General features: G+C 60.0%; 96 protein-coding genes and 2 tRNA genes (2 of these 98 cut by a window edge). 57 read left to right on the top strand and 41 right to left on the bottom strand.

The genetic code is table 11. The annotated features are described in order from the left end of the window. On the bottom strand, positions 1–823 hold the 5' portion of the coding sequence (locus RBB75_RS13590) for an SGNH/GDSL hydrolase family protein (RefSeq protein ID WP_353068382.1). 389 nt of this gene lie to the left of the window's left edge; the window shows 823 of its 1212 coding nt (coding positions 1–823); it begins with the start codon at positions 821–823; the stop codon falls past the left edge of the window. Between the two features lie 359 nt (positions 824–1182). Between RBB75_RS13590 and bglX the strand changes: the two genes are divergently transcribed. The 4 genes from bglX to RBB75_RS13570 are packed head-to-tail and all read left to right on the top strand — an operon-like array spanning position 1183 to position 8894. Then, positions 1183–3639, top strand: a complete 2457-nt coding sequence (gene bglX, locus RBB75_RS13585; RefSeq protein ID WP_353068381.1) for a beta-glucosidase BglX — start codon at positions 1183–1185, stop codon at positions 3637–3639. Then, a complete protein-coding gene (locus RBB75_RS13580) occupies positions 3623–4540 on the top strand; it encodes a glycoside hydrolase family 16 protein (protein ID WP_353068380.1) in 918 nt (305 codons plus the stop codon). Before bglX ends, RBB75_RS13580 begins: the two co-directional genes overlap by 17 nt. Then, on the top strand, positions 4537–7665 hold the full coding sequence (locus RBB75_RS13575; RefSeq protein ID WP_353068379.1) for a TIM-barrel domain-containing protein: 3129 nt from the start codon (positions 4537–4539) through the stop codon (positions 7663–7665). Before RBB75_RS13580 ends, RBB75_RS13575 begins: the two co-directional genes overlap by 4 nt. Continuing rightward, complete coding sequence (locus RBB75_RS13570) at positions 7662–8894, top strand: alginate lyase family protein (RefSeq protein ID WP_179637287.1); 1233 nt, start codon at positions 7662–7664, stop codon at positions 8892–8894. Before RBB75_RS13575 ends, RBB75_RS13570 begins: the two co-directional genes overlap by 4 nt. Before the next feature lie 124 nt (positions 8895–9018). Here RBB75_RS13570 and RBB75_RS13565 read toward each other — a convergent pair whose 3' ends face one another. Continuing rightward, positions 9019–9222: a hypothetical protein gene (locus RBB75_RS13565; protein WP_179637286.1), complete on the bottom strand. Its 204-nt coding sequence runs from the start codon at positions 9220–9222 to the stop codon at positions 9019–9021. A 75-nt stretch (positions 9223–9297) separates the two neighbouring features. Between RBB75_RS13565 and RBB75_RS13560 the strand changes: the two genes are divergently transcribed. From RBB75_RS13560 to RBB75_RS13545, 4 genes are all read left to right on the top strand, one after another. After that, the gene (locus RBB75_RS13560; protein WP_179637285.1) at positions 9298–10428 is read left to right on the top strand and encodes a polysaccharide biosynthesis protein; all 1131 of its coding nucleotides are present in this window, start codon (positions 9298–9300) and stop codon (positions 10426–10428) included. Then, positions 10425–11753 (top strand): UDP-N-acetylglucosamine 2-epimerase, encoded by a 1329-nt coding sequence (neuC, locus tag RBB75_RS13555; protein ID WP_353068378.1) that lies wholly within the window; start codon positions 10425–10427, stop codon positions 11751–11753. The genes RBB75_RS13560 and neuC overlap by 4 nt, the downstream gene beginning before the upstream one ends. A 309-nt stretch (positions 11754–12062) precedes the next feature. Next, on the top strand, positions 12063–13220 hold the full coding sequence (locus tag RBB75_RS13550; protein ID WP_353068377.1) for a DegT/DnrJ/EryC1/StrS family aminotransferase: 1158 nt from the start codon (positions 12063–12065) through the stop codon (positions 13218–13220). After that, complete coding sequence (locus RBB75_RS13545) at positions 13217–16894, top strand: FG-GAP-like repeat-containing protein (protein WP_353068376.1); 3678 nt, start codon at positions 13217–13219, stop codon at positions 16892–16894. The genes RBB75_RS13550 and RBB75_RS13545 overlap by 4 nt, the downstream gene beginning before the upstream one ends. Before the next feature lie 164 nt (positions 16895–17058). Here the strand turns inward: RBB75_RS13545 and RBB75_RS13540 are convergent, their stop codons facing one another. Continuing rightward, positions 17059–17352 (bottom strand): hypothetical protein, encoded by a 294-nt coding sequence (locus tag RBB75_RS13540; protein ID WP_353068375.1) that lies wholly within the window; start codon positions 17350–17352, stop codon positions 17059–17061. A gap of 356 nt (positions 17353–17708) precedes the next feature. Between RBB75_RS13540 and RBB75_RS13535 the strand changes: the two genes are divergently transcribed. The 4 genes from RBB75_RS13535 (at position 17709) to RBB75_RS13520 (ending at position 22508) form a co-directional block, all read left to right on the top strand. Next, the gene (locus tag RBB75_RS13535) at positions 17709–19148 is read left to right on the top strand and encodes an amidase (protein WP_353068374.1); all 1440 of its coding nucleotides are present in this window, start codon (positions 17709–17711) and stop codon (positions 19146–19148) included. A gap of 418 nt (positions 19149–19566) precedes the next feature. Further along, a complete protein-coding gene (locus RBB75_RS13530) occupies positions 19567–20280 on the top strand; it encodes a gluconate 2-dehydrogenase subunit 3 family protein (RefSeq protein WP_179637279.1) in 714 nt (237 codons plus the stop codon). A gap of 27 nt (positions 20281–20307) precedes the next feature. Further along, positions 20308–21879, top strand: coding sequence for a GMC oxidoreductase (locus RBB75_RS13525; protein ID WP_179637278.1), 1572 nt, complete (start codon positions 20308–20310; stop codon positions 21877–21879). Positions 21880–22208: 329 nt separating this feature from the next. Next, on the top strand, positions 22209–22508 hold the full coding sequence (locus RBB75_RS13520; protein ID WP_353070393.1) for a family 1 encapsulin nanocompartment shell protein: 300 nt from the start codon (positions 22209–22211) through the stop codon (positions 22506–22508). Here the strand turns inward: RBB75_RS13520 and RBB75_RS13515 are convergent. Next, positions 22505–23089 carry a KdsC family phosphatase gene (locus tag RBB75_RS13515; protein ID WP_353068373.1) on the bottom strand — a complete coding sequence of 195 codons (585 nt, stop codon included), beginning with the start codon at positions 23087–23089 and terminating at the stop codon, positions 22505–22507. The genes RBB75_RS13520 and RBB75_RS13515 overlap by 4 nt on opposite strands. A gap of 185 nt (positions 23090–23274) precedes the next feature. Between RBB75_RS13515 and RBB75_RS13510 the strand changes: the two genes are divergently transcribed. Beyond that, positions 23275–26046 (top strand): bifunctional YncE family protein/alkaline phosphatase family protein, encoded by a 2772-nt coding sequence (locus tag RBB75_RS13510; protein WP_353068372.1) that lies wholly within the window; start codon positions 23275–23277, stop codon positions 26044–26046. A 141-nt stretch (positions 26047–26187) separates the two neighbouring features. Here the strand turns inward: RBB75_RS13510 and RBB75_RS13505 are convergent, their stop codons facing one another. Next, the gene (locus RBB75_RS13505) at positions 26188–26583 is read right to left on the bottom strand and encodes an ArsR/SmtB family transcription factor (protein WP_353068371.1); all 396 of its coding nucleotides are present in this window, start codon (positions 26581–26583) and stop codon (positions 26188–26190) included. 165 nt (positions 26584–26748) lie between these two features. Here RBB75_RS13505 and RBB75_RS13500 point away from each other — a divergent pair, with 165 nt between their 5' ends. From RBB75_RS13500 to RBB75_RS13490, 3 genes are all read left to right on the top strand, one after another. Further along, on the top strand, positions 26749–27495 hold the full coding sequence (locus RBB75_RS13500) for a glucose 1-dehydrogenase (protein WP_353068370.1): 747 nt from the start codon (positions 26749–26751) through the stop codon (positions 27493–27495). A gap of 105 nt (positions 27496–27600) precedes the next feature. After that, on the top strand, positions 27601–28332 hold the full coding sequence (locus RBB75_RS13495; RefSeq protein ID WP_179637273.1) for an SDR family NAD(P)-dependent oxidoreductase: 732 nt from the start codon (positions 27601–27603) through the stop codon (positions 28330–28332). A gap of 171 nt (positions 28333–28503) precedes the next feature. Then, a complete protein-coding gene (locus RBB75_RS13490) occupies positions 28504–28989 on the top strand; it encodes a DinB family protein (protein WP_353068369.1) in 486 nt (161 codons plus the stop codon). A gap of 38 nt (positions 28990–29027) precedes the next feature. Here RBB75_RS13490 and RBB75_RS13485 read toward each other — a convergent pair whose 3' ends face one another. Genes RBB75_RS13485 through RBB75_RS13475 form a run of 3 tightly spaced genes read right to left on the bottom strand, consistent with a single transcriptional unit; the run spans position 29028 to position 31219 of the window. Beyond that, a complete protein-coding gene (locus RBB75_RS13485) occupies positions 29028–30308 on the bottom strand; it encodes an MFS transporter (RefSeq protein WP_353068368.1) in 1281 nt (426 codons plus the stop codon). Continuing rightward, positions 30305–30634, bottom strand: a complete 330-nt coding sequence (locus RBB75_RS13480) for a hypothetical protein (protein ID WP_353068367.1) — start codon at positions 30632–30634, stop codon at positions 30305–30307. The genes RBB75_RS13485 and RBB75_RS13480 overlap by 4 nt, the downstream gene beginning before the upstream one ends. Positions 30635–30655: 21 nt before the next feature. Then, the gene (locus tag RBB75_RS13475; protein WP_353068366.1) at positions 30656–31219 is read right to left on the bottom strand and encodes an isochorismatase family protein; all 564 of its coding nucleotides are present in this window, start codon (positions 31217–31219) and stop codon (positions 30656–30658) included. Positions 31220–31353: 134 nt separating this feature from the next. Here RBB75_RS13475 and RBB75_RS13470 point away from each other — a divergent pair, with 134 nt between their 5' ends. Continuing rightward, positions 31354–32013 carry a TetR/AcrR family transcriptional regulator gene (locus tag RBB75_RS13470; RefSeq protein ID WP_353068365.1) on the top strand — a complete coding sequence of 220 codons (660 nt, stop codon included), beginning with the start codon at positions 31354–31356 and terminating at the stop codon, positions 32011–32013. On the opposite strand, the gene RBB75_RS13465 is transcribed toward RBB75_RS13470, so the two are convergent. Together RBB75_RS13465 and RBB75_RS13460 are read right to left on the bottom strand one after the other, a co-directional pair. Next, positions 32010–33296 (bottom strand): GRP family sugar transporter, encoded by a 1287-nt coding sequence (locus tag RBB75_RS13465; RefSeq protein ID WP_353068364.1) that lies wholly within the window; start codon positions 33294–33296, stop codon positions 32010–32012. The two genes, RBB75_RS13470 and RBB75_RS13465, sit on opposite strands and share 4 nt — an antisense overlap. 60 nt (positions 33297–33356) lie before the next feature. Continuing rightward, positions 33357–33485: a hypothetical protein gene (locus RBB75_RS13460; protein ID WP_353068363.1), complete on the bottom strand. Its 129-nt coding sequence runs from the start codon at positions 33483–33485 to the stop codon at positions 33357–33359. A gap of 45 nt (positions 33486–33530) precedes the next feature. Between RBB75_RS13460 and RBB75_RS13455 the strand changes: the two genes are divergently transcribed. From RBB75_RS13455 to fdhD, 4 genes are all read left to right on the top strand, one after another. After that, the gene (locus tag RBB75_RS13455) at positions 33531–35747 is read left to right on the top strand and encodes an alpha-N-acetylglucosaminidase (protein WP_179637266.1); all 2217 of its coding nucleotides are present in this window, start codon (positions 33531–33533) and stop codon (positions 35745–35747) included. 12 nt (positions 35748–35759) lie between these two features. Next, complete coding sequence (locus RBB75_RS13450; protein WP_179638763.1) at positions 35760–36950, top strand: acyltransferase family protein; 1191 nt, start codon at positions 35760–35762, stop codon at positions 36948–36950. 65 nt (positions 36951–37015) lie between these two features. After that, positions 37016–37951 (top strand): carbohydrate kinase family protein, encoded by a 936-nt coding sequence (locus RBB75_RS13445; RefSeq protein ID WP_179637265.1) that lies wholly within the window; start codon positions 37016–37018, stop codon positions 37949–37951. Between the two features lie 50 nt (positions 37952–38001). Further along, positions 38002–38952, top strand: coding sequence for a formate dehydrogenase accessory sulfurtransferase FdhD (fdhD, locus tag RBB75_RS13440; protein ID WP_353068361.1), 951 nt, complete (start codon positions 38002–38004; stop codon positions 38950–38952). A gap of 61 nt (positions 38953–39013) precedes the next feature. Here the strand turns inward: fdhD and RBB75_RS13435 are convergent, their stop codons facing one another. Genes RBB75_RS13435 through RBB75_RS13425 form a run of 3 tightly spaced genes read right to left on the bottom strand, consistent with a single transcriptional unit; the run spans position 39014 to position 42423 of the window. Further along, positions 39014–40609: a Do family serine endopeptidase gene (locus tag RBB75_RS13435; protein ID WP_179637263.1), complete on the bottom strand. Its 1596-nt coding sequence runs from the start codon at positions 40607–40609 to the stop codon at positions 39014–39016. Between the two features lie 33 nt (positions 40610–40642). Beyond that, positions 40643–42022, bottom strand: a complete 1380-nt coding sequence (locus RBB75_RS13430; RefSeq protein ID WP_179637262.1) for a M56 family metallopeptidase — start codon at positions 42020–42022, stop codon at positions 40643–40645. Further along, a complete protein-coding gene (locus RBB75_RS13425; RefSeq protein WP_179637261.1) occupies positions 42022–42423 on the bottom strand; it encodes a BlaI/MecI/CopY family transcriptional regulator in 402 nt (133 codons plus the stop codon). The genes RBB75_RS13430 and RBB75_RS13425 overlap by 1 nt, the downstream gene beginning before the upstream one ends. Positions 42424–42597: 174 nt before the next feature. Here RBB75_RS13425 and RBB75_RS13420 point away from each other — a divergent pair, with 174 nt between their 5' ends. Genes RBB75_RS13420 through RBB75_RS13410 form a run of 3 tightly spaced genes read left to right on the top strand, consistent with a single transcriptional unit; the run spans position 42598 to position 46191 of the window. Further along, entirely contained in the window at positions 42598–43161 is a 564-nt protein-coding gene (locus RBB75_RS13420; RefSeq protein WP_257030857.1) for an SRPBCC family protein, read from the top strand. After that, positions 43158–44117: a TIGR01777 family oxidoreductase gene (locus RBB75_RS13415; RefSeq protein ID WP_179637260.1), complete on the top strand. Its 960-nt coding sequence runs from the start codon at positions 43158–43160 to the stop codon at positions 44115–44117. The genes RBB75_RS13420 and RBB75_RS13415 overlap by 4 nt, the downstream gene beginning before the upstream one ends. Before the next feature lie 31 nt (positions 44118–44148). Continuing rightward, positions 44149–46191, top strand: a complete 2043-nt coding sequence (locus RBB75_RS13410) for an EAL domain-containing protein (protein ID WP_353068359.1) — start codon at positions 44149–44151, stop codon at positions 46189–46191. Here the strand turns inward: RBB75_RS13410 and RBB75_RS13405 are convergent. Then, a complete protein-coding gene (locus RBB75_RS13405; RefSeq protein ID WP_353068358.1) occupies positions 46162–46356 on the bottom strand; it encodes a hypothetical protein in 195 nt (64 codons plus the stop codon). The genes RBB75_RS13410 and RBB75_RS13405 overlap by 30 nt on opposite strands. 185 nt (positions 46357–46541) lie before the next feature. Here RBB75_RS13405 and RBB75_RS13400 point away from each other — a divergent pair, with 185 nt between their 5' ends. Then, positions 46542–47918, top strand: coding sequence for an ethanolamine ammonia-lyase subunit EutB (locus tag RBB75_RS13400; protein WP_353068357.1), 1377 nt, complete (start codon positions 46542–46544; stop codon positions 47916–47918). A 425-nt stretch (positions 47919–48343) separates the two neighbouring features. On the opposite strand, the gene RBB75_RS13395 is transcribed toward RBB75_RS13400, so the two are convergent. Both RBB75_RS13395 and RBB75_RS13390 read right to left on the bottom strand, forming a co-directional pair. After that, positions 48344–49348, bottom strand: coding sequence for a phospholipase D-like domain-containing protein (locus RBB75_RS13395; RefSeq protein ID WP_353068356.1), 1005 nt, complete (start codon positions 49346–49348; stop codon positions 48344–48346). An 83-nt stretch (positions 49349–49431) separates the two neighbouring features. Next, the gene (locus RBB75_RS13390; protein ID WP_353068355.1) at positions 49432–51237 is read right to left on the bottom strand and encodes an ABC transporter ATP-binding protein; all 1806 of its coding nucleotides are present in this window, start codon (positions 51235–51237) and stop codon (positions 49432–49434) included. Between the two features lie 308 nt (positions 51238–51545). On the opposite strand from RBB75_RS13390, the gene eutC reads away from it, so the two are divergent. Continuing rightward, a complete protein-coding gene (gene eutC / locus RBB75_RS13385) occupies positions 51546–52337 on the top strand; it encodes an ethanolamine ammonia-lyase subunit EutC (RefSeq protein WP_353068354.1) in 792 nt (263 codons plus the stop codon). A 130-nt stretch (positions 52338–52467) separates the two neighbouring features. Here eutC and RBB75_RS13380 read toward each other — a convergent pair whose 3' ends face one another. From RBB75_RS13380 to RBB75_RS13370, 3 genes are all read right to left on the bottom strand, one after another. Next, a complete protein-coding gene (locus tag RBB75_RS13380; protein ID WP_353068353.1) occupies positions 52468–56397 on the bottom strand; it encodes a TonB-dependent receptor in 3930 nt (1309 codons plus the stop codon). A 371-nt stretch (positions 56398–56768) separates the two neighbouring features. Next, positions 56769–58952 carry a M3 family metallopeptidase gene (locus RBB75_RS13375; RefSeq protein WP_353068352.1) on the bottom strand — a complete coding sequence of 728 codons (2184 nt, stop codon included), beginning with the start codon at positions 58950–58952 and terminating at the stop codon, positions 56769–56771. Positions 58953–59469: 517 nt separating this feature from the next. After that, positions 59470–60645 carry a cytochrome c3 family protein gene (locus RBB75_RS13370; protein ID WP_353068351.1) on the bottom strand — a complete coding sequence of 392 codons (1176 nt, stop codon included), beginning with the start codon at positions 60643–60645 and terminating at the stop codon, positions 59470–59472. Between the two features lie 256 nt (positions 60646–60901). On the opposite strand from RBB75_RS13370, the gene RBB75_RS13365 reads away from it, so the two are divergent. From RBB75_RS13365 to RBB75_RS13340, 6 genes are all read left to right on the top strand, one after another. Further along, on the top strand, positions 60902–61291 hold the full coding sequence (locus RBB75_RS13365) for a YidH family protein (RefSeq protein WP_179637250.1): 390 nt from the start codon (positions 60902–60904) through the stop codon (positions 61289–61291). A 247-nt stretch (positions 61292–61538) separates the two neighbouring features. Then, entirely contained in the window at positions 61539–61850 is a 312-nt protein-coding gene (locus RBB75_RS13360; protein ID WP_306459661.1) for a DUF503 domain-containing protein, read from the top strand. Between the two features lie 108 nt (positions 61851–61958). After that, positions 61959–62369 carry a 30S ribosome-binding factor RbfA gene (rbfA, locus tag RBB75_RS13355; protein ID WP_179637249.1) on the top strand — a complete coding sequence of 137 codons (411 nt, stop codon included), beginning with the start codon at positions 61959–61961 and terminating at the stop codon, positions 62367–62369. Next, positions 62366–63364, top strand: a complete 999-nt coding sequence (locus RBB75_RS13350) for a DHH family phosphoesterase (protein ID WP_179637248.1) — start codon at positions 62366–62368, stop codon at positions 63362–63364. Before rbfA ends, RBB75_RS13350 begins: the two co-directional genes overlap by 4 nt. Positions 63365–63391: 27 nt before the next feature. Next, entirely contained in the window at positions 63392–65287 is a 1896-nt protein-coding gene (locus tag RBB75_RS13345) for an ArnT family glycosyltransferase (protein WP_179637247.1), read from the top strand. Between the two features lie 109 nt (positions 65288–65396). After that, entirely contained in the window at positions 65397–66386 is a 990-nt protein-coding gene (locus RBB75_RS13340; protein ID WP_179637246.1) for a GNAT family N-acetyltransferase, read from the top strand. Positions 66387–66515: 129 nt separating this feature from the next. Here RBB75_RS13340 and RBB75_RS13335 read toward each other — a convergent pair whose 3' ends face one another. Both RBB75_RS13335 and guaB read right to left on the bottom strand, forming a co-directional pair. Then, complete coding sequence (locus tag RBB75_RS13335; RefSeq protein WP_353068350.1) at positions 66516–66785, bottom strand: DUF2277 domain-containing protein; 270 nt, start codon at positions 66783–66785, stop codon at positions 66516–66518. A 39-nt stretch (positions 66786–66824) separates the two neighbouring features. After that, a complete protein-coding gene (gene guaB / locus RBB75_RS13330) occupies positions 66825–68351 on the bottom strand; it encodes an IMP dehydrogenase (RefSeq protein ID WP_353068348.1) in 1527 nt (508 codons plus the stop codon). Positions 68352–68715: 364 nt separating this feature from the next. Between guaB and rimP the strand changes: the two genes are divergently transcribed. The 5 genes from rimP (at position 68716) to RBB75_RS13305 (ending at position 76747) form a co-directional block, all read left to right on the top strand. Continuing rightward, on the top strand, positions 68716–69297 hold the full coding sequence (rimP, locus tag RBB75_RS13325; protein WP_353068347.1) for a ribosome maturation factor RimP: 582 nt from the start codon (positions 68716–68718) through the stop codon (positions 69295–69297). Positions 69298–69389: 92 nt separating this feature from the next. Further along, positions 69390–70985 (top strand): transcription termination factor NusA, encoded by a 1596-nt coding sequence (nusA, locus tag RBB75_RS13320; RefSeq protein WP_179637242.1) that lies wholly within the window; start codon positions 69390–69392, stop codon positions 70983–70985. 136 nt (positions 70986–71121) lie between these two features. Beyond that, positions 71122–74319, top strand: coding sequence for a translation initiation factor IF-2 (gene infB, locus RBB75_RS13315; protein WP_353068346.1), 3198 nt, complete (start codon positions 71122–71124; stop codon positions 74317–74319). Between the two features lie 128 nt (positions 74320–74447). Beyond that, positions 74448–75287, top strand: coding sequence for an FkbM family methyltransferase (locus RBB75_RS13310; protein ID WP_179637240.1), 840 nt, complete (start codon positions 74448–74450; stop codon positions 75285–75287). A gap of 215 nt (positions 75288–75502) precedes the next feature. After that, positions 75503–76747, top strand: a complete 1245-nt coding sequence (locus tag RBB75_RS13305) for a M24 family metallopeptidase (RefSeq protein ID WP_353068345.1) — start codon at positions 75503–75505, stop codon at positions 76745–76747. A 161-nt stretch (positions 76748–76908) separates the two neighbouring features. Here RBB75_RS13305 and RBB75_RS13300 read toward each other — a convergent pair whose 3' ends face one another. Continuing rightward, positions 76909–77430, bottom strand: coding sequence for a cupin domain-containing protein (locus tag RBB75_RS13300; RefSeq protein WP_179637238.1), 522 nt, complete (start codon positions 77428–77430; stop codon positions 76909–76911). Between the two features lie 301 nt (positions 77431–77731). Then, on the bottom strand, positions 77732–78358 hold the full coding sequence (locus RBB75_RS13295) for an NAD(P)-dependent oxidoreductase (RefSeq protein WP_353068344.1): 627 nt from the start codon (positions 78356–78358) through the stop codon (positions 77732–77734). A 164-nt stretch (positions 78359–78522) separates the two neighbouring features. Here RBB75_RS13295 and RBB75_RS13290 point away from each other — a divergent pair, with 164 nt between their 5' ends. From RBB75_RS13290 to RBB75_RS13240, 11 genes are all read left to right on the top strand, one after another. Continuing rightward, positions 78523–79203, top strand: a complete 681-nt coding sequence (locus tag RBB75_RS13290; protein ID WP_179637236.1) for a TetR/AcrR family transcriptional regulator — start codon at positions 78523–78525, stop codon at positions 79201–79203. Positions 79204–79553: 350 nt separating this feature from the next. Then, positions 79554–79961, top strand: coding sequence for a DUF6677 family protein (locus RBB75_RS13285; RefSeq protein ID WP_179637235.1), 408 nt, complete (start codon positions 79554–79556; stop codon positions 79959–79961). Further along, positions 79958–80134, top strand: coding sequence for a hypothetical protein (locus RBB75_RS13280; RefSeq protein ID WP_179637234.1), 177 nt, complete (start codon positions 79958–79960; stop codon positions 80132–80134). The genes RBB75_RS13285 and RBB75_RS13280 overlap by 4 nt, the downstream gene beginning before the upstream one ends. 116 nt (positions 80135–80250) lie before the next feature. Next, positions 80251–80334, top strand: a tRNA-Leu gene (locus RBB75_RS13275). 36 nt (positions 80335–80370) lie between these two features. Continuing rightward, the gene (locus RBB75_RS13270) at positions 80371–80688 is read left to right on the top strand and encodes a DUF3467 domain-containing protein (protein WP_179637233.1); all 318 of its coding nucleotides are present in this window, start codon (positions 80371–80373) and stop codon (positions 80686–80688) included. A gap of 66 nt (positions 80689–80754) precedes the next feature. Further along, a complete protein-coding gene (locus RBB75_RS13265; protein ID WP_179637232.1) occupies positions 80755–82347 on the top strand; it encodes an ArnT family glycosyltransferase in 1593 nt (530 codons plus the stop codon). Further along, on the top strand, positions 82344–83981 hold the full coding sequence (locus RBB75_RS13260) for a tetratricopeptide repeat protein (protein ID WP_179637231.1): 1638 nt from the start codon (positions 82344–82346) through the stop codon (positions 83979–83981). The genes RBB75_RS13265 and RBB75_RS13260 overlap by 4 nt, the downstream gene beginning before the upstream one ends. Next, positions 83978–85294: an NfeD family protein gene (locus RBB75_RS13255; protein WP_353068343.1), complete on the top strand. Its 1317-nt coding sequence runs from the start codon at positions 83978–83980 to the stop codon at positions 85292–85294. Before RBB75_RS13260 ends, RBB75_RS13255 begins: the two co-directional genes overlap by 4 nt. Before the next feature lie 95 nt (positions 85295–85389). Next, the gene (locus RBB75_RS13250) at positions 85390–86067 is read left to right on the top strand and encodes an outer membrane beta-barrel protein (RefSeq protein WP_179637229.1); all 678 of its coding nucleotides are present in this window, start codon (positions 85390–85392) and stop codon (positions 86065–86067) included. 77 nt (positions 86068–86144) lie between these two features. After that, positions 86145–86924 (top strand): slipin family protein, encoded by a 780-nt coding sequence (locus RBB75_RS13245; protein ID WP_179637228.1) that lies wholly within the window; start codon positions 86145–86147, stop codon positions 86922–86924. 2 nt (positions 86925–86926) lie between these two features. Beyond that, the gene (locus RBB75_RS13240) at positions 86927–87610 is read left to right on the top strand and encodes an SPOR domain-containing protein (protein ID WP_353068342.1); all 684 of its coding nucleotides are present in this window, start codon (positions 86927–86929) and stop codon (positions 87608–87610) included. Here the strand turns inward: RBB75_RS13240 and RBB75_RS13235 are convergent. The 8 genes from RBB75_RS13235 to RBB75_RS13200 form a co-directional block, all read right to left on the bottom strand. Beyond that, entirely contained in the window at positions 87589–88323 is a 735-nt protein-coding gene (locus RBB75_RS13235) for a lysophospholipid acyltransferase family protein (RefSeq protein ID WP_179637226.1), read from the bottom strand. The genes RBB75_RS13240 and RBB75_RS13235 overlap by 22 nt on opposite strands. A gap of 50 nt (positions 88324–88373) precedes the next feature. Beyond that, positions 88374–89807, bottom strand: a complete 1434-nt coding sequence (gene mpl / locus RBB75_RS13230; RefSeq protein ID WP_179637225.1) for a UDP-N-acetylmuramate:L-alanyl-gamma-D-glutamyl-meso-diaminopimelate ligase — start codon at positions 89805–89807, stop codon at positions 88374–88376. A gap of 16 nt (positions 89808–89823) precedes the next feature. Then, positions 89824–90768, bottom strand: a complete 945-nt coding sequence (locus tag RBB75_RS13225; RefSeq protein ID WP_353068340.1) for a S66 peptidase family protein — start codon at positions 90766–90768, stop codon at positions 89824–89826. After that, positions 90765–91568 carry a diaminopimelate epimerase gene (gene dapF / locus RBB75_RS13220; RefSeq protein ID WP_179637224.1) on the bottom strand — a complete coding sequence of 268 codons (804 nt, stop codon included), beginning with the start codon at positions 91566–91568 and terminating at the stop codon, positions 90765–90767. The genes RBB75_RS13225 and dapF overlap by 4 nt, the downstream gene beginning before the upstream one ends. Before the next feature lie 41 nt (positions 91569–91609). Beyond that, positions 91610–93316, bottom strand: a complete 1707-nt coding sequence (locus RBB75_RS13215; protein WP_179638761.1) for a glycosyltransferase family 39 protein — start codon at positions 93314–93316, stop codon at positions 91610–91612. Then, the gene (locus RBB75_RS13210) at positions 93303–94247 is read right to left on the bottom strand and encodes a PfkB family carbohydrate kinase (protein ID WP_179637223.1); all 945 of its coding nucleotides are present in this window, start codon (positions 94245–94247) and stop codon (positions 93303–93305) included. Before RBB75_RS13210 ends, RBB75_RS13215 begins: the two co-directional genes overlap by 14 nt. A gap of 82 nt (positions 94248–94329) precedes the next feature. Then, positions 94330–95196, bottom strand: coding sequence for an S-methyl-5'-thioadenosine phosphorylase (gene mtnP, locus RBB75_RS13205; protein WP_353068339.1), 867 nt, complete (start codon positions 95194–95196; stop codon positions 94330–94332). A gap of 37 nt (positions 95197–95233) precedes the next feature. Then, positions 95234–96817, bottom strand: coding sequence for a hypothetical protein (locus RBB75_RS13200; protein WP_353068338.1), 1584 nt, complete (start codon positions 96815–96817; stop codon positions 95234–95236). 58 nt (positions 96818–96875) lie between these two features. Between RBB75_RS13200 and RBB75_RS13195 the strand changes: the two genes are divergently transcribed. From RBB75_RS13195 to RBB75_RS13180, 4 genes are read left to right on the top strand one after another with little or no spacing between them, the layout of a single operon-like run. Further along, positions 96876–97940 (top strand): YgfZ/GcvT domain-containing protein, encoded by a 1065-nt coding sequence (locus tag RBB75_RS13195; RefSeq protein ID WP_353068337.1) that lies wholly within the window; start codon positions 96876–96878, stop codon positions 97938–97940. Between the two features lie 2 nt (positions 97941–97942). Continuing rightward, on the top strand, positions 97943–98554 hold the full coding sequence (locus RBB75_RS13190) for a DUF1844 domain-containing protein (RefSeq protein ID WP_179637220.1): 612 nt from the start codon (positions 97943–97945) through the stop codon (positions 98552–98554). 2 nt (positions 98555–98556) lie between these two features. Then, a complete protein-coding gene (locus tag RBB75_RS13185; protein ID WP_179637219.1) occupies positions 98557–99357 on the top strand; it encodes an MBL fold metallo-hydrolase in 801 nt (266 codons plus the stop codon). Further along, entirely contained in the window at positions 99357–100343 is a 987-nt protein-coding gene (locus RBB75_RS13180) for a bifunctional riboflavin kinase/FAD synthetase (RefSeq protein WP_179637218.1), read from the top strand. The genes RBB75_RS13185 and RBB75_RS13180 overlap by 1 nt, the downstream gene beginning before the upstream one ends. Here RBB75_RS13180 and RBB75_RS13175 read toward each other — a convergent pair. The 3 genes from RBB75_RS13175 to RBB75_RS13165 all read right to left on the bottom strand — a co-directional run bounded on the left by RBB75_RS13175 (position 100288) and on the right by RBB75_RS13165 (position 104379). Beyond that, entirely contained in the window at positions 100288–102843 is a 2556-nt protein-coding gene (locus RBB75_RS13175; RefSeq protein ID WP_179637217.1) for a penicillin-binding protein 1A, read from the bottom strand. The genes RBB75_RS13180 and RBB75_RS13175 overlap by 56 nt on opposite strands. Before the next feature lie 74 nt (positions 102844–102917). Next, the gene (locus tag RBB75_RS13170) at positions 102918–104150 is read right to left on the bottom strand and encodes a S41 family peptidase (protein ID WP_353068336.1); all 1233 of its coding nucleotides are present in this window, start codon (positions 104148–104150) and stop codon (positions 102918–102920) included. A gap of 152 nt (positions 104151–104302) precedes the next feature. Beyond that, positions 104303–104379: transfer RNA gene (locus RBB75_RS13165), tRNA-Met, on the bottom strand. A 140-nt stretch (positions 104380–104519) separates the two neighbouring features. On the opposite strand from RBB75_RS13165, the gene kdsB reads away from it, so the two are divergent. Together kdsB and RBB75_RS13155 are read left to right on the top strand one after the other, a co-directional pair. Next, positions 104520–105299, top strand: coding sequence for a 3-deoxy-manno-octulosonate cytidylyltransferase (gene kdsB / locus RBB75_RS13160; RefSeq protein ID WP_353070392.1), 780 nt, complete (start codon positions 104520–104522; stop codon positions 105297–105299). Positions 105300–105585: 286 nt separating this feature from the next. Further along, positions 105586–105936: a hypothetical protein gene (locus RBB75_RS13155; RefSeq protein WP_353068335.1), complete on the top strand. Its 351-nt coding sequence runs from the start codon at positions 105586–105588 to the stop codon at positions 105934–105936. A gap of 367 nt (positions 105937–106303) precedes the next feature. Here RBB75_RS13155 and RBB75_RS13150 read toward each other — a convergent pair whose 3' ends face one another. The 5 genes from RBB75_RS13150 to coaD all read right to left on the bottom strand — a co-directional run bounded on the left by RBB75_RS13150 (position 106304) and on the right by coaD (position 111484). Continuing rightward, positions 106304–106969 carry an HAD family hydrolase gene (locus tag RBB75_RS13150; RefSeq protein ID WP_353068334.1) on the bottom strand — a complete coding sequence of 222 codons (666 nt, stop codon included), beginning with the start codon at positions 106967–106969 and terminating at the stop codon, positions 106304–106306. Continuing rightward, entirely contained in the window at positions 106966–108414 is a 1449-nt protein-coding gene (locus tag RBB75_RS13145) for a phosphoglucomutase/phosphomannomutase family protein (RefSeq protein ID WP_353068333.1), read from the bottom strand. Before RBB75_RS13145 ends, RBB75_RS13150 begins: the two co-directional genes overlap by 4 nt. 87 nt (positions 108415–108501) lie before the next feature. Further along, a complete protein-coding gene (locus RBB75_RS13140) occupies positions 108502–109668 on the bottom strand; it encodes a mannose-1-phosphate guanylyltransferase (RefSeq protein ID WP_353068332.1) in 1167 nt (388 codons plus the stop codon). A gap of 67 nt (positions 109669–109735) precedes the next feature. Then, the gene (locus tag RBB75_RS13135) at positions 109736–110932 is read right to left on the bottom strand and encodes a pyridoxal phosphate-dependent aminotransferase (protein WP_353068331.1); all 1197 of its coding nucleotides are present in this window, start codon (positions 110930–110932) and stop codon (positions 109736–109738) included. 48 nt (positions 110933–110980) lie between these two features. Then, positions 110981–111484 carry a pantetheine-phosphate adenylyltransferase gene (gene coaD, locus RBB75_RS13130; RefSeq protein ID WP_353068330.1) on the bottom strand — a complete coding sequence of 168 codons (504 nt, stop codon included), beginning with the start codon at positions 111482–111484 and terminating at the stop codon, positions 110981–110983. Between the two features lie 126 nt (positions 111485–111610). On the opposite strand from coaD, the gene RBB75_RS13125 reads away from it, so the two are divergent. Genes RBB75_RS13125 through RBB75_RS13115 form a run of 3 tightly spaced genes read left to right on the top strand, consistent with a single transcriptional unit; the run spans position 111611 to position 113338 of the window. After that, positions 111611–112219 (top strand): RNA polymerase sigma factor, encoded by a 609-nt coding sequence (locus RBB75_RS13125; protein WP_353068329.1) that lies wholly within the window; start codon positions 111611–111613, stop codon positions 112217–112219. Beyond that, entirely contained in the window at positions 112216–112737 is a 522-nt protein-coding gene (locus RBB75_RS13120) for a hypothetical protein (protein ID WP_353068328.1), read from the top strand. The genes RBB75_RS13125 and RBB75_RS13120 overlap by 4 nt, the downstream gene beginning before the upstream one ends. Before the next feature lies 1 nt (position 112738). Then, on the top strand, positions 112739–113338 hold the full coding sequence (locus RBB75_RS13115; protein WP_353068327.1) for a Spy/CpxP family protein refolding chaperone: 600 nt from the start codon (positions 112739–112741) through the stop codon (positions 113336–113338). A 520-nt stretch (positions 113339–113858) separates the two neighbouring features. Here RBB75_RS13115 and recA read toward each other — a convergent pair. Both recA and RBB75_RS13105 read right to left on the bottom strand, forming a co-directional pair. Next, positions 113859–114926 carry a recombinase RecA gene (recA, locus tag RBB75_RS13110; protein ID WP_353068326.1) on the bottom strand — a complete coding sequence of 356 codons (1068 nt, stop codon included), beginning with the start codon at positions 114924–114926 and terminating at the stop codon, positions 113859–113861. A gap of 318 nt (positions 114927–115244) precedes the next feature. Beyond that, positions 115245–115343: the 3' portion of a hypothetical protein gene (locus RBB75_RS13105; protein ID WP_353068325.1), read on the bottom strand. Its footprint extends 255 nt past the window's final position; the window shows 99 of its 354 coding nt (coding positions 256–354); its start codon lies beyond the right edge, outside the window; the stop codon is at positions 115245–115247.

The following is a 115343-nucleotide window of genomic DNA, read 5'->3' as shown; positions in this document are numbered from 1 at the left end:
GATCCGTAGCAGCCACCGGCAGCGGCAGCGGCAGCGCCCGGTCCAGTTGCACCCACGACAGCGACGACAGCGTCTTCCCCGACCCCTCCGCCTCCGTGACCGACGTATTGACCGATGACACCACCTTGCCATGCGCCGCGCCCAGCGTCACGCTCGTCACCACCGGAGACGCACCCCACCCCTTCAACACCGCATCCGCCATCACCCAGTGCATCCCCGGACCCGGATGGACATGGTCCCCGATCAGCATCGCCGCCATCACCGGATCCTTCGCCCGAGCACTCGTCAGCGCCGTGACCATCGGAGCATTCAGGTCCACCACCGCCAGATGCCGCTCCGCCGCCATCCGCGCCACCGAGTCGCCCATCTTGATCAGGAAGTCGTTATATCCCGCCGTTCCATGCCCCGGCTGCGTCACCTCGTCATACGCCGAAGGCCGCAACACCACCACCTTGGCCTCAGGCGCATGCGCCTTGATCTCGTCCAGAATATGTTCGTAGCCGCGCTCGTACGTCAGCATCGTGCCCGGCTCGAACGGACGGTAGTAGCCGTCGTTCATCCCCAGCATGATCGTCACCACCGTCGGCTTCAGGTCAAACACATCCCGCGGCAGCCGCAGATCCACCGGCCCGCCTCCCCCACCGCTCACCTTGTCCCCCGACACCCCCGACATCACGAACGTGATGTTGCTCGAAGGCATCCGGGTCAGCGCATACAGCTCCACATCCCGCGTGTAGTACTGCTGCTCCGTAATGCTGTCCCCGTAAAACAAGACCCTGTCCCCGCTCTGCAGCGCAAAGGGAGCACCCTGGCCCAACGTCACAACCGGCTTTACAACACCCGCGATCGCGAAGGCCCCGTACAAACAACCAGACAAGCAACAAGACGCTATCCGCTTCATCTCTCTCCCATTCTGCGCAAAGGCAGCCCTACCACCTTACGTGCTGCGCAGGCTTAAGCGGCAAGTTACACGGCGTTAAGCCCCGCAAACTCCCCTCAGGCCGCCGTAACCGCCCTATCTCTGGCTCTACGGTCATTAACATCGCAAAATCCAGACCAACCTAACCTTAACACCGTAAAACTTGCCTCTTCTTCCCCCCAGGCTGTCGCATAGGTGGCGACTCAATCGGAGAGATAGCATCCTTCGACGGCGTCCCAGACGCCACACCTTCCGAGAGGCTCATGCAGGATCAAGACAGAACGACCCGCGTTCCTCAAGGGAACGGACGCAAGGCATCCTCGACGCACCAGCCCACCCTAAGGTCCTGCTTCCTGCGGCCTCGCACCCTCCTCGTAAGCCTCCTCCTAATCACCTCCGTCACCCCCCTCGCCACCTCGCAGTCTCCTGCCACCATCCCCTCCGAGGCAGCCGTAGCCGCCCGCGTCGACTCCCTGCTTGCCAAAATGACCGTCGCCGAGAAGATCGGCCAGTTGAACCAGCTCGACTACGTCAACGCCTCCGACGACGCCATCCTCCGCGGAGACGTCGGCGCCTTTCTCAACCTCGCCGACCCCGTCGAGATCAACCGCGTCCAGCACCTTGCCATGGATCGCACCCGGATGCACATCCCCCTGCTCCTCGGCTTCGATGTCATCAACGGCTACCGCACCCTCTTCCCCATCTCCCTCGCCCAGGCCGCCACTTGGGACCCCGCCCTCGTCGAAGCCATGCACGCGACCATCGCCCAGGAGACCGCCGCCGTCGGCATCAACTGGACCTTCGCCCCCATGCTCGACATCGCCCGCGACCCCCGCTGGGGCCGGATCGTCGAAGGCTCCGGCGAAGATCCCTACCTCGCCAGCCGCATGGCCGTCGCCAAGATCCAGGGCCTTCAGGGACCCCAGCTCGGCGCACCCGGCAAGATCCTCGCCTGCGTCAAACACTTCGCCGGCTACGGCGCACCGCCCGGCGGCCGCGACTACGACTCCGTCTACCTCCCGGAGGTCCAGCTTCAGAACGTCTACCTCCCTCCCTTTCGCGCCGCCGTCGAAGCCGGAGCAGGCAGCGTCATGAGTGCCTACATGTCCCTCAATGACGTCCCCGCCAGCGGCAACGCAGCTCTGCTCCGCGGCGTCCTGCGCGACCAGTGGGGCTTTCGCGGCTTCGTCGTCAGCGACTCCTGGGCCATCCACACCATGCGCAGCGAAGGCTACGTGGAGAACCTCGACCAGGCCGCCCTCCGCGCCCTCAAGGCCGGAGAAAATATGGATATGGGCAGCCAGACCTACCTCAAGTTCCTGCCCGAACACGTCGCCAACCACGACGTCTCCCTCCGCGAACTCGACGACGCGGTCCGCCCCATCCTCCGCATCAAAGTCCTCATGGGCCTCTTCGAACACCCCTACGTCGACGCGTCCAAAACTGAAGCCACCCTCACCGACCCCGCCCATCGCGCCCAGGCCCGTCACGCCGCCAGCGAGACCGCCGTCCTCCTGCGCAACGAGGACAACACCCTGCCCATCGCGCCCTCCATCCACTCCATCGCCGTCATCGGCCCACTCGCGGATACCCCCGCAGCTCTCATGGGCTCCTGGCCCGCCAAGGCAAAAAAGTCGGAGACCCTCTCCCTCCTCTCCGCCATCCGTGAGCGCGCCGGCGCCGCCGTGCAGATCCTCTACGAACCTGGCGTCCCCATCGGACGCGAGCCGCAGGCCGAACTCAACCCCGACACCATCACCCCGCGTCCCTACAACTCCGACCCGCCTGCCCCAGACTCACCCATCGCCAAAGCCGTCGCCACCAGCCTCAAGGCCGACCTCACCCTCCTGATCCTCGGCGAAGACGCCTCCATGAATGGCGAATACGCCTCCCGCGCCTCCATTGATCTGCCCGGCCGCCAGGAGGAGATGATGCAGGCCGTCACCCTCGCCGCCCGCAAGGCGGGCAAGCCCGTCGCCCTCGTCCTCGTCAACGGCAGGCCGCTCAACATCACCTGGGCCTCCACCCACGTGCCGTCCATCCTCGAGGTCTGGCAGCCCGGCACCGAAGGCGGCCACGCCGTAGCCGATCTCCTCTTCGGCGACGCCAACCCCGGCGGCAAACTCCCCCTCACCTGGCCCCGCTCCACCGGTCAGATCCCCATCTACTACGCGCACAACGCCACCAAGGTCAATCAGGAGGCCGCCGACTTCAAATCCTTCTACTGGGACGAGCCCACCACTCCGCTCTACCCCTTCGGCTTCGGCCTGAGCTACACCACCTTCACCCTGCGCGACCTCAAGCTCAACACCTCCGAGATTCAGTCCGGCGGCTCCCTCGAGGCCACCGTCGTCGTCGAAAACAAAGGCTCCCGCCCCGGTGACGAGGTCGTTCAGCTCTACACCCACCAGCGCTCCGGCACCGCCGTCCGCCCCGTGCGTGAGCTAAAAGGCTTCGAGCGTGTCACCCTCCAGCCCGGCGAATCGAAGACCGTAGCCTTCACCATCGGCCCTCGCCAGTTGCAGTTCTGGAGTCCCGCCACCCGCGCCTGGGGCGTCGAGCCCGACGACTTCGACCTCTGGGTCGGAGACAGCTCCCGCGCCACCCTCCACGAAACCTTCAAAGTCACGGCCCCCGTCAAGATCGCCGCCGGACAAAACGGACAAGCGGTCCCCGAAAAGACCGTAGCCAAAGAGGACAAAAATGACCACGAGCAATAGCATGGCTGGCCGGAAGGCTCTCTGCCTCTCCCTGCTCGCCGCCACGCTGCTGCCGGCAGCCTCCGCCCACGCCTCCTGGTCTCCTCGTGAAGGGTCTCCTCGCGAAGGGATACATCACGAAGGGCCCTCTAACAAAGAGAAGAAAGAAAAGCTCCTCTGGCAAGAGACCTTCCACTCCATCGCCAACCCCCAGCCTGACCCTGCCATCTGGACCTACGACACCGGAGGCGACGGCTGGGGCAACGGCGAGCTCGAGTTCTACTGCGCCTACGGCTCCGGCAAACCGCCCTGCGATTCCGCCCAGCCCAACGCCTTCGTAGCGGACGGCCTCCTCCACCTCGTCGCCCGAAAGATGCCCGACGGCCGCTACACCTCCGCCCGTCTCCTCTCCAAACACCTGAAGTCCTTTCAGTACGGCCGGATCGAGGCCCGCATCCGCATCCCCGCCGGTCAAGGCATCTGGCCCGCCTTCTGGCTCCTCGGAGAGGACATCGACACCGTCAACTGGCCCGCCTCCGGCGAACTCGACGTCATGGAGAACATCGGCAAAGAGCCTGACACCATCCACGGCTCCATCCACGGCAAGAGCTTTACCGGCACCCTCCTCGGCACCCCGGCCAAACTCCCCGACGGAGCGCCCTTCGCCGCCGGCTTCCACACCTACGGCATGATCTGGAAGCCCGGCAGCATCGCCTACTACATCGACGACCCAGCCAAGCCCTACGTCACCTACACCCCAAAAGATCTGCCACCCGGAGCCGTCTGGCCCTTCGATAACCGGCGCTTCTTCCTGATCGTCAACCTCGCCGTAGGCGGTGACTGGCCCGGCAACCCCGACCCCACCACCGCCTTCCCCTCCGAGATGCTGGTCGACTACCTCAAAGTCTGGGAGCTGCCTTGAGAAAGCTGTCGCACGAACCTAGTACCCGCCTACCACCAATCGCCCGCAAAATCTACCTCCACCTAACCCGTCTCATAAAAGCGTCATCTCGACCGGAGTCGTGCAGCCTCACCGCACGACGCAGTGGAGAGACCCCCGTATTTCTTCGCCACAGCGAATCCACCCGTACCTCGGTACCCGTCAAGACCCCCGCATCTCGTATCCACAGCGAATCAGCCCGTACCTCGGTACCCGTCAAGACCCCCGCATTTCGCCTTTATCTCCCCGCGCTACTCCTGCTCACCGCCGCCATCCAAGCCCAGGACCCCACAGAAAACTACAACCCCATCGCCGACCCTTCCGCCCAAGTCACCCTCGGCAACGCCCGCTTCACCGTCCTCACCCCGCAGATGATCCGCATGGAGTGGGCCGCCGGCGCACACTTCGAAGATCGCGCCTCCTTCGTCTTCCTCAACCGCCGCCTCCCCGTCCCGCCCTTCACCAAAAACATCACCCGCACCGCCGCCAGCCGCGTCCTGCACCTCCACACCGCCAGCCTCGACCTCACGTACACCCTCTCGCCTCACAACAGCGGAAACAGCGACGGCCACTTCACCCCCACCAACCTCGCCGTCTCGCTCACCCTCAACGGCAAGCCCGTCACCTGGACCCCCGGTCTCACCGATCCCGAAAACCTCCTCGGCACCACCCGCACCCTTGACGGCGCACGCGGCGGCAAGACCCAGGAGCCGATCGGCCAGGGACTCATCTCCCGCTCCGGCTGGGCCATCGTCGACGACTCCACAACACCTCTCTTCGACTCCGCCGACTTCAGCTTCCCCCGCGGCGAAGACAGCCCCCTCCCCTGGGTCGCAGAGCGTCCCGAGATCACCAACCAAACCGAAACCCAATACGACCAGCTCAAGCAATCCGAATCCCCCACCACCACCGATCCCGCAACCCCCATCCTCCGCCAGGACTGGTACCTCATCGCCTACGGCCACGACTACAAGCAAGCCCTCTTCGACTACGTCCGCGTCGCCGGCCGCATCCCCCTCCCCCCGCGCTTCGCCTTCGGAGCCTGGTGGTCCCGCTACTGGTCCTACAGCGATCAGGAGCTCGACGACCTCGTCCACCAGGCCCGCGCCAACAACGTCCCCCTCGACGTCCTCGTCATCGACATGGACTGGCACCTCCCCTTCGGCAACGACTGGAGCGTCAAAGATCCCTCCGGCAACCAGGCCCGCTGGACCGGCTACACCTGGAACAAGCTCCTCTTCCCCGACCCCCAGCTCTTCCTCGACAAGATGCATCGCGAAGGCCTCAAAGTCACCCTCAACCTGCACCCCGCCTCCGGCGTCCAGCCCTTCGAAGAGCCCTACCCCGCCATGGCCCGCGCCATGGGCATCGACCCCGCCTCCAACAACTACATCCCCTTCGACATCACCGACAAAAAATTCGCCCGCAACTACCTCGACCTCCTCCACCACCCCCTCGAGCATCAGGGCATCGACTTCTGGTGGCTCGACTGGCAGCAGTCCACCCACACCAAACTTCCCGGCGTCAACCCCACCTGGTGGCTCAACTACGTCCACTTCACCGACCAGCAGCGCGAGGGCAAGCGCCCCCTCCTCTTCCACCGCTGGGGCGGCCTCGGCAACCACCGCTACCAGATCGGCTTCTCCGGCGACGTCATCTCCACCTGGGACTCGCTCGCCTTCCAGCCCTGGTTCACCGCCACCGCCGCCAACGTCGGCTACGCCTACTGGAGCCACGACATCGGCGGCCACATGCCCGGCAAGATCGACCCCGAGCTCTACACCCGATGGCTCCAGTTCGGCGCCCTCAGCCCCATCCTCCGCACCCACACCACCAAAAATCCCGACGCCGAACGCCGCATCTGGGCCTATCCCGAGCCGTACTCCGACGTCATGCGCCAGGCCTACACCCTCCGCTACGCCCTGCTGCCATACCTCTACACCGAAGCCCGCCGCACCTACGACACCGGCGTCGCCTTCCTCCGTCCCCTCTACTACAACTGGCCCGAGAGCCCCGAAGCCTACACCAGCAAAAACGAGTACCAGCTAGGCGAAAATCTCCTCGTCGCCCCCATCGCCACCCCCGCCGATCCTGAGACCAACCTCGCCCACCAAACCATCTGGCTGCCCCCCGGCGAGTGGATCGAATCCCCCACCGGCCGCCACTTCACCGGCCCCCTCAAACTCGACCGCTCCTTTTCTCTCCCGCAGACCCCCCTCTACATTCGCGCCGGAGCTATCGTCCCCCTGGCCCCGCCCATGCTCTACACCAACCAGCATCCCCTCAGCCCGCTCATAGTAGAAATCAACCCACTCGCCAACAACGCAACCTCCCAGTACACCCTCTACGAAGACAGCGGCGACTCCCCCAACTACACCACCAACGAATCCGCCCGCACCACCCTCTCCGCCACCCAATCAGCCGACACCCTCACCGTCACCGTCGCCCCCGCGCAAGGCACGTACCCAGGCATGCCCACCAGCCGCAGCTACCAACTCAAGCTCCCAGACGACTGGCCACCCACTCAAGTCACCGTCAACGATATTTCCATTCCCTACCAGCCCGACGCCGCCAAACCCGGCTGGCACTTTGAAGGCAACACCCTCACCACCATCGTCACCACCGGCGATCTCCCCATCACCTCCGCCGTCACCTTCCGCATCCAACGCGACCTCACCCTCACCGCCCGCCGCGCCGAACTCGATGGCTTCTCCGGCACCATCCAGCGCCTCCGCGAGGCCTACGACGCCCTCCAGAACAACACCCCCGTCGACACCCCGCCCGACGAACTCACCGACGCCATGCAGACCGGCGACCGCCTCAGCTACCACCCTGAGCAGGCTTCCGCCATACTCACCCACTTCTACGAACTCCTGCCCAAGGTCGCCGCTGCCGTCGCCAAAACCGAGTCCGTCGACGATCAACGTCGCGAGACCATGGTCCACAACCTGATGACCGGCAACCACAGCTATACCCCCGAAGCCGCCACCGCCATGCTCACCCAGATCCGCCGCCGCGACAGCATCGCCACCGCCGCCATCGCCGACATACAAGCCGACGGCCAAAAGCAACGCCCCGCCGCCGCACCCACCGGCAACTCCCAATGAGCCGCAACCCACAAAAAACTCTCACCCGCCGAACCTTCTGCGCCAGCGTAGCCGCAGCAGCCCTCACCCGCACCTTGCCTGCCCGCGCCGACTCTCCCACTCCCTACAACCTCATAGCCCGCACCGACCGCAACCGCATCCTCCGCGCCGCAGCCCTCTACCTCAAGATCCAACCTCAGACCATCACCAGCTTCCCCGCGCCCGCCAGCTCCGAAGAATCCGGAGGCCCAGAAACCCCACTCAGCCCGCACGACTTCTACTCCCAGGCCGACTACTTCTGGCCCGACCCCGCCAACCCCACCGGCCCCTACCTCAGCCGCGACGGCCAGAGCAATCCCAACATCTTCCACGGCCACCGCCAGGCCATGATCGCCCTCTCGATCCAGATGCCCGCCCTCACCGCCGCATGGCTCCTCACCCGCAACCAACGCTACGCCCAACACGCCGCCGATCACCTCCGCGCCTGGTTCCTCTCGCTCGCCACCCGCATGAACCCCAACCTCCAGTACGCCCAGGCCGTCCACGGAGCCTTCCCCGGAAGGTCCTACGGCATCATCGACACCCTCCATCTCGTCGAAGTCGCCCGCGCCGCCAGCCTCCTCCCCGCCTTCCTCACACCCGCGGAACGAGCCACCCTCAATGCCTGGTTCCGCGACTACCTCGACTGGCTCCAGTCCAGCAAGCCCGGCGTCGAAGAGCGCAACGCCACCAATAACCACGCCGCCTGCTGGTCTCTGCAGGCAGCCGAGTACGCCCGCCTCATCGACGACGAACCGACCCGCGCCCACCTTCGCACCCAGCTCAAGACCATCCTCCTCCCCAACCAGATGGCGCCCAACGGCAGCTTCCCCAAAGAGCTCGCCCGCACCAAGCCCTACAGCTACTCCATCTTCAACTTCGACGTCATGGCTACCCTCTGCCAATCCCTCAGCACCCCCACCGAAGACCTCTTCGCCTTCCAACTATCCGACGGCCGCGGCATCTGCCAGGCCGCCGCCTTCCTCTTCCCCTACCTCGAAGACAAAACCTCCTGGCCCTACAAAAAAGACGTAGAACACTTCGACATCCTCCCCGTACGCTCCCCCGGCCTCCTCTTCTGCGGCCTCGCCTGTCACCACCAGCCATACATCAAACTCTGGCAGCACCTAAACCCCGACCCCACCGACCCCGAGATCATCCGCAACTGCCCCATCCGCCAACCCATCCTCTGGTTCGCCCCGCCAACTTAGCTCCAAATCTGCCAGTTTTCATTGCATAGGTTGCGTCGTACTTGCCGTTGCTGTTGTCCTTCCTTTTCCCTTGCCGTTGCTGTTGCCGCTGTCCTTGCTGTTGTCGTTGCTCTTTTCTCTTTTCTCACGAAGATCCAAAAAAGAGCGTCATCCCGACCGAAGCTGTTCGCGGTCTCATCGCGAGCAGCGCAGTGGAGGGACCCCCGTATTTGCCGTTGCCGTTGTATTTGCCGTTGCTGTTGTATTTGCCATTGCTTTTGTATTTATCGTTGCCGTTGTATTTGTCGTCGCTGTGGCAATCGCCATTGCAACCACCAAAACCACTCATAGAAAAATATTCGCCCCACGCAAACCCAACACAAACCCCTCACCACCGCCCTCCTATAATCAGTGAGACCCAACCGTGACCCTACCCCCACCATCCACGCAGCCGAATCCGCAAGCCCTCACCAGCAAGCATCTCTCCGGCAAGCGCATCCTCCTCACCGGAGCCGGCGGCTCCATCGGCTCCGCCCTCGCCCAAGCCATCGCCGCCTCCTCACCCGCCAGCCTCCTCCTCCTCGACGCCTCCGAACACGCCCTCTACCAGATCGACCGCGACCTCCCAACACCCCATGTCTCTCTCCTCGGAAGCGTCTGCGACCCAGCACTCCTCGCCGAGATCTTTGAACTCCACCAACCCGAGATCGTCTTCCACGCCGCCGCCTTCAAGCACGTCCCCTTGCTCGAGCGCCAGCCCTTCGCCGCCATCGCCAACAACGTCCTCGGCACCTACGCCCTCCTCGAGGCCGCCACCCAGCATCACGCCGAGCACCTCGTCCTCGTCTCCACCGACAAGGCCGTCGACCCATCCAGCCTCATGGGCGCCTCCAAGCGCATCGCCGAACTCCTCCTCCTCGCCAGCACCTCCACCACGCGCCTTACCGCCGTCCGCCTCGGCAACGTGCTCGGCTCGCGCGGCAGCGTCCTCCCGCTCTTCCTCGACCAGATCGCCCGCAGCGGCCCCGTCACCGTCACCCACCCCGAAGCCAGCCGCTACTTCCTCTCCCTCGACCAGTGCATCGAAGCCCTCCTCGCCGCATTAGAGCCCGCCGTACTAGAACCCGCCGCACTAGAGCCGCAACCCCCGTCGCCTCTCAAGAAGGAAATCATCTTCCTCCCGCATTTGAATACCCCCATCCGCATCGCCGATCTAGCCCGCGACCTCATCGCCTCTCACGCCAGCTCGGCCTCCCTCGTCTTCACCCAGCTCCGCCCCGGCGACAAGCTGGAAGAGTCCCTGCTCTCCCCCCGCGAATCCCTGCTCCCTGAAACCGGCAATCAAAAACAAACCCTCACCGCCATCTCCAGCCCAGCGCCCTCTGCCGCCACCCTCCACGCCGCCATGCGCACTCTCCAGCAAGCCATCACTAACCGCGATCTCCCCGCCCTCCTCCACACCATCCTCCAGCTCGTCCCCGAGTACACCCCCAGCGCACTCCTCCTCGAAGCCGCCAGACAATCGCCGCGCACCCTCCAGGAAGCCCGCGCATGAAAAGAACCATCGCCGTCGTCACCAGCTCCCGCGCCGACTACAGCCATCTCTACTGGCCCCTCAAAGACCTCGCCGCCCACGCAGGCGTCGACCTCAAGCTCATCGTCCTCGCCGCCCACCTCTCCCCCCAGTTCGGCTCCACCGTCGAGGAGATCGAGCGCGACGGCCTCCCCATCGCCGCCCGCATCGAGTGCCTGCTCAGCTCCGACACCGGCATCGGCATGGCCAAGACCCTCGGCCTCGCCACCCTGGGATTGGCCGACGCCCTGGCGCAGCTAAAACCCGACCTCCTCCTCCTCATCGCCGACCGATACGAGATGCTCGCCCCCGCCAGCGTCGCCCTCACCCTCCGCATCCCCATCGCCCACATCGAAGGCGGCGAGATCAGCGAAGGCGCCATCGACGACGCCGTCCGCAACGCCCTCACCAAGCTCGCTCATCTCCACTTCACCTCCACCCACACCGCCCGCGCCCGCGTCATCGCCATGGGCGAAGAGCCCTGGCGCGTCCATCGCGCCGGTGCCCCCTCACTCGACCACCTCCGCCGCAGCACCCTGCTCACCCGCAATCAACTCGAAGCCGCGCTGGGCTTACCCCTCACCGGCCCGATCACCGTAGTCGCCTACCACCCCGTCACTCTCCTTCCCAACCACACCGCCGAAGCCGAAGCCCTCTTCAAAGCACTCGAACACCTCGCGCTAAAACAACAGGACCACCAGACTCAACAATCTCAGTCGTCCCAACAGGCCCACCAGACTCAACGGGCCCAGCAGTCGCAACAAACTCAACGGACCCAACAGGCCCAAGAGGCTCAGCAGAGCCGACAGACCCACCAGTCTCAGCACACCCCCGGCCACATTCTCTTCTGCTACCCCAACGCCGACGCCGGCAGCTACGCCCTCATGGACCGCATCCACGCCTTCTGCCTCCGCCACCCCAACGCCCGCCTCTTCGTCAACCTCCCCGCCATCACCTACTGGAGCCTCCTCCGCGAGGCCACCCTCCTCCTCGGCAACTCCAGCAGCGGCATCATGGAGGCCGCCTCCTTCCATCTCCCCGTCGTCAACATTGGCCTCCGCCAGCACGGACGCGAACGCGGCCCCAACATCCTCGACGCCGCAATCCCCCCAGGAGACCCGGACCCCGCCCCCATCCTCCACCAGATCGCCAAAGCCACCAATCCAGCTTTCCGCCAACGCCTCCTACCCCACGAAAACCTCTACGGCGACGGCCACGCCTCCAACCGCATCGTAGAAGTCCTCACCACCACCCCCCTCGAACACCTCCTCCACAAACACGCCCAACCCCTCCCAGACCCCGCATGAAATCGATACCCTATTCGAACGAGTCGTCACTATTGCTTCTTCTTTCTTCATCAACCACCCAAGCTCAGCCGTCACACAGGAAGCATCATCTGTCGCCTGTTATTACTTCACCCGCCACCCAGCACTCGTCATCTCGACCGAAGCAACAGACAGTCTCATCGTCTGTTGCGCAGTGGAGAGACCCCCGCATTTGCTTTTGCCGTTGCTCTAGCATTTGCCGTTGCCTTTGCCTTGGCCTGTTCTCAAAATCCGTCTCATCCGTCCAAATCCGTGTTACGCCTTCCGTCCTCACCCGCACCCATTAACCCCATGAAGATCCCCCTCTCCGCCCCCGACATCACCGAGCCCGAGATCGCCGCCGTAGCCGCCGTCCTGCGCAGCCCACATCTCAGCCTCGGCCCCAAGCTAGCCGAATTCGAATCCGCCATCTCCCACTACACCGGCGTCCCCCACGCCATCGCCGTAAGCTCCGGCACCGCCGGCCTCCACCTCGCGCTCCTCGCCCTCGGCATCACCAAGGGAGACGAGGTCCTCGTCCCCTCCTTCACCTTCATCGCCGCCGCCAACGCCATCCGCTACGTCGGTGCCACGCCCGTCTTCGTCGACATCGACCCCGAATCCCTCAACCTCTCCCCCGCAGCCGTCGAACAGGCCATCACCCCCCGCACCCGAGCCCTCCTCGCCGTCCACACCTTTGGCCGCCCCGCCGACATGCACGCGCTCCTCGCCCTCGCCCGCCGCCACCACCTCTTCCTCATCGAAGACGCCTGCGAGGCCATCGGCGCCCAGTACCACAATCAGCCAGCCGGCAGCTTCGGCGACCTCGCCGTCTTCGCCTTCTACCCCAACAAGCAGATCACCACCGGCGAAGGCGGCATCGTCCTCACCCCTCGCCCCGAGCTCGCCGCCCGCATACGCAGCCTCCGCAATCAAGGCCGCCCCGAAGCCTCCAGCACCTCCGCCAACTGGTTCCAGCACGAGGAGCTCGGCTACAACTACCGCCTCTCCGACATCGCCTGCACCCTCGGCATCACCCAGCTCGCACGCCTCCCCGAGATCCTCGCTCGCCGCGAGCACATCGCCCGCCTCTACCACCACCATCTCGCCCCGAACCCAAACCTCGTCCTCCCCGCCATCGACGTCCCCAACCTCCGCATCAGCTGGTTCGTCTACGTCGTCCGCCTCGCCCCACACTTCACCTCCGCCGACCGCGACCACATCGTCCAGCACCTCCAGCAATCCGGCATCGGCTGCGGACGCTACTTCGCCCCCATCCACCTCCAACCCGCCTACGCCGGCCACCCGCACAGCCCGCTCCCCATCACCGAATCCGAAGCCGCCCGCACCCTCGCCCTGCCCTTCTTCAACCGCATCACCGAAGCCCAGATCGCCGAAGTCTGCGACACCCTCCAGACTGCCCTCGCCTCCTTACCCGCAGACCCAGTACACTCCGGTATCCACGCATGAAACTCCGCACTCTCCTCCTCGCCGCTGCCCTCCTCCCCCTGATCCCATCGCAAGCCCAGCCCCAAAATCAAGCCCAGCCCCAAACCAAATCCGCCCGCGAAGCCGCCCGCCTCAACAACCTCGGCACCGCCCTCATGAACCAACAGTTCGCCCAGCGCGCCGTCGACACCTTCGCCCAGGCCTACACCACCGACCCCACCCTCGCCCTCGCCAAACTCAACCAGGGCATCGCCCTCCTCTACCTCCAGCAGCTCCCCCAGGCCGAGCAGGCCCTCACCCTCGCCGCCGCCAAAGCCCCCAGCGACCCGCACGCCTGGTACGCCCTAGGCCTTCTCTATCGCAACCAGAACCAGCCCCAGCAGTCCCTCGACGCCTTCAACAAAGTCCTCGCCCTCGACCCCACCGACGCCGACACCCACTACCTCGCCGCCTCCATGCACCTTGAACTCGGCGACCTCGACGCTGCCTTGGCCGAGTACCGCAAAGCCCTCGCCCTCAACCCCATCCACGCCTCCGCCCTCTTCGGCCTCGCCCACAGCCTCCAGCGCCAGGGCCACCCCGCCGAAGCCCACCAGTACCTCGTCCAATTCCAGCGCATCACCACCGAGAAGCTCTCCACCCCCCTTACCCACACCTACGGCGAAGAGGGCGGCTACGGCCGCGTCGAAGTCGCCTCGCTCCCCGTCACCACCATCGCCGCCATGATCCCCGTCACCTTCCGCGAATCCTGGCGCACTCCCGCACTCCCCGCTCCCACCTCCGGCGCCGCCTGCCTCCTGCCCTCCGCCGCCGACGCCACCACCCTAGTCCTAATGGGCGCCGGCGATCAGGCCATACGCCTCTTCCGCCAATCCAACTCCAACGCCACCTTCGAAGCCATTCCCCCCGCCGAAACCAACATCCACCTCCCCGGCACCGGCCTAGCCTGCGCCATAGGCGACTACGACAACGACGGCCTCCCCGACCTCGCCCTCGCCCTCACCACCCCCTCCGGCGAAGACCAGATCCACCTCCTCCGCAACCTCGGCGGCAATAAGTTCGAAGACGTCACCGCCGCCTCCGGCATCACCCCCAAAAACCATCCCACCAGCCTCACCTTCGTCGACTTCGACCACGACGGCGACCTCGACCTCTTCGTCACCGGCTCCCCCACCACCTCCACCCCCAACCTCCTCTGGCGCAACAACGGCAACCAGACCTTCACTGACTGGACCCACGAATCCGGCCTGGGTGGTAACGGCGGCACCAGCGGCAACGCCAGCACTGGCGGCAACAGCGGCCTCGGCGGAAGCACCACCTCCGCCATCCTCTCCGACCTCAACAACGACCGCGCCGTCGACCTCCTCGTCACCGGCCCCTCCCCCGCCCCCACCTTCTTCGGCAACCGCCGCGACGGCCCCTTCGCCGCCTCCCCCCTCTTCGCCGCGAGCCTCCCTCCCACCACCTCCGTCACCACCCTCGACTTCGACAAAGATGGCTGGATGGACGTCCTGCTCACCCACACCGGAGCACCCGGCGTCACCCTCTGGCACAATCTGGACGGCCACTCCTTCGAGCGCGTCCCCCTCCCCCTCTCCGACGCCCTCTCCGCCACCGCCGCCATCCCCATCGACTTCGACAACGACGGCTGGATCGACCTCGCCCTCCTCGTCCAAACCTCCACCGGCGCCCAGCTCCGCATCCTTCGCAACCTCGGCCCCGCCGGCTTCACCGACGTCACCGCCCAACTCCAGCTCGACCACCTTCCCCTCACCTCGCCCAAATCCCTCCTCGCCGCCGACCTCCGCCACACCGGAGCCGCTGACCTCCTCCTCACCCAGTCCGACGGCTCCGCTCTCCTGCTCGCCAACACAGGCGGCAGCCGCAATCACTCCCTCCACATCGCCCTCACCGGCCTCGCCGACAACAAGTCCGCCCTCGGCACCAAGGTCGAGGTCTTCGCCAACGGCCTCTGGCAGAAGTGGGAGATCACCACCCCCTCCGGAATCCTCGCCGGCCTCGGCACCGCCGACCGCGCCGACCTGGTCCGCCTCCTCTGGCCCACCGGCGTCCCCCAGGACGAGATCGACCTAGCCGCCTACAAACCCCAAACCGTCTCCCACACCGGAACCCAACCCAAGCCCCAATCCATCACCGAACTCGACCGCCGCGGCAGCTCCTGCCCCACCCTCTTCGCCTGGAACGGTACCCAGTACACCTTCATCTCCGACGTCATCGGAGCCGCCGTCGTTGGCCACTGGGTCTCCCCCACCCAGCACAACATCCCCGACCCCGACGAGTGGATCAAAGTCCCGGGCTCCCAACTCCACGCCCGCAACGGCACCTACAGCCTCCGCTTCGGCGAGCCCATGGAAGAGGTCAACTTCGTCGACCAGGTCCGCCTCGTCGCCATCGACCACCCCGCCGCCACCTCCGTCTACCCCAACGAGGGCTTCCTCAGCGCCCCGCCCTTCGCCCAAACCAAAACCATCGTCACCTCCTCCGCCCATCCCCTGGCCGGAGCCTGGGACGACCACGGCAACAACGTCCTCCCCCTCCTAAGCCACCAACCCCTGTCAGCCTCAAACCCCCAGCCCACTATCTCAAATGCTCAGTCACCCATTTCGGACCCCCCGCCACCCCTCACAAGTCGTCATCCTGAGCGGAGCGAAGGATCCCCGCATTCCTCCCAAACCCGCACATCTCCTCCCCAAGCCGCCCCCGCCCCCACCTACCTCCGCGACTTCACCAACCTCCCCTACGCCGGCTTCGCCAATCCCCACACCCTCACCCTCGACCTCGGCCCCTGGTCCCCTAACCGCCCCCTGCTCCTCCTCCACGGCTTCATCGAATACTTCTCCGCCAGCTCCATGTACTCCGCCTGGCAGGCCGGCCTTACCCCCATCCCCCCTTACATCGAAGCCCAGCTTCCCAACGGATCGGGAGACAAAACCGGCACCTGGCAACGCATCGTCGACGACATGGGCTTCCCCGCCGGCCTCCCCCGCACCGTCGTCGTCGACCTCACCGGCAAGCTCCCCCCCGGCACCACCCGCATCCGCATCACCACCAACCTCCAGATCTACTGGGATCAGGCACTCGTCGATAACGAAGCCCAGCCCAGCAACGAAGCCCAGCCGGACAACCTCCGCCAGACCGAGCTCCCCCTCGCCCACGCCGACCTCGCCCTCCGCGGCTACCCCCAGCAGATCGACGGCCACACCCCCGGCGACCTCACCTACAACTACCAGAGCATCAGCTCCACCGGCCCCTTCGTCCCCCATCGCGGCTCCTACACCCGCTACGGCGACGTCACCCCACTCCTCCACGCCATCGACGACCAGTTCGTCATCTTCGGCACCGGAGAGGACATGGACCTAGAGTTCAGCGCCGCCCCGCTCCCTCCGCTCCCCACCGGCTGGACCCGCGACTTCTTCTTCTACGCCAACGGCTTCGTCAAGGACATGGACTTCTACGAAGCCACCCCCTTCGCCGTCGGCTCACTCCCCTTCCACGGCATGAGCGCCTACCCCTACCCCGCCACCGAACACTACCCCGACGACCCCGCCCACACCGCCTACACCGCCTACCAGCTCAACTACAACACCCGCTACGAATCAGGCTCCCCCACCCGCCCCTACCAGTTCCACTACCAACCCCAAGCCTCCACCCCACCCGAAACCAACCCACAATAAGCCTCGCCTGTTCGCGCCTGTTCTAAAACTCCGGCATTTCGCATCTACCACCATTACGCTGCTGCTCTTGCCTCTCCTTTTTGTCCTTCCCGAAGAGCCTGCCCTGAGCGAAGTCGAATGGGGAACCTGCTTTCGTCACCCCCGAAACGAATCCTTTTCGCTTGTCATTCCCGAAGGGAATCTGCATTTGCCGTTGCTGTTGCTGTTGCTAGTTTTACGCTGTCATTCTGAGCGAAGCGAAGAACCCCCGCATTTGTCTTTGCTGTTGCTGTTGCAATTGCAATTGCTGTTGCACTTTCACTGCCGTCACTGCTGCTGTTGCTGCTTTGTTGTTTTGCTGCCGTTGCTGCTCTTGTTTGAGTCGTCATCCTGAGCGCAGCGAAGGACCCCTGTATTTGCACTTGCATGTCGCGGCTGCACTCGCCGGTATCGTCATTGTTGCGCTTGCCGTTATCCAACCCGCGTCATCACAACTTCCTTATGAGCAGCACAGCGAAAAACCCGCCGTCACCTTCACTCCACCCCGCCGCAGGTCGGTTACGAAAATCTGCACCTAGCAGCCACACAAAGAACCATCACGAGACCATCTAGCACCACACAAACCACCACACTTTGCAACGACACTCATCAACCGCAAAACCCGGCAAAACCCCAACCAATCAATGCAAAAAACCGTGACATCCCCCTAAAATCCACCACAAATCACCACAAAAACCCAAAGCTCTCTAATTTCCACAACAAATTGGTCATACCAAAGCTACCACTTACCCTTGACTTCCTCTCCCGCAAGAAACATCCGGTATAACCCAAAGAGATGTCCGATCTCCTAACCCAGCCCGCAGTCGATCTCCTCGCCCTCCTCGCCACGCGCAAGATCTCCGCCCTGGAGCTGGCCGAAGAGCACATCATCCGCATCGAGCAGCTCAACCCCCAGCTCAACGCCCTCATCGACTTCGATCCTGACCGCATCCGCAAACAAGCCCGCTCCCTCGACAACGCCACAGGAGACCGAGGCCCCCTCCACGGCCTCCCCCTCACCATCAAAGCCTCCATCTCGGTCGCCGGCCACCGCTGCGAGACCGGCAGCCTCCTCCACCAGGGCCACGTCCCGGCCCATGACGCCGAGGCCGTCAAACGCCTCCGCGCCGCCGGGGCCATCATCCTCGGCACCACCAACTGCCCCGAGTTCCTCATGGCCTATGAGACCGACAACCGCCTCTACGGCCGCACCAACAACCCCTGGGACCTCACCCGCACCGCCGGAGGCTCCAGTGGCGGCGAAGCCGCCGCCATCGCCGCCGGCCTCTCCGCCGGTGGCCTCGGCAGCGACGGCGGAGGCTCCGTCCGCACCCCCGCCCACTTCACCGGCATCTGCGCCCTCAAGCCAACCCCCGGCCGCATCCCCGCCGCGGGACACCTCCCGCCCTGCGCCGGCCCCTTCTCGCTACTAGGAACCATCGGCCCCATGGCCCGCACCATCGCCGACGTCTCCCTGCTCTTCCGCGTCGTCTCCGGAGCGCTCGATACTGACCCCATCGCCGCCCCCGTCCCCTACCGCCCCGTCTCCCTCGACGACGTAAAACGAATCCCCATCGGCTACTTTGAGGACGATGGCATCGCCCCCGTCACCCCCGAGACCCGCCAGGCCGTCCTCACCGCAGCCGAATCCCTGCGCCGCCAGGGCTTCCGCGTCGAACCCTTCCGGCCCAAGGCGCTCGAAGCCGCCCGTCAGCTCTGGTACACCCTCTTCGTCCGCTGCGGCGCCATGCTCCTCGAACCCCATAAGCCAGACCAACACTCTCTCCTCAGCCCGACCTTCCTTGACTTCCTCGACATAGCCCACACCCTCCCACCGCCCACCGCGAACGAACTCCTCCAAACCTGGGCCGCGATCGACCCCATCCGCTCCTTGCTCCTCGAAGAGATGCGCGCCTTCCCCATCCTTCTCAGCCCCGTCTGCTCCATCCCCGCCTTCCGCCACGGCGAACGCCAGTGGACCCTAGAGCACGCAGGCGCTTCCGCCCACGCAGGCGCACCGGCCCAGCTCGCCTACCTCGACGCCATGCGCTACACCCAGTGGTCCAACCTCTTAGGCTCCCCATCCGCTGTAGTCCCCATCGCCCGCTCCCCAGAAAATCTCCCCATAGCCATCCAACTCACCGCACGCGCCTACGCCGATGAGGCCGTTCTAGCTGCAGCCGCAACTCTTGATCGAGTTCGGCTACACCGCATCACGCCAAGCAGTCAGCGATAGTGTTTAAAGTAATCGATAAAAATCGAGTTAGTACGTTGATTTAAGTTCTGGCCGAAACATAAGACCCGTGATGAGGACACATGGCGATTTGAGGATGATGCGGATAAGCCGGACTGATAAGCCCGCGCAGTTGTGCCCCCAGCATCCTCCCTAAATCTCGTGCGTCCGCCCGGGCTTTATAACCGTATGGTCGTCGTCCCACTCACGCTGACGACTCTGCCAGCTTCATCTGGTATCACGGCAAAGCGAACACCTCGCATGCTCGGGCTACGACCTGACAAATTCCAACTCGCCGTGCCTGTTCGCACGAAAGCCAGAGATGACTCACGAGTTCATTCGCTCAAGCTCACCTGCCGCTGCACGTGTTGGACGCCAGAAGAAGTTGGAGTGTAATCTTTGTGTAAGCAAAAGGAGAGTTATGCTGCGTCGTGAATTCGTTCGCGCTGTCATCTCGGTAGGATTTCTTCCGAAGGCACTGCTAGCTCAGCAGAAAGCGAACCCCGAGCCGCCGCCACCGGCTCCTGTAGCGTGGACACTGGGACTGAATCCCAAGACGCCGCTGCCGGTCACTGAAGCCCCCGATGGGATCGCGGAGATGGAGGCGAAGTTTTTTACTCCTGTTCAACTTGCTACTTTCACGCGGCTATGTGACTTACTTCTGCCACCTCTCGGCAGTAAGCCAGGCGCGATCCAGGCGGGAACCCCCATGTTCCTCGACTTCCTGATCGGGAAATCACCCGAGGCGCGCCGAAAGGTATACAGCGGTGGATTGGATTGGCTCAACGCACAAGCAAAGAGCGAGTACAAGCAGCCGTTCGCGCAGTTGAACACAACCCAGGCGGATGCGCTCATCAAGCCGTGGCTGCGCACCTGGATGACGGACCATCCACCCACCGAACTGCACGCGGACTTCATCAACATCGCTCATGAAGACATCCGGACTGCGACGATGAACTCAAAGGTCTGGGACGATGCCGGGGCGGCTGCCGGCCAGGACTGGGTAACGGGCGGACTCTACTGGTCTCCGATCGAGCCAGATATGGCCGGCCTCGGCGCAACCTCCACGCACCTGCCTCCGCATGTGATGGCTGTACCCAAGGCCGCGCACTCCATGCCTTCCTACCCGCGTTAGAAGTAAGCGACTCCCCAGATAAAAACAATGACAGACACAACCTTCGATGTATTAATTATTGGGTCGGGTCACGCCGGCGGCATGGCTGCCAAGATCCTGACCGAGAAGGGCATTCGATGCCTGATGCTGAACGCGGGTCCGGTAGCCGACGTAGCCAGAGATGCACAGCGCAAGCCCGCGTACGATCTGCCGTATCGCGGCTTCAAACCACCCGGGCGGTTGGAGCATGTCTTCCAGGCGAACGAATTCAACGCGAACGTCTGGGTAGACGAAGAAGAGGTTCCATACACCTTCGATCCCGCGAATCCGTACAACTGGGTACGCGTACGCCTGTTCGGCGGTCGCTCGCTCTTCTGGTCGCGTCAGTCCTTCCGATTGAGTGACTACGAGTTCAAGGGCAAGTCGCATGATGGTTTCGGCGAAGACTGGCCTATCAATCTTGCCGACCTGGCGCCGTACTATTCACGCGTAGAAGATATCTTCCAGGTGGCGGGCGCACAGGACGGTCCACCGCAGATGCCAAATGGCAACTTCGTTCCTGTCGATGATGGGTGGTCCGAGTCGATGCAGCGGTTTATCAAAGCTTCGCAGGCGTACAACATGCCAGTCTGCAAGCAGCGCCGCGCGCAAGGCCGCGATGGCTTGGCGAGTTCGGTGAATCTTCTGCTGCCGGATGCGGAACAAACTGGCAAACTGACCTCAATTGCTAATGCCGTAGTTCGGCAGATTACAGTCGACAAGAACACTGGCCTAGCGAATGGGTGCAACTTCATTGATAGGCTCTCGCGCCGGGAGATGCATGTGAAAGCCCGCGTAGTTGTGTTGGCCGCGGGAACGCTTGAGAGTACTCGCCTGCTGTTAAACTCAAATCTCGCCAACTCGAGCGGCGTTATGGGGCACTACCTGATGGACCAGATCTACGGACCGGGCGTCACCTGTTCGGTGCCTGAGGCGCGCAATGGCAAGGCAACAGCACAGTTGATGGGTGGCTCAGCAATCGTGCCGCGCTTCCGCAACATTACAACGAAGTATGACAAGTTCTTGCGTGGCTACGCGCTGAATATAACCAGCCGTATGGGTGGGGTAGACCCACGCAACTTCGCGGCGTATGGCGCGGAGTTGCAGCAGAAGCTGCACGATTACAACGGAAGCGCCTTTTACATCACCGTGATGGGAGAGGTACTCGGGCGTTACGAGAACCACGTCCGCATCGATAAGGAGAAGGTGGACGCGTGGGGTATTCCTGTGCTTCGTATCGAGACCAGGTACACCGACAACGAGTTCGACATGGCGAAGGATGCGGTCGAAGTTGGCTGCTCAGTGGCGGATGCGGCTGGATTCGAAGTGCTTTCGAAAAATACCGTTCCCAATCCACCGGGGTACAGTATCCATGAAGTCGGAACCTGTCGCATGGGCGATGATCCGAAGAAGAGCGTGCTGAATAAGTGGTGCCAGAGCCACGATCATAAGAATCTATTCGTCGTTGATGGAGCGAGCTTCGTAAGTGCCGGTTGGCAAAACCCAACGATGACCATCCTGGCACTCTCGATGCGCGCCTCAGAGTATCTTGCCGGCGAGATGAACGCGCGAAATCTTTAGAGATTACAACCTCGCAAAAGGCCTCGCACCACACGTTCCACAGGCGGCTTGATCACTTCACTGCACAGTCCTTTGCACTGACATCACATCGTCCCGGCGGCATGTGCCTATCACGACAACTTAGCATCTCGGAGATTCCCTCTGCTTCACAGCCTCATGTAGCAGTCAATTCGATCCACTGTCCTCTCCTTCTCACCAGAAACTCAGCTGGACGGTACCGTAAACTCTAGGAGAGCACTTCAGCAAAACCGATCACCATCGGTTCGCACCATCGAAAACGAAGGGCTAGTTCGCCCTGGCTTTTTCATAGACCAGCGAGCAACTAAAGCATCCTGCTTGGCGCCAACGCGTATACAGAGCTCGCGAAGACACGCGACTATGGGCATCCCGTTCTCGAACACGTCAAGCGTCTCGTCGACGGCAATATCATCTGGGCACCTGCTATAGAGGGAGCCTTTGTGCTAACCACGCGCGGCGGCGACTTCGAGCTCAACATCGGGCAGGATGTCTCTATCGGCTATCTCAGTCACACCGATGCTGTCGTTCGGCTCTACCTCCAGGAGACCTTTACGTTTCGTCTCCTGACAAGTGAGGCATCGGTAGTCCTCGCGCCTTCTGTGAAGTCTTAGGCAAGCGCTTGTGGCACTGCCTCGTCCCATCGTCCCTGCGCCTTCAAGATAAGCTCCACCACTTCGCGCGCGGTGCCCCGTCCAGCAAGTCGGCGAGTCGTAAAGTGACAGATCGCCCTCAACTCAGGCGCCCCATCGGCCACGCACACAGCCAATCCAGCTCGCTGCGCCAGCGGAATGTCCGGCAGATCATCACCCATATAGGCAACTTCCTCTTCGGTCACACCCGCCTTCCGCATGCACTCCTCGAACGCCTCGGTCTTCTTCGCCTGCCCTAGATAGACAAAAGTGACCTTCAGTTCTTTGGCGCGCCGGGCGACTGCGGGCGAAGATCGACCGGTGATGAACCCTGTCTGAATCCCCATCGTGTGGGCAAGCGACAGCCCTTGTCCGTCTTGCGCATTGAAGACCTTCATCTCGGAGACGACAGCATCCGCAGACCCGTCAGCAGAAGTCGTCGAGATCAGACAGACGCCGCCATCGGTCAGAGTGCCATCCACGTCCATCAGAAACAGTTTGATCTTACGGGCACGGGCCAACACGTCGGGGGAAGCGAGATAAGCAAGAGCAGTGTCAGACATGAAAACGATTCTAATGCAGTCCCCAAAGTACAGACTGGGCACCTGACAAAGGCTCTACATAGCCTTTCGTGCCGAAACCGCCTTTAATACTTGATCAACAGAGAACTTGCTAATCTGTCACAATGACAACCCGACAGCATGCTGCTCAATTACTGGCAGTGACACTCATCGTGAATGCCGCTTCAATGGCAGCACAATCTGGCTCGACAAGTATCGATCTTCCCACGAGCAAGGAAATCCTGCAGCCAGTACTCGGCAATCCGCAGAGGCTCAATGGGCTGCCCCTCTCGATGGCCATCTCTCCGGATAAACGTTATGTCATCACCGTCAACGCAGGCTACGGAACCTTCGAGTCCGGTTACAAACAGTCCCTCGCGGTAATGGACACTCAGACCGGTGTGGTAGAAGACTTCCCGGACGACAGAACCCCGGTAAAGGCCAGACAGACGCTTTATTCGGGACTGGCCTTCAGCCGCGACGGTAAACATATATACGCAAGCATGGGGTCCGAAACCGATCCCCTCGGCACCGAGAAAGATGACACCGGTAGCGGTATCGCCGTCTATGGCTTCAACTCGGGCAAAATCTCGCAGGAGCGCATGATCAAGATCCCTCTGCAGCAACTCGCTGCGGGCCGGAGGACGCTGCTGACCGGAGGCACCACCGCGGATAAAGGCATACCGTTTCCGGCTGCAATTGCAGTGGTAGGTTCCTCAAGCTCAGAAAAACTCCTGGTAGCCGATAATCTGTCGGACGACGTACTTCTGATGGACCCGACTACAGGCGCAATTCTTACGCGGTTCGATCTGGCCGAAAACGACGCAGTCCCCTCGACATACCCTGTCGCACTCAGCGTCTCCAAAGATGAGACCCGTGCATTTGTGGCGCTGTGGAATGCAAGCGAAATCGTTGAACTGGACCTGAAGCACGGTGTCGTGGGCCGAAAGCTTCGTTTGTTGAAACCAGTTACTCCAACAGCCCCGGGTACTCATCCATGTGCGCTCGAGATGTCAGCCGACGGCCAGACCATGTACGTCGCATTAGCGAACCGCGATGCAGTTGCAGCAGTCAATATAGATGGCCGCCAATTCTCAACGAAAGGTTACTTCGACACTCGGCTGCCACACCAGACATACTTTGGAGCTGAACCCGAAGCACTTGCTTTGTCTCCGGACGGTTCAAAGCTCTACGCAGCAAACGCGATCACCGACGCAATCGCAGTCTTTGACACCAGAAAGCTCTCGCCCAAAACAGCGAAAAAGGGGATGGTCGAACCCTTAGGCTTTGTGCCAACGGAGTGGATGCCAATGTCGATCGGACTCATCGACGGAAAGCTCTATGTTGCAACAGCGAAAGGCAAAGGAACCGGACCAAACAACTTCCCACAGCGGCAACCCGCCGGAGCACAGAATACGAAGCCAGCCTCTTCCAGCTACATCGCAACGCTCCTTTATGGTTCTCTTGCCGTGTTAGACACGCAGACCATGGAGCAAGACCTTCCGCAGTGGACGGCGAAGGTAGTCGAGTCAAACCGAATGAAGGCAGCCGAAGAAAAGATCCAGTTTTTCGGCGGCCAGCAGGATCGCATCAAGCATGTCATTTACATCATTAAAGAAAATCGTACCTACGATCAGATCTTCGGGGATCTCAGACAAAACGGGAAGGCCGTCGGCAACGGTGACGCCAGTCTGACGATGTACGGCTCAGAGATCACGCCGAATCAGCACAAACTCGCTCTACAGTTTGGAGTGCTGGATAACTTCTACGACTCGGGCGAGGTGTCCGGCGACGGGCATGTCTGGTCGACTGCCGCCATCGGCACAGACTATCTAGAGAAGACATGGCAACAGAGCTACCGGGGAGACGAGCGGACCTACGACTTTGAAGGCGTAGTTGCCGAGGGCTATCCTCTTCTGCAAAAAATCCCTGACATCAATGAGCCCAACAGTGGATATCTGTGGGGAAACCTCGCGCGTCAAAACAAAACTTACTACCACTTCGGCGAATTCATCTCGTCCACATTCTGCGATGAAAAGAAAACCGAAAACCCGCAGGAAGGCCCGCAACTGGAGGGAGCGAAGTGCCAGAAGCCCTCCATCATGCCAGGAGAGACACTGCCGGCTGAGTGGGGTGGTGGCGTGAATAAATGGCCGTGGCCTATCCCGCTTCTGGCTACAAACATCGCAACCAAGCCGGAGTTAGTCGGACACTTTGCAGTGGAGCAGCCGGACTTCAATCTAAGGGTTCCAGACCAGATCCGGGCCGATGTCTTTCTGAAGCACTTCGAAAGATGGGTCGCCGACCGCAAAGCAGGTAACGACGACATGCCAAACTTCATACTGCTTCGGCTCGCAAATGACCACACAGCAGGAACGACGCCCGGCGGACCCACCCCTAAGTCTTCCATCGCCGACAACGATCTGGCCGTAGGCCGCGCAGTCGACGCGGTATCCCATTCGGCCTACTGGGACGACACGGCATTTTTCATTCTCGAAGACGATGCGCAGGCCGGTGCGGATCATGTAGATGCGCACCGCAGTCTGGCTCTGGTTGTCAGCAAATACTCCCCAAAGACGGCGAACGGGGAAGCCTTCGTTGACAGTCGCTTCTACTCGACCGTCAGCGTCCTGCGAACCATGGAGACCCTCCTTGGTCTTCCGCCGATGAACAACAACGACGCCTTCAGCTCCATGATGGGATCATTGTTCACCGGAGATGGGAGTCAGCCGCCATTCTCTGCCGATTACAGAAATCGCGACAACGCCCTGATCTACACAGCAAATACGAAGACTGCACCAGGGGCGAAAGCGTCTCAGAGAATGGACTTTCGTCACGCAGACCATTCGGATACACAAAAGCTGAATGTGATCCTCTGGAAGGACGCCGTGGGAGACGCCCCGATACCGGCACTCCTAAACGCCCGCCCTAAGAAGCTGAAGAATGACGATGACGACTAACAGCAAATTATTTGACTGATCACAAGGTGCCAGCCCTCTCGTGCACAAAGAGCAGTGAACTTCCCAAATTACGATCACTTTCAAAGACGGAAGTCTGAAATTTTCGCCATTCGTTCTTGGAACGCCTAATCTTGTCGCGAGCTATCTATTAACTGCTTGCATTCGTCGCGCAGCCTTTGATTTCGCCGCTCTCGTCTGCCGCTCTCCTTCGGCCAACTGAACCTTATGCGCCGTAACAATGGCTCCAATCAACCCCGGAAAGCGCTTGTCGATCTCCGCGCATCGAGACGTGTTGTGCATCTCGACACCCTGCCGCTCACCCCGAATCAACCCAGCCTCGCGAAGTATCTTGAAGTGCTGTGAAAGCGTTGACTTCGGTATCGGCTTCTCGCTGATATTCGAAAACGCCACACAATTGTGCGAACAATTCTGTCCAACAATATCGGCATAGATCGCCACACGCACAGGGTCAGACAAGGCATGAAGGATCGCTTCAACTGTCACGTCCTGGACCGAGGGGTGGAATAAAGGCCTCATGGACACCACAATAGTCTTTTTAAATAAATTGTTCAATAGTGCATAAATCCTGAACTAATGAATCCTTCAGCTGCCAAACCCCATCTACTCACCAGCAGTCGGAACCTGCGACCGCAGGCAGTGCAAAATCTCGAGTTTCTAAAGCAACTTAAAGAGGGATCAGTCATGAGCAAGCTAAAGGGTAAAGTCGCAGTCGTCACCGGCGCATCCAAGGGTATCGGAGCCGCCATTGCCAAGTCGCTCGCCGCCGAAGGGGCATCAGTCGTCGTCAACTACGCCTCCAGCAAGTCTGGCGCAGACACCGTCGTCTCCGCCATCACCGCAGCCGGAGGCAAAGCCGTCGCCGTAGGTGGTGACGTCTCGAAGGCTGCGGAAGCGCAGGGCATCATCGACGCAGCCATCAAAAACTACGGACGCCTCGACATCCTCGTCAATAACTCCGGGGTGTACGAGTTCTCCCCTCTCGAAGCCGTAACAGAAGAGCAGTTCCACAAGATCTTCAACATCAACGTCCTCGGCGTTCTCCTTACCACGCAGGCTGCGGTCAAACATCTCGGCGAAGGGGCCAGCGTCATCAACATCGGCTCAGGCGTCAGCAGCCTCACTCCTCCAAACAGTTCTGTCTACACCGCCACCAAGGGCGCTCTCGACGCCATCACCGGCGTCCTCGCAAAGGAGCTTGGTCCGCGTAAGATCCGCGTCAACTCCGTCAATCCTGGCATCGTCGATACTGAAGGCACACAATCTGCAGGCTTCATCGGATCCGACTTCGAGAAGGCTCTCGTAGCGCAGACCCCTCTCGGCCGCGCAGGCCGCGTCGACGACATCGCCTCCGTTGTCACCTTCTTTGCATCCGACGACGCAAAGTGGATCACCGGCGAGCGCGTCATCACCGGTGGCGGTCTCCGCTAAACCTCGCACCAGGCCCACTCGACGCCAGCGTCACCGCGCGTTTTGAGTGGGCTTCCCATCCGACTTCAACAAACACACACAGCAAATGTGAAAGGACGAATCTACATGGGCAAACTCGAAGGAAAAGTAGCCGTCATTACAGCAGCGACGTCTGGCATGGCACTCGCTACCGCTAAACTCTTCGTAAAAGAAGGCGCCTACGTCTTCATCACCGGTCGCCGTCAGGACAAGCTGGATGAAGCCGTCAAGGCAATCGGCAAAAATGTGACAGGAGTCCAGGGCGATGCCGCAAACCTCGCAGACCTCGATCGTCTCTACGAGACCGTAAAAAAAGAAAAAGGAAAGATCGACGTCCTTTTCGCCAGTGCGGGCCAGGGCGAGTTTGCCAAGATCGGCGAAGTCACCGAAGAACACTTCGACAAAACATTCGACCTCAACGTACGCGGCACACTCTTCACCGTCCAGAAGGCTCTCCCGCTCTTCAACGACGGCGGCTCAATATTCATGAACGGCTCCATCGCCAGCATCAAAGGCTTCCCTGCTTTCGGCGTCTACAGCGCCAGCAAAGCCGCGGTGCGATCCTTCGCGCGCACCTGGCTTAATGACCTCAAAGATCGCAAAATCCGCGTCAACGTGCTCAGTCCGGGCACGATCGATACCCCAATCCTCGACCCCCTCGGACCAGACGCCAAGGAGTACTTCAAGACGCTCATCCCTCGTGGCGAAATCGGTCGTCCTGAGGAGATCGCAACCGTTGCGCTCTTTCTCGCCTCCGACGATTCCAGTTTCGTCAACGGCATCGAGCTCTTCGTCGATGGCGGAACAGCACAGATCTAACGCAACAGCACATAGCTGACAACGAACTGAGTCTGCCACGCTGCCGACCGCATTAGCAGCGTGGCGACGCCAGTTCAAGCGTGGCGACCGCCGTACAGGCACAGAAGTAGAGAACATCAATGATTGAATGCATTGTTATCTTAGCTTTTTCCATAAGAGAGGTACTACAGCATGAACCCAGAAGCTTCGCTCATCGACTCAGCGCTCCGCAGCTGGAAGGCAAACGTTGACCGCACAACAAAGCTCTTCAGCGCTCTAACGGAGGAACAGCTTCTCGAGCAGGTCGCCCCGGGAAAGAACAGGCTTATCTATCTCTGGGGCCATTTAGCAGCCAGCAGCGATGCACTTCTACCCTTGTTGGGATTGGGCCAGAGATTACATCCGGAGCTCGATTTCATCTTCATCGCCAATCCCGACGGGCACTCACAGAATCTGCCTTCGGGAGCAGACCTGAAGCGAATCTGGAATGAAGTCAACGATGCCCTTTGGACCGCCTTCTCGAACCTGTCAGGCTCGGACTGGGCACAGAGACACACCGCCATCTCCCAGGAAGACTTCAAGCTCGAGCCTCATCGCAACCGCTTCACCATTTTACTCAGCAGAACCGCACACCTCGCCTACCACTTCGGTCAAGCAAAGCTCGCACCGCAAAGATAAACTCCCACCATCGGCTCGGAAATAGTTCAAACGCAACTTCAACGCGCAACGAGACTACCTTCATCCATGGTGAAGCGAAGACGTCCAGCGCCGAAGCTCACCCGCAGATGACGGTACTTCGCGAGATAGTAGATGCCTACAATTGCCGCCGCAAATCCTGAAGCAGCGCCAATACAAAGCGCCCAGCGCGGCCCAAACCTGTCAGCGACCCACCCGACAATCGGCGCTCCGATAGGAGTACCACCAAAGACCACCGCCAAGAGGATCGCCAGCACCCGACCACGCATGGCAGGCTCCGTCGAAAGCTGCACCAAGCTGTTCGTCGAGGTGGTGAAAGTCTGCGCAGACACGCCGATAACAATAAGAGCTAGCCCAAAGAGCCAATAGTTAGGCATGATCGCTGCTAGCGCCAATCCAACCCCGAACATCCCCGCTCCAACCAGCAAGGGAGTCACATTCGGTCTTTCTCGTCTCGCAGCGAGAAGTGCACCAGCGACTGATCCAATCGCCATAGTCGAAGTCAAAAACCCGTACTGGCTCGCTTCCGCATGAAAGACGGTCACGGACATAGTTGAGATGAAGATTGGAAAGTTGATCCCGAACGTGCCAATCAAAAAAAGCATGAGAAATATAGCTTTCAGATCCGGTCTCTTCCAGACATAACGAAACCCTTCGACGAGACTTCCCCGTGTTCGAACGGCTCTATGCTCCCGGTGTAGTTCTCCGACGCGAAGTAGACTCAGCGAACAAAGTACGGCAGCAAACGATGCCGCATTAATCAGAAACACCCAACCAGATCCCACCGCCGCGATGAGAACGCCAGCGATTGCGGGACCGATCATCCGCGCAGCATTGAATGAGGTCGAGTTCAGCCCCACTGCGTTCGACAGATCTGCCTCCCCCACCAACTCGGAGACGAAACTCTGGCGTGTCGGCGAATCGAACGCGGTAACGCAACCCAGAAGAAACGCGAACACATACACATGCCACAGACGAATGAGTCCTGCAATGGTGAGAACACCTAGTCCTAAGGCTAGGAATCCCATGGCCGCCTGAGTAGCAATCAGCAGCTTTCGCCGGTCAAGATGATCAGCAGCAAAACCCGTCAGCGGCAGTAACAAAACCTGTGGGCCAAACTGCAGCGCCATGACGACACCAACAGCGGTCGCATCATGGTGAGTCAACTCGGTAAGAACAATCCAGTCTTGTGCAGTGCGCTGCATCCACGTTCCGATATTCGAGACGAGCGCTCCACCAGCCCACACTCGATAGTTAAAACTGTTCAGCGAGCGGAAGGTGTCTTTTGCTGAGACGCTCATGAGTTACCAGGGGAATTTCCGCCGTGAAACCGCCCAAAGCTGCGCGCCGTCATTACACTCATCAGGAGTATGCCCAGCCCTAGAAAAACAACATTACCCGTAGAGCGCAAATTAAAGCTGCCAACTCGGCATATCAGGACATAACCAATCACCAGGTTAAAAAATCCCCAAAGCACATTCACTGTTGAAGAAGAAAGCCCCTGTCCGGGCGGTTTAGCAAATGGGCTTTGAAACGGACGCCCCATTACGCCACTCACAAAATGCGGAATAGCATTTGTGAGAAAAACGCCACCAAACAGATAAGCTACAGAGTGATTCCATTCCATCCGTCAAACCCTCCTCTTTCATTAGACCTGGTTGCTGTCGAGCAGACCAAGAATCTCCTGGGTCGTGCCCGTCTCTCCCAGACGTGGAAAGATCCGCAGAATGCTGTTCGTATGAGCATCGAGGTTCATATCTGTCATAGCGTCGACGGCGAAGGTGACATTGAACCCGAACTCGTGCGCCTGGCGTCCGGTAGATTCAACACCGGCAGTCGTGGCAACGCCAACGATGACAACCTGCGTAACGCCCTTCTTCTTCAGGTACTCCTCAAGGCCAGTGCCCGTAAACGCTCCCCAGGTCCGCTTCGTCACTAGATGATCCTCAGGCTGCTGATTCAACTCAGGAACCAGATCAGTCCATCCTGCAGGAAACTCGCGTACCCTCGGAGCCTGCTCTGTCCGGCCAGGTGCTCCTGCAGATACGTTCACCAGCACCACCGGCAACTTCCGCCGGCGAAACAAGTCAGCTAAGACGCTGGCTCGCTTCACAATCTCTCCCGTCGGATGAGCGGTAGGCATCGCAACGATGCCTTTTTGCAAATCAATGACAACAAGAGCGGTGATGGGGTCAAGCGAGGTGACTGCCATGGGTGTTCTCCTTCTATTTCCTCAGACTACGGCTACGATCAACCAGCTTGAAAAGCTAGATCAAAGAGATTAGCAACGGATCGAAACAAAACATGAGGGTTTCCTCAATTTGTTTCCAGAGCTAGAATATGAGCATGTCCTCAACAATGTCAAGCCCAAGGCGGGCTCCCCAGCAGGAGAGGGGCGAACGGCGCGTCGCTCAGTTACTTGATGCAGCTGCGTCTCTGCTGGCTGAAGTCGGCTACGACGCCGCCACCATGACAGAGATCGCCGACCGAGCCAAGGCATCCATCGGAACCGTATATCAGTACTTTCCCAATAAACCGGCCATCGTCCTCGCACTTCGAGGCCAATACGTCGCAGAGATGGAGGAGCGCTGGACGCACCTCAACGAGGAGGCCGTGGCGGAGATGTCAGCCGAACAAATAGCCCACCGCTTCGTCGAGCTGACGATATGTTTCGTAGACGAGCACCCCGCCTACTTCGCAATTCTTGACGCCCCCGTAAAATACAAGCGCAGCCCAGAGGCAAGAAACCGATTACGAGAGCGAATTGCTAAGGTATTCCGAAGCAAGAAACCTACCCTCACGCAAGAAGTAGCGTTTCGATTGGCCAACGTCTCCCTGGGCATCATCAAAGGCATGAATAAGCTCTACGCAGAAGCCAGCTCCAAAGAGCGCCAGGAGCTGGTTAAGGAATACAAAATTGCTCTCGCGGCGTATCTCGAGTCGCGTCTGAGTCCATCCCATAAAGATCGAATGCAGAAGAAGTCAATCCCGCGTTCAAAGTCCTAACTGAATCGCGTCCGCCGCCAGAGACTCCATCCTCCAACGAGGAGACTAACCAACAGCAGCACGCTCAGAATCACCACCCAACTCAGGTTCATCGCCAGCGGTGGCACCACCGCGCGAACTCCCAGCGTGATAAAAACTGCAGTGGCCGTCAGAACGATAAGGTAATCCCACCACCGACGCCGTCCGTCTCTCCCGTCAAACTCATCTCCTGCCTGCGCCATCATCGTTCGCTGATAGTCCAGGCCGTACCGATTACACTCTCGCAACACCGCCTCATTCGTCGAGCTTTGCTCCTTCGCTGAAGCAACCGCCGTACTGATTGCGAGTGCACCAAGGATCATGATGACCGACCCTCCAATGACCATCCACCTGTGCTGCCGATCAGCCTTCGCCAGCTCGCCGAACACCAGCGCACCCCACGCCAGTCCCCAAAGTTGATTCGTATTTGAGAGTGGAATCCCGCGCCCAATCCCCAGATACTTCGCCGCGAACTGCTGGAACAGATCACCCACCACCCAGACGAACCCTCCAAGAAAAAGCCAGAACAAAACTCCCGGCATATGGAGCAGTTGGAACGCAGACGAGTGCGCCCCGCCGTCCAGAGCCAGCGTCAACGCCAGCACCGTTCCCAGCTCCCCCAACGTAAACACCGTCACAAACGACAGAGGATTCATCCCACTCAGATAAGCCTTGCGATACGGAACATACATCGTCCCCCACATCAAACTCGCGCCCAACGCCGCAACAACTCCGCGAAGAGCATGACTCCCAATCGCCCCTCCGTGGATCGTGCTGAAGCCCAGCATCACTGCTGCAATCACGATCGCAATCGCACCAAACACCACCTTTGCAGTATTCTTTCCGCTCGCTCCCTCCAACTCACGAAACAGAGCCCGTCCCCAGAACAACCCAATTAGCGAATTCGCATTCCACATCGGAAACGCAACCGCCAACCCAACATCCCGAATCGCGAATACGGTCAGAGTATTTGCCACCGCCCACAGCGCGCCAGCTAGCAGCGCCCATACAATCAAATGCTTCCTCTCCGACAGATCCGCGAAGACATAGCCCGTCCCCTTCAACAGCGTGGGGAAGGTCCACCGCGCCGTGAACACCCCGGCGACCATACACAGAGAGATAGCAAACGGCGAGAACCCTGCGTTCACAAGCTTCGTAGGAGCCTCCGCCGCCCCCAGCCAAACGCCCGCCGTCAATCCGCAGACGACGCCCAGGCCATGCAGAGACAATCCCTTTCGTCTCACCCGCTCTAATTCAAGTGCCATTCCACTCCCCTCGATGCTTTCTTTCAAGCCGCTTTCTTTCAAACCGGCCATGCTTGCCGTCTAGTGCAACGCCACCAGCAAAGCAATCCCCAGCACAAGCACACAGAGCGGCACCAGAAAGTGGCTGTCCGTTGCAGTCGTCTTTATCCTTTTTCCGAAACTCAAATCACCCTCCACGATCTTGTCCATACTAAGTGGTTCCGTCCTCCATGAAACTTCGCTACATTGGTGTGCATGCTTCTAAAGCAGTTCCTCGCAATCCCGTTACTTCTCGTTGGTCTTACGATGCGACCCGCATTCGCATCTGCAGAGCGCTCCACAGCACCCGCTGAAGGCGTGCTTAAGCGTCTCATGCCTCATCTCGCGCCACAGATTCAACTCGCTCTCGTCCCAAAGCCCGCTCACAAAAACTACTTCCGCATCACCGGAACACGAGGCCACATTCGCGTCGAAGCCGCCACGCAACCAACCCTGTTATACGGCGTCAACTGGTATCTGAAGTATGTGGCCCACCTGCAGGTCTCGCCAAACGGCTCTCAACTCGGCTCTCCCAACCCTACCCTCCCCGCACCCGACGCACCCATCGAGAGGCCCGCACTCTACTCCTGGCGCTACGCCCTGAATGAAAACGTCGACGGCTACTCCGCTCCCTACTGGGACGAGCAGCGATGGCAGCATGAGATCGACATCCTCGCTCTCAGCGGCACCAACGCCATCCTCATCGAGCGCGGCATGGACCTCGTCCTCTACCAAACCTTTCGCGACGCCGGCTACTCCGACGAGACCATTCGTAACTGGATCGTCCAGCCAGCGCATCAGAACTGGCAGCTCATGGGCAACATGTGCTGCTTCCAGGGCCCCATCTCGAAGGAACTTCTCGAGAAAAGATCGCGTTCAGCACAACAACTCATCGCAATCCTCCGCAGCCTCGGCATCACGCCCGTGCTGCCCGGCTACTACGGCATCGTCCCCGCGGACTTCGCGTCCCTTCACCCCGGCGCGCACGTCATCACGCAAGGCGACTGGAACGGATTCACTCGCCCCGGCTGGCTCGATCCCCGCGATCCAAACTTCGACAAACTCGCCGTGTCCTTCTATCACCATCAACACGAACTCTACGGCGATTCAACCATCTACGACATGGAGATCTTCCAGGAGGGTGGAGCATCCGGCGACGTCCCGGTTCCAGCCGCTGCAAAAAAAGTACAGCAAGCCCTCATGCGCGACCACCCCAACGCACTCTGGATGTTGCTCGGATGGCAGCAAAACCCAACCCAGGAACTCCTCTCCTCCCTCGACACCAGCCACGTCCTTATCGCCGAGATCGAACAGGGCCGCATCCCTCGCGAGGAGCGTGATAAAGAGTTTCGTGGCGCATCCTGGCTCTACGGCGGCCTTTGGGAGTTCGGCGGCCGCACCACCATGGGAGCACCGCTCTATGATTATGCAGTTCGCCTCCCCAAGATGGCCACGCTCCCCGGCAGCCGCATCGTCGGCACTGCCGTCTTCACCGAAGGCATGGACACCAACCCCTTCGCCTTCGACCTCTACACCGAGATGGCCTGGCACACTGATCCAGTCGACCTATCCGAATGGACCAACGCCTACGCGACCCGCCGCTACGGAGCAGATGACCCACACGCTCGTCGCGCCTGGCAGATCCTTCTCAAAACAGCCTACGGCTACCGAGCCGACGGCAACACACAGCACGGCGAACGCGACGCCTCACAAGACTCCGTCTTCAACTCCCAACCCTCCCTTACCGCAACCCGCGCAGCAACCTGGTCTCCCGATGTCCTGCGCTACAACCCAGCAGACTTCGCCCCCGCACTCACCGAACTTCTCGAAGTCGATTCCGCACTACGCTCCACCGAAACCTACCGCTACGACCTCGTCGACGTAGCCCGCCAAACGATGGCCAACGAGAGTCGTCGCCTCTTGCCGCTGATCAAGCAAGCCTACGACTCGAAAGACAAAGTCGCCTTCGTCAGACTCTCGAAAGAGTGGCTTCACGACATGGAGCTCCAAGACCAGCTTCTCCAGGCCAGCCCCTTCTTCCTCCTCGGCAAGTGGCTCTCCTTCGTCCCACCGTGGGCCTCCTCACCCACAGAGCTCGACCGTCTCAACTACGACGCCCGCTCCATCCTTACCACCTGGGGCGACCGCAAGGCAAGCGAGTACGGCCTCCACGAGTACGGCAACCGCGACTGGGCCGGCCTGACCCGCGACTACTACATGGTCCGCTGGCAGATGTACTTCGATTCGCTCTCTACCGCCCTCGATACGGGCGAAGCCCCGAAGACCATCGACTGGTATGCCTTCGGCGACAGTTGGAATCACAGCCGCAAGACCTACGACGCCGAGCCCCATGGCGACCCCTACGCCGCAGCACTCGACATCGCACGCACCCTTCACCTCGCTCCCACTCAACTATCCGAGGCACACCAGTAAACTATGACGACAATGAACGCACCCTCCGAAACCCCCTGGCCCTCTCTCACCGGCGCCCGTCCAGCGCGCCTCCTCTCGGTAGACTTCCTCCGCGGCCTCACCATCGCCTTCATGATCCTCGTCAACAACAACGGCGATGAGCTCCGCGCCTACTGGCCACTCAAGCACGCCGCCTGGAACGGCTTCACCCCAACCGACCTCGTCTTTCCCACCTTCCTCTTTCTCGTCGGCATCTCGACCGTCTTCTCCACGGCCTCAAGACTCGCGCAAGGCGCCACCCGCCAGTCCCTCTTCCTTCACGTCCTGCGCCGCTCCGTCATCCTCTTTCTACTCGGCCTCCTGGTCAACAGCTTCCCCTTCTTCAACCTCCACACCATGCGCTTTTATGGAGTGCTTCCCCGCATCGCCATCTGCTACTTCCTCATCGCCTCGCTCTATCTCCTCAGCCCCGGCTGGCGCAGCAAAGCAGTTCTAGCTGTTTCGGCACTCGCCATCTACTGGGCCCTCATGCGCTTCGTCGCCGTCCCCGGATACGGTGTTCCCACCCATGACATCCCCCTGCTCGACCGCGACGCCAATCTCACCGCATGGCTCGACCGCCAGATCTTCTCCGCCTCTCATCTCTACGAGCACACCCGCGACCCCGAAGGCCTCCTCAGCACCATCCCCGCCCTCGCGACCGCACTCCTAGGCGTTCTCGCCGGCATCTGGTTACGCACCCAGCGCTCGCTCAATCAGAAGATAATCGGCATCGCCACCGCCGGCCTCACCTGCATTCTTCTCGGTGGACTCTGGAACCTCTCCTTCCCCATCAACAAGAAACTCTGGACCAGCTCTTACGTTCTCTTCGCCGGCGGTCTCAGCCTCTCCCTCTTGGCTCTGAGCCTCTTCCTCGTCGATCTACGCAAAAGCAAATCCACCGCACAAAACGCCACCCAAAATCACGACGGCCTCCTCAAACCCTTCTTCATCTTTGGAACCAACGCCATCGTTGCCTACGTCTTCTCCGAGCTACTGGCAGCCGCACTGTCGAGCATTCCGATGCATCCCGGCGTCAACTTGGCACAATCAATCTTTCGCACAATCCTCCAAGCCGTTCCAAACGTGCCCTTCGCCTCTCTGCTTTACGCCCTCGCGTTCGTCGCCGTCTGCTGGCTCTTCGTAGCCGTACTCTACCGCCGCAAAATCTTCATCAAGATCTAAATCACCTTCAACCACATGCGTCCTGTCGATATCGCAGGACGCGCGATTCCATTTACATTGAAGAGATGACGAAACTGTCGAAGGTCGATCTGGTCGGCGTCGGGCTCAACGCCACAGACACCGTCATCCCCTTGGCAAACTACCCCTCACGCGGCTCCAAGGTCGAGTACCAAACCGCCACCATCCTGCCAGGCGGACAAGTAGCATCGACCGTCGTAGCCTGCCAGCGCTGGGGAATCAAAACCCGCTACGTTGGCAAGCTGGGCGACGACGCAGCCGCCGCTCTTCATCGCGAAGCCTTCGCGCACGCAGGTGTCGAGACACAGATCGTCACAGCCGCAGGCGCAGCCAGCCCACAATCTTTAATCCTCGTCGACGCCGGCGGCGAGCGAACCGTCCTCTGCCGACGAGACGAACGGCTCATCCTCCAGCCAACCGACCTCAATCGCGAGTGGATCGTAAACGCCCGAGCCCTTCACGTCGACGGTCACGACACCGCCGCAGCCACCCTCGCAGCCACCTGGGCCCGCGCCGCCGGCATACCAGTTATCGCCGACTTAGACGAGCTCTATCCCGGCGTGGTAGAACTCATCGAAAACATCGACTACCTCATCGTGAGCCGAGACTTTCCCCGCCGCCTCACCTCGGAGCCCAACCTCGAAAAGGCCCTACAGCAAATCCAACGTCGCTATGGATGCACTCTAGTAGCCGCAACGCTAGGCGAAGAAGGCGTAGTCGCCTGGGATGGCAAGCAACTCCACCACACTCCCGCCTACTGCGTCTCCGTAGTCGACACCACCGGTGCCGGCGACATCTTCCACGCAGGATTCATCTACGGCCTCCTGCAAAACTGGCCCCTGTCGCGCCAACTCGACTTCGCCTGCGCCGCCGCTGCTCTGAACTGCACCGCAGTCGGAGCCAGAGGCGGAATCCAACCCCTCGAAACCATCGAAGATCTAATGAAAACCGGCTCACGACACCACGCACCTCACTACGTCTAAGTCCCTTCCCTAAGCCAACTGTCATGTCGTTCCGAAGGACTCACGCGCTCATGAAGAGCTCCGACCCCACTCAAAATCCGCAGCCAAATTTTCAAACGAATCCGGAGCTAAACCGAGCCACCCACCCGGTCTCCATCGAAAAGGTTCTCGGCCTCAGCTCGCATCACGCCCACGATGCCCTCGCCGTCGAGGAGCCCCTCGAGATACAACTGGCCCACGGCCCTCTCGGCGCACGATCCGTAAAGTCCATCTCCGTCACCATGCGCACACCCGGCCACGACTTCGACCTAGCCGCAGGCTTCCTCATGACCGAAGGAGTCGTGCACGACCCCAACGACATCGACCAGATCGTCTACCTCGCCAACAGCGCCGAACTCCCCGCAGCAAATCTCCAAACACAGAGCGCGCTCCCGTATCGACCAGAAAAAAACGTCGTCCGAGTAGACCTCGCACCCTCCGTAGCCGTAAGCCTCGCCAACCTAGAGCGCAACTTCTACACCACCTCTAGCTGCGGCATCTGCGGCAAAGCCTCTCTGCTAGCACTCCAGACCGTCTGTCCCCCGCGCAGAAAAAACGTCTTTCAAATCGAAACCGAAGTTCTCTATCAGCTCCCAAATCATCTGCGCCAGGCCCAAACCCTCTTCAATCAAACCGGCGGAATCCACGGCGCAGCTCTCTTCAACGCAGCCGGCGAACTCCTCGCCGTACGCGAAGACGTAGGCCGTCACAACGCAGTCGACAAGCTCCTAGGCGCAGAGTTTCTAGCCGACCGCACACCCCTCCGCGACACTCTGCTTCTACTCTCCGGCCGAGCCAGCTTCGAGCTCCTTCAAAAAGCCCTCATGGGCGGAGTCTCCATGGTCGCCTCCGTAGGCGCTCCCTCCAGCCTCGCCGCTCAAGTCGCAAAAGACTTCAACATCGCCCTCGTAGGTTTCCTCCGCGAAGGTCACTTCAACATCTACAACGGTGCTGAACACGTCCTCGGCCATACATCCGACTGAGCACGACACGCAAAAGAAAGGCCGCCGCGATCTCCCGCAGCGGCCCAAGATACATCAGCGATTACATCCCACTCTGGTTCCCTGCATCAGGATGAACCACGCGGTAACTCGCTCCGCCCTGCGACCAGACCAGCAGCAACAGATCCTTCCCAGTAGCATTCGCATGGGCTGCATTCACAAACTGCTCCGCCGAAGTCACAGGATGCCGATCCACTTCAAGAATCACATCCCCGGGAGCAAGGCTCGCATCATCAGCCGGGCTCCCCGGACGGACGCTCTGAATCGCAACCCCCTGCACCTGCGAAGGAATATGCAGTTGCTGCCGCACATCAGGAGTCAACTCAGCCACCGCCAGCCCAAGCTTCCCCTTCTGCGGACCCGCACCCTCACCATTGCTCGCAACCTCAGCATCCTTATGAAACTCGCCGACCTTCACATTCAAAGTCTGTGAAGATCCATTGCGAATGATGCCCAAAGCAATCTGTGTCCCCGGAGTATCTTCGCTCACCGCAACCTGCAGCGCGCCTCCGTTGATCACCTTCTGCCCATTCAGCTCATCGATTACGTCCCCGTTCTTCAGCCCCGCCTGAGCCGCCGGAGAATCCGGTGACACCTGTGTCACAATCGCTCCCGTCGCCTCCTTCAGGTTAAAAAAGCTCGCATTCTCTGGCGTCACATCGTTCATGCTGATCCCGAGATAGCCATGATGCACCGCACCCGTCTTGATCAACTGCTCCGCCGTCGCCCTCACCATCTGCGAAGGAATCGCAAACCCCGCGCCCGCAAATGCGCCGCCGCTCGAGATGATGAAGGTATTGATTCCGACCAGCTCGCCGCGCGCATTCACCAGCGGCCCACCTGAGTTGCCAGGATTGATCGCCGCATCAGTCTGGATATACCCGCCAGGCTTGCGCGCATCATCGCGATAAGGATTCTGCCGATCCACCGCGCTCACAATGCCCCGCGTCACCGAAAACTGAAAGTATCCAAACGGACTACCGAAAGCCAGCACAGTCTGTCCCGGCTTCAGCTTCGTCGAATCACCCCAGGCAATGCTCGGCAGATCATGCGCATCCACCTTGATCACCGCGATGTCGGTCAGAGGATCATGCCCTACCAACTTCGCCTTTAGCACCCGCCGGTCATGCAGCGTCACCTTCATCTCCACCGCGCCATCGACCACGTGATTGTTCGTCACGATATATCCATCCGGCGAGATGATGATTCCGCTGCCAATTCCATGCTCCAGCTGAGGCTGCTGCGGCCGCTGTTGCATCATCCCCGGCGGCAGTTGTCCAAAGAACTGTTGAAGACCCGGCGGCAACGTCTGCCCCTGTCCTTGCTGTGGACCATCTTCCTGATCGCCACCCGTCTCATGCTCCGACTCCGAAGACCCACGCGACGTGACCGCCACATTCACCACCGCAGGCGTAACCCGCGCCGCAACCGCCTCTACCGCGTTGTCCAGCGCAACCAGCGACGAGACACTATTGTCATCCATCGGAGCAGGTGACGCGATCGGTGATGCAATCATTGCCGCATGCACACCATTGTGATGAACGAATATTCCAGCTGCCAGCACCAGAGCCGCGGCAGCACCTGCAGGAACGGCAATCCGTCCTGCCTTACCTACTAATTTATTAGTTTCAAACGACATGATTGATCCTCACGACAGCTCCTACAGCATTGTTTAAAGTTGAATGACCAGCCAACCGCCCGCAGTAGGCACGGCTGCAAACGAAGAAGAAAACACCCGCTCACTCGACACCGTGAGCACCATCCTTGGCTGCGACGACTCCTCCCAAGAGGTCAGCACAACCCATCCCTGCATCTGTTGCGCCCGCCGCATCGCTCGATCCTGCTTCACACGCAGGAGAGCAGCCGACGGCACAGCATGACGTCGCTTGGCAGTTACTGCACTCTTCTGCTGTGGCAACTGCCCAGCCGTCTTCGTCGGCATGGAAGCCTTCAGTAGCGTCTCATGCGCTGCCTCTGCCACCATTGCAGCTGTGCTCGTCCTCGAAGCAGGAAGTGAAGAAGAAAATCCAACCGCCTGATACCCCGCGCTATCCGCAGCGAAATTCCGCGCATCCGCATGCAAAGGAGCCACACCACCGGAGAAGGAAACCACCTGCGGACAGCGCGAAAGCTCAGCCGCACCGCCGACCAGTCCCAGCACCAGCACACACATCACCACGCGAGCCTGCGTCCTGCCCATTCCCTCGCTGCGCCGCAAAATACTATGCACTCTCTGCGCCAGCTCCGACCGTCTCTCCCACGCACCCAGCGAAAGCGCCACTGCTCTCCGTCCAAGCCGCTGCTCCACCAGCCCCGTCAGGCAAGTCGCATAAGCCTTCGGAGCCTTCGTCAATCGCAGCACCGCATCGTCACACGCCAGCTCCCGTTCAAAGCACAGCCTTCGCTCAATCCACAGCAAAGCCGGATTCAGCGGCACCAGCACCAGGCCAATCTTTTGCACTAGGTTCATCCAGTCATCGGCCCGCCGCAGATGCCCCATCTCATGCAGCACAACCTGCTCCAACTCCACCGAAGTAAGCCGCTCATACACCTCAAGCGGAATCAAGATCCGCGGCGAAAAAAATCCAATCACACTCGGCCGGTCCACATCCACCGACGTGCAAAGCGTCACCCCACGCCATCCCGCCGCCACCAGCGAAGAACCCCATCCCGAACCCATCTCCACCGGCGTCGCGCGCTTCCATATCCCGCGCAGCTGCACCGCACCCATCGCCAGCCTCACTGCGCGCACCAACGAAACAGCCAGCCACAGCCCAGCAATCGCGAAGCTCCAACGCACATCTACATGCACCACTGCGCCAGCCGCCTCACCACCAGCATTCGCTCCATAAGCATGAAGCAACGGCAGCAACGCCAGAACCGCAAATACCGCGGTCCACACTGCAAACCGGATCGCCGCTGTCGTCTTCGGCATCAGCCGCAAACACATCCCCACACCAGCCGCCAACACCAGCCCCTGCCACAACCCCGACACCACCGACCCAGCCGCAACGCGCGACAGACCCTCGGCACCATGCAGAAAGTTCACCATCACAGCTCATCTCCCGCGCGGTCATCCGCAGCCGCCGCAATCGCCTCTTTCAACCGCTGTAGCTCTTCCGCCGTAACCTCGTCATCCCCCAGCAGCGACAGCAGCAGCTTCTCTCTCGAGTTCCCAAAGAACCGCTGCATCATGTGACGAACCTCCGACCGGCTCGCCTCCTGCTCCGCAACGCACGGACTATACAGAAAAGCCCTGCCCTCCTGCCGATGCCGCACATACCCCTTCTGCTCCAGGATCCGAATCGTCGTCAACACCGAGTTGTAAGCCAGCGCCGCCCCCTCGGGCATCGCAGCCACCAGCTCCCCCACAGCCGACTCGCCACGCGCCCACAAGATCTTCATGAGCCGTAACTCAGCCTCGGTCAACGTGATGGACTTCTTTGGCGGCATACCCTCTCATAGCTCAGCCATCTCTCAACGGAAAGTGGCCGAAATTGACTCAAAGGAGAGACGACCAACTAATCCATTAGTTAGCACAGCCACAAAATTATCTCGTCCCCAAGCCACTCCATCCGAAAGCACCTTCGTGGCACATTTACTCTTGTTGGGAGGGCGACACCGACGATGATCCACATCGACGAGATCACAACGATCGCTGCCCCCATCCAACGCTGCTTCGATCTCTCCCGCAGCGTTGAAGTCCATCTCCTCGCCAACATCCACTCCGGCGAACAGGCCCTCGCGATTGGCGGTCTGACCTCCGGCCTCACCGACCTCTCCGACCAGGTCACTTGGCGCGCCAAACACTTCGGCACCTGGCAAAATCTCACCAACGAAGTCACCGCCATCGAACCACCAACCTACTTCCAGGTCACCATGACCAAGGGAATCTTCCGTTCCATGCAGGCAGATCACATCTTCCGCACCCTTCCCTCCGGCGAAACCAAAATGCAGGATCTCCTCCGCATCGCCGCGCCACTTCCTATCCTCGGTCCTCTGGCCGAATTGCTCTTTCTCCGCAGCTACATGCTGTCGCTCGTCCGCGAACGAAACGCAGTCATCAAACAACTCGCCGAATCCTCCGACTGGCAGCGTTATCTGCCAACCCAGAGCGATCCGCCACCACTCCAGACCGCACCCGCGACCACAGCGACGGACCAAACAGCACACAGGCAAACGCGCTCATGAAGATCGTCATTCCCGGCGGCACCGGCCAGGTAGGCCACATCCTCGCCCGTCATTTTCACAACCAGGGCCACACCGTCATCGTCTTCAGTCGCACCCCCCACACCGCTCCCTGGCGAATCGTCCCATGGAACGGCCTCACCACCGGCCCATGGGTCGCCGAACTCGAACAAAGCGACGTCTGCATCAACCTCGCCGGCCGCAGCGTCAACTGTCGTTACACCCCCGCCAACCGCCGCGCCATCTTCGACTCTCGCGTCCTCTCCACAAAAATCCTCAGCGAAGCCATCGCCTCCCTCAAACACCCACCCACCGTCTGGCTCAACGCAAGTACCGCCACCATCTATCGCCACTCCCTCGATCGCCCCATGGACGAGGCCACCGGCGAACTCGGCGGCAACGAGCCCGGCGCACCCGATACCTGGAACTTCTCCATCGAAGTAGCCAAAGCCTGGGAGTCCTCTTTCTTCGCGAATCCGCTCCCACGCACCCGCAAAGTCGCCTTACGCAGCGCGATGACCTTCAGCCCCGACCCTGGAGGAGTCTTCGACGTCTTTCTCAATCTCGTTCGCCACGGCCTCGGAGGCACCAACGCACCCGGCACTCAATTCGTCTCCTGGATCCACGAGGCCGACTTCCTCCGCGCCGTCGAGTTCCTCATCGCCACCCCATCCCTCACCGGCCCAGTCAACCTCGCCTCACCAAATCCCCTCCCCAATCGCGACTTCCTCCATATCCTTCGCGAAGCCTGGGGCACTCGCATCGGTATACCCACAGCGCCGTGGATGCTCGAGATCGGCACCTTCCTCCTGCGCACCGAATCTGAGCTCGTCCTCAAAAGCCGCCAGGTCATCCCCGGCCGTCTCCTCAACGTCGGCTTCCAGTTCACCTACCCCGACTGGCCCTCCGCCGCCCGCGATCTTGTCGCCCGATGGCGATCCCAGAAATTCCCTGTATAACTTGCATCCGGGCCGTAGTATCGTCGTTGCCATGGCTGCTGAAGACGCGAACGATCTGCGTAGAGCGCTTGAGAAGAACGAAATTATCCCGTATTTTCAACCTCTGGTAGAGCTGCGCACAGGACTGCTCAGCGGATTCGAAGTCCTCGCGCGCTGGCAGCATCCCAACCGCGGCCTCATCACCCCCAACGAATTCATCCCACTCGCCGAAGACGCCGGCCTCAACGGTCTACTCACCGGAAATCTCCTCCGAGCCGTATTCGCCGCCGCCCAAGACATCCCCGGACATCTCACCCTCTCAGTCAACATCTCCCTCACCCAGCTCACCGACTTCTCCCTCCCCAAACACATCCGCGCCGCCGCCGAGCAAGCCAGCTTCCCCCTCAACCGCCTCATCCTCGAGATCACCGAGAGCGCCCTCGTCGCCAACACCGAGCAAGCCTACCGCATCGCCACCGAACTCAAAGAGCAAGGCTCCCGTCTCGCCCTCGACGACTTCGGCACCGGCTACTCCAGCCTCCGCCACCTCCAGTCCCTCCCCTTCGACGAGCTCAAAATCGACGCCAGCTTCGTCCGCTCCATGGGCCACACCCGCGAGAGCCGCAAGATCGCCGCCGCCATCGTCGGCCTCGGCAACAGTCTCAGCCTCACTACCGTAGCCGAAGGCATCGAAAGCCAGACCACAGCCGACATGCTCCTCTGGCTCGGCTGCGACCTCGGACAGGGCTGGCTCTACGGTCGCCCCGTCCCCCCCGAGCAACTCCCCGAAGTCCTCGCCGCCAGACTCGACCCAGCCCCTCCAATCCCCGAGCCGCGCTCTCCCGCAGCCGACTCCACCCTTCCCCTCCGCCTCGAAGCTCTTCCCACCCAACGCCTCGCCCAGCTCAACGCCATCTACGACGGTGTCCCCGTCGGCCTCTGTTTTATCGACCGCAACCTGCGTTACGTCAGCGTCAACAAGCGCCTCGCCGAGATGCATCACCTCCCCGTAGCCGCCCACCTCGGCCGTTATGTCTCCGAAGTCATGGCCTCTGTCTTCCCCCTCTGCGAGCCCTACCTGCTGCGCGCCCTCAACGGCGAAGCCAGCAACAACCTCGAAATCTGCTACCCCGACCCCAACCCCCTCAACGAAAAACGCACCCACCTCATCTCCTTCCACCCCGCCCGCGATGAGGCCAACGAAGTCATCGGCATCTCCGTCTCAGTCGTCGATATCACCCGCCGCAAGCAGGCCGAGCAAGCCCTCGCCGAAAGCGAAGACCACTTCCGCCACACCGTCGAGCTCAACCCTCAGGTTCCCTGGACCGCCGACCCCAACGGGGTCATCCTCGACGTCAGCGCACGATGCGAAGAGATCACCGGCATCTCGAAGTACGAGATGATTCATGGCGGCTGGCCGCGCATCGTTCACCCCGACGACCTTCCGTGCGCAATCGACCAGTGGTACGAGTCGGTCCGCACCGGAGTCGTCTACGACTCGGAGTACCGCATCCTCAGCCGGGACGGCGCCTGGCGCTGGATGCGGTCCCGCGCCTCGCCGCGCCGCGACGAACAGGGAAAGATCACCCGCTGGTACGGTACCGTCGAAGATGTCGACGACCACAAACGCGCCGAAGAGGCTCACCGCCGCAGCGAAGCCCGCCTTCAGGCAGTCTTCGATGCAGTTCCAGTGGGTCTGGTCATCGCAGAAGCTCCCCATGGCAACGTCGTCATGAGCAACCCGCGCGCGGAAGATATTCTCCGCACCGCCGTCGCTCCACCGTCCCTGATCGACGACTTCTACACCGCGCCGCAAACCTTCGAGCCGCGCCACACCACTCGCCGCGAGACCGAGTACCCTCTCGCCAACGCCATCATGAAAGGGGAAACTCTAGGTCCAGAGCAGCACCTCCGCCACTACAGCGACGGCACCAGCGCCTGGATCAGCCTCACCGCAGTTCCCATCATCGACAGCGATGGAAGAGTCTCAGGCGGCGTCGTCACCATCCAGGACATCGACAAAGACAAACGCGAGATGCAAAACCTCTCCGACCTCAACTCCGTTCTAAAAACAAAACTCGAAACCCATCGATAGATCTGCAATATCGTCACTCCGTTGCAGTTGTTTTTTTGTTTGCAGTTGCGGTTGTCGTTGCAGTGCAGTTGCAGTTGTCGTTGTCTGCTCTTTTGTTGTCATTCCGCAGCGCAGCGGAGGAATCTGCTTTTGTTTTTCTTCACCAAACACAAGCTTTTTCTTCACCAAACACATGCTCTGTCATTCTGAGCGCAGCGAAGAATCCCCGCATTTGCTTTTGCCGTTGTCTGTTTCTGAAATCCCCGACAAAAGCAGCTATCGAGAGTACCCAAGCCGCCAACTCCCGACCAACAAGAAGACCTGCTCGCAGTGCAGACCGGTTCCCATCCAACCTGCTAGCGTAGTACCCAATGGCCCACGCCCACACCATAGCGAGTGTCCGCTACACCTTCGACTCCCTCGCCGATCTCCTCGCCAAAGCCACCCCCGCCCGCTCCGGCGACGAGCTGGCAGGCATCGCCGCCACCACCGCCCAGCAACGCGTAGCCGCGCAGCACGCCCTCGCCGATCTCCCCCTCACCCACCTCATCAACCAACCCATCATCCCCTACGAGACCGACGAAGTCACTCGCCTCATCCTCGACACCAGCCGCACTCCCGCCGCCACCACCGCCTTCGCCGCAATCTCCAGCCTCACCGTAGGCGAACTCCGCGACCACCTCCTCTCCGACGAAGCTACTACCGCCAGTCTCACCGCCCTCGCCCCCGGTCTCACCCCGGAGATGGCCGCCGCCGTCTCCAAACTCATGCGCCTGCAAGACCTCATCCTCGTAGCCCGAAAAATATCCGTAGTTACAAAGTTCCGCACCACCGTAGGCCTGCCCGGCCACCTCTCCACCCGCCTCCAACCCAATCACCCCACCGACTCGCCCCGCGGAATCGCCGCCTCCATCCTCGACGGCCTCCTCCTCGGCTCCGGCGACGCCGTCATCGGCATCAACCCCGTCTCCGACAACGTCGCCACCCTCACCAACCTCCTCCACCTCATCGATCACATCCGCCGCCGCTATGAGATCCCCACCCAATCCTGCGTCCTCGCCCACCTCACCACCCAGATGCAGGCCATGCAGCAGGGCGCACCACTCGACCTCCTCTTCCAATCCATCGGAGGCACCGAAGCCACCAACACCAGCTTCGGCATCAAACTCGCCCTCCTCGAAGAAGCCCACCAGCAAGCCCGCAGCCTCAACCGCGCACCCGAAAATTCCACCCCCAACATCATGTACTTCGAAACCGGTCAGGGCAGCAGCCTAAGCGCAGGCGCCCACCTCGGAGCCGGAGGCCAAGCCATAGACCAGCAGACCCTCGAAGCCCGGGCCTACGCCGTAGCCCGCCACTTCAACCCCATGCTCGTCAACACCGTCGTAGGCTTCATCGGCCCCGAGTACCTCTACGACGGCAAGCAGATCCTCCGCGCCGGCCTCGAAGACCACCTCTGCGGCAAGCTCCTCGGCCTCCCCATGGGCTGCGACATCTGCTACACCAACCACGCCGAAGCAGACCAGGACGACATGGACGCTCTCCTCACCATGCTCGGCGCCGCGGGCGTCAACTACATCATGGGAGTCCCCGGAGCCGACGACATCATGCTCAACTACCAGAGCACCTCCTTCCACGATGCCCTCTACCTCCGCCGCCTCCTCAACCTCCGCCCCGCCCCCGAGTTCGAAGCCTGGCTCAACACCACCGCCCCCCACCGCCTCCACCTGCCAGCCATGCTCCCCTGACGAACTTGCCTTCTAACCTCTTTCTTTCTGAGCGAAGTGAAGAGAGCCGCATCTGCCGTTGCCTGATCTTAGCCACGCAGCCACAATCCATCGGGTGCCCCATCCATCGCGCACTTTGCGATGGGTGGGAATGTAAACTCTTCCCTAGCCATCTTTTACACTTGCACTTGCTTTTATCTCTGCCGTTGCTTGTCTTTTTGCTTGTCATTCCGCAGGGATCTGCTCTTTTGCACTTGCCTTTGCAAGTTGCTCGTTCTTCACCTCCCAAAAAAATCGTCATCTCGACCGAAGGCGGCGCACTTTGCCGCCGCAGTGGAGAGACCCCGCATTTCGCTCACGCCACTTGGATCTTCCAGGAAGGCAAAACTACCGAGTGCCCCAATCTCGATTTTAAGATGTGGGCACACGCGCGAAGGCGCGAACCCTCAGCACTTCTTACCACCCTTGTGCGTCTCCAGCGCCAGATCCTCCGCAACATTAGGATCGTACTGCCCCAACTCCGCCAGCAGCCCCTCATCACTCAAATCCAGCCGCTTCGAGTTCTCCCAGTCATGCCGAACCGTCTTGAGTAACCGCTCAATAATGTGCTCATCCCGCACCTCGATCGCCAGCTCCCGCCGGCTATCAAAGCTCCCCGGCGCAAGATTGATCGACCCAATGATCGCCCGCGCATCATCGGCCAGCAACAGCTTCGCATGCAGCTTAATATGCTTCAGCTTGTGAATCTTTACGCCAATATCTTCCAACACCCTCAGCCCGCTCACACCCTCAATCAACTTGTCCTTCTTCAGCTTGTGCGGAGGCCGCGCCATAATATGAACCTTCACCCCCCGCTGATTCGCCCTCACCAGGTGTTCAATGATCGTCGGATCCTGGTATCGCTCATTCTGCAGCCACAGCGACTCCTTCGCCTCATCGATCAACTGCCCCAGGCGCTGCCGCCCATTGCCGATACACCAGATCAGGTGAGAGTGATCTCCCGCCTTGAACTCCTCCCGTTTCCAGTCCGCGTCAAAGCACTCCATCACCTCTTCGACCTCGTGCTTATGCGTCGTCACAATCGCATAGTCCCGCGTCTCGGTAAGATTCTTCGTCTCCCAGTTCAGTGACTCCACAAACGCCATCCGGTCATCGATCACCATCGACTTCTCATGCGTCAGGTCGAAGCACGGATTGCTATCCAGCACCTCGATCCCCGCGTCCGTCAACGCAATCCGCGACTCGCCGTTCTCCTTCTCGCCATCCCGCCTCTCCGGATTCAGCATCACCCGCACGTTCACCCCACGCTGATGTGCCTCCATCACAGCCTGCAACAAAGTCGGATCCGAAAACACAAACATCTTTACCCGGATCGACTCCTTCGCCCCATGAATAGCGTCCAGAATCGGTTGAGCAGAATCATCAGGTAAAACAATCACTGAGCGCGACATAGTCTCTTCCCTCAACTGCTAATTTCAGGAACCGGCGTTGATCTCTTCTACAGCCTTTCACCGCCCAACACAACTATCCACATCTACGCCGTCACCTTGTCCAGCCCTCCGTCGAACTGCGTCCGATGCAGCGCCGCATAGATCCCATTCACCGCCATCAACTCCTCATGCGTCCCATTCTCCGCCACCACACCGCCGTCGATCACAATAATCTGATTCGCATCCCGAATCGTACTCAACCGATGAGCAATCGCAATCACCGTCCTTCCCTCCATCAACTTTTCCAGCGCATCGATCACCAGCTTCTCCGACTCGCTGTCCAGCGCCGCCGTCGGCTCATCCAGAAGCAGAATCGGGCTGTTCCTTACCATCACCCGCGCAATCCCAATCCTCTGCCTCTGCCCGCCCGACAGCGTCGATCCCCGCTCCCCCACCATCGTCTCGTACCCCCGCGGCATCTTCGCAATAAACTCATCCGCATTCGCCAGCTTAGCCGCCGCAATCACCTCTTCCTTCGTAGCCGCTGGACGCCCAAACGCAATATTCTCTGAGATCGTCCCGCGAAACAGTACGGTGTCCTGCAGCACATACCCAATCTTGTCGCGTAGCGACTTCAACTTGTACCCCCGCACATCCTCACCATCAATCTTCACCACCCCCGACTGCACATCGTAAAACCGCGGAATCAAACTCACCACCGTCGACTTCCCACTCCCAGTCGGCCCCACAATCCCGACAAACTGCCCGGCCCCAATCTTGAAGCTCACATCCGTCAAAATCGGAGTCTCCGGATCATACCCAAACGCCGCATGCTCAAACTCAATCGCCCCCGCCACCGTCTCCGGCGCAAGCCCATCCTCTTTCTCCGGAATAATCGTGTCCGTCTCCAGAATCTCCCGAATCCGCTCCGCCCCCACCGCCGCCTGCGCCACCGCATTCGTCGTCGTCGCCAGGTCCTTCACCGGCTTGAAGAACTTCGCCAGGTAAGCCAGATACACCGTCAGTTCTCCCACCGTCATCGTCTTCGCCAGAATCAACGCCGCCCCGCGCCATAGCACCACCGCCGTGCACAACGCCACCGTAATCGTCACCACCGGCGACAGCAGCGCCTTCACGCTCCTCGCCTTCAACGCCGCGCTCACCGTCGCCTGGCTCACCAGCTTCAACTGCGCCTGCTCCGTCTCCTCCTGCCCAAACGCCTTCACCGCCTGGATCGATTCCAGCCCCTGCTGCACCACCGCAACAATCTCGCTCTGCTCCTTCCGAACCTCATGCGTCGCCTTCTTCACCGCCTTCTTGAACCGCGAAACAAACAGCAGCAGAAACGGCGTCACCCCCACAGCAATCAATGTGAAGTCCCAGTTCAGCCAGAACATCAACCCCAGCATGCAGACAATCGTCAGCAGATCCACCAGAATGTTCAAAGTCGAAGACGAAGCAAACCCCTCAATCGTCTGAATATCCGCCGTAATCGTGCTCAGAATCGTTCCCGTAGCATGCGTGTTGTAGTACCCCAGCGAAAGCCGCTGCAGATGCTCATACATCTTCATCCGCAGATCATGCGCCACCCACTGGCCCACACTCTCCGTATAGTAGTTGTCAATATAAGAAGCCACCGCACCCAACAGCGAAATCACCACAAACGCTAACGCCGCCAGCGCCGCCACATGCAGCCTCGACTCATGCAGCCTCGCCCCACTATCCAGCAGCGGCCCAATCAACCGGTGCAGCCACGGAGCCATCTTATGATCGCCCACCACATTATCCAGAATGATCTTCAGCGGCCACGGCGTCGCAAGACTCATCACCGTCTCCACCAGCATCGCCAGAAAGATCCCCACCAGCGTGCCGCGATAAGGCCGAATTAGACTGCCAATAAACCGCAACATAAGAAGGCGCCGTTCCTTTTCCTCAACCTCGATGCAGACAAACATCCTACCGGAACACCAAACTCAACGGCACAAGCCTTCCATCCGTACACCGGCAACATCTACCAGCAACTCCGCCACTTCACAAACCATCCACCACCGGGTGCCCCATCCTTTCGCAGTCTCATCGCGATAGGGTGGGGTATTCGCGTCGGCCAGGCGCGAACCGCCTTTCTCCCAAACCCACTCACGAACAAAGCACCATAAAATTCCAACCCTCAAAGCAAATCAAACAACCCAGCATCCCACCCTCCGGATCACAATCCATCATGCCCAATCACGATAGCAACGAACCTGAGATAGATCGCCACGCCACGTCGGCCACCACGCCAGCCACCACCCTGCGCAGCTACACCCCGGCCCGCGTCGCCCTCCGTCGCACCGGCGTCAGTCTCGCCACCACAGAGATCCTCGACTTCCAGCGAGCCCACGCCCAGGCCCGCGACGCCGTCCACGCCGCGCTCGACCCCGAACTCCTCGCCCAGCGCCTGCGCTACGAACTCCCCTCCCTGGCCGCCCCAATCCTCACCCTCGCCAGCGCCGCCCCCAATCGCACCACCTACCTCCGGCGCCCCGACCTCGGCCGCACCCTGACCCCGGCCTCCGCCGCTCTCCTCCACCCGTCCCCCTGCGACATAGTCATCGTTTTGGCCGATGGCCTCTCCGCCACCGCAGTCGAGCGCCACGCCCTCCCCCTCCTCGCCGCGCTCCTCCCCGCTCTTCCGCCAAACCAAACCCTCGGCCCAATCTGCATCGCCACGCAAGCCCGCGTAGCCATCGCCGACCACATCGGCTCCCTCCTCCACGCCCGTCTCTCTCTCATCCTTATCGGCGAGCGCCCCGGCCTCAGCTCCCCCGATTCCCTCGGCGCCTACCTCACCTGGAACCCCGCCCCCGGCCGTACCGACGCCGACCGCAACTGCATCTCCAACATCCACACCGCCGGCTTAGACTACGCTACCGCTGCCACCCGCATAGCCTTCTACTGCGCCGAAGCCAATCGTCTGCAGCTAACCGGCACCGCCCTGAAAGAGATCACCCAGCCCCAACTGAATCCCTGAAAGGCAGTAGCGCAGCCCCGCTCATCCCGACCAAAGGGAGGGCCATTGCAGCACTTCCACCAAGACAAGGTATACGCGTCACGAAGTGACCGCCTCCCGCGCAGGGAGCCCGTCCGGCAGGACAGCCTTCCTAAAATAAAAACCGCAGCGCCATCTGTATCTGTCGCGGACTTCCAATCGTATGCGTCACAGTACCCAGCCCACTTGGACAGTTGTAAAAGCTCCCGGTGTTTGGGGGAGGCGTTGTATTGCAGCCGGTCGGCAGAACTGGCGTTCCAGCCTGCGGGAAGCCGTTGTAGTTTACGTTCTGCGCCACCTCGTTACCCGGCACATCGAAGCTGCTCGTATTCGTCAGGTTATAAACATCGAACGTATACGTGAGGCTGTATCGCTCCGAGAACTTCGTCACCTTCATCAGAGAAGCATCCGCACGCTTCTGGAAAGCCTGGCGGAAGATGTTTCGCTGACCAGTGGTAAAGCCGGTCTCATAAGGATCTGAGGTAGGAACCGCGCCGCTCAGTCCACCTGCCTGCAGCACAGGAATCGTGAAGCACGAGGCGTTGAGCGCAGGGATAGATTCGTTACCGGCAGTTTCGAACGCGCCCGAGTGGCCCGTCGTGGCATTCTTCGCCGTGCAGCCGGCAGCCAGCGGAACAATCGGATTCGTAATGCCGTTGCTGACTCCGTAATAGATGCTACCCACGGCGCCGCTGAAGTCGATCACGCTATACGGTTGACCACTCTGCAGAATCGTCAGTCCCACCAGCGACCAGCCGTTCGTGAAATAGCTCTCAACATTGTGGCGGTGAACGAAGTCCGGCAGCCTGTAGACGTAGTTGAAGTTGATGACATGTGTGCGATCAAAGTCGGCCGAAGCATATCCGTCGCGCAGGTTCACCGGGTTGTTGCCGTTATAGAACAGGCCCAGCCCGCTCTGTTCGTCCAGCGCATGGGAGTACGTGTAAGAGGCAGCCACCTGGACCCCGTGGCTCATGCGCTTCTCAACATGTGCCGTCAGTGCATTGTAGGCATCCACACCCGCCGCCTTGTATGAGATCGACTCTGCCGCATATCCGATGTAAGGAACGCGATGATCGATGTTGCCGCCCTCGTAGTCGAAATCATAACCGCTTCCGTCCGGCAAATTGGCGCCGCCGACGTTATAGCCATAGGAATACTTCTCCCCATGAATCGTGGCGCTTGGCGAAGCAATCCCGGGCTGGTTGAACGGAACCGGAATCACCTGATGCCGCCCCAGATTACCCACGTAGCCCAGCGTGATCGCAAGGTCATTGCGTGGCTGCCACTGAATATCGAGCGTGTAGTTGAACGTATAAGGCAGCTTGTTCGCGCGATCGTAGACGCCCAGCGAGATCGGCTGCCCGCCATTGCTGATGCTCGCAATATTCGGCAGGTAGTTGCTCAGATCCGAAGACTTCGGGTTCGTCGGAGGAGCATTCTGAACATTCGTGTAAGGATTCGCCAGGTTGCCCGTAGCCGCCGTCGGCGCAGCGACAGGTGGGGAGATGCCGCCGCCTCCGCCGCAGGTCGGAATGTAGTAGCTGTAAAGGCTTTGCACCGGGCAGCTCTGTGCCGTCACAAACGGAAGCTGCTGATTCACCCCGAAAGGCCCGCCAGTGACGGTTCCGATCGCATAGCCAGGCGAGAAGTAGCTGAACAGTTCGCCGCGGTCGTAGTACATCCCGAAGCCCGAACGCACTACCACCTTCCCCGCGAACCTCTCCGGCTGCCACGCCGCGCCCAACCGCGGACCAACTCCCCACTGACGGCCCGTCAGTGTCGTCGGGCTCACGCCAGTGGTCCCGTTCCTGTTATTGCTCGCAATAATGAAGCCCGGATTGACGATCGTATCCGACGCCTCGTTGTAGCTATAAAGCGTTGGGTCGAAGTTGAAGATCCGTCCGTTCTTCTCCGTCAGGCCGCCGTTCCAGTCGTAGCGCACCCCTGCGGTAATCGAGAGCGTAGGCGTAAATTGAAACTTATCCTGCACATAACTTCCCACCTGGTTCGCCCGGTAGTAACGGCTCGCATCGCCCTGCAAAAACGAGCTTACATAAAACGACGTCGAAGAGCTGCCCGGCGTCACATACCCCTGCGCATAGGCGCTCAAATCGTCGGTCGCGACCGTGCCGGTGCCGGTACGCTTGTCGATCGTGTTCAACTGCGTGTAGCTATAGCTCGTTCCAAACGTGACCGTGTGCTTGCCCAGCGTCCAGATAGCGTTGCCCGAAGGCTGCCAGCGATTCTGGAAGGCCCCCGTGTTCGGTGCCTGCCCCTCCGCATTGGGACCAATGTTTAGGATCCCCGTGCTCACCAGGCCATACTGGCTCTGAGCGCTGCCCAGCACATTCACAATCGACACGCCGGGAAAGTAATTCGATCCAAACTCATTGATCGAAACCGTACCCTGCGAACCTCCGGGAATTGCACTCGGCCCGAAAGGCTGCTCATTATCCACCCACGTCTTCTCGCGAAGAAACCCTAAGCTCTCCGTCGTACTCAGGTTCGACTTCACTAGATAGGTGTTGATGATCGAAAAAACCTGTGCGCCCGAGTCGAGGTGTTCGGTAAATCCCGGAACACTGGAGTACGCATAAGGAGCAAGCGTCGGATCGTGCTGATAGAAGTACTTCAGCGCCAGTGTGTCTCTGCTTGAGATGTTGTAGTCAAGATTGGCCACCGCCATATCCGCCTTGAATCGGCCAGTCCCCGGAAGAAAAGCGTTGTAAGGATGCGAGGCCGACATGCCCGACGATCCCGTGTCATTCGGCACAAGCCACTTGCCCGGCTCACCAGGAAGCGAAGGCGAGTTGAACAGAGCCAGCGCAGTTTGATCAATGTTGGCAGCGGTAAGACCCGTACCAAAGGAACCGTTCACCATGTTCGCAAAACCCGCGGCATCGCGATTGTTATCCGACAAGCCCACCGGCACATTGATAAAGTTATCGCCAATCTCCGAATCCGACACCTGCAGGTGCTGATACGACACAAACCCGAACAGCTTGTTCTTGAGAATCGGACCGCCAAACGTGCCCCCTGCAATGTACCGATGCAGTTCAGGATTCTCATCCTTCCGATCATTCGCAAGCAGCGGATTATTCTTCAAGAAGAACGGCGCTGCATTGATCCAGTTCGTTCCACGACGCCCATACGCCGTCCCGTGATACGAGTTGGTGCCCGAAGCAGTATTCACATCGATGTGCGCCCCCGAAGTAGAACCCTGTTGCGCGTCATACATCGACGCGTTCACCCGAACCTCCTGGATCGACTCCGGCGCTGGCGTCGGAATCGCGTTCCCGATTGAAAGATAGACCGAGGCGACCGTCTGAATCACTCCCGCGCCGCCTTGCGTGGTCGAGGCGCCAGTGCTATTGATCACCCGCTGCGAACCGACCTGGCTCGTACTCTTCCCATTGAACAAGCTGCTCGCGTCCACGCCGTTGATCGAGAAGCTATTGCTCGTATCTCGTTGTCCATTCGCCCAGATCGGCAGATTCCCCAGCCCCGACTGCGCCCCCGTCCCACCCGGCAGCTCCGCATTCACCCCCGGCGACAGAATCGCCAGCCCCGTAAAACTCCCCGTAGGCTGCGGTATCGACTCGATCTGCGCCTTATCCAGAATGTATCCGTTCGTAGTGTCCACCGCGTTCAGCAGCGGCACCGCATCCACGCTCACCACCGTATTCACCGCGCCCACACTCAAACTTGCATTCACCGTTCCCGTGCGGTCGCTCTGCACAGGAACCACACTCATCTTCTGCGTCTGAAACCCTTCCTTCGTAAACGAAAGCGTATAAGTCCCAATCGGCAGATTCGCAAAGTCATAAAACCCATTGCTCCCCGCGGTCTGGGTCCGCGTCAAACCCGTCTGGTCCCCCACCACCGTCACCACGGTCCCAGGCAGAATTCCACCCTGAGCATCGGTCACCACCCCCGTCAGGCCGCCAAGCGTCTGCTGCCCAAACACAGGACAAACCAGAAGAAGACAAGCCATCTGGCAAACAACAACGAGGAAGAAAAAACGCGAACGCTTCGTCATAATCTCTGGCTCCTGAAGTAATGCAGCTTGAACCAAAACAAGTTTTTTGCCTGAAAATGACCGATCAGCAAAGACACCTATGCAGCGATGCAGCGCCGCGAACCCGCGGTGACGACACCCAGGCAACTGTGAACTTAAACTTCGATACAAGTGAAATTCAGTTTACTTTGTGAACTTGGAATGAAAATTAGCATATCTGAAGTTGTCAAAATTGCGAAGAAAAATCGTCGCACCGCCAAGCGCCCATCATTCGCCCACCCGTCAGTCGCCGAAGATATTTCCTCCGCGACCAACGGGAGCGCCAACCGAAGGGGTATACAAGTCACGAAGTGACCGCCCCGCGCGCAGCGGGCACTTTCCCCGGAAGAAACCTACTTCGCCGCCGCCTTCTCCAGCCCCCGGTACTTCAGCATCGGCTCCACCTTCGGCGCACTCCCCAGCCAAGCCTCATACATCTTCGCCAGGTCCTCGGTATTCCCCCGCGACAGCACCATCTTCCGGAACCGGTCCCCATTCGCCCGGGTCAACCCGCCATGATCCTGGAACCACTGGAACGCATCATCATCCAGCATCTCGCTCCACAGATACGCGTAGTACCCCGCCGCATAACCCCCGCCCCAGATGTGCGAAAAATAGCTCGACCTATACCGCGGCGGCACATAGCCCAGCGTGAATCCCTTCTTCGCCAGCGCCGCCTTCTCAAACGCATCCGGCTCCTGCAATCCCTCGCCCACCGGCAGCGAGTGCCACTGCATATCCAGCTCCGCCGCCGCCACCAGCTCCGTCAGCATATAGCCCTGGTTGAAATCCACGGCCCGCTTGATCTTCGTCGCCAACTCCTCTGGCATCGCCGCGCCCGTCTTATAGTGCTTCGCATAGTGCGCAAACACCGCCGGATACGTCGCCCAATGCTCATTGAACTGCGACGGAAACTCCACAAAGTCGCGCGCCACCGACGTCCCCGACAAGCTCGGATACTCGCTATCCGCCAGCATCCCATGCAGCCCATGTCCAAACTCATGGAACATCGTCACCACATCGCTGAAGCTGATCAGCGCCGGCTCCCCCGCCGCAGGCTTCGGCAGATTCGCCACGTTATAGACCACCGGCAGCCTGCCCATCAGCTTCGACTGGTCCACAAAGCTGCTCATCCAGGCCCCGCCATTCTTGTTATCCCGCTTGTAGTAGTCGCAGTAAAATAGCGCCAGCGGCTTCGCATCCGCGTCGAACACCTCAAACACCCGCACATCCGCGTTCCACACCGGAATATCCTTGCGCTCCTTGAAGCTCAGCCCATACAACTGTCCCGCTGCATAGAACACGCCATTCTCAAGCACATTGTTCAGCTCGAAGTAAGGCCGCACCTGCGCCTCGTCAATGTCGTACTTCGCCTTCCTCACTTGCTCCGAATAAAACTCCCAATCCCACGCCTCAACCGGAAACCCGCCACCCTGAGCTCCCTTATTCTGGGCATCGATCACACCCTGAATATCCTTTGCCTCGTCTGCCGCATTCGCCACAGAAGGAGCCACCAGCGCATCCATAAACTTCAGTGCGTTCTCGGGCGTCTTCGCCATCTGGTCTTCCAGCTTCCAGCCCGCATAGCTGTCGTGCCCCAGCAGCTTGCCCTTCTCCGCGCGCAGTTGCGCCAGCCGCGCAATCGTCGCCCGCGTATCGTTCGCATCGCCACGCTCGGTTCGCGTCCACGACGCGTCAAACACCGCCTGCCGCGTCGCCCTCACACTCAACGACGAGAGAACCGGCTGCTGTGTCGTATTCTGCATCGGCAGCACATATCCCTCCTTCTTCCGCTCCTTCGCCGCCGCCTCCGCGCCGCTCAAATCCCCCGCTGTCAAACCCGCAAGCGCAGCCTTGTCCGTCGTCGTGTAAGCCGCATCTTTCGTCGCAGCCAGCACCTTGCTTCGAAACCCATTCGAAAGCGTCGACTCTTCTTCATTGAGCTTCTTCAGCTTCTCTTTGTCCGCATCCGAAAGATTCGCGCCCGCATGCACAAAGTCCCTGTACCTCACCTCCACCAGCCGCAGACCCTCCGGGGTCAGCTTCAGCGAAGCTCTCGTGTCATACACCGCAGCCACGCGACGAAACAGCTTCTCATTCAGATAGATCGCATCCCGATGCGCTGCCAGCTTCGGAGCCAGTTCCTCCTGCATCTTCTCGAGCGTAGGATTCGTATTCGCTCCCGTCACTCCATCGAAGGCCGCCATCGCCCGTTGAAACAGTTCGCCCGTCTTCTCCATCGCAACCACCGTGTTCTCGAACGTAGGCGCAGCGGAGTTATTCGCAATCGCGTCGATCTCCTTCAGCTCCTCCGCCATCCCAGCCTCAATCGCCGGCTCATAGTCGCTGTCCTTAATCTTGTCGAACGGCGGAGCTTCAAACGGCAGCGCACTCTTCGCATAAAACGGATTTGACGGACCAAACCCGGAATCCTTCGCGTTCATCACCGCACCCGACGCACTACTCACACTCACCCCCACAAACGCTCCGAGACTCAACACCAAAGACACACGCCGCACCAAATCCGCTTGACTCATCCATATCTCCGTACTTCCTCAGTCGCAATCCAAACCCAAATTGTAGAGGATTTCCGATCTGCCGGGCGTTTGCTGTTGCTCGTGCCTTTGCTGTTCTGTGTTGCTTGTGCCTTTGCTGTTGCTGTTGTCTGCTCTTCGCCGTCATCCTGAACGGAGTGAAGGATCCCGACACATTCCACCCGCCCATCCCCGTTCGAACCTTCCAACCCAAACAATCGACGGGTCGCCGCTCTTCCACCACAAACGACCGAAGCTGTTCACAGCCTCACCGTGAACAGCGTGGAGAGACCCTCGCATCTGCCGTTGCCTGTTCTACCCACCCAGCCACAACTAATCGGGTGCCCCATCCATCGCGCACTTTGCGATGGGTGGGAATGTAAACTTTTCAACCCTGTTGCCTTTGCCTCTAGGTACCCCAAGGCTTCAGCCTTGGGTCCTAAAAAACAAAACAGAGGGCTTTAGCCCCTGGGATACGCCCTCCTATCCCAGCCGAGTCTCTCAAGCGCAAAAGCAACAACTAGTTCGCCACCCGCCAAGGCGAAGCACTCTTCCACCCCCTCAACTCCTTCGTAGCCCACGCAATCGATCTGTCGGTATGGCACGAAGTACAAGGATTCGGAATCCCCGACTGCTCCGTCTCAACCGGCGAAATAAACCGGAACGTATGCGCACTCACATAGTTGTCCTTGATCGTCTGCTCGATCTTCGGCATATGACACGCCACGCACTCACTCCCCTTGCTCCCCGCCGCATGATGCGTATGCTCGCTCACCGTCCCCTTCAGCCCCGCCGGATTATCCTTCGTATGGCACGTCAGGCAAACCGCGTTCCCCCTCGCAATCAGGTCCGATTCGTTCTCGTTACTGTGAACCTGATGGCAGTCAAAGCATCTGATCTGCCGGTGATACATATTGCTTTGCACAAAATCATTCCCCTGCATCCTGTTCTTGTGCGCCGTCAGGTCCGCATACTGAAAGAAATTCGTCACTCCCGGCTTCAACTCCTCCAGCGTCCAGAAATCCGCCAGCCGCTCCCCCGGCACAAAACCCACCGGCCAGTCGAAGTACTTCCCTGCAATCGGATTCGCAATCGGTCGACCTTGGCTGTGACACTGAATGCACGTGTCATTGCCCCGCACATAGTCAAGCGTCTCCGGATTAACGATGTTCTGCTTCGTCGGGTGCGCCACATGCAGACTCCCCGGCCCATGGCACTTTTCGCAACCCACATTCCACTCCGTCACCTGCTTGGTCTCCACGTTGTAGTTCACCGAGTGGCAGCCATCACACGTAGGCCCAGTAGGACGATCGAAGTTACTCGGCCCATAGAACGAAAGCCACCAGTCCGTGCCCGTCTCCGCGTGGTACGGCAGCCACCGGCCCTTCTTCACATCCCACTGCGCCGGCTCCGGGTAGTAGTCATCGCCACGCTTGGTAAAGTACCTCTGCTTCCATCGGCTCCCATACACAAACGCCACGTCATCGATCCCAAACGTGACCAACGGATCGGCATGGCTGAAATCCGCAAGCACCGCCTCCGGATGCACCTTCGGATCACGCACCACATTCGCCATGCGCGTCTGCTTCCACCCGTTGTACGCCGCAGCATGACACGTCTTGCAACTCTCCGAGCCGACAAACTCGGCCTTGACCGTACCCGCCCCAGCCCAACCTGAGAGCAAACTTACGAACACAAGCAAGGAAAAAAACTTCCACCCGCTGGCCGTCTTACGCTCCCGCCCCATCCGTCCCCCTGCCCACCATGGTCACCGACTATAAGCGATCGCCGTCACAGAATTGTCAGCGCATTGTCAATCGTCCAGAAGCCTTGCCACCCGAAATCCGCCCTCCCTGCCAGCACCCAAATCACCACAAGCCACCACCGAAACACCACGACTCACCACCAGTTCCCCACCGCCTCAAACCACCCCGCTGCCTTACAATCCCACCATGCCCAGTCCGCCCCAGCCCGTCGAACAGGACCCCCGCGTCTACTTCGCCGCCGAGCGAACCTTCCTTGCCTGGATCCGCACCGGCCTCGGCCTCATGGGCATCGGCTTTGCCGTAAGTCGCTTCGGCCTCTTCCTCCGCCAGATCGCCGCCGCCCAGTCCCGACTCCCTTCCCACACCACTGGCCTCTCCCTCTGGTCCGGCGTCGCTCTCGTAGCCCTCGGAGTCATCGTTAATCTCAGCTCCGTCTACCGCCACTTCCAGCTCATTCAAGAGCTAAGCTCGGGCACCTGGCGCCCCGGCCGCGTCTCCCGCGACGCAGTTATTCTCGGCCTCCTCCTCGCCGCAGCAGGAGTAGCCATGACTATCTACCTCATCCTTGTCCGCTGAACAAGCCCGCTAAACGAAGTTCGCTAAACGAAGCCTAATCAAAAAATTAGGGGATACTTGACAAAGTAGTTGTCCACAGAGGGCCACCGTTCAACCCCATCTAGACATAACCCTCTTATAGTCTATATTTTGCAAGCAACCCCTTTAGATGGAATATTTTACAGCCACACATTCCCTGCAAGTAACAGAAAATAAAAGACTTATTCCAAAAATACCCCCTGGGGGGAGGCGGAGGGGGACAATCATTATGCCCGTAGCCAAAATGCCCGTAGCCAAACTCACCATCGAACTCGAAATCCACCACGCCCAGTCCCTCAAAGACCGTCGCCAGGTCCTCCGCTCCATGAAAGATAAACTCCGCCACAGCTTCAACTTAGCCATCGCCGAACTCGACGACGGTATGGTCTGGAACCGCGCCACTCTGGGCATCGTCGCCATCTCCTCCTCCACTAGCTACCTCACCGGCCAGCTCCGCCATATCGACCAGGCCGCCCACCGCATCGCTATCAACCTCAGTGCCGAAATCACCGACTCCTACGCCGAAATCCTGCCCGAATGACCCAAAAAGACGCCGCAATCCACAGGAAATCCGCTGGAACCGCTCCTCAGCACTAGGTAGAACGGCCCAACTTTGATATCCTCAACCGTTCTACCTAGTCAAAACCCTATGCCCGAGCAGCGCGCTAGAACCTATCATCGCAACCGTGTCGCCAACACCTTCTCAGAGGAGATTGGAGCCATGCTCGAAGGCGAGCTCTCCGATCCCCGCATCGCCCCCAGCTACGTCACCGAGGTCGTCCTCGCTCCCGGCGGCAAATCCGCCCGCATCTTCGTAGCCGTCCACGGCAACGAGGAGGAGGAGGCTTCCACCCTCGAAGGCCTGATTACCGCCCGCGCCTACATCCGCTCCCAGCTTCGCGACCGCATGGGCGTCCGCCACGTCCCCGAGCTTACCTTCGCCATCGATCGCTCCGAGAAGATGACCGGACGCATGGATGAGCTCCTCGCCCGCACCCGCAAGCGGGAGCAGAAGCGCACTTCCTCCGAACCGACCCCAGGGGCCCCCGCCAAACCATGACCCCCCAAGCCTTTCTCCTCGAGCCTAGGCCTCACGCAACCCAGATAGACGATCTATTGGCGGCCTTCCGGTCCCATCCCAGCTTTCTCCTCACCTCGCACACCCGCCCCGACGGCGACGCCATCGGCTCCGTCCTCGCCCTCGCCGAAGTGCTCGACCAGCTCGGCTGCCAGGCCGACGTCGTCTTCGCCGACCCCATCCCCTCCTCCTACAGCACCCTACCCAATATCAGCCGCATCCACCACACGCCCTCCGCCAACGACGTAGACCCCACCGGCACTACCCCCGCCATCCTCCTTGAATGCGACGGCATCATCCGCACCGGCCTCCTCGGCCTGGAGGGCCGCACCCTTATCAACATTGATCACCACGCCAGCGGCCGGCCCTTCGCCTCGGTCAATTGGATCGACGAGCACGCCTGTGCCGTCGCCGCCATGGTCTACCACATCGCCGTAGCCGCGAACGTCGAGATCACACCCTCCATGGCCACTTGCCTCTACGCCGGCATCCTCTCCGACACCGGCACCTTTACCTACTCCAGCACTACCGCCGACACCTTCGCCATGGTCCACCATCTCGCAGCCTGCGGAGCCAATCCCAGCCGCATAGCCCGCGACATCTACCTATCCAACCCGGCCAGCAAAATCCGCCTGCTCGGCATCGCTCTCTCCAACCTCCAATGCGACGACGACCTAGCCTGGACCTGGGTCACCAGCGAAGATATGGATCGCATCGGCGCCATCGCTGAGGACTGCGAAGGAGTCGTCAACTACCTCATCAGCATCGCCGGCGTCGAGTCAGCAGTCTTTCTCCGCGAGGTCGCTAACGCCGACCAGTTTCGCCTCAGCATCCGCAGCAAAGGCGAGACCGACGTGGCCCGAATCGCCGAACGCTTCGGCGGCGGCGGCCATCGCAACGCCAGCGGGTGCACCCTCGATGGCCCCCTCCCGGTCGCTCTCGAGCGCATCCTCACCCAGCTACGGACAGGACTCTGATAGCCTTGTCTCGCTCCTCTTAGGAAAATGGCAGATATTCAACATCCCGCCGTCACCGGCGCACGGAATGGCAGCGCAATCGTGATGTGGCTCCAGCAGTATCTAAAGCCGCCTTCCATCGCAACCATCCGCGAGTTTGTCATCCTCTTTGTAGTCACGATCTTTCTTCTGCTCTATGGGCTGGTCCCGGTCTTCGGCGGAGACCAGCTCGGTCTCGTCGGCGCAGATGAGCCACGGTACGCCCAAATCGCCCGCGAGATGCTCACCGCACACTCCCAAGCCTGTCACGAGGTCGACGCCAAGATGGTTCCGCGCAGCCCGCGTCCGGAAGACATCCGCAACTCCTTCCACTGCATCGCCGGAGGCACCGTCACCCCCATCCTCTACGGCAAGCCCTGGCTGGAAAAGCCCGCCCTCTACTACTGGCGCGCCATGAGCTTCTTCAAAGAGTTCGGCGTCTCCGACTGGACCGCCCGCCTCCCATCCTCCTCGGGAGCACTTGCTCTGGTCGTGCTCATCTTTCTCCACATGCGACGCTTCCGCCCAGGCGGCCACCTCGACGCAGCCTTGATCACCGTCTCCTGCGTCGCCATCGTCAGCTTCGCCCGCGGCGCCTCCACCGACATGCAGCTCGCGGCTCCCTTCTGCATCGGAATGCTCGGCTGGTACGCCTGGTATGAGACTGGCAAAAAATTCTGGCTCTTCGATCTCTACTTCTTCGGCGCAGCTGCCACCTTGGCAAAAGGCCCCGTAGCTCCCTTCCTCGCGCTGGCCATCATCCTCCTCTTCGCTGGCCTCCGTCGCGAGTGGTCTCTTCTTCGCCGCACCATCTGGATTCCCGGAGTCATCCTCTATCTGGTCATGGTGCTGCCTTGGTACATTGCGGTTCAAAAGCGCAACCCAACCTTCTACCGCCTCTTCTTTCTTGAACACAATCTCGAACGCTTCGCCACCAACCGCTACCAGCACCACCAGCCCTTCTGGTATTACCTAGCAGTCCTCCTCATCGGCCTCATGCCATGGACCGTCATCGCCATCCGCGCCCTGGCCGACTCCATCGAAGTCTCCATCGCCGAGTGGAAGGTACGTCACAACCCCCAGCGCTACCTCGGCCACACCCGCGCCGGCGACGCCTTCCCCGAGTTCCTGGTCCTCTGGGCACTCTTCCCCATCGTCTTCTTCTCCTTCTCCGGCTCCAAACTTCCCGGCTACATCCTTCCCTCCATTCCTCCACTGACCATCCTCACCGCCGACTATCTCAACCGCAGCCGCCGCCAGGGCCTCCCGCAATGGCTCATCTGGGCCCACGCCGCCACCTGCGGCCTTCTCGTGTTTGTCCTGGCTCTCGCCCCTCAGCACATGAAGTACGAGACGTTCGTACCCTCCGCGCAGTGGCTGCTGATCGCAGGCGCCGCCGCTCTCGCCTTCGGAGCGGTAGTCTTCCTCACCATCCGTCGTTGGGGAATTCCGCAGGTCTGCTACGTAACCCTGCTTCCAGTCCTCGCAACCCTCGTCTTTCTCCTAGGCTTCTACGGCAAAGAGCTCGACATGAACTATTCTGCCCGCCCCCTCGCCCGCGAGATCCAGCTACAAGCACCCGAGGTGAAGCTGGTAGCTACCGACATCAAGCGCGACATGGACTACGGCCTTGCCTTCTACCGCGACCAGCCTATGATCCACTACAGCGCCGATGGCGTTCCCGATGCGGAGCACATCCTCGTCATCCGCTCCAGCGACGCTGGCGATCTCGACCGCTGGCTCGCCGGGCGCGTCTACAAACCCTTATTCCTCTACGAATCGCAAGGGATCGAAGTCTACCGCGTCTACGCTCGCCCACCGGTCTCCCCTGACATCGTCCCTCCCAACCAGCCGGAGAACCATCCCCACCACCCACCCAAGACCCGGAGACACATCACCGGCTGACCACACTCTACACAGAGGGTTGATCCGGCATGACACCCGGGGTGCCCGCACTAACACTCACCCATCCCACCAAAATTCCTATAAGCTCGACGAAAGACCTCCCACAGGTATGGCCGTCGCGACCCAACTCGAGATACTGGACCTTCGCCACTTTTCGGCGCGCCAGCTTCGTCCTCTGCTCGAAACCGAGTCGCGTGTCTGGGAGCAACGCCTTCGCTGGAACTATCAAAGCTCCACCGAACTCCTCCTCCAGTACCTCGACTCCCGCATCCTGCCCGGCTTCGTCGCACTCGACCGGGGACGAATCTGCGGCTTCACCTTCTGCGTCTACGAAGGCCAGAAAGCAGTTGTCGGTGACGCCTTCGCCATCGCCAACGATACGGCGCAGATGCTTCAAACCACTCACACCCTGCTCCACCAGCTGCTGCAGCTCCTGCAAAACTCTCCCGGCATTCAACGGATCGAGTCCCAGCTCCTGCTCTACGACGCCGGCTCCATCAACGAGGTCTTCCTGACATCCGGCTTCACCATGTATCCCCGCCTCTTCATGGAGTGCGATCTAAGCACATCGACAGACGCCCCCCAAGCTCCCCCCGAACTGAATCTTCCCGCCACCGTTGAGCTGCTGCGCTGGTCCACCGATCACTATCAGGCCGCAGCCGAACTGATCCACGAGTGCTACCTGGGCCACATCGACGCCCGCATCAACGATCAGTACTGCTCCCTCCACGGCTCACTTCGCTTTCTCCACAACATCGTCCGCTTCCCCGGCTGCGGCGTCTTTGAGCCGAACGCCTCCTGGGTTCTTCGCGATCGCCACAACGGCTCCATCGTCGGAATGTTGCTGTGTTCCCGCGTAGCCAGCGACGTCGCCCACATCACCCAGCTCTGCATCGCCCCCGCCTGGCGAGGCCACGGACTTGGACGAACCCTTCTCAACTATTGCATCGATCATCTAACCCGCGCCAGCTTCGCGGCCATCACCCTGACCGTCACTGAAGCCAACCAGCAGGCCGTCAAGCTGTACGAGAACCACAGCTTCTTCACTCGCCATCGCTTCGATGCCATGGTTCTCGACCGGACGAATCAGACATCCTGAAGCGCACGGAAACTCACGCCCGACCAACGGGAGGAGAGACAATGACCACACCACCTAAACAAGGTATACAAGTCACGAAGTGACCGCCCCACGCGGAGTGGGCCCGTCCGGCAGGACACCTCACCAAGATCAAACAGCAAATCTCTCCGCACTCCGAGCCTTCTTCTTCGCAGCCTCTTCCTCTCGATCCTTAGGTGGCGCATTAGTCTCAAGCGACGCCAGCAGACGCCCAGAGATTAGTGATATCTCCTCCACCGCAGACTGAAAAGCATCTTCGTTCGCCTTCGATGGCTTTGTAAAACCGCTGATCTTCCTCACAAACTGAAGCGATGCATCTCGAATCTCTCCCTCCGTGACGGGAGGATCAAAGTTGAACAGTGTTTTGATATTCCTGCACATTGCTTCACCTCATCGCATAGGAGAATTCACGACAGAATCCTACTCCACGTGATAGTTAGGCGCCTCACGCGTGATGATCACGTCATGAACGTGACTCTCTCGCAGCCCGGCGTTCGAAATCCGAATAAACCGGGCATTCGCCTGCAGCTCCGCGATCGTCCCGCATCCGAGATACCCCATCCCCGACCGCAGACCGCCGACCAGTTGATACACCATACCCTCAAGCGGCCCACGATGCGGCACTCGGCCCTCAATCCCCTCCGGCACAAACTTCGCCAGCCGGTTCGAGCCGCCGTTCTCCCGAGCCGTCAGCGACGGCCTCTCCGTACTCGCAGCATCTTCCATATCGCTCTTGCCCTGGAAGTACCTCTCACCCGATCCCTGCGCCATCGCCGACAGCGAACCCATGCCGCGATACGCCTTGAACGAGCGCCCCTGATAGAGAATCGTCTCCCCGGGACTCTCATCTACTCCCGCAAACAGCGACCCCATCATCACCACGCTTGCCCCAGCCGCAATCGCCTTGGTCACATCGCCCGAGTACTTGATTCCGCCATCCGCAATAATCGGAATCCCCCGAGGCTGCGCCGCGCGAAACGCCTCCGAGATAGCCGTAATCTGCGGCATCCCCGCGCCCGTCACCATCCGCGTCGTGCAGATCGAGCCCGGCCCGATCCCCACCTTGATCGCGTCCGCACCTGCATCCATCAACGCCATCGCACCTTCGTAGGTCGCAATATTCCCAGCCAGCAAGTCAACGTTAGGAAACGCCTTCTTCACCGCCCGCACCGCCTCCAAAACTCGCGTCTGATGCCCATGCGCCGAATCGATAGCCAGCGCATCCACCCTCGCTGCCACCAGTGCAGCCGCGCGCTCCATAAAATCCCCAATTGCCCCAATCGCACCCGCCACCCGCAGCCGCCCCTGGGAATCCTTCGAAGCATTCGGATACTTCAACTTCTTTTGAATATCCTTGACCGTAATCAGACCCTTCAGCTCATAGTTGTCATTGACCACCAGCAGCTTCTCCACGCGATGCTGATGCAGAATCTGCTCCGCCTGCTCCAGCGTCGTTCCCACCGGCACCGTGATCAGATTCGCCTTCGTCATCACCGAATCGATCGACAGATCCGTCCGCGAAACAAACCGCAGGTCGCGATTGGTCAAAATTCCCACCAGCTTCTTGTTCTTCGTCACCGGCACGCCCGAGATCTTGTACCGCCGCATCACCTCCAGCGCATCGGCGATCGTCTGCTCCGGCGTAATCGTCACCGGATCCACGATCATCCCGCTCTCCGACCGTTTCACCTTGTCGATCTCCCCCGCCTGCTGCTCGATCGTCAGGTTGCGATGCACCACTCCCAGCCCACCCTGTTGCGCCATCGCAATCGCCAGCCGCGCCTCCGTCACCGTATCCATCGCAGCCGACATCAGCGGCGTGCTCAGCGTGATATTGCGGGTCAGCTGCGTCTGGGTGCTCACCTGAGTTGGAACAACGTCGCTATAGGCAGGCACAAGAAGAACGTCATCAAACGTAAGGGCTTCGGGTACGGGGGAGCTAATCATAATTTTGTAGGTTCCAGTTGTGATGAATAGAAGCGAAGGGGCTATGCGACAGCAAGCCTGTATTTCGCGGGATTTGGTCGATTGTAGAGTCGTATCCGACCCATAGCAAATTGGATGGCGCAATTTCACGAAAGTTTCGCGGCCCCTCGGAACTCCTTCCCCTACCCTCGAACCGACGGGCCCCATTGAATTACGGCAAAAGGAGATGTATCATTTGAGTTGCAGACGATTTTGTTCCGTCGTAAGAATGAGAGCCGTGACCGCACCGGTGATTTGACGGAAGAGATGAGTGGGCTAAAGCCCACTTTTTATTTGCTCTAAAAACGTTTGTGCACACGGACCATTGCACTGGAAATAAACGCTTATGGCAGTCCAGTTTGATCAAATTCGAGCAACCGCGGAGCGTGTCGCCGCCTCCCACAACCTGGAGCTCGTCGATCTTGAGTTTCAGGGTGGAGTCAAATTCCGCACCTTGCGCGTCTTTGTAGAAAAGAATGCAGCAGAACGAGCCAAACTTGCCGAACTCGCCGCGAATGAGGCCGTTGCAGATCTTCCGAAAGGTGTGCCGGTCGAAAGGCTCTCTGGCGTCACCCATGAGGATTGCGCTGTATTTGCACAGGATTTCGGTACCGTCCTCGATGTGGAAGACCTCATCCCGGGCGCAGAGTACACCCTAGAGGTCTCCTCGCCGGGCCTCGAACGCAAGCTGTTTCGGCCCGAAGACTTCACTCGGTTTCAAGGCAGTCTGGTCAAACTCCAGACCTTCACGCCGGTGAACAAGAATAGGCAGTGGCAAGGCCGTCTTTCCAGATTCTCAGACGGCGTACTAACGATCGACCTTTCTGCCGTCAAACAGAAGGGCAAGGCAAAGAAGGCTGTGACAGAATCGACGGTCGACATCACACTGGCGAACGTCGAAAAGGCAAATCTAGTCGCAGAGATTTAGAGGCTGCTCGAACGGAAGCAATCCTCTGAATTGGCAAAACCAACAGAGACAAATCCGGATACCTTTCGGACAAGAGCAAGGAAGAGTGAACAATGGCAAGTGTTCTGTATCAATCGATTGAGACGTTGAGCCGCGATAAGGGTATCGAGCCCGCAGTAGTCGTAGGAGCCGTGGAAGACGCCATCGCGCTCGCCACGCGCAAGTACTACAAGACTCAGGAGAACATGCGCGCCGAGATGGACCGCGAGACCGGCGAGATCCGCGCCTACGTCTTCAAGACCGTCGTCGAGACGCCCGAGCAGGTCGAGGATGACATCAACCAGATGACCCTCGAGCAGGCCCGCGAGCTCGCCCCCGAGGTTGAAGTCGGCGGCGAACTGCGCTTCTACAAGGACACCACCCCGCTGGGTCGCATCGCCGCCCAGATGGCCAAGCAGGTCATCTTCCAGAAGGTCCGCGAAGCCGAGCGCGACACCGTCTTCAACGAGTACAACCATCGCGCCGGCGAGGTCCTCAACGCTACCGTCAAACGCCTCGAACCGATGGACGTCATCTTCGACCTCGGCAAAGCCGAAGCCCGCATGCCTAAGCGCGAGCAGTCTCGCCTCGAGCAGTTCGCCGTCGGAGAGCGTGTCCGCGTCGTCCTGCTGCGCGTCGACCGCGCCGCCAAAGGCCCGCAGGTCATCGTCTCCCGCGCCGCCCCCGCCCTTGTTCAAAACCTCTTCCAGTCTGAGGTTCCCGAGATCTACGACGGTACCGTGACCATCCGCGCCATAGCACGCGAAGCCGGCGAGCGCACCAAGATCGCCGTCATGAGCCGCGATAAAGATGTCGACCCAGTCGGCGCCTGCGTCGGCATGAAGGGCATGCGCGTTCAGTCCATCATCCGCGAGCTGCGTGGTGAAAAGATCGACATCATCGAGTTCTCGGAAGAGATCACCACCTTCGCCGAGAAGGCCTTACAGCCCGCCAAGGTCAGCCGCGTCTCCATCACCGATCTCGCCGACAAGCAGATCGAGGTCATCGTCGACGACACCCAGCTCTCCCTCGCCATCGGCAAGAAGGGCCAGAACGTCCGCCTCGCCGCTAAGCTCCTGCAGTGGAAGATCGACATCAAGAGCGAAGAGGAGAAGCGTCAGGAGGTCGAGAGCCAGATGCAGGCCATGAGCGGTGGTCCCACGACCCCGATCGAGCAAGTCTCCGAACTCGGCGAGACCATACTCGAAAAACTTATCGCCGCCGGCATCACCACCGTCGAAGCTCTCGCCGACATGACCCCCGAGCAGCTCGAAGAGGTCCCCGGCATCGGCGAAAAGACCGTCGAAAAGATCTCCGTCGCCGTTCGCCACTACTTCGGCCAGTACGAAGAAGGCGAAGAACGTCCTGCTGTCGCCGCCTCTACCGCATCTGATGCTGAAGCAACAATATCCGAGGAGGACACCATGGCAAAGACACCCGAAGCGATTCTCGCCGAAGAGGCTGGAATCGGCACCGCCCGCGAGGTCAACGACCTCTCCGCCGAAGACATCGCCGACGCCGAAGAGGCCGAATCGGCCAGCGATGCCTTCTCGGACAACGATGCACGCGAAGAACAGATCGAGTTGGATAACGACAGCGTGGACAGCCTGGTAGAAGAAGCCCAGGAGCACTCCGATGAAGGTATCGACGATGGAAACGATCGTGGTTAGCCAGTTCAACCACGCGCCACAGCACTCCCTGGATCACGAACGCTCGAAATCCAGTGAGAGCACTTACAATAAAGATTCCTGCAACGATGAGGCTGCTATGAACAGCTAACCGCGCAGGGCAAGCGAAAAGGGACGGATGAGCAAAGTTCGAATTAACGATCTGGCACGAGAACTGGAAGTAAAGAGCAGGCCAATCCTGGACGCGCTCGAAGCCATTGGCGTGTCTGGAAAGACCCACTCCAGCTCGATTGAAGCCGATCAGGCCGAAAGAGTTCGGGACTACTTCAAGAACGGCGGAAGAAGTGGCGCCAGCCGGCAGCAGCAGGCCGACAACAAGCCCAGGTTCGACCTCTCTAAGGTCTCCAAACCGGGCGATGCCCTGAAAGCTATCCTCGAGCGAAAACAGGCCGAGGCCACAGCCAAAGCCGCACCCCCGCCGCGCCCAACCGCCGTCGTTGCGCCACCTCCCGCCTCAGCCCCGGTTGCAGCCGTACCGCCTCGCGTCGTCGCAGCACCACCCACGGCCCCGGTCTCCTCTGCGGCACCTGCCCAGACTGGACCGGCAGCGCCTCGCCGCATCGTGCCTCTGCCTCGCCAAGGCGCAAACATCGTCGCTCCCGCGCCTGGCCCGGCTATCGCCAGCAAGCCGCCCGTCGGCCCTGTCATCGCGCGCCCGCCAGCCGCTGCTTCTCCAGTCGCCGTCTCTCCAGCCACGGCACCACCATCGGCTGGCCGCTCGGTAGTAGCAGCGGCCCCCGTAGTGGCTACCCCACTAGTAGCAAAGCCTGCGCCTCCGTCTGCCCCAGCCGCAGAAGCGGTGCCGACGCCAATCCCGGCAGCCCCGCCAGTCGAAGCGGCTCCCGCTGCACCAGTCATTGAAGCTCCAGCGCCTCTAATTGAACCCGAGGCCGAAGCCGCTCCAGCAGCGCCAGCTCCGCCTGCCGGCCCCCCAGCCCGTCGCGTCATTATGCCGCAGACCGGCCCGCGCCCCATCTATACCGCGCCTCCAGTGGCCCCTGGCACGCCTCAACGCGGCCGACCTATCTTTGAGCGTCCACGGCCGCAGTCGCCCGGCGCTCCCGGCTCCCGTCCCATGTCCTCGACGGCTCCCGGCGCACGCCGTCCGATGCACCCCACGCGCACCTTCCCAGGCGGCCCGTCCGGCCCCGGCGGTGCACCAGGACGTCCCGGCTTCACCCCCGGTGCCCGTCCCGGATTTCCTGCGCGTCCCGGCTTCGGAGCACGCCCAGGCGGCCCCGGTGGGCCCGGCGGAGCACCTGGCGTAATGCCCGGCCCTGGCGAAAAGCCAGGAATGCGCCCAGCAGCACGCCCAGCCTCACGCCGCGGCGGACAGCGCTACGAAAAGACCAAGGAAGGCCCGATGAAGGGCTTTCAGCCGCCACCACGCTTCGGCGGCGCGCAGATCTCCCGCGAGCCGGTGCCGATCACCCGCACCATCACGGTCACCGAAGGTATCAGCGTTAAGGACCTCGCCGAGAAGCTTGACGTACGCGGCAAGGACCTCATCGCTACCCTCCTCATGAAGGGCGTCTTCGTCACCGTCAACCAGTCGCTCGAAGGCGAGCTAGTCAAGGACGTTGCCCGCCAGTTCGGCGCCGACGCCACCATCATCTCGGTCGAAGAGCAACTCGAAAACGAGGCCATCGAAGGCTTCCTCGAAGACACCACCGGCATGGTCGAAGTCGTCCGCTCACCAGTCGTAACCGTCATGGGCCACGTCGACCACGGTAAGACCTCGCTCCTCGACGCCATCCGCTCCACCGACGTCGCAGGCGGCGAAGCCGGAGGCATCACCCAACACATCGGCGCCTACAAGGTCAAAATCACCAAGCCCGACTCTCCCGCATTCGGTCGCGAGATTGTCTTCCTCGACACCCCCGGCCACGAGGCCTTCACCCGCATGCGTGCCCGCGGAGCCAAGGTCACCGACATCGTCGTCATCGTCGTCGCAGCTGACGACGGCGTCATGCCGCAGACCCTCGAAGCCATCGACCACGCCCGCGCCGCCAACGTGCCGATCATTGTCGCAGTCAACAAGATCGACAAACCCGAGGCCAACCCCTCGAAGGTCATCCAGCAGCTCGCCACGCGCGGCCTGCAGCCGGCCAACCAGGGCGGCGACACCGAGTTCGTCGAAGTCTCCGCGAAGAAGCATCTCAACCTCGACAAACTCGAGGAGATGATCTGCCTCGTCGCCGACGTCAACGAACAAAAAGCACAGCCCGACCGTCCCGCCGTCGGAACCGTCATCGAAGCCAAGCTTGATCGCGGTCGCGGCGCGGTTGCCAGCATCCTCGTGCAGAACGGAACCCTCCGCACCGGCGACAGCTACATCGTCGGCAACACCTTCGGCAAAATTCGCGCCATGTTCGACGATCGCGGACGTCCCATCGTCGAAGCAGGTCCTTCCACCCCGGTCGAGATCCTCGGTCTCGAAGGCATGCCCGATGCAGGCGATACCTTCCTTGTCATGGCAGACCGCGACAAGGCTAAGGGCATCGCCCAGTACCGCAAGATGAAGGAGCGCGAGGCCCAACTCGCCAAGAGCTCCCGCGTCTCGCTCGAGGGCCTCGCCGAGCAGATCAAGCAGGCCGGCATGAAGGATCTCAACCTGATCCTTAAGGGCGACGTGCAAGGTTCGGTCGAGGTCCTGGCCGACTCGCTCCAGCGCATGTCCACCGAGAAGGTTCGCGTTCGCGTCCTCCACTCCGGCGTCGGCGCTATCACCGAGTCCGACGTCCTCCTGGCCTCGGCCTCGAACGCCGTCGTCATCGGCTTCAATGTACGTCCTGACCGCAAGGCTGCCGAAGTTGCCGAGCGCGAAAACGTCGAGATTCGTCTGCACTCGATCATCTACGAGCTGCAGGACGAGATCACCAAGGCGATGTACGGCCTCCTCGAGCCAGTCTTCAAGGAGAACTACGCCGGCCGCGCCGAAGTGCTCAACGTCTTCAAGATCACCAAGGTCGGCCAGATTGCCGGCTGCCGCGTCACCGACGGCCTCATCAAGCGCGACCAGCAGGTACGTCTGCTTCGCGAGGGCGCCGAGGTCTGGAAGGGCAAGATCGCCTCGCTCAAGCGCTTCAAGGACGACGTCTCAGAGGTCCGTCAGGGCGTCGAATGCGGCATCGATCTAGCCGGTCACAAGGACATCCGTGTCGGCGACGTCATCGAGTCCTTCACCACCGAAACCCTCGCCGCCGAACTTGGCCAGAACTCTGCCGCAGCCAGAAAAGCAGAGAAGGCCGAGAAGGAACGCGAAGCCGCCGCAGCAGCTGCGGCAGCCACCGCAGAAAACTCAGTCAACGCATAACCGATTCATCACGCAACACACGCGAAAGGCCGGGAGCAATCCCGGCTTTCGCGTTGGTCGTCCCGCGCAGGATCCTCGGACAATCGCACATCTCACTTTAGCGATCGTCTTGTACTATGAAGCCATACATGGCCCAACAACTCCGACGCCTCGCCGACGACGTAATTCAAACCTGGCACACCATGCCAAAGTCCCAGGCGCTGCGCTGGTATGGCGCTGTCCTTCAGAATGCTTCCACCGTCCTGCGTGAGCGCAAATTCTACTCCGCAGACCACGCCATGCACGGCGTCCTGCGTTTTCACCTGCTCGGCCGAGACCTCGACATTGATGTAAACGCAATCAACACTACGGGAGGCAATGGCTACGCCTTCCTGCGAGAGTTTTTCGTCCGCCGAATTTATTTTCGGGAGTTCAAACAGCTCAACTTCGACACATGCCTCGATCTTGGTTGCAACACCGGCGTCGTCGCCAGCCTCTTGAAGCAGTTGGCAGGTCCCGGCGGTAAGGTCGTCGGCATCGATCCCCTCACCTACCCGGACAACACCTTTCGCACCAAGCTGGACACAGTACCGGGGCTGACGATTCATCAAGGCGTCCTCTGCGGAGAGTCCCTCCGTCACGACTCCGCCGCACTCCTCGCCATGTGCGACCCCTATGACTTTGATGCCAGCCTCGCAATCACAGTAGAAGAACTGATGAAAACCTACGGCATTCAACACGTCGACTTCCTTAAGATGGACATCGAAGGCGCCGAGTTCGCCATCTTTCGCGACTCCGTGCAATGGCTCGACGAGGTCGACAACCTCGCGATGGAGGTGCACAACACCGTCGGAGACCCAACCGAAATTATCCAGCGCCTCCAGCAAAAGGGCTTCCGCGTAAAGTGGCTCGACGATGCCGGCTACCCCGCAGATCAGCGCAACGCAGGCTATATCTACGCCTCTAAAATCGGTTCGCTCAAAGACTAGAACTCAGCGTCTTGCCCGCATTCTTTTGCAACTAGCGAACTCGCCGCATTCCATAGCAAACCGTGACAAGCCTGACAACCTTGATAATCTGCAAAGGAAGCCCGGCCATCCGCCGGGCCTTTGCATTTAAACCGCGTAGACTTGACCAGTAAGTCCAGACTCATGTCTTCTGGTTTGAAGACTTTGCACACTTTTCACTCAGAGGTGGAGGTACCATGCCGAATATCGTCAGCGAGACCCAGAGCCAGACCAGATTCGACCTCTCCGCCATCCAGCAAGCCCTCCTGGAAGATAAAATCGACGGCTGGCTCTTCTACGATCATCATCACCGGGACCCCCTCGCCTACAGCATCCTCGGCCTCGATCCGAACGCCCACGTCACTCGCCGCTGGTTCTATTTCATTCCAGCGGCGGGCGAACCGAAAAAACTCGTCCACCGCATCGAAGCCGGACGGCTCGACTCCCTGCCCGGCACCAAGTCCGTCTACTCCTCCTGGCAGGAGCTCGAAGCGCAGATCCAAGCCCTCCTCGTGGGCCAGACGAAGCTCGCCATGCAGTACTCGCCGCGCAACGCCATCATGTACGTCTCCATGGTCGATGCCGGCACCATTGAACTCCTTCGTAGTCTGGACAAGGAAATCGTCAGCTCTGCCGATCTCGTCAGCCACTTCGAAGCTGTCCTTACCGACGCACAACTCGCCACCCACTACGTTGCGCAGAGGCACATCGACGAGATCCTCGCCGCAGCGTGGAATGAGATCGGCACCCGTGCACGCTCCGGCGGCGGCCGCTCCGATGGAACCGACGAGCATACGATGGTCCAGTACCTGCAGCAGGCGATGGCGCGCGCCTCGCTCGACTGGGAGCACGGCCCCAACGTCAGCGCCGGACCCAACTCCGCCGACTCCCACTACGAGCCCACCGCCGCCAGCTCCCGTCCCATTGGCAAAGGCGACTTCGTGCTCATCGACATCTGGGCCAAGCTCAAAGACGACCCCACCGCCGTGTGGTACGACATCACCTGGACCGGTGTCGTCGGCCGTGAGCCCACCGAACGCGAGCACCTCGTCTTCAACACCGTCCGCGACGCCCGCGACGCCTCCATCAAAGTCGTGCAGGACGCCTTCGCCGCCAACCAGCCCATCGCTGGCTGGCAGGCCGACGACGCCTCCCGCAACGTCATCCGCGCAGCTGGCTTCGGCGAGTGGTTCACGCACCGCACCGGCCATAACATCGGCACCGTCCTCCACGGCAACGGCGCTCACCTCGACAACCTTGAAACCCACGACGAGCGCCTCATCCTCCCCAACACCTGCTTCTCCGTCGAACCCGGCCTCTACTTCCCTGGCCCCGCCAGCGATCCGAACGCATTCGGCATTCGCAGTGAGGTGGACATGATCGCGCGCAAAGGCAAGGCTGAGGTCACCGGCCGCATCCAGACCGAGCTTGTCCGGGTCTGACCTCCACTTCACCTGAGTAGTTTTCGACAGCCCCGTTTTTCGCCAGCTACATGAGTCACTTCTCAGACTTGCCGACTATTCGACCAGGTGATGAGAGACGCGTTTGTAGGACTCATCTCGCCTCGTTCGCGAAAAGACGAAGGCGCGTATGCGACCCAATACTAAGCATGGTCTGCGACAAGGAATGTCTGATTCTTCTCCATCGACTTCGTCAATTTATGAAGATCGGCCTGAGTGAGATGAGCAGGCAGAAAATCTGTCCTGCCCTCCGGATGCACAGCATCCTTCATCATCCGCTCGTGGTGATACGTTGACACACTCAGCATGCGGCACGGATGTTCACTCTTATTGAAGAATGTATGAGGCGCATTGGGCTGCACCATCAGACTCTCCCCGGCTTTACACACGTCCCACTCAGTGACACCCTGGTTGTTCCAATACCCGATCGACAGATTGCCTTCCAGGACATAGAAAAACTCTGGAAAGGGGTGTCTGTGAAGTGGAATACCCATGCCCGGCGCGAGCGTGCTCTCGAAGATAGAGAACGTGTAGCCTGTGTTCTCTCCCAAGGCCCTCCAGAGCAACTTCATTTGCCCGACATCAAGCGCCGGGCCGCCTGTTTTGTTGTTCTTAATAACGTTGTGATGAATGACTTCTTCAAGCGGAGTGGGGAAGCTTGACATAAAACGATCCTTTCTTAGACCGAAGGTGATGCTCTGATGCGAACGCCAGAGCTTGTGAGTTGCGCAGTTAGCACTCCGCTAGAGCAAATCTCCTGTCACTTTGGAGGGGGAGATTCTGCGGAGTGCCGTTTTTCTTGGGAAAAACGGCCATAATATTTGTGCCTCCCTAAACACCTCCAGGAGATTTGCTCGAGTCCCGTGGGCTTCCACAGTTATCTGTCGCATGAATCGCTATAAGGCCTTTACACAGCCGATCGGATCGCCTCGATGAGAGAGGTGATTGATTCTCGTGGAGGCTTTGCTATGTGGTCGTCACTGTCACTGCCTGACGCACATACCGGCCGCTTTCCAGTTGCTGCACCATGAAGGCTGCCAGATCGGCCCGCCCGATCTTGTGTGCCTTCTCGCCGCTCTCCGTGCTCAGCACCCTGGCAATGCCTGTCTTCTCGCCGTCGGTCAACATCGGCGGCCGCACGAGCGTCCAGTCCAAGTTGCTGCCTTCGATCTCGGCCTCCATGCCCGCCTTGTCTACCAGCAGACCCCGCAGAAACGTCCGCATGAGCAGGTGCTCGTTAAAGAAGCCGGCGTTCTTGACGCTCTCGCCCGCACCCACCACCGAGATCTTCAGCAGCCGCCGCACGCCATTGCGCCGCATCGCGTCCACAATATTGTGTGCTGCGCTCGTTTCCATCGTCGTCACTTTCCACGGCGTCTTACCGCCGAGCGCGTCGATGACCGCATCCTGTCCGGCTACCGCAGCGTCGACTGCAGTCGCGTCCAGCACGTCGCCCGCAACAACTCTGACATTTGCCTTCTTGTACTGCGTGGCACCACGCACGAAAGCCGTCACCTTATGTCCGGCCGCCAGCGCCTCATCTACCAGCGCCTCTCCGCTCTTGCCCGCTGCACCAATCACCAGAACTTTCATCGCATCTTCCTTCTACCTCGTATTTGGCCGCCCATCCAAATGAGCGACCTGACGATTAGAGGCCTATTCAAACCATTGGTTGCAAATTATTCATTGGTTTTATAACCAATGGTTATAAAACAACAATCGGCCGCAAAAATCATCAAACGGGCTAAGCTATTCAAGTGACATCCACATCACCAAGTCGCCGGATAGAGCGCAAGGAAAGGCTGCGAAGCGAAATCCTCGTTGCTGCAAGCAAAATGTTTGCCGATCGCGGCTACGAAGCCGTGACGCTTCGTGCGATCGCTAAAGAGATCGGCTATACACACGCCGTGATTTACCAGCATTTTCCGGACAAATGGCACATTCTTGCCGAGTTGAGCAACGAGACGATCGGGCTGCTGATTCAGAACTTCGACGCGATTGCCGCTAAACATCCTGCACCGAAAGAGCGTCTTTTTGCGACGTCACGCGGCTTGATTCAATTCTGCACTGCCCATCCCCAGCAGTTCCGCAACGTCTTCTTCGGGCCTGAGAACCGCAACGGCATCCGCGCTGGAGAATACATCAACGAGATTGGCACGCCGTTGTTCGAACGTTTCGTGCAGCTCTTTTTCGATGCTGCCAAGGATGAAGGATTGCCAAGCAGGGATGACATAGTGGTAGCCCACACCTGGTGGTACACGATTCTCGGCCTCGCCACGCTCATGGTCATCCAAGGTGTTGTGCCCGGCTTGACTGACCAGACTCTCTTGGTCGAGCAAACGATCGCAACGCTTTGGGCGGGCGTACAGGCTGTTCCGCGATTGCCGAAGAGCGCAATCCCTAAACGATCCGGCCGATCCAGTGCCTCAAAGCAATAACAGCTTCTGTCTACTTGGAAGTCGTTGGAGGTAACCATGACGAGTGCGAAGATCTGAACACTATGAAGTATTGAGACCGGTCGTCGAAGATGAAACGCAATCAAAGCCTGTGCATGCAAGATACATTGGCCTTGATCGCTTAGGCGCCTTGGTATTCAATTGATAATGCTAAGTCGGCGTGTGTTTACCGATCCGCTCCATTTCATGTGGATGCAAAACCGGCGTATCGGACAGTGCCTGCAAAGGCCGGCCTTCGGCAACTTCGCGTGCAACTTCCTAGACCTCGTCTTCTCGAAGTTGGCTACAGCTTCCATCCAGTGTTGCAGCGCCCTGTTATCATCAAAGTAGCAATGGCTACTAACGTTTCGGCACAAGCGCGCGCGCAATCCACCTCATTTCCGGCGATGGCTCTTATCGCTGGATGGCTCATCCCCGGCGCAGGTCATTTTCTGCAGCGTAAATGGATTCGCGGCGGCCTCCTGATGGTCTCCATCGTCGCGATGTTCATCATCGGCCTCGCTCTCAAGGGCAAGATCTACTCGCCCAACACCGGCGATCTGCTGGACATCCTCAACTTCGCCGGCGACCTCGGCAATGGCCTTCTCTACGTTCTTGCACGCATCTTCGATCTCGGCCAGGTGACGGTGCAGGTAGCCACCGCCGACTACGGAACCAAGTTTATGGTCGTGGCCGGCCTTCTCAACATCATCTCCGCCGTCGACGCGCACTCGCTGGCCACCGGGAGGAAGCGCTCATGACCATCTCGCACTTCGGAGCAGTCCTGCTCTTCGCTCTCTTCACCTCCATCGTCTTCGGCATAACGCAGCGCTCCGAACCTCGCACCATGATCCGCTTCGGCGCCTTCTGCTTTGTCCTCTTCGTCGGCGGCACCATCGCGGCCAGCTGGATCATGTGGATGATCAAACATTGAGCGGGCACTGATCGCCTCTTTTCCCGCTGGCAACGTTGCAATCAACATCCCTTTGCCATAGGCTGATTGTGGCACTCAAGTTCTTCGCACACCACACGGTGTCGCCCACGAAGAATGCGGGAGTGGCGAAATGGCAGACGCACTTGGTTTAGGTCCAAGCGGAGAAATCCGTGGGGGTTCGAGTCCCTTCTCCCGCACCAATATCTAAAAAGCAACCCAACCCCGAAAGAGATTCGATGAGCCAGCAAAACCCCAATCAGCCCCAGGACAAACAGCCTCAGCTCAAGCTCACCAGTACCCAAGACTATCGCGACGGCTATGCCAACAGCGTACAGGTCCGCATGAGCGTATGGGACTTCTTCCTCGTCTTCGGCACCATGAGCCAGGACAACCCCGACGAGCTGAACGTGAAAAACTTTCAGGGCATCTATCTCAGCCCGCAGCAGGCAAAGGCTCTCTGGAACGTGCTCGGACACAATCTTGGTCAATACGAGCAGACCTTCGGCTTCATCACGCTTGAGCAACTCCCCCAGCCCGAAGGTCCCGTCAACTAAAGCGTGCGACCCCAACGCAGCACCGACAAAGATGGGCAGCAAGCTTTCGAGAATATCCCTCTCTGGATGCTCTATCCGCTCTTCTTCGTTGCCGTCTATCTCTCACACTTTCGCCTCCTTCGGCTTCCCTATTTCTGGGACGAAGGAGGCTACTACATTCCCGCCGCGTGGGACTTCTTCCGCACCGGCACCCTCATCCCGCAAAGCACCGTCACCAACGCGCACCCGCCGCTGCCTTCGATCCTCCTCGCCGCCTGGTGGCACCTCTCCGGATATGTCGTCAGCGGCACGCGCACGCTGGTGGCAATGGTCGCCGCAGCCGCTCTGCTTGGCGTCTTCAAACTAACCAGAACGCTGACGACCTCCGCAGTCGCTGCAGTCACGGTCGTACTCACCGCGATCTATCCCGTCTGGTTCGCACAGAGCACGCTCGCTCACGCTGACATCTTCGCCGCAGCCCTCACCCTCTGGGGCTTGGCCTTCTACTTCAACCACGACTCCGCAGACACGGGATCAAGTCTCGTCCTGAATCCGATCTACTCTGCGCTCATGTTCTCTCTCGCCGCGCTGTCGAAAGAAACGTCCATCGTCACGCCCATAGCGCTTGCTCTTTGGGAGATAGCCCTTCTCCTCCAGAATCGCCGCGCTCCTCAATCACGCAGACTCCACCTCTCTTGGATGGCCGCACTCCTCGCCCCCATCTTGCCACTCGCTGCCTGGTATGCGTTCCACTACCACCGCACCGGCTTCGTCTTCGGCAATCCGGAGTTTCTCCGCTACAACGCCACCGCAAACCTCGACGCCTATCGCATCGCGCTCTGTCTCTGGCATCGTCTCCTCCACCTCTTCGCCCACATGAACATGTTCGTGCCTGTCGTGTGCATGATCGCCGCAATGTTTCTCCCCATCGCCGCAACTAATAAGCGACTCCCCATCTCCCGCCCAGCCCTCAAAGCCATCGGCGTAGTTCTTCTTGCTAACTGGATCGCCTTCTCCATCCTTGGCGGCGCTCTCCTCACACGCTATCTGCTGCCGATGTATCCGCTGATCCTGCTGGTCGGCGTCAACACCTGGCGCCGCCGTCTTTCCGAGCGATGGCTCCTCCTCGCCGCCCTGAGCGCAATAGCATTCCTCGCAGGTATCTGGATCAACCCGCCCTACGCCTTCGCCCCCGAAGACAACCTCACCTATCGCGACTTCGTCGTTCTCCATCAGCAGGCGGTCCGCTTCATCGACCTCACCTACCCTCAAGCCACAGTCCTCACCGCGTGGCCAGCAACCTCAGAGCTCAACCGTCCTGAGCTTGGCTACACCAATCATCCCGTCAAGACGGCGCCGATCCTGAACTTTTCGCTGGAGCAGATCGAAAAAGCAGCCGCCGATCCGGGGAGTTACGACGTAGCGCTCGTCTTCTCGACCAAGTGGGCACCGCCGGCCAACCGCGTCGATCTCAGTCGGCAGCACGAGTCCGTAGACACGAAGTACTTCGACTTCCACCGCGACCTCTCCCCCTCCGAAATCGCAACGATCCTCCACGGCGAAGTCGTCTGGCAGGCGCATCGTAAAGGCGAATGGGCCGCCGTGCTCCACTTCCCCCGTATCGTCGAAGCATCCTTCCACCCGCTGGAAAACCCTGACCCTCTATACTCATATCTGTGACGAAGCGCCTTCAAGTTCGCTCGATCCTTCAACGGCCATGGCTCCTCTCGCTGCTTCTGCTCTGCAGCATCGCCGGAGTCTCCCAATCCGCTGAGACAGCCGACACCGGTGGCCGCGTCATCCTTGTTCTTCCCTTCGACAATCGCTCCGGACAGCCAGCCCTGGCCTGGGTCGGTGATTCGTTTCCCGACACGTTGAACCAGCGCCTCTCCTCTGCCGGCTTCCTCACCCTGACCCGCGAAGATCGCCAGTACGCGCTCGACCATCTCGGCCTGCCCATCGACTTCAGGCCGTCTCGGGCCACCACCATTCGCATCGCACAGAATCTCGACGCCGACTTCGTCATCGTAGGCAGCTTCAACGTCATCAATGGCCGCATCGCAGTGCAGGCGCAGGTCCTCGAGGTCAAAAATCTCCGACTCTCCGCGCCCTTGCAGGATTCGAGCGAACTCAACCGTCTCTTCGACGTCGAAAACGCCGTTGCGTGGAAGGTCGCGAGACAGATCGATCCTCACTTCAATATCGCCCAGCAGACCTTCCTTGCAGCCTCAGGCGGAGTCCAGCTAAGCGCCTTTGAGAACTACATCCGCGGCACCGACGCGCCAACCTCGCAGGAGAGAATCAAGCGACTCCAGGCAGCCATCGCGACCAATCCCGACTATCCCGCCGCCCTTCTCGCCCTCGGCAAAGCCCAGTACAACGAGCGGGAGTACGACCAGGCCGCGGCGACCTTCGCCAAAATCCCCCAAACCGATCGGCGCGCTCTCGAAGCAGGGTTCTATATTGGCCTCTCCCGCTTCAACACTGCCAAGTACGCCGAGGCCGAATCAGCCTTCTCCTTCGTCGCCAGCCGGCTACCGCTTCCGGAAGTCGTCAACAACCAGGCCGTCGCCTCCAGCCGCCAAGGCCATAACGCCGTTCCGCTCTTTCAGCGCGCCTCAACGGCCGATCCCAATGATCCCGACTATCACTACAATCTCGCCGTCGCCTTCTTTCGCCAGGGAGACTTCGCAGGAGCCACCCGCGAAGTCAACTCGACCCTCAAGCTCCGCCCAGCCGACTCCGAAGCAGCACAACTCAAGACCAGCATCAGCGAAGGCCGGAAACCTCCAACCGCCACCCCAGCGGCGACAGACCCTGCAGCATCAACGAGCGACTTCGATCCCCTCGAGCGCATTCGCCGTACTTACTCAGAGGCCTCCTTCCGACAGGCTGCCTTTCAGCTCGACCAGATGCGTGCCATGCGCCTCGCCACCCTGCCTCCAGCGGAACAGGCCGCAGAATACACCCGCCAAGGCCACGAGTATCTCTCGCAAGGCCTGGTTCCCGAAGCCGAGCAGGAGTTCCAGACCGCGATTGCAGCAGACGCTTCCAGTGCAGAGGCTCACGCAGGCCTCGCGCAGGTACGGGAGCGAAGCGGCAATGCAGCCGATGCCCGCACCGAGGCTCAGAGTTCCATTATGCTGCGCCCAAACGTCACGGCCTATCTCGTTCTCGCCCGTCTCGATCTCCAGACCAGTGACGCGTCAGCGTCAGCAAGCAACGTGAGCAAGGCGCTACAACTGGACCCGAAGAACTCTGCAGCGCAAGGCATGCGTCAGGCCCTGCAGGCACGTGGACAGAGCCTGCCATGACTTCCTACGCCAGAGTCGCCCTCCTCCTCCTGATGGCGACCCTCTGCGCACGGCCCACATTAATCTTCGCCGCTCCCGCCGCCTCCGGTACCGTCGTCAAACTCACTATCCACGACACCATCCAGCCCATCACCGCGGACTACCTCCAGCGCGGCCTTCGCGAGGCGGCCAGCCAACACGCCGAAGCAGTCCTGATCTCGCTCGGCACCCCCGGCGGCCTGCTCGAGTCCACCCGTGTGATGGTGCAAGCTATCGAAAACTCACCCGTCCCGGTCATCATCTTCATCTCACCAACGGGCAGCAGAGCAGGTTCGGCCGGCTTCTTCCTCCTCGAATCAGCTGACATCGCCGTAATGGCCCCCGGGACCAACGCAGGTGCGGCTCACCCTATCGTCGAAGGCCGCCAGCTGGATCCCATTCTCAAAGAAAAAATTGAGAACGATGCCGCGGCCTTCCTCCGCTCCTATACCTCTCGCCGCGGCCGTAACGTCGCTGCCGCCGAGGACGCCGTTCGCAACTCAAAGTCCTACAGCGACGAAGAAGCTCTCAATCTGAAGCTCATCGACTTGGTCTCCGCCGACGACGCCTCCCTGCTCAAAGCCCTCGACGGCCGCGCGATCCACCGCTTCGACGGCACCACCCAGACCCTTCATCTCCAGGGAGCGCAGATCATCACCACCGCCCCCTCCCAGCGCGAGCGCCTGCTCAGCAAACTCACCAACCCTGACGTCGCCGTGCTCCTGCTCATTCTCGGTGCCCTCCTCATCTACCTCGAGTTCAACGTTCCCGGCACCGTCGTCCCGGGCTCCATCGGCACGCTCTTCGTGCTCCTCGGTCTCTTCGGGCTGAACCTTCTCCCCATCCGCCACACAGCCATCGTTCTTCTCCTCGCAGCTTTGGTGATGATGGTCCTCGAGGCCAAGTTCAGCAGTCACGGCGTATTGGCAGCCGTCGGCATCGCCGCACTCATCTTCGGCCTCGCCACTCTGGTCGACGGCCCCATCCCCGAGCTCCGCGTCCATCTCGCGACCGCCCTGGGCGCAGGCCTCGGCTTTGGCACCATCTCCTTCGGCCTCGCCTGGATCGCGCTACGTGCCCGCCGCGGCAAGGTCCTCACCGGCCCGCAGGCCATGATCGGCGGCACCGCTGTCGTCCGCACCCCACTCTGCCCCACCGGCCAGGTGGAGATACGCGGCGAGCTCTGGCAGGCCTCTCTCCAGGGCCAGGATTCGCTTTCCGTAGGCTCTCTGGTCTCTGTGCGCGGGTTCGACGGCCTCACTCTGGTCGTCGAACCCGCCAATAAGCCCGTTTGACCGGCCTTCGAAGCCCCATCAGGCAGCCCCCATCAAATGCCGCGCCAGAGTAGACTGAAAGAACAGTAGTTTTTGAATAAGGGAGTCTTTTCTTGATGTTGAATGTGTCTCGCCCGATCTGGGTTCGGAACGTTGTACTTTGCCTGCTGCTCTCCGCGGCTGGATCAATCGCCAAAGCACAGGCCACCCCGCAAACGGGCCTGGACCGTCAGCTCTCCCGCCTCGACATCGGCGTGGTCGCCTCCGCCATCCTCAACAGAGACTCCAACGGCACCGTAGCCATCAACACCGTGCCCACCGCAGTCAATCTTCATCCCGGCAACACCGTAGGTCCACTCGTAACCATCCGCTACACCAAGTCCCCATACCTCGGATTCGAGTTCAACTACGCATACGCCCGCTACACGCAGACCTTCACACCCTTCGGAGCCACACCTACTGGAGGCGTTCAGCAAAACGCCTCGGAGTACACGTTCGGTTACGTCGCTCACTTCCGCCGCGAGTTTCACGGAGTCGCACCCTTCGCCGGCGGCGGCGCCGGGACAACCGCGTTCCGTCCAACGCCCGGCGGCGGCGAAGGCCTCTCACCCCAGGCGCGCGCCACCTACTACTACAACGTCGGTGGCGACTACATGCTCAACAAACACTTCGGTGCACGCGCTGAGTTCCGCCAGACGTTCTTCAAAGCACCAGACTTCGAGACCAACTACCTCACCATTCAGAAGCGCACCACCGAACTTCAACCCGGCTTCGGCTTTTTCTTTCGCTTCTAGCCAGTAATGCCGGCTGCCGCTGCGCCTGCTTTACAATCGCAGCGGCGGCTGCAATCTGGCCGACAGAGGTCTTACCCATGATGTCTCTCCCGCTGCTCTTTGCCATCGTCATCGTAGTTCTCTACCTCGTCAACTCCCTCAACATCCTCAAAGAGTACGAGCGAGGCGTCATCTTCCGTCTTGGCCGGGTCAAGCAGGCCGCAGCAGGACCAGGCCTCATCTGGATCTTCCGCCCCCTCGACCAGATCGTCCGCGTCAGTCTCCGCCAGGAGGCGATGGAGGTCCCCCCTCAGGACGTCATCACCCGCGACAACGTCACCCTGAAGGTCAACGCCGTCATCACCCTCCGCGTCGTCGACCCCACCAAAGCCGTCATCGAAGTCGCCAACTACATCTACCAAACCTCGCAGTTCGCCCAGACCACCCTGCGCTCAGTTCTCGGCGAGGTCGACCTCGACGGCCTCCTCGCCCACCGCGAAGCCCTCAACATCCGCATCCAGACCATCATCGACGGCCATACCGCCCCCTTCGGCGTCAAAGTCGTCTCCGTCGAAGTCAAGCAGGTCGACATGCCCGAATCCATGCTCCGTGCCATGGCCAAGCAAGCCGAGGCCGAGCGCGAACGAAGGGCGAAGATCATCCACGCCGAAGGTGAGTTTAATGCCGCAGCCAAGCTCGTCGAAGCCGCCCAGCTCATGGCCACCCAACCCATGACCCTCCAGCTGCGCTACCTCCAGACCCTCACCGAGATAGGTGTCGAGAAAAATACCACCATCGTATTTCCCCTTCCAATGGAGCTGATGAACCTGTTCAATAAGACATTCACGCCCGACACGGCGTTGGAGAAGAAGGTCTGACCGTGAACAGCCGCTACCAAACCGACGACGACTTGCAGGATCTTCGCGACTCTCGCGGACAGGATCGCGAGATCTCGCTTGGCACCACCACGATCCTTGGCATCTTCTTCGCATTGGCTCTACTCTGCGCGGTCTTCTTCGGCTTCGGCTACTCCCTGGGCAGGCGTTCAGCCCCGTCTGTGGTCAGCGGAGCGGAGAACACCAGCACAAGCTCCGAGTCCAGTGCCTCAAAACCCTCTCCTGGAAGCCTCGCAGCTCACGCAGCATCCACCTTGCCCGCTACCGCCTCCGAGGACGCACGTCAAAGTGCCAACCCTTCGGACGCTTCTGCAACAGAACCTACGGATGCAAGCCAACCCGCTCCCGCACTCACCAGGGTCAAGGCCGTAGCGGCAGACTTTCGCCCCGAACCAGCAATCAAGCCAACCGCAAAGCCCGCAATGGTGATTCCCATCACACCCGCCGGACAAGGAGTAGCCGTCGTCCAGGTAGCCGCCGTCTCCCACCAGGAGGACGCCGACGTTCTCGTCAATGCTTTGAAGCATCGCGGCTACAGTGTGGCCATCCACAAGGAGCCGCAAGACAAGCTGCTCCACGTTCAGATCGGGCCCTTCTCCACCAAGAAAGATGCCGACGTCATGCGGCAACGGCTCCAGACAGACGGTTACAACGCCATCGTCAAGTAGTCCGCCGGCTGCATTTCAGGAGGCAGCGCCGCTGCAATCGCGTTCCTGACCGCCCGCATCAGCTCCTCACGTGTCGCATAGTCTGACGGCTCGATCGCCTGAAGCAATAGAACCCGCGCCACTCCGGGCGTGATGGCGTTGCTTCCCTTCCGCATCATCGTCTGCGTCCCCGAGATAGCGATGGGGACAATCGGAGCCTGCGTCTCCTTCGCCAGAAAAAATGGTCCCTTTTTGAAGGCAGAGAGCCGCCCATCCAGCGAGCGTGTTCCTTCCGGATATACCAGAATATGTAACCCGGACAGGAGCGCATCGCCCGCAGCGGCGACCGTAGCCTGTGCAGTATCGCGACGGCTTCCCCTCTCAACCGGTACAAACTTCGCCAGCCGCATCGCCTTGCCCAGAATCGGAATATTCATCAGCTCCTGCTTCAGCAACACCGAGCTGCGCCCCGGCAGTAGCGGAATCGTCACCGGCGGATCCAGGTTCGAAACATGATTGCTCATAAAGATACAGCTGCGCCCGGCTGGAATATTTTCAAATCCGCTGATGTCGATCTTAATTCCCGCAGCGCGCACCCCCGCGTTCGTAATCCACATTGCAACGCGATAGAGCCTGGAGACGTCTCCGACTAGCAGTGTGTAAGGAATGCCGATGATCCCGGAGATTGGACCGAGGGCAAGATAAACAAAGACGAGCTTCAGGGTTGCGAGCATACCAACTTCAAGAATAACAGCCGCAAATGACCTCTCGACCGGACGCAGCCTTACCTGCTTGAAGCTCGGCCTGCAATCGCCGCCGGGAGCTTCCCGTAGATATTCCCGAATCCGCCATTCGAGAGAATCGCAACCACGTCTCCCTCGCACAACTCCGGCACCACAGCTTTCACAATCGCATCAGCATCCGCCAACAGACTTGCGGGAACTCCGCGCGCATTCAACGCACTCACCACATGCTCAGGGTGCAGTCGCTCGCTCGCCGGAATGCTCTCAGACTTGAAGACCGAAGCCAGCACAACCCGGTCTGCCAGCGCCAGACTATCCACAAGGTCAAGCTCAAAGACATTCCTCCGCAGCGTATTCGACCGCGGCTCCAGCACCGCCCACAGTCGTCGGTTCGGGTACGACTCCCGTAGAGCCCGCAACGTCTCACGAATCGCTGTTGGATGATGCGCAAAGTCGTCGATCACGGTTACACCCCCCACAACTGATCGCACCTCCAGCCTGCGCTTCACACTCTTGAACGTAGCCAGCGCCTCAACGATCGCCTCAGTTGGAACTCCCTGCCCCGCAGCCAACGCCGCAGCAGCCGTAGCGTTGAGCGCGTTATGCGCCCCCGCCATCGGCAGGCTCAACTCAGCAAACGGAGCACCCGCGCGCGTTACCGTCCAGCGAGTCAACGTCCCCTCATGCCGCAGATCCGCAAGACGCCAGTGCGACAGAGGATCGAAGCCATAACGTTCCACCGCGCAGAATGCCTTCTCGATACACTCACTCACGTTCTCGCTGCCGTCGAACGCAACAATCCGCCCCCGCCCCGGCACAAGATTCACCAGTCGCTTGAACGCAGTTTTGACCGCAGGCAGATCGGCATAGATATCCGCATGATCGAACTCGACGTGGGTCAAGATCAACGCGTCAGGGAAGTAATGAAGAAACTTCGGCCCCTTATCGAAGAAGGCGGTGTCGTACTCATCGCCCTCCAGCAAAAACGGCCTCGTCGAACGAACCTTAAAGCTCGTCCCGAAGTTCTCCGCAACGCCGCCAATCAGAAACGACGGCGCCAGCGCAGGGTTTTGTCGCGACGCAACCTCATAGATCCACGCCAGCATACTCGTGGTCGTCGTCTTGCCATGCGTTCCTGCAACGACCAGCGACTCCCGCCCCGGCAAAAACTCATCATGCAAAATCGCTGCCATCGAACAAAACGGGATCCGCGTATCCAGTACATATTCCAGCTCGACGTTCCCCCGCGAGATCGCATTTCCAACCACCACCAGGTCCGGCCTCTGCTCCAGATTGCTCTCCGAAAATGGCTCGTGAATCGGAATCTTGAGTGATGCCAGCAGATCGCTCATCGGCGGATAGGCCGCTGTATCGGACCCCGTCACCCGGTGCCCCTGCAGTTGCAGCATCCCAGCCAGCGAAGCCATCGCCGTGCCGCAGATGCCGATCAGATGAATGTGCTTGGAATTTTGCATGTCGCGAGACTCCAGCCTAACCGCTCACCGCTGCTTCGAGAAGGTGCATCCGCGGATTCCTCGCGTCGGCAAGATCCAGTCTGGCAGCAACACCCAGCGGCAGCGTGACGTTATACATGCTCACATGCCCGCATCGCAGCCCGACGGCGATTGGCCCATCAAACTCACGAAGCGCATGAAGAATCGCCCGCTCCAGATAGTCCTGCTCGTCCGGCGAAACGTTTTGCTCCATATCCCCAAAGACGATCCCGGTCACCTTTTCAAGCACCCCCGCATAGCGAAGATGAAGCAGCATCCGATCCCACTGATACGGCTTCGTTCCGATGTCCTCCAGAAAAAGAATGCTGTCCCTCTCAACACGCGGAGCATACGGCGTACCCAGCGCCTCCACGAAGATGGAGAGACACCCGCCAACGACCAAGCCCTCGGCCTGCCCGCCACGCAAGACGCGAAGCCCCTCCGTATCACCAAGCGACCATGCAGGATCGCCCGTCAGACTATGCTGCCAACTCGCGAGGTCCACGCCATCCTCTCGCGAAAAATCCGCCGCCACCATCGGCCCATAGAACGTCGCAAGATTCGCCTCATTGTGAAGCCAGCAATGCAGCGAAGTATGGTCGCTGTACCCAATAAACGGCTTTGGATTTGCTCGAATCAGCTTCGCATCAAGATGCGGCAGCAACTCCGTCGATCCCCACCCGCCCCGCGTGCAGATGATCCCATCGATCTCCGGATCCGCAAACGCCGCATGAAGGTCCCGCAGCCGATCTTCCAGTTTGCCCGCGTAGTACAGCGGCCCGCTGTCTAGCGCATGTGGACTAAGTACGGCCTTGTACCCAAGCCGCTGCAGGTGCGCCATGCCACGCTCCACCAACTCCGGCTTGGGAGTACTCGCCGGCGACAAGACCGCAAGCGTAGCGCCCGCACGCAGCGCACGAGGCTTGAAAAGTGGTGCCGTCACAGGGCCGCAACCTCGCCGCGGCAGATAATCTCCGCCGGCCCCGTCAATCGCATCACCGCATCGTTTGACGGCCACACAGTTCGCTGCGGCCCGCCCTCTGCAATCGCAGTCAACTCCCGTTCCACCCTGCGAAGCACCATCGCCGCAGCCGAAGAGGCACACGTCCCCGTACCCGAAGAGGTCGTAGGCCCGCACCCTCTCTCAAAGATACGAAACGCAATCTCGGTCTGCGAAAGAACCCGAACAAACTCAACGTTGGTGCTATGCGGAAACAGCGGACTCACGCTAATCTGCGCTCCAAGCTCCTGCCAGCTCAGGCCATGTGCGCTGAAATCGTCGCTATCCACAAAGAGAACAAAATGAGGGTTGCCGACATTCACCATTGCGCCCGGCACCTCACCAACTCTTGGCAGCACAATCGTGCGCTGCATTACACGTGGAACGCCCATCTCGCTCTCGATCAGATAAAGCGGATCGTTCGACTCAATCACATGACAAGTACGCAAGCCACCATGAGTGCCCAGCCCAACCTCCGGCCTACCCTCGCTGCTCGCCAGCCAGGCGGCCACACAGCGCGTTCCATTGCCGGAAAGCTCCGCTTCGCTTCCATCAGCATTGAAGAGCCGCAGAAAATATTCGCCATTGGCCTTTCGATCAAGGAATTCAATACCATCGGCACCAACACCGGTGTTCCGCGCACACAACTTGCGAGCAAGCTCAGCGTGGCGACGCTGTGCCACCGGCTCCTCGATGATCAGAAAGTCATTACCGCAGGCATGCGCTTTGACGAAGAAAATCATGTGCTCCTATTGTGCCTCAATGCTAGTTGCAAGTCGGCCGGCTACTTCGGCAGCGCAATGCTGGATCGGTCAGACTTATAAATTCGCGCGCAGGGCTGGCCGCTTGTGCACAAAATCGTCAACTCGTTAAGCCCTTGAGGATGCATTGCAACGGCTGCCGCCACCGGATCTCCGGCGATCGCGACAACGTATCCCGCATGCTCAGCAGGCACGGCCAGCGCAGCCTGAAAACTGTCGTAATCTCCTTCATTGACAGTCTGCCGCAAAGGAATTCCAGCATCCTGCAGCGCCCCTATGTGATCGGAGTTGTACATCAAAATCGTCGAGCCATAAGGAAACTGCCCCAGCTGACGAGCCAGCGCCGTCTCAAATGCAACCCGAGTCGTTGAATTCACCAGCGCCTCTTTGAGCACCAGCGGCGTGCGGTACATCATCCCAACCGTATTCAAGGCAATCAACAGAAGCACCACAGGCTGCATCAGTCTCCTGGCAAGCGGCTGCGTCTCGCTCCATCTCCGCTCCATCCACTGCACGGCCACAAACGTAAAGAGCGCCAGCGCCGGCAGCAGTTCCATTCCATAGCGCGAGTTGTAGTAAGAGTGCGGCCAGAGCTGCGGAATAAAGATCGGCACCGAACCATAAGCCACCGAATAGATATAGAACGGCAGCGGCATCCATAGCAACAGCGACGACAGAGCGAGGCGGCGACGTACCGTCAGAATCAACCCACCCACGGCCGCTGCCATCAGCAGAAAACCCGTCTCCCAAAAAGCCGCGTCCACCTGTGCCGTGCGCGTATAAAACAACAGCGCCCACGCAGGGTTATGCCATCCACGGTGGTGATGGCCGTTAGGCGGCATCGTCTTCCTTTCAATCGCTGCCGCAGAATAAGGCCCACGCAGAAAGTCCAGCGGATCATGAAAGAAGTGCTGGTTATAGGCCAGCCAGCTCACCGGCCCTGCAATCAACAACACCGTGAAGACAACAAAAACCAGAGTGACCTCACGCCACACCTCACGCCTGCGCGCCAGCGAGAACGTCACTACACACCACGCTGCCGCGCCTAAAATCCAGCCGTCGTAGCGCGTAAACACAGCCGCCACAAGGAAGACCGCAAGCAACACCAGACGGCGCTTAACCGCACTCACCCGCGAGTCCTTAATCGCAGCGATGCATTCAACAGTAAGCAACGTCGTCCAGATGAGAAGCATTAGGAACAACGGCTCCGTCATCGCAGTCGTCGCAAGATAGAGCAGATTCGGGTTGAGCGCATAAAGAGCCATCGCCGCCAGCGCCCACCGCGGAATCATCATCCAGCGCGCCAGCCGATAGATACCCGCAACACTGGCGATATAGCAGATCAACGAAGGCCACGCACCAGCCAGTCCGTTCTGCCACCACTCCACCTTTTGCACAAAAGGAAGCATCAGCAGGTGGGGCAACGGCAACCAAACCCCGCCAAGCTGGACGAGCCCCGGATTCCGCGAATCCAGGATGCGCCGAGCAATGCCAAGATGCGCAACAGCATCACCGTACAGTAGGAGATATCCACGCGAATACGATAGAAGCAATGCGATAAAAGACAGCAACACCGCACCCAACGCGACCGGAAAGGTCTCCTGCCGCGTCGCCGGCCTCACCTCTTCCGGATCGAACTCCGCGACACCCGAACCAGCAGTTCGGCCCGCTAAGGCCGATGCCGCTGGCTTGTTAAGCCGCGAACTCCGGGACGACTTAGACGCCCGCATGTTCAAGGTGCGAGATCTCCAGGAAGAGTTTGAATCGTTCATCGATCTCTTCACGAGACACATTCTGCAGCCGCTCAGTCCCAAAACGCTCCACGGCAAACGAACCCATCACCCCACCATAAAACATCGCAGTGCGAAGAACTGCCGGCGTCAACTTAGGCTGCGACGCGAGGTATCCATAGAAACCTCCAGCAAACGAGTCCCCCGCACCCGTGGGGTCAACTACCTCCGCAAGCGGCAGCGCCGGCGCGCGAAACGGACGCAATGCCTTGCTACCACTAGAAAACGAGCGATCGCTGAAGAAAGCGGTGGCGCCATACTCACCATGCTTGACCACTAGCGTCTTCGGTCCCATGGCAAGCACCTTCTCCGCGGCCACAACCAGGTTGCGCTCCCCAGCCAGCATGCGCGCCTCGCCGTCATTGATCAGCAACACATCCAGCTCGCGCAGCACCTTCGCAAGATTCGCAGAGTGATCGGCAATCCAGTAGTTCATCGTATCGCCGCAAACCATGCGGACATTTGGCATCTGGCTTCGCACGCGCGACTGCAGCACTGGATCTATATTCGCAAGAAACAGATACTCGCTGTCCTTATATGCATCCGGAATCTTTGGCTCGAACGTCTCGAAGACATTCAGGTCTGTACCGAGAGTCTTGGCCTCGTCCATATTGCCCGAGTAAGAACCGGTCCAGTGAAAGCTGAGTCCCTCCGACCGTTCGATACCCTTCGTGTCGATGCCGCGGCGAGTAAAGATCGCCTCATGCTCAGCAGTAAAGTCCTTCCCGACGACACCAATAACGCGTACCGATGTAAAGTAACTGGCTGCAAGCGAAAAATGTGTTGCCGCGCCGCCCAGGCAATCCTTCACCGCGCCATGGGGCGTTTCAATGCTATCGAACGCTACCGAACCTACAACGAGAATTGCCATAAACTCCTTCTACACACTACGATCTAATTAATATTAGCAACTAATCAAGTTACAAAATCTTGAGACACACAAAACTATTACCTTAGAGATATCTACTAAGCAGCAGAGAAAGCTTCTGCTTAGTCTCTTCTGGAATCACTTTACGATCAGTAAGAATGGCGTACTTCAAAGCATCGACACACGCGCAGCCTTTTGTCATATCCACCGGCATCGCCGCAACAGCCGCACGTACTACCTTTGAGGCGTTGTCCGCATTCTGATGCATGACAGCAACAATCTGATCCACTGTAACGTCGTCGTGGCCCTCGCGCCAGCAGTCGTAGTCGGTGACCATCGCCACGGTCGCATAGCAAAGCTCGGCCTCGCGAGCCAGCTTCGCCTCCTGCAGGTTCGTCATCCCAATCACATCAGCGCCCCAGCTTCGATACAGATTCGACTCCGCGCGAGTCGAAAATTGCGGCCCCTCCATACAGACATATGTTCCGCCAAGCTTGCCGACGACACCAACCGTATCGCAAGCCTTCTTTAGCACCTCGGCCAGAGGCGCGCAGATCGGATCGCCGAAGGCGACATGAGCAACAATCCCTTCGCCGAAAAACGTGGAAGCGCGGGCAAAGGTGCGGTCGATAAATTGATCCGGAATCACAAAATCCGTCGGCTTGTGTTCTTCTTTCAGCGAACCCACCGCCGAGACCGAAAGAATCGTATCGACTCCAAGCATCTTCATCGCAAAGATGTTGGCGCGGAAGTTCAACTCGCTCGGCAGAATGCGATGACCGCGTCCATGACGAGCAAGAAAGGCGACGTTTCGGCCTTCGAGTTCACCCAGAACAAAAGCATCGGACGGCTCGCCGAACGGAGTTGTCACGCGTTCCTCGCGCACGTTGGTCAGTCCAGGCATGGCATACAGACCGCTGCCCCCGATAATTCCGATCTCTGCCTTCTTCAAAATACTGTCACTCCCTTTAGTGGACAAGCTCCGCTGGCTACCTCGCCCCTCTGGAAGTATACCGTTGCAGCGTGCTCTCATTGACAGCGCCGAAAGACGCTAGAACTCGCGACATCGAGAGCGCTGGCTCGTTGACTGGCACAATGACCGGCACAACCGCCTGCTGCATCCGCCCTTCAGGCTGTATGCTCCCAATCATGTCGCGCAGCTTTCGTGCGAGCGCCAGATTGAAACCTTCGCCGATAAACACCGAATCGCCCGCGCGAGAGATCACTACATCTCCCTCATTAGTGGAGTACACCAGCTCTTCATCTTCAGTCTCATCGCTCTTGCGCTCCACAACGTTCGAATATTTTCTCGGAATCTGCGCCGCATAGATACGCAGAAAAGAACGCGCCGAATCAGCGTTCTTCCATCGCGAGTAGTAGAGCAGCGCAATGGACGCCGTTGACTCCTTCTCCGCCTCGGTCACAGCCGACTTGCGTTGCGCTGCATAGTAGACACCACCATTCCACTCTGGCGCGAGTGAAGCTGCCTGCTCCCGCCCGCCGAACAGCTCAGCAAGAATGCGAACGTCCAGCTCCCCCATCACGCCGACATCGTAGGGGGTGTACTCCGCATCGAGCAGCGGATGAATATCCGGCAATCGGACCAGCGGCACCGGCGCATGCGCCATGTAGGCCTCCGGATTCATGATCTCGAAGCTCGAAGACGGAGGATTCGCTAGCACGCCATGAAACGCCGCCTCTTTGCCGGCCTTGACCAGAATCGCCTGCTCGAAGCCAAGCCCTTCGCCATAGGGAAACAGCAAAGACTCCTGCAACAACAGCGGAGCACGCGCCATCACAGGCGATCCGCCCGCGTCTGTCGCCTGGTCCTTCAACTTGTTCGCAAGATCCGGCGCATCGGCGATCGTCCTGCCGGTGGACCGCAGCGTGTAGTCGATGAAGACCGCCATCGCCTGTCCCTCCGCCACCGCCGTGCGCGCGGTATCTGCCTCATCCATCTGCAGGTGATGATTGTCTTCCTGCACGTTATGCGAGGTGCTGGACAAACTCACGTCCGACCACTTCGTCAGGTCAATGTTCTGGTCCTGCAGAGCGTGAGTCAGCTCATGCGCCAATACCGGCTTCTGCTCATCAGGCTCAATCCAGTCCAGCAGATTTACTGTCTTCGTCTTGTTGTCATAGAAACCTGCAACCTGCTCGGTCAACAGCGACAGCAAAAACGAGCGCAAATGAAAATCGCGATCGAGCAGCCCGAACTTCTTAAGCACAACCTCCGACCGCTCCATGCGCTTGGCGCCCTCATCTTCGTCAAACTTGTCTTTGAGGTAGTGGTTCACCTGATCGCGCGAGATAAGTTTGCGCTTCACGGTATGTTCAATCGGCAACTTCGTGTCGCTGCTGACGAAGCTGAGAATCTCATCCACAGACCGAAAGAGCTCCTTCGCCTGCTGTTTGGTCATCGGCTGTTGACTCGCAGTGGGCGCAGTCGGCTGAGCAGCACCCGGCGCCGATGTCTGCGCGGCATAGGCCCCAAAACTGGCCGACCACAGCGCAAAGGCCGCGATCATCCCCGTCGAACTTCCGCTCCCGACCCAAAGCCTTCCCAGCAACATAACCCTCTCGATCCACCGCTATAATCAAGTGTACGCAAGTTTTTTGCATCAATCCGTCATGAGTTCATCAGCACAATCCGAAATCTCGATCCCGTCAACTTCGACTCCCGCCTTGCAGCTCAAGGCGCTCCTCCAGAACACCGGCATATCCGCTCTGCACAACACCGGCTGGATCCGAGTCACCGGAGAGGACCGCGTCCGCTGGTTGAACGGGATGGTAACCAACTCCATCCAGCAGCTACTCCCCGGCGAGGGCACCTATAACTTTCTCCTCAGCGTTCAAGGCCGCATCCAGGGCGACGCCACCATCTTTGCCCGCCCGGACGATCTCCTCATGGAGACAAGCTCGCCGCAAGTCTCAACCCTGATAACGCTGCTCGACCGATTCATCATTATGGACGATGTAGAGCTCGCAGACATAAGCAGCACGCGAGCGGGCCTGCTGCTCGCCGGTCCCAAAGCAGCCTCGCTCCTTCAACAAATCGGCCTCGCCACCGGCGACCTGGCCCCCCTTACGATGCACTCGCTCAGCTGGAACAACGCCGCAGTCGATATCCTCCACGCCTATAGTCCCCTCGTTCCGCGGTACGAACTATGGGCCGATGAAGCGATCGCGGCAAAGCTAGCCGGCATCCTTCAAGGCCTCGATGCAACGCTCTGCGAAGAGCAAAGCCTTGAATGGCTCCGCATCCTCGAAGGAACTCCGCAGCTCGGAACCGACATCCGCGACCGCGAACTCCCCCAGGAGACCGGCCAGACCCGCGCCCTGCACTTCGCCAAGGGCTGCTACCTCGGCCAGGAGATCGTCGAGCGCATCCGCTCCCGCGGCAACGTCCATCGCACCTTCAGCGGTTTTCTCCTCAAAGGAGATCTTCCACCCGCCGGCATATCGCTCGAAGCCGACGGCAAGCAAGTAGGCGAACTCACCAGCATCGCTGCCATCCCGCTACCAGGCGAAGCCCGGGCCGTCCACTTCGCACTAGGCTACATACGCCGCGAGGCTTTGGACCGCGGACTCTCCATCACTTACCCCGGCGGTATCGCACAACCGGTCTCGCTCCCCTTTTCGCAACCTGCAGCCTCTGCGCCATCGGTTGCATCTGAACCTCCTGAAAGAGTGTGAACATGCCTGAACAGAAAAAGCCCTTCGTTGTCACCGACCGCCGCAAGTTCACCATGGACGGCGAGCTGCGCCCTGACGCCGATCCTTCGCCAGAGAGAGAAGAGCGCGAGGCGCGGCCGGCAGAACCAGTCGCTGCAACGCCATCCCAGCCCGTCGCACCCGAGACACCGCAGGAGCCCGAGCTCCCGCCAGCCCTAACCGCAGAGCAGACCGAGCAGGCCAAGCGCGCCTACGAGATGACAGCCGATCGCCTCGACACCGCAATCCGCTCAGCCAACCCCGGCATGGACCATCCACCCACCATGAGCTTCGATCAGCTCGTCCAGTCCGTCTATATGACCTCCATCCTGCAGCTCGGCGGCACCACGCAGGAGGGCCAGCAGCCCCAGGTCGACATCCTCGGAGCACGCCAGAGCATCGACATGCTCCAGGTTCTCGAAGAGAAGACCAAAGGTAATCTCTCCACCGAAGAGTCACGTCTGCTCGAAAGCGCTCTCTTCGAACTGCGCATGGCCTTCCTCGAAGTCACGCAGGCGCTCGCCCGTTCCGCAGCCTCCAAGGCCCCCGGCGGCCCAGCCCGTCCTGGCCCAGGCGGCCCCAGCATCGTCCGCTAACGATGGAGGCGACCCTCACCTTCCTCGGCACCGGCACCTCCATGGGGGTGCCAACCCTCGGCTGCGACTGCGCCGTCTGCACCTCCGCTGTGTCTTCGCATGGCGACCCACGCAATCGCCGCACCCGCCCCTCCCTTCGTCTCGACTACAACCACCACACCATCCTCGTCGACACCGGCCCGGACTTCCACGCCCAAGCCATCCGCGAGAACATCCGCCGCGTCGATGCCGTCCTCTACACCCACGGCCACGCCGACCACGTCCTCGGCTTCGACGACCTGCGCCCCCTCAGCTTCCGCGGCAACGGAAACCTCCCCATCTACGCCGACGACGCCACCGCAAAGACCCTCGAGCGCATCTTCGAGTACACCTTTCGCAAAGAAGACCGCTATCCTACCAGCGCCCGAGTTGAGATTCATCGCATCGACCCAACGCCAGGCTCTGGAGTAGATCTCTTCGGCGCATGCATACGTCGAGTCCCCGTCACCCACGGCCGCGAGCAGATCACCGGCTATCGCTTCGGCAACGCCGCCTACCTTACCGACATGAGCGACATCCCCGCCGAGAGCATCCCGCTCCTCCAGAATCTTGACGTCCTCATCCTCGACGCCCTCCGCCGCGACCCCCATCCCAGCCACTCGCATCTCGACAAATCTGTCTCCCTCGTCGAACAACTCAAGCCGCGCCGAGCCTTCTTCACCCACATGAGCCACGACCTCGACCACGAAGCCACAGAGGCCGCCCTCCCATCCCACATCCGTCTGGCCTACGACGGCCTCAAGCTCACCTTCGAGATCGCCTGATGCAGATATTCCGCCAACTCGCCGACATCCCCGCCGACTTCGGCCCCACAATCGCCACTATTGGAAACTTCGACGGCGTCCATCGCGGCCACCAGTGGGTCATCGCCGAAGTCGTAGCCCAGGCTCGTGCAAAAAACCTCCGCTCCGTAGCCATCACCTTCGACCCGCACCCCGCACGCGTCCTCCGTCCCGAATCCAGTCAACCGCTCATCACGCCGCTTGCGCAAAAACTCGAGCTGCTCGCAGGCACGGGCATCGACGCAGTGCTGGTACTTCCCTTCACCAGCGAACTCTCCCGCATGACTGCCCGCACCTTCGCCACCGAGATTCTCCAGCGAGCCCTCCGTGTCACTCAACTCCACGAAGGCGAAAACTTCCGCTTCGGCTATCAGGCCGAGGCAGGCATCGAAAGCCTCGAAGCTCTCGGCCGCGAACTAGGCTTCACCGTGCGCGTCTACGCGCCGCGTCATCTGCGCGGAGAGACCATCTCCTCAAGCCGCATCCGCCAGATGATCGCCGAAGGCGACGTCACCCACGTTCGAGCCCTGCTCGGCCGCAGCTTCGCCGTCTGCGGCACACCAGCATCAGGCCGCGGCTACGGCACCCGCTACACCGTCCCCACCATCAACCTCGCGCCCTACGCCGAGCTGCTTCCCGCCAACGGCGTCTACATCACCTCACTCACCGTAGGCACAGAGTCATCAAGCGAGACCTTTGAAGGTGTGACCAACGTAGGCAACCGCCCAACCTTCGGCGCAGACTCCTTCACCGTCGAAACCCATCTACTCAACTTCCACCCAATCGAGCTGGACGAATCGACGCCGCTTGTTCTGACTTTTCTTCGTCGCCTCCGCGCCGAGATGCGCTGGCAAAATCCCGAAGCGCTGAAAGAGCAGATCGGCCGCGACGTCGCCAAGGCAAAACGCTACTTCAATATATGTCGGGTGGTGGATTCGAAACTCCACTCCGCTCATCCGCAGGCTTAGCCGACATAGCTGCCGGCTTCACACGCGCAGCAACCGCCTGCGGCACCGCAGGCTTCAACGGCAAATAAATCGCCTGCGGTGCCGCCCCGTTCGCCTTTGGTTTCTCCACCGGAACCGATGGCGTTGAGCTAGCCTGGGGAGCAGTGGGAAGAACATCCTTCGGCCTTACCCCGCTCGTCGCCCCTGAATCTTCTGCCTGCACCTTCTTCACCTGCGGACGAACCGGATTAGCCTCGCTCACGGCACTGCCGGGCACATCCAGCCTCTTCTTCGCAGCACCCGCAGCTGGAAACGCCTCATCCGGCCTAGTCGCGATCGCGGCCCTCATAAAATCCATCCACATCGGAAGCGCCGCGCGTGCCCCTGTCTCTTTTTCCCCAAGCGACTCGCGATCGTCAAATCCAATCCACGTCCCACAAGTGATTGATGGAGAAAATCCTACAAACCACGCATCCGTATAGTCGTTCGTCGTCCCGGTCTTGCCGCCCAGGGGATGCTTCAACTGCGAAGCCGAGGCCCCCGTCCCATAGCGAACCACCGCCTGCAGCAACTGCATCATCGTCCGCGCCGTATCCACCGAGACGACCTCCGACACCTGCGAAGGAGCCGGATCCAGCGGCAATCCATCTGCCTGAGTAATCCTCCGAATGTATCGCGGCTCAACACGGATGCCGTCGTTCGGAAAGACACTGTACGCGCTCACCTGCTCCGAGAGAGATATATCTGCCGAACCAATTGCCACCGGAAGAAACGCAGGAATATTGCTCGTAATCCCGAAGCGGTGCGCCGTCTCAATCACCTTACGGATTCCATAACGGTCCGCCAGCTTCAGCGCGGGAATATTCCTCGACTCGGCGAACGCGTTGGTCAGCGACATCGCGCCCTTATAGTCGCCCTCGTAGTTATGCGGCGTGTAAGGCCCATTCGGCGTAGGAAACGTCGTCGGTCCATCAACGATGATGTCCGTAGGCTTAGCTCCACCCTCAATCGCCGTCGTATAAACATAGGGCTTGAACGACGAACCAACCTGCCGCTGCGACTGCGTAGCGCGATTGAACTGCGACAAGGCAAAGTCCCTTCCGCCCACCATCGCCAGCACCTCGCCGGTCGAATTGTCCACCGCCATCAGCGAAGCCTGTGCGCCCGAATCCTGCTCCAGCGAAGCGTTCAGCGTTCCATCCCCTGCAAAGCTCATAACCTTGACGTACACGACATCCCCTGTGCGCAGGAAGCTGTCCCCATCCAGGTTCTGCGTCCATCTCCAGTCCTGCGGCGTAAGCACAACCAGCCGCGCACCAAGCTTTACCGTAACTTTCTTCGCAGAGACCGTCGTCACCACGCCGTGGACGTAGCTTCCAATATCAATCGGCTGCACCCAGTCCGGATGCCGATAGCTCTCCACATCCGCCCCGTCCAGCACCACGTTCGGCAGCCTTCCCTTCCACCCGCGCCGGCGCTCATACGTCGCCGTGCCATCCAGAATCGCCTTATTCGCCACCTGTTGCAGATCCAGATCAAGCGTCGTATAAACCTTCAGCCCTGCGCCATGCACCTCTTCCACGCCAAACTGCTTCTCCAGCTGCCTGCGCACCTCTTCCACAAAATACGGCGCGACACTATTCGCCGGCGCCTCCAAGTGCAGCCCCAGCGGTTCGGCCTCCGCCGCCTCCGCCTGCTTCTTCGTGATCTTCCCATCGGCCAGCATCTCGCTCAGTACAAGATTTCTGCGCTTCAAAGCGCGGTCAGGATACTTGATCGGCGAATAAGCCTCAGGCCCCTTCGGCAGCGCAGCCAGAAGCGCAGCTTCGGGCAACGTCAGATCACGCACCTTCTTGTTGAAGAAGTACTCCGACCCAGCCTCAAATCCATACGTCCCATGCCCCAGGTAGATCTGGTTCGCATACAACTCAAAGATCTGTTCCTTCGTAAATCGCCGCTCAATCTGCACCGACAGGAAGACCTCCTGCAGCTTGCGGCCATACGTCTTCTCCGACGAGAGAAACAAGTTGCGCGCCAGCTGCATCGTCAGCGTCGACGCCCCCTGCGCCTTACCGCTCGAATGCAGATCCCGGTACGCAGCCCCCACCGCCCGCACCAGGTTCACCCCCCAGTTGCTCTCAAAACTCTTGTCTTCAATCGAAATAATCGCCTGCTTCAGAACCGTCGGAAACTCCGAGTACGGCAGCACGACGCGACGCTCCAGCGCAAACGAGCCAAACGGCTTCCCATGCACATCCAGCAGCTCCGTCGTAGTGTTCGGACGATACCGTGCCAGGTCATCCATCTGTGGCAGATCGATCGAGTAGACCAGCATCAGCCCGCAAAGCGCCCCAAAGACCGCAGACAGCCCCAGCAACACATAAAACGTAACCCGTCTCGCGATGCGCCGACTCGGATAATCAGGCCCGTTCAGCGTCGCACGGCGAAGCGCACGTTGCCAATCGGGAATCTCGTCATCAGGCGTTGGCGGCCTTTTTTCGGGACTGTGTAGGCTCTGCACGAAGTCTCACCATAGCACGGCAGAGGAGGCGTTTCTCTCCCACAAAAGGGCCAATCACACCCGAAATAATCAGCCTAAGCAGACTTGCTCTTCAACAGGTCCAGCGCCTTCGTCAGTTGTTCGTCCACCGTCACCGCCGGCTTCTGCAGAGGCTGTTGCGCCTTCTCCGCCGGAATCGTTGTATCCTCTTCCGCCACAGCATCCTCTGCGGCTGAAGCCACCAGAACGCCCGGCGTTACACCATCATCTTGCAGCTTCTTCCCCGAAGGCGACTCGTACTTCGCAATCGACAGAATCAACGCCGCCCCATCCGGCAGCTCAAACGTCTTCTGCTGAGCGCCCTCGCCAAACGTCTTCTCCCCCACCAGGTCCGCCCGCTTGTTATCCAGCAGTGCCGCCGCCACCAGCTCCGCCGGCCCCGCCGTCCCACGATTCACCAGCACCACCACCGGCGCCGTCGTATTGATCGACTTCGAAGCCTCTGCCGTAAACGTCTGCTTCGCTACCTTCTGCCCTTCCAGAATCGCAATCGTGCCATCCTTCAGGAAGAAATTCGCCAGACGCGTCGCCTCCGGCATATCCCCCGCAGCAACGTCGCGCAGATCCAGCAAAATCTTCTTGTTTCCCACCTTCGGCATCGCCTTCAGCTTGGCCTCGATCTGCTGCACATGGTCACGATCCAGCACACCCGGCTTCAGATAAAGGATCGAGGAGTTCTCATACATCGTCTCCGCAACCGGCGCCGGCGGTGTCGAAACCCGCGTCATCACAATCTTGTCCGGAGCAGCCTTCCGAGGCCGCACCACCGAAACCGTCAGCTCACTCCCCGGCGCTCCCTCCAGCAACAGCTGAATCATCGCCAGCGAGATATCCCGCGTATCCTGCGGCCCGATCGCCTCAATAATGTCGCCGTCTGATAGGTTCGCCTTATCCGCCGGGCTGCCCGGCACCACCGAAACCACGGTCGCATACCCAAACCGCTTCGAAACGTTGATCCCCACCTGCGCCTTGCCGCCCTTATCCGCCTTGAACGCCTTGTAGTCCTCAGGCGTCAGATAGCTCGAGTCCGCATCCAGCGACTCCAACAGCCCGCGCAGCGCGCCGTTGGTCACCGCATTGATATTCGGCTCTTCCACGTAGTCCGTCTGAATATGCCGCAGCACCTCGCTGTACACGTTGATCTGGCGATACGCCCCATCCTGCGGCTCACTCGCAGCGCTCACGGGGTTCGAGTTCACCCCCAGAAACACAGTGACAACCAGAACAACCGACACGGCGAGCAACAGAATCTTCGAGATCTTAGGCATAGTTCGGAGCGACTCCAAGGGGTATTCGGGGTATTCCTGGCACAACAGAAGTTAGACGCACCCGCAGGCCAAATGACCCCGCAGGCAAAACAATATAGACAAAATGATACTCTCGATCCATACAGAGTGCGCCAGCAGTCGCTATAACACTTTGGTGGCGGTGGGCAGAATCGAACTGCCGACCTACGGGTTATGAGTCCGTCGCTCTAACCATCTGAGCTACACCGCCGATGTGTGTAAGGGGTATGCCGGCGCAAAACTCCTCTGTGGTCAGAGTGAACCATCGCCACGGCACAGCCATCTCCAATCATACTTGATTCCGGCTACAGCGAAAAGCCAGCCAGTGACAGCGCTCCGCACGTCGGCGAGATCCCTCAGCAAGTCGGCCAAGATCCAAAGCCGATCATCCTCGGCGTCATCCCCGCCCGTCTCGCCTCCACGCGTCTCTCGCGCAAAGTCCTTCGCACCATCGCCGGACGTCCCATGCTCGCCTGGGTCTATGAGGCAGCCAGCGCCTGCCCCCAGCTTGACCGCGTCCTCATCGCCACCGACTCCGACGAGGTCGCCGAGCTCTGCCACCGCAACCAATGGCCCGTCCAGCTCACCTCGCCCGACCTCCCCAGCGGCACCGACCGCGTCCACGCCGTCGCCCGCCATCATCACGCCGATATCTACGTCAACATCCAGGGCGACGAGCCCCTCCTCAAACCCCAGCACCTCACCGCACTCCTCCGCCCCTTCGCTCACCACCACGTCGAAGTCTCAACCCTCAAAGTCCTCTGCACGCCGGAAAACATCGCCAACCCCAACGCCGTAAAGGTAGTCACCGCCGCCGATGGCCGCGCCCTCTACTTCTCCCGAGCCACCATCCCCTACGATCTTGATGCACAAGCCCGCGAAGGAACTGGCCCCGAGTACTGGAAGCACATAGGCCTCTACGCCTACCGCAAGGCCACCCTCGAGCGCTTCCCCACCCTACCCGCCAGCCTCCTTGAGCAAGCCGAGCGCCTCGAACAACTCCGCTTCCTCGAAAACGGAATCCCCATCCACGTCGAACCCACCGACTTCGACACTATCGGAGTAGACACGGAAGAAGACCTCCAACGCGTAGAGTCCCTCCTCCTGCGCCAGTCATCAATTAGCTCTTAAAATTCGCACCCATAACACTGTCACGCTGATTCCAATGAAATCGTCATCCTGAGCGAAGTGACTCACGGCACTTTGTGAGTCACGCAGTCGAAGGATCCCCGTCTCTCGCCTTTGCCTTCGCTTTGCTTTTGCGCCGCCTGCTCTTAGCCGTCATCCTGAACGAAGAGAAGGATCCCGACACATTCCACCCACCCATACCGTTCGAACCTTCCAACCCAAAGACTCCACAAACCCCAAGTCAAACCCACCAACTGCTAAACTAATCCCCACCCAAGGGAGCAGGAGCATGTTGCTCGAACTCGCCAAACCCGTAGCTCTTCTCCTCTGCCTCCTCTCCCTCCTCATGGTCTTCCACACCGTCTTCTTCACCCTCGAAGACCCCCATCTCCTGCCCCAGCCCCATCAGGCCCTCAACGACCGCATCCTGGACTCGCTCCTCCTCCTCGCCCTCTCTGCCGGCATCTCCCTCGTTGGCGGCCTGGTCTTCCGCGAAGCCGAGCCCCTACCCCGCCCAGCCCTCTCCTCCACCCTTCCCCTCCAGATCTTCTACTGGGCCACCGGCATCATGCTCCTTCTCTACCCCCTCGCCTCCTTTCTCGAAACCCACTACATCTTCACCCCCGCCATCCACTGGTGAAGAAGAAGAGTGGCAAAAATCGCTGTCAACCCCCTGAAGCGCATAAAGCAAGCGTATTCAACGATATCGGCGTGGCGTATCAGTTACCCTCAATCCTCTATAATTGAAGCAAAGGAACAAAAAGCTCCACGAAACCCGTGGAGTTTTTGCGTTTAAGACGAATAATCAGCCATAACTCCTTTGTTTGCAGGAATCTGCGGGTAAGCCCTTTGTTATCTCATTTTTACGGACAATGCTTTCGTCTAAATTATTGAAAATAAGCAATTTACGCGCCGGTAATAGGGGGGGGGGACCCCTGCACCAGGAGAGAGGAGATAAGACGTTGCCAGAGACATCATGCAGACGGCAGATCCAGTTGTTACCAGACTCAGCCTACTGGGGTGAACCGCACTTCCAACCCATCCACGCCCACGCCCACCGAAACCCCCTCAAGCGACCGGACAACCCACTGCGCCCCCTCCAGTTCCTCTACGCTGTGTGTCCCGGCAACGCCCAGCACCCGGCACCCGGCGGCCAGCCCGGCATCAACGCCCGAAGGAGCATCCTCCACCACCAGGCAATCCTCAGGCCGCAGTCCAAGCAGCTCCGCACCGCGCCGGTAAGGCTCCGGGTCGGGCTTCCCCCGCTCCACCATATCTGCACTGATAATCCGCTCCGGCACCGGCAGCCCAGCCGCCTTCAGACGCCCCAGCAGCAGCCTCCGCGTTGCAGAGGTCACAATCGCCCACCGCTCCGCCGGCAGACTCTCCAGCAGCCCCCGCACCCCCGGCAGCACCACCAGGTCCGCCACATCATTCATCTCCAGATCCTCGATATACCGCAGCCCTTCCTCAGGATCGATCTCAGGAATCAGCGACTTCACAATCTCAATCGCACGCATCCCATGCGGCACCTCATAGATCTCCGCGTTCGGAATTCCATAGTGCTCCGCCCACTGCCGCCAGCAACGCACCACCGAACCGATCGAGCTCACCAGCACCCCATCCATATCGAACAGAATGCCCTTCACCTGCACCGAATGCTCTTCACTCAAGCCCCACGCCCCTGCAGCACAAACGTCTTCGCCGCCGCCAGCACCCGCTCCACCGACTCCATCGAGCAGCTCTCGCAGTACACCCGCAGCAAAGGCTCCGTCCCCGAAGCCCGAAGCAGCAGCCAGGTCTCCGCAGCGTTAGGCTTGACCGCGCAGTCAGGATTCTCCAGAAAGAACTTGATCCCATCCAGCGTCTCCACCCGAAGCACCTTCAAACCCGCGAAGTCCGCGCCAGCCGCATCCTGCAAAGCCTTGGCCCGGGCAATCGCAGACTGCTTCAGCTCCTCATCAATGTGCATATCGATGCGCCCATACTGGTGCTCGCCGAACTCCTCCTGCAACGCAGCGACGAGTTGGCCGAGCGTCTTCTTCTCATCCGCCATCACATTGGCCAGCAGCAGCGAGTTCAGCATCCCATCCCGCTCCGGCAGGTGCCGGCTGATGCCGATGCCACCCGACTCCTCACCACCGATCAGAATCTCCTGCTCGAGCATCAGGTCGCAGACATATTTGAACCCGATCCCATGCTCATGCAGCCGCCGCCCATACTTCGCCGAGATCCGGTCCAGCATCTTCGTCGTGTTGAACGCGCGCGTCACATCGCCCGGCCACCCCTTGCGCTCCAGCAGCCACTTCAAAATCACCGCGAAGATCTTGTGTGCATCGACCACGTTGCCATGCTCATCGACCGCACCGATCCGGTCCGCATCCCCATCCGTAATCAGCCCTGCATCGCACCTCTCCGCTACCACAGCAACCTGCGACTCCTTGATGTGCGGCAGAATCGGCTCAGGATTGATCCCCGGAAACGCCGGATTGATCTCGTTGCGAATCTCGACGAAAGGAACCCCAGCCTTCGCAAAGATGCCAGCAACCACACCACGCCCCGCACCATACATGCAGTCAATCAAAAACTTATACCCGGAGGCACGAATCGCATCAAGATCCACGAACCGCGCGATCGCAGCAACGTAGTCCGTGTTGAAGTCGATAGTCTCGATCGGAGCCGCCTTGGCAGCCTTTGCCAGCGGTTTGTCCAGATAGCTTTCAATCGCTGCCATGATCGAAGGCTTGCCCGAACCCCCATAACTCGCCTTATACTTCACCCCGTTCCACTCCGCAGGATTATGGCTAGAGGTGATCATCACGCCACCCGCAGCCTTGCGCTCGCGCACCGCATACGAGAGTGCCGGTGTCGGCGTAATCTCCGCGGCCATCGCCACCGGAATACCCGCCCCGGCGAGCACTTCAGCCACAACCTTGGCGAACGAGTGCGAGCCGAACCGCGTGTCATACGCGATGCACACCCCGGCCGCCGCATTCTCATGCGCTAAAACATAGTTCGCAATCGCAGACGCCGCGACCCGGACATTCGCATAAGTAAAGTCATCCGCAATGATTCCCCGCCAACCGTCGGTGCCAAACTTTACAACTGTCTCTGCCATATGTTGTTTGATTTTTCCTGAATGAATTGATGCAACGACAAGACAACGAGTTGACGATCTTTACTGACGATTCTTAGAGGGCGATTCTCAGATGAGGTCTTCTCGACCAGCACTCTTCAGCTGAGCAACAACCTGTCCCACTTCCTGCGATCGTTCGCGAGTCGTAATCAGCAGAGCGTCCTTCGTTTGAACTACCACAAGGTTTGTAACACCAACCAGCGCAATCACCTTACCAGGCGCGTGAATATAGTTTCCGGTGGAGTCAATCGAGATGCAAAGCGGATCTTCCCCCTCAAACACATTCGCCACCGAGACGCTCTCCGGCGGACAACCAGCCGCATGTTCATGCAGCGCCGACCAGCAACCAAGATCGTTCCACTCGAAGTCGCCAGGAAGACTGTAGATCTCAGCGCCCGCTTCGCCCTTGGCCGAGCGCGGCTCAAGCACCGCATAGTCGATGCTGATGTTCTCGCACTGCGGATAAACCTCCGCAAACACGCGCTCGAACTCCTCCTTCGAGACGCGATGAGCAGCCGCTATCTTCTCCAGCAGAGGAGCCATCTCAGGGCAGTGTTCGCGAATCGCATTGGCCAGAGTTCGCGCACTCCACAGGAAGATTCCGCCGTTCCAGGCGTAGTTGCCCGACGCAACGAACTGCTCCGCAACCTCAGCGTTCGGCTTCTCCGTAAACCGCTTGACGCGCCGAACCGCAACGCCGGAATGAGGAACCGATGAAGGATCTAGAGTCTCCCCCAACTCAATGTATCCATAACCAGTCTCTGCCCGCGTGGGAGGAACACCAAGAACTACAATCTTCTCTCCACTCGCAGCCAGCGCAATCCCGGCGCGAATCACCTCGGCAAACCTGGCCTTATTCTTCACCACATGATCCGACGGAAAGATGCCAATCACCGTCTCTGGAGCAGTCGACTCCAGCAGAAACGCAGCAAGAGCACACGCAGGCGCGGTATTTCTGGCCGCTGGTTCGCTCAGGATATGTTTGCGAGGTACTTCCGGCAGCTGCTCGGCGATCAGGTCGTCAAGAAGGCTGTTCGTAACCACCCAGACTTCGGAAGGATCAACCACGGAAGTCAACCGCTCCACCGTCTGCTGAATCATGGTGCGCTCTCCATCCAGAGCCAACACCTGCTTCGCCCGAGCCTTCCGGCTTCGAGGCCAAAACCGTGTTCCGCTGCCGCCTGCAAGAATCACCGGAGCGAACTTCTGCTCCGTCTTACCGCCTTCAATGGACATAAGCCTCCGTCTTAGTGAAAAGACCGCACCGTAAAGCAGCAGTGCGGTCCAGACGCAAGATCAACAGCTAACTCAGCGTTGCAAAGTAGTCCCGCATTCGTTTCACACCTTCATCCACGACGTCGTGCGAAACGGCATAAGACAACCGAATATGCTCCGAAGTCCCGAAGGCCTCACCCGGAACGACGACAACGTGCGCCTCGCTCAGCAGCTTCGAAGCCAAGTCCGATGCCGACTGGACACCGCCTCTACCGATGAACTTGCTGATATTCGGATATACATAGAAGGCTCCCTGCGGCACCGTGCATGTCAGCCCCGGAATGGTCTTGAACCCAGCCAGAGTCTGATCGCGCAGCTTGATGTAGTCAGCACGCATCTCCGTGACACACTCCTGCGAACCGGTGAGTGCCGCAATCGAGGCTCGCTGCACCATGCTGGCCGTGTTCGAGGTGCTCTGCGATTGCAGCTTACTCATCGCAGCAATGATCGGCTTCGGTCCCAGCGCAAAGCCAGCTCGCCAACCTGTCATCGCGTAGGTCTTCGAGAGCGAACCCAGTACAACGATATGTTCCTTGCAATCGGTGAAAGAGCCACCGCTGACGACCTCCCCCGTAAAGGTCAGGTAGACGTAGCACTCGTCGAGCAGCACATAAATGCCGTGCTTGTGGGCGAGACGGACGATAGCTTCAAGATCCTCCGGAGCGACCACAGCGCCAGAAGGATTCGACGGAGTATTGAGAATGATCGCCTTGGTCTTCGGGGTGATCGCCGCCTCAATCATCTTCGCCGTGATACGGAAGTTCTCCTCCTCTTTGCTCTCGACCAAAACGACCTTACCGCCTGCGTACTGGATGATGTCCTTGAAAGAGACCCAGTAAGGGACGGGAAGAATAACCTCATCGCCGTGGTCCACCAGAACCTGAATCGCATTGAACAACGCCAGCTTGCCACCAGTAGTGAAGACGCACTCGTCAGGCGTGTAGTTCGAGCCGAAGTCGCAGGCGTGTCGATCGACGATGGCCTTGCGCACCTCTGGAATACCAGCCACGTTGGTATAGCGGGTGAAGTTCTTTTCGATCGCGTCAATCGCCGCGTCCTTAATGTGGCGCGGAGTGGAAAAGTGAGGTTCGCCGGCGCCGAAGTCGGCGAGGTTCACGCCTTCAGACTTGAGCTTCAGCGCTGCGGCTGTGATCGCCATGGTTGCCGAAACTTCGATGCGGCCGATACGGTCTGCGAATATCTTCGTCGCTGTCGCTGTAGTCATATCTCTAGTTTGGCAGATTTAGCCAGCGAGATAAAGGAGCAAGTCTTCTCAAGCCCCCGAGAGGCGGTTCGGAACCTTGGCTTTGAGGCGCTCGACAACCAGAGGCGGTACGAGAGCTGTAACGTCGCCGCCGAGCTGGAAGACGCCTTTTATCAGTCTTGAACTGACGTAGGTGTACTTTTCCGCCGGCATCATGAAGAGCGTTTCGAGCTCAGGATCAAGCTTCCGGTTCATCATTGCCATCTGAAACTCGTACTCGTAGTCGCTGATCGCCCGAATGCCCCGAAGGACAGCCTTGGCACCCTGCTCCCGGGCAAAGTCGACCAGGAGACCATTGAAGGTGGTTACCGAGACGTTGCCAAAACTACGAGTCGCTTCGGTGATCATCTCTTCACGCTCCGGAACAGTGAAGAGTGGCGTACCCTTTTCCGAGTTGCGAAGAATCGCTACGACCAGCTCATCCACGATCTTCGACCCGCGGGCTATCAGATCGAGGTGTCCGTTCGTCAGTGGATCGAAGGTTCCGGGGTAGATTGCTTTTACCGTATGCATGCATCAGCAGCATACCTTGCTTCGCGGGTAAAAAATAAATCGCGGCAATCCTGTAGTCTTGCGGGGCCACCCGGGCGTCTCTTTCAACAGTAAACAATGCCGCAGCAGCCTGAATACGGGTCACAAATGCCATCACAAGCTCTCAGCTCCGATAGTCTTCCCATGACGCGACAGACGGTCATCGCTCACGCGCCGGCCACTCCTCTCGACGATATGGACTCGATTGTGGCCACCTATGAGCAGCGGATCTTCCGCTTCCATCTGGTCTCAATCCGGGATCGCGATGTGGCCCAGACATTGACTCAGGACACCTTCGTTCGAGCCTGGTCGGCGCGCAGCAGCTTTCGCGGCGACTGCTCGATCTTGACCTGGCTGATGCGGATTGCGCTGAATCTGGTTCGCGATCACACCCGCACCGATCGTTTTCGCTTCTGGAAGCGGGTCTCGGATACCGCCGTCGATGTATCCGACATCTCGTCGTACGTTCCGCATCGCGACAGCTCCCTCGAGTCGCGCCTGATCGCCAGTGAGCAGATGACGCTGGTGTGGCAGAGCGTTACCGAACTCTCGGAGCGCCAGCGAAGCGTCTTCCTGCTGCGATTCCTCGAGGAGCTTGAGCTCTCCGAGATCGCGAGCATCACAGGTTTACCGATCAGCACCGTCAAGACCCATCTTTACCGAGCCCTCGCGACCATCCGGGCTCGCCACAACGCCTCTCTCAAGGATTCCCTATGAACCTCCACCTGACTCACGAGCAACTCTGCGATGTTCTTCTCGCTGACTCGTCGCTTCCGTCTGCCGGCGTCGATCACGAGACCGATGTGGTCGATCAGCACCTTCAGGCTTGCCTGATCTGCGCGGCGGAGCTGAAGAGCCTGCGCGATTCGCTCTCTCACTTCCGCGATGCCTCGGTTGCTTACTCGCGGCAGGAGTTTGCACACAGCTACGCGCGGCGCTCATCCATTGCGCCTCCGCACAGCATGCTCTCGCAGCCACTATACTGGGCAGCAGCGGCGGTAGTCTTCGTCGCTGCCCTCTTCCCGATTACCTTGCACCAGCAGCAATCTGCCGCTCGTTCCGCAGCGAAGGCCGCGGCAGCGGCGTCTTCGCAGACTGCGGAGTCGGATGAGGCTTTGCTCTCGGATATCGACCGAAAGGTTTCGGCTGATGTGCCGTCTCCGATGGAGCCGCTGGCCGATCCGACCGACAGCACGACTTCACTAACTTCTACTTCAGATCAAAGGACGAACTGACATGGGACGAACTGACATGCGCCTGAAACCTGTACTTTCGATTGTTTTATTCGCGACGCTCTCTGGAAGTTTTTTGACGGCGCAGCCACCTTCGGGTTCGCCACCTCAGCCGGGCGTGGGGATGGATCGGGATCGCGGCGGATGGAACGGGGGCGGGGGGATGCGCGGGGGTTTCCGCATCGGGCCTCCAGGAATCTGGTGGCACAATCCCGACCTGATCCAGAAGCTGAACCTGACTCCGGACCAGCAGAAGAAGATGGACGACATCCTGCAGCAGAGCAAACTGCAACTGATCGACCTGAGGGCCGCGGTCGAGAAGCAGGAGGTTCTGATGGAGCCGATGCTGGCGGCTGATCCTCCGGATACGAACAAGATTCTGGCGCAGATCGACCACACGGCCCAGGCGCGAGCCGAGCTTGAAAAGGCGAACGCCAAGATGCTGCTGGGGATTCGCAATGTGCTGACGCCGGACCAGTGGACCAAACTGCAGGCCGAGATGCGGGACCATCGCCGCATGAGGATGCAGGGTGACCCGGGCGGACGGGGCTCCGAGGGTCAGGCACCCCCTCCGGGCGGTCCAGGCGGCGAGGGGATGGAGTAGGAGGCAGCTCTGTTGCCGATTTGACTCCTCCCCTGACAGGGGCACCCCCCCCCTATTACCCGCGCGCAAATCCTTTATTATCATATACTTAGACGCATCATTGGCCTGCAAAAACCTCATTCTAAATGAGTTACGTGCAGATTCGTGCAGGCGAAGGAGTTACGGGCGTTTGTGATGTTTCTTTCGCAAGAAAGCCCCGGTTTCGTCCGGGGCTTTCTCGATCTGATTCCAGTATAAGCTTTTTGATATAACTCATACGCCACGCCTATGTGGTTTGGTTGCATGGATTTAGCTTCGATAGGGGCTTGACAGCGAAAAATTGTTTTGTCCGGATCTAAAGAAAAGCAATGCGGGGTCTTTCCACTGCGCAACGAACGATGAAGCTGTTCGCTGCTTCGGTCGAGATGACGCCTTGTAGGTGGATGATGGGGGCTTGAGCCAGATGACGCGTTGTAGGCAGGAGAAGCGCCGGCAAACTCTTATGCCGGCGCTTCCTCTAGTGCTTCCCTGCTGTGACGATTTACTTTTTGGCGCGGACGGCTTCCTTGGCTTGAACGGGACCGTCTGTGGGGACTGGCGGGACGTCGGCTGAGGCTACACCGGAGATGCCTAGCTTCTTGCGGAGTTCGGCGTCGACGCGGGCGAAGACGTCCTTGTTTTCCTTCATGAAGGCGCGAACGTTTTCGCGGCCCTGGCCGATGCGTTCGCCCTGGTAGCTGTACCAGGCTCCGCTCTTGTCGACGATGTTGTGCAGGACGGCGAGGTCGAGCACATCACCTTCGCGGGAGATGCCTTCGCCGTAGAGGATGTCGAACTCGGCGTCGCGGAAGGGTGCGGCGACCTTGTTCTTGACGATCTTGACCTTGGTACGGGAGCCGACGACGGAATCCCCGTCCTTGACGGCGCCGATGCGGCGGATGTCGATGCGGACGGAGGAGTAGAACTTGAGCGCCTTGCCGCCGGTGGTGGTCTCGGGGTTGCCGAACATGACGCCGATCTTCTCTCGGATCTGATTGATGAAGATCAGGCAGGTGCGTGACTTCGAGACGGTGCCGGTGAGCTTTCTCAGCGCCTGACTCATCAAACGTGCCTGTAGCCCCATGTGGGAGTCGCCCATCTCGCCGTCGAGCTCAGCCTTAGGGACCAGCGCGGCGACGGAGTCGACCACGAGGACGTCGATGGCGTTCGAGCGGACGAGGGCTTCGACGATCTCGAGGGCCTGCTCCCCGTAGTCGGGCTGCGAGACGAGGAGGTTGTCGATGTCTACGCCCAGCTTGGCGGCGTAGGCTGGGTCGAGCGCGTGTTCGGCATCGACGAAGGCTGCGAGGCCGCCGGCTTTTTGCGCTTCGGCGATGATCTGGAGGGTGATGGTGGTCTTACCCGAGGACTCAGGGCCAAAGATCTCGATGACGCGGCCACGGGGGACGCCGCCTACGCCGAGCGCTGCGTCGAAGGAGATGGAACCGGTAGAGATGACCGAGATGGGCACGACGTCTTTCGAGCCGAGCCGCATGATGGAACCTTTGCCAAACTGCTTTTCCAGCCCGGAGAGGGCCAGTTCTATTGCCTTGCTGCGGTCATCTGCCACGTGATTTCTCTCCTGAGGGGTGGGTAAGAGGGAGGTTGATGTTTCAATTTGGGATTCTAGCATTCAAAGCGGGAAAAGCAAATAAAAGGCGAATACAACTTGCAGGTGATTCTAGAAGATCATGTCCTGCCGGATGGGCCCACTGCGCGGGCAGCGGTCACTTCGTGACTTGTATACCCCTTCGGTTGGCGCTCCCGTTGGTCGCGAGAAAAGATCTTGTGCCGACCATCGGAAGGCCTGGGCGAAGCCGGTATACAAGTCACGAAGTGACCGCCCCACGCGCAGTGGGCCCGTCCGGCAGGACCTCTTTACTGAGTGCTAATGGTGGTCGTCATGGTCATGATGACCATGATCGTAGTGGTCGCCATGGTCTTCATGGTCCCAGTGGCCTTCGTGCATGCGCCAGCCTTCTTGGTA

It is taken from the genome of Tunturibacter empetritectus (assembly GCF_040358985.1).
Lineage (GTDB): Bacteria > Acidobacteriota > Terriglobia > Terriglobales > Acidobacteriaceae > Edaphobacter > Edaphobacter empetritectus.
The sequence above is the reverse complement of the archived record's forward strand: the minus strand, read 5'-3'. Positions and strand labels throughout refer to the sequence as shown.

Excerpts from the sequence above, each read along its gene's own strand:
- RBB75_RS13490 (WP_353068369.1), top strand. The coding sequence starts at position 28,504 with ATGAACCCAGAAGCTTCGCTCATCGACTCAGCGCTCCGCAGCTGGAAG.
- RBB75_RS13195 (WP_353068337.1), top strand. The coding sequence starts at position 96,876 with ATGAGTTCATCAGCACAATCCGAAATCTCGATCCCGTCAACTTCGACT.
- RBB75_RS13115 (WP_353068327.1), top strand. The coding sequence starts at position 112,739 with ATGGGACGAACTGACATGCGCCTGAAACCTGTACTTTCGATTGTTTTA.
- RBB75_RS13465 (WP_353068364.1), bottom strand. The coding sequence starts at position 33,296 with ATGGCACTTGAATTAGAGCGGGTGAGACGAAAGGGATTGTCTCTGCAT.
- RBB75_RS13435 (WP_179637263.1), bottom strand. The coding sequence starts at position 40,609 with ATGTCGTTTGAAACTAATAAATTAGTAGGTAAGGCAGGACGGATTGCC.
- RBB75_RS13245 (WP_179637228.1), top strand. The coding sequence starts at position 86,145 with ATGATGTCTCTCCCGCTGCTCTTTGCCATCGTCATCGTAGTTCTCTAC.
- RBB75_RS13135 (WP_353068331.1), bottom strand. The coding sequence starts at position 110,932 with ATGACTACAGCGACAGCGACGAAGATATTCGCAGACCGTATCGGCCGC.
- RBB75_RS13530 (WP_179637279.1), top strand. The coding sequence starts at position 19,567 with ATGCTGCGTCGTGAATTCGTTCGCGCTGTCATCTCGGTAGGATTTCTT.
- RBB75_RS13190 (WP_179637220.1), top strand. The coding sequence starts at position 97,943 with ATGCCTGAACAGAAAAAGCCCTTCGTTGTCACCGACCGCCGCAAGTTC.
- RBB75_RS13565 (WP_179637286.1), bottom strand. The coding sequence starts at position 9,222 with ATGAGTGGTTTTGGTGGTTGCAATGGCGATTGCCACAGCGACGACAAA.
- RBB75_RS13410 (WP_353068359.1), top strand. The coding sequence starts at position 44,149 with ATGGCTGCTGAAGACGCGAACGATCTGCGTAGAGCGCTTGAGAAGAAC.
- rbfA (WP_179637249.1), top strand. The coding sequence starts at position 61,959 with ATGCCCGAGCAGCGCGCTAGAACCTATCATCGCAACCGTGTCGCCAAC.
- RBB75_RS13350 (WP_179637248.1), top strand. The coding sequence starts at position 62,366 with ATGACCCCCCAAGCCTTTCTCCTCGAGCCTAGGCCTCACGCAACCCAG.
- RBB75_RS13170 (WP_353068336.1), bottom strand. The coding sequence starts at position 104,150 with ATGCCTAAGATCTCGAAGATTCTGTTGCTCGCCGTGTCGGTTGTTCTG.
- RBB75_RS13310 (WP_179637240.1), top strand. The coding sequence starts at position 74,448 with ATGGCCCAACAACTCCGACGCCTCGCCGACGACGTAATTCAAACCTGG.
- RBB75_RS13515 (WP_353068373.1), bottom strand. The coding sequence starts at position 23,089 with ATGTCTGACACTGCTCTTGCTTATCTCGCTTCCCCCGACGTGTTGGCC.
- RBB75_RS13480 (WP_353068367.1), bottom strand. The coding sequence starts at position 30,634 with ATGGAATGGAATCACTCTGTAGCTTATCTGTTTGGTGGCGTTTTTCTC.
- RBB75_RS13505 (WP_353068371.1), bottom strand. The coding sequence starts at position 26,583 with ATGAGGCCTTTATTCCACCCCTCGGTCCAGGACGTGACAGTTGAAGCG.
- RBB75_RS13580 (WP_353068380.1), top strand. The coding sequence starts at position 3,623 with ATGACCACGAGCAATAGCATGGCTGGCCGGAAGGCTCTCTGCCTCTCC.
- RBB75_RS13400 (WP_353068357.1), top strand. The coding sequence starts at position 46,542 with ATGGCCCACGCCCACACCATAGCGAGTGTCCGCTACACCTTCGACTCC.
- RBB75_RS13535 (WP_353068374.1), top strand. The coding sequence starts at position 17,709 with ATGTCCGATCTCCTAACCCAGCCCGCAGTCGATCTCCTCGCCCTCCTC.
- RBB75_RS13140 (WP_353068332.1), bottom strand. The coding sequence starts at position 109,668 with ATGTCCATTGAAGGCGGTAAGACGGAGCAGAAGTTCGCTCCGGTGATT.
- nusA (WP_179637242.1), top strand. The coding sequence starts at position 69,390 with ATGGCAAGTGTTCTGTATCAATCGATTGAGACGTTGAGCCGCGATAAG.
- RBB75_RS13125 (WP_353068329.1), top strand. The coding sequence starts at position 111,611 with ATGCCATCACAAGCTCTCAGCTCCGATAGTCTTCCCATGACGCGACAG.
- RBB75_RS13155 (WP_353068335.1), top strand. The coding sequence starts at position 105,586 with ATGTTGCTCGAACTCGCCAAACCCGTAGCTCTTCTCCTCTGCCTCCTC.
- RBB75_RS13250 (WP_179637229.1), top strand. The coding sequence starts at position 85,390 with ATGTTGAATGTGTCTCGCCCGATCTGGGTTCGGAACGTTGTACTTTGC.
- RBB75_RS13305 (WP_353068345.1), top strand. The coding sequence starts at position 75,503 with ATGCCGAATATCGTCAGCGAGACCCAGAGCCAGACCAGATTCGACCTC.
- RBB75_RS13525 (WP_179637278.1), top strand. The coding sequence starts at position 20,308 with ATGACAGACACAACCTTCGATGTATTAATTATTGGGTCGGGTCACGCC.
- RBB75_RS13265 (WP_179637232.1), top strand. The coding sequence starts at position 80,755 with ATGCTCTATCCGCTCTTCTTCGTTGCCGTCTATCTCTCACACTTTCGC.
- RBB75_RS13345 (WP_179637247.1), top strand. The coding sequence starts at position 63,392 with ATGGCAGATATTCAACATCCCGCCGTCACCGGCGCACGGAATGGCAGC.
- bglX (WP_353068381.1), top strand. The coding sequence starts at position 1,183 with ATGCAGGATCAAGACAGAACGACCCGCGTTCCTCAAGGGAACGGACGC.
- RBB75_RS13235 (WP_179637226.1), bottom strand. The coding sequence starts at position 88,323 with ATGCTCGCAACCCTGAAGCTCGTCTTTGTTTATCTTGCCCTCGGTCCA.
- RBB75_RS13390 (WP_353068355.1), bottom strand. The coding sequence starts at position 51,237 with ATGTTGCGGTTTATTGGCAGTCTAATTCGGCCTTATCGCGGCACGCTG.
- RBB75_RS13450 (WP_179638763.1), top strand. The coding sequence starts at position 35,760 with ATGAACGCACCCTCCGAAACCCCCTGGCCCTCTCTCACCGGCGCCCGT.
- RBB75_RS13500 (WP_353068370.1), top strand. The coding sequence starts at position 26,749 with ATGAGCAAGCTAAAGGGTAAAGTCGCAGTCGTCACCGGCGCATCCAAG.
- RBB75_RS13365 (WP_179637250.1), top strand. The coding sequence starts at position 60,902 with ATGCCCAGTCCGCCCCAGCCCGTCGAACAGGACCCCCGCGTCTACTTC.
- guaB (WP_353068348.1), bottom strand. The coding sequence starts at position 68,351 with ATGATTAGCTCCCCCGTACCCGAAGCCCTTACGTTTGATGACGTTCTT.
- RBB75_RS13210 (WP_179637223.1), bottom strand. The coding sequence starts at position 94,247 with ATGGCAATTCTCGTTGTAGGTTCGGTAGCGTTCGATAGCATTGAAACG.
- rimP (WP_353068347.1), top strand. The coding sequence starts at position 68,716 with ATGGCAGTCCAGTTTGATCAAATTCGAGCAACCGCGGAGCGTGTCGCC.
- RBB75_RS13280 (WP_179637234.1), top strand. The coding sequence starts at position 79,958 with ATGACCATCTCGCACTTCGGAGCAGTCCTGCTCTTCGCTCTCTTCACC.
- coaD (WP_353068330.1), bottom strand. The coding sequence starts at position 111,484 with ATGCATACGGTAAAAGCAATCTACCCCGGAACCTTCGATCCACTGACG.
- RBB75_RS13430 (WP_179637262.1), bottom strand. The coding sequence starts at position 42,022 with ATGGTGAACTTTCTGCATGGTGCCGAGGGTCTGTCGCGCGTTGCGGCT.
- RBB75_RS13215 (WP_179638761.1), bottom strand. The coding sequence starts at position 93,316 with ATGCGGGCGTCTAAGTCGTCCCGGAGTTCGCGGCTTAACAAGCCAGCG.
- RBB75_RS13285 (WP_179637235.1), top strand. The coding sequence starts at position 79,554 with ATGGCTACTAACGTTTCGGCACAAGCGCGCGCGCAATCCACCTCATTT.
- RBB75_RS13120 (WP_353068328.1), top strand. The coding sequence starts at position 112,216 with ATGAACCTCCACCTGACTCACGAGCAACTCTGCGATGTTCTTCTCGCT.
- RBB75_RS13335 (WP_353068350.1), bottom strand. The coding sequence starts at position 66,785 with ATGTGCAGGAATATCAAAACACTGTTCAACTTTGATCCTCCCGTCACG.
- RBB75_RS13270 (WP_179637233.1), top strand. The coding sequence starts at position 80,371 with ATGAGCCAGCAAAACCCCAATCAGCCCCAGGACAAACAGCCTCAGCTC.
- fdhD (WP_353068361.1), top strand. The coding sequence starts at position 38,002 with ATGAAGAGCTCCGACCCCACTCAAAATCCGCAGCCAAATTTTCAAACG.
- RBB75_RS13510 (WP_353068372.1), top strand. The coding sequence starts at position 23,275 with ATGGCAGCACAATCTGGCTCGACAAGTATCGATCTTCCCACGAGCAAG.
- RBB75_RS13460 (WP_353068363.1), bottom strand. The coding sequence starts at position 33,485 with ATGGACAAGATCGTGGAGGGTGATTTGAGTTTCGGAAAAAGGATAAAG.
- RBB75_RS13445 (WP_179637265.1), top strand. The coding sequence starts at position 37,016 with ATGACGAAACTGTCGAAGGTCGATCTGGTCGGCGTCGGGCTCAACGCC.
- eutC (WP_353068354.1), top strand. The coding sequence starts at position 51,546 with ATGCCCAATCACGATAGCAACGAACCTGAGATAGATCGCCACGCCACG.
- RBB75_RS13185 (WP_179637219.1), top strand. The coding sequence starts at position 98,557 with ATGGAGGCGACCCTCACCTTCCTCGGCACCGGCACCTCCATGGGGGTG.
- RBB75_RS13360 (WP_306459661.1), top strand. The coding sequence starts at position 61,539 with ATGCCCGTAGCCAAAATGCCCGTAGCCAAACTCACCATCGAACTCGAA.
- mpl (WP_179637225.1), bottom strand. The coding sequence starts at position 89,807 with ATGCAAAATTCCAAGCACATTCATCTGATCGGCATCTGCGGCACGGCG.
- RBB75_RS13495 (WP_179637273.1), top strand. The coding sequence starts at position 27,601 with ATGGGCAAACTCGAAGGAAAAGTAGCCGTCATTACAGCAGCGACGTCT.
- RBB75_RS13200 (WP_353068338.1), bottom strand. The coding sequence starts at position 96,817 with ATGTTGCTGGGAAGGCTTTGGGTCGGGAGCGGAAGTTCGACGGGGATG.
- RBB75_RS13485 (WP_353068368.1), bottom strand. The coding sequence starts at position 30,308 with ATGAGCGTCTCAGCAAAAGACACCTTCCGCTCGCTGAACAGTTTTAAC.
- RBB75_RS13340 (WP_179637246.1), top strand. The coding sequence starts at position 65,397 with ATGGCCGTCGCGACCCAACTCGAGATACTGGACCTTCGCCACTTTTCG.
- RBB75_RS13375 (WP_353068352.1), bottom strand. The coding sequence starts at position 58,952 with ATGAGTCAAGCGGATTTGGTGCGGCGTGTGTCTTTGGTGTTGAGTCTC.
- RBB75_RS13295 (WP_353068344.1), bottom strand. The coding sequence starts at position 78,358 with ATGAAAGTTCTGGTGATTGGTGCAGCGGGCAAGAGCGGAGAGGCGCTG.
- RBB75_RS13415 (WP_179637260.1), top strand. The coding sequence starts at position 43,158 with ATGAAGATCGTCATTCCCGGCGGCACCGGCCAGGTAGGCCACATCCTC.
- infB (WP_353068346.1), top strand. The coding sequence starts at position 71,122 with ATGAGCAAAGTTCGAATTAACGATCTGGCACGAGAACTGGAAGTAAAG.
- RBB75_RS13425 (WP_179637261.1), bottom strand. The coding sequence starts at position 42,423 with ATGCCGCCAAAGAAGTCCATCACGTTGACCGAGGCTGAGTTACGGCTC.
- RBB75_RS13470 (WP_353068365.1), top strand. The coding sequence starts at position 31,354 with ATGTCCTCAACAATGTCAAGCCCAAGGCGGGCTCCCCAGCAGGAGAGG.
- RBB75_RS13300 (WP_179637238.1), bottom strand. The coding sequence starts at position 77,430 with ATGTCAAGCTTCCCCACTCCGCTTGAAGAAGTCATTCATCACAACGTT.
- RBB75_RS13180 (WP_179637218.1), top strand. The coding sequence starts at position 99,357 with ATGCAGATATTCCGCCAACTCGCCGACATCCCCGCCGACTTCGGCCCC.
- RBB75_RS13475 (WP_353068366.1), bottom strand. The coding sequence starts at position 31,219 with ATGGCAGTCACCTCGCTTGACCCCATCACCGCTCTTGTTGTCATTGAT.
- RBB75_RS13145 (WP_353068333.1), bottom strand. The coding sequence starts at position 108,414 with ATGGCAGAGACAGTTGTAAAGTTTGGCACCGACGGTTGGCGGGGAATC.
- RBB75_RS13545 (WP_353068376.1), top strand. The coding sequence starts at position 13,217 with ATGAAACTCCGCACTCTCCTCCTCGCCGCTGCCCTCCTCCCCCTGATC.
- RBB75_RS13455 (WP_179637266.1), top strand. The coding sequence starts at position 33,531 with ATGCTTCTAAAGCAGTTCCTCGCAATCCCGTTACTTCTCGTTGGTCTT.
- RBB75_RS13395 (WP_353068356.1), bottom strand. The coding sequence starts at position 49,348 with ATGTCGCGCTCAGTGATTGTTTTACCTGATGATTCTGCTCAACCGATT.
- RBB75_RS13255 (WP_353068343.1), top strand. The coding sequence starts at position 83,978 with ATGACTTCCTACGCCAGAGTCGCCCTCCTCCTCCTGATGGCGACCCTC.
- neuC (WP_353068378.1), top strand. The coding sequence starts at position 10,425 with ATGAAAAGAACCATCGCCGTCGTCACCAGCTCCCGCGCCGACTACAGC.
- RBB75_RS13550 (WP_353068377.1), top strand. The coding sequence starts at position 12,063 with ATGAAGATCCCCCTCTCCGCCCCCGACATCACCGAGCCCGAGATCGCC.
- RBB75_RS13570 (WP_179637287.1), top strand. The coding sequence starts at position 7,662 with ATGAGCCGCAACCCACAAAAAACTCTCACCCGCCGAACCTTCTGCGCC.
- RBB75_RS13380 (WP_353068353.1), bottom strand. The coding sequence starts at position 56,397 with ATGACGAAGCGTTCGCGTTTTTTCTTCCTCGTTGTTGTTTGCCAGATG.
- RBB75_RS13420 (WP_257030857.1), top strand. The coding sequence starts at position 42,598 with ATGATCCACATCGACGAGATCACAACGATCGCTGCCCCCATCCAACGC.
- dapF (WP_179637224.1), bottom strand. The coding sequence starts at position 91,568 with ATGATTTTCTTCGTCAAAGCGCATGCCTGCGGTAATGACTTTCTGATC.